At 39.4% G+C, this 87765-nt stretch carries 94 protein-coding genes, 1 tRNA gene, 1 pseudogene and 1 other annotated feature; of the genes and pseudogenes, 20 read left to right on the top strand and 76 right to left on the bottom strand.

Features of this window, described 5'->3' with window-relative positions; translation table 11 throughout:
* Positions 1 to 186: transposase (locus BUB77_RS23315; RefSeq protein ID WP_073279418.1), on the top strand; the 186-nt coding region annotated here is incomplete at its 5' end.
* 277 nt (positions 187 to 463) lie between these two features.
* On the opposite strand, the gene BUB77_RS23310 is transcribed toward BUB77_RS23315, so the two are convergent.
* A complete protein-coding gene (locus BUB77_RS23310; protein WP_073279417.1) occupies positions 464 to 790 on the bottom strand; it encodes a winged helix-turn-helix transcriptional regulator in 327 nt (108 codons plus the stop codon).
* Between the two features lie 124 nt (positions 791 to 914).
* Here BUB77_RS23310 and BUB77_RS23305 point away from each other — a divergent pair, with 124 nt between their 5' ends.
* Positions 915 to 1592: a flavodoxin family protein gene (locus tag BUB77_RS23305; RefSeq protein WP_073279416.1), complete on the top strand. Its 678-nt coding sequence runs from the start codon at positions 915 to 917 to the stop codon at positions 1590 to 1592.
* A gap of 230 nt (positions 1593 to 1822) precedes the next feature.
* On the opposite strand, the gene BUB77_RS23300 is transcribed toward BUB77_RS23305, so the two are convergent.
* Complete coding sequence (locus BUB77_RS23300) at positions 1823 to 2428, bottom strand: lactate utilization protein (protein ID WP_073279415.1); 606 nt, start codon at positions 2426 to 2428, stop codon at positions 1823 to 1825.
* Positions 2429 to 2512: 84 nt separating this feature from the next.
* Between BUB77_RS23300 and BUB77_RS31125 the strand changes: the two are divergent.
* A pseudogene (locus BUB77_RS31125) lies at positions 2513 to 2590 on the top strand (hypothetical protein); the annotation flags it as partial.
* An 83-nt stretch (positions 2591 to 2673) separates the two neighbouring features.
* On the opposite strand, the gene BUB77_RS23295 reads toward BUB77_RS31125, so the two are convergent.
* On the bottom strand, positions 2674 to 3057 hold the full coding sequence (locus BUB77_RS23295) for a hypothetical protein (protein WP_073279414.1): 384 nt from the start codon (positions 3055 to 3057) through the stop codon (positions 2674 to 2676).
* Between the two features lie 377 nt (positions 3058 to 3434).
* On the opposite strand from BUB77_RS23295, the gene BUB77_RS23285 reads away from it, so the two are divergent.
* The 8 genes from BUB77_RS23285 (at position 3435) to BUB77_RS23250 (ending at position 9008) form a co-directional block, all read left to right on the top strand.
* A complete protein-coding gene (locus BUB77_RS23285) occupies positions 3435 to 3746 on the top strand; it encodes a hypothetical protein (protein ID WP_139241293.1) in 312 nt (103 codons plus the stop codon).
* Positions 3747 to 3755: 9 nt separating this feature from the next.
* Entirely contained in the window at positions 3756 to 4004 is a 249-nt protein-coding gene (locus tag BUB77_RS31050; protein ID WP_073279411.1) for a tyrosine-type recombinase/integrase, read from the top strand.
* A 600-nt stretch (positions 4005 to 4604) separates the two neighbouring features.
* Complete coding sequence (locus BUB77_RS31045) at positions 4605 to 4853, top strand: helix-turn-helix transcriptional regulator (RefSeq protein WP_073279410.1); 249 nt, start codon at positions 4605 to 4607, stop codon at positions 4851 to 4853.
* 499 nt (positions 4854 to 5352) lie between these two features.
* Positions 5353 to 6102 (top strand): hypothetical protein, encoded by a 750-nt coding sequence (locus tag BUB77_RS23270; RefSeq protein ID WP_073279409.1) that lies wholly within the window; start codon positions 5353 to 5355, stop codon positions 6100 to 6102.
* 9 nt (positions 6103 to 6111) lie between these two features.
* Positions 6112 to 6828 (top strand): hypothetical protein, encoded by a 717-nt coding sequence (locus BUB77_RS23265; RefSeq protein WP_073279408.1) that lies wholly within the window; start codon positions 6112 to 6114, stop codon positions 6826 to 6828.
* 2 nt (positions 6829 to 6830) lie between these two features.
* On the top strand, positions 6831 to 7415 hold the full coding sequence (locus tag BUB77_RS23260; protein WP_073279407.1) for a hypothetical protein: 585 nt from the start codon (positions 6831 to 6833) through the stop codon (positions 7413 to 7415).
* Positions 7416 to 7430: 15 nt separating this feature from the next.
* A complete protein-coding gene (locus tag BUB77_RS23255; protein ID WP_073279406.1) occupies positions 7431 to 8378 on the top strand; it encodes a radical SAM protein in 948 nt (315 codons plus the stop codon).
* Between the two features lie 417 nt (positions 8379 to 8795).
* Positions 8796 to 9008: a transposase domain-containing protein gene (locus tag BUB77_RS23250; protein WP_073279405.1), complete on the top strand. Its 213-nt coding sequence runs from the start codon at positions 8796 to 8798 to the stop codon at positions 9006 to 9008.
* A 154-nt stretch (positions 9009 to 9162) separates the two neighbouring features.
* Here the strand turns inward: BUB77_RS23250 and BUB77_RS23245 are convergent, their stop codons facing one another.
* From BUB77_RS23245 to BUB77_RS23200, 10 genes are all read right to left on the bottom strand, one after another.
* Complete coding sequence (locus BUB77_RS23245) at positions 9163 to 10119, bottom strand: NAD-dependent epimerase/dehydratase family protein (RefSeq protein ID WP_073279404.1); 957 nt, start codon at positions 10117 to 10119, stop codon at positions 9163 to 9165.
* Between the two features lie 157 nt (positions 10120 to 10276).
* Positions 10277 to 10750 carry a hypothetical protein gene (locus tag BUB77_RS23240; protein ID WP_073279403.1) on the bottom strand — a complete coding sequence of 158 codons (474 nt, stop codon included), beginning with the start codon at positions 10748 to 10750 and terminating at the stop codon, positions 10277 to 10279.
* Positions 10751 to 11262: 512 nt separating this feature from the next.
* Positions 11263 to 11403, bottom strand: coding sequence for a hypothetical protein (locus tag BUB77_RS30080; RefSeq protein WP_170866722.1), 141 nt, complete (start codon positions 11401 to 11403; stop codon positions 11263 to 11265).
* 81 nt (positions 11404 to 11484) lie between these two features.
* Positions 11485 to 11919 carry a PIN domain-containing protein gene (locus BUB77_RS23230; protein ID WP_073279401.1) on the bottom strand — a complete coding sequence of 145 codons (435 nt, stop codon included), beginning with the start codon at positions 11917 to 11919 and terminating at the stop codon, positions 11485 to 11487.
* A gap of 122 nt (positions 11920 to 12041) precedes the next feature.
* Positions 12042 to 12572, bottom strand: coding sequence for a GNAT family N-acetyltransferase (locus tag BUB77_RS23225; RefSeq protein ID WP_073279400.1), 531 nt, complete (start codon positions 12570 to 12572; stop codon positions 12042 to 12044).
* 104 nt (positions 12573 to 12676) lie between these two features.
* A complete protein-coding gene (locus BUB77_RS23220; RefSeq protein ID WP_073279399.1) occupies positions 12677 to 13921 on the bottom strand; it encodes a Wadjet anti-phage system protein JetD domain-containing protein in 1245 nt (414 codons plus the stop codon).
* 9 nt (positions 13922 to 13930) lie between these two features.
* Positions 13931 to 17299, bottom strand: a complete 3369-nt coding sequence (locus tag BUB77_RS23215; RefSeq protein WP_073279398.1) for an ATP-binding protein — start codon at positions 17297 to 17299, stop codon at positions 13931 to 13933.
* A 4-nt stretch (positions 17300 to 17303) separates the two neighbouring features.
* Positions 17304 to 17933, bottom strand: a complete 630-nt coding sequence (locus tag BUB77_RS23210) for a DUF4194 domain-containing protein (protein WP_073279397.1) — start codon at positions 17931 to 17933, stop codon at positions 17304 to 17306.
* 1 nt (position 17934) lies between these two features.
* Positions 17935 to 19323, bottom strand: coding sequence for a Wadjet anti-phage system protein JetA family protein (locus tag BUB77_RS23205; protein WP_073279396.1), 1389 nt, complete (start codon positions 19321 to 19323; stop codon positions 17935 to 17937).
* A gap of 207 nt (positions 19324 to 19530) precedes the next feature.
* A complete protein-coding gene (locus BUB77_RS23200; RefSeq protein ID WP_073279395.1) occupies positions 19531 to 20553 on the bottom strand; it encodes a hypothetical protein in 1023 nt (340 codons plus the stop codon).
* Positions 20554 to 21594: 1041 nt separating this feature from the next.
* Here BUB77_RS23200 and BUB77_RS23195 point away from each other — a divergent pair.
* From BUB77_RS23195 to BUB77_RS30565, 3 genes are all read left to right on the top strand, one after another.
* Positions 21595 to 21816, top strand: a complete 222-nt coding sequence (locus BUB77_RS23195; protein WP_073279394.1) for a helix-turn-helix domain-containing protein — start codon at positions 21595 to 21597, stop codon at positions 21814 to 21816.
* Between the two features lie 119 nt (positions 21817 to 21935).
* Positions 21936 to 23138, top strand: coding sequence for a site-specific integrase (locus BUB77_RS23190; RefSeq protein WP_073279393.1), 1203 nt, complete (start codon positions 21936 to 21938; stop codon positions 23136 to 23138).
* Entirely contained in the window at positions 23132 to 23284 is a 153-nt protein-coding gene (locus tag BUB77_RS30565) for a hypothetical protein (RefSeq protein WP_242962572.1), read from the top strand. The genes BUB77_RS23190 and BUB77_RS30565 overlap by 7 nt, the downstream gene beginning before the upstream one ends.
* Before the next feature lie 162 nt (positions 23285 to 23446).
* Here BUB77_RS30565 and BUB77_RS23185 read toward each other — a convergent pair.
* The 5 genes from BUB77_RS23185 to BUB77_RS23165 all read right to left on the bottom strand — a co-directional run bounded on the left by BUB77_RS23185 (position 23447) and on the right by BUB77_RS23165 (position 29391).
* Positions 23447 to 23530: transfer RNA gene (locus BUB77_RS23185), tRNA-Ser, on the bottom strand.
* 336 nt (positions 23531 to 23866) lie between these two features.
* Positions 23867 to 24844: a DNA polymerase III subunit delta gene (holA, locus tag BUB77_RS23180; protein WP_073279427.1), complete on the bottom strand. Its 978-nt coding sequence runs from the start codon at positions 24842 to 24844 to the stop codon at positions 23867 to 23869.
* A gap of 244 nt (positions 24845 to 25088) precedes the next feature.
* Positions 25089 to 26891: an ABC transporter ATP-binding protein gene (locus BUB77_RS23175; protein ID WP_073279392.1), complete on the bottom strand. Its 1803-nt coding sequence runs from the start codon at positions 26889 to 26891 to the stop codon at positions 25089 to 25091.
* Between the two features lie 55 nt (positions 26892 to 26946).
* Positions 26947 to 28698, bottom strand: coding sequence for an ABC transporter ATP-binding protein (locus tag BUB77_RS23170; protein ID WP_073279391.1), 1752 nt, complete (start codon positions 28696 to 28698; stop codon positions 26947 to 26949).
* A 114-nt stretch (positions 28699 to 28812) separates the two neighbouring features.
* Positions 28813 to 29391 (bottom strand): xanthine phosphoribosyltransferase, encoded by a 579-nt coding sequence (locus BUB77_RS23165; RefSeq protein WP_073279390.1) that lies wholly within the window; start codon positions 29389 to 29391, stop codon positions 28813 to 28815.
* Between the two features lie 274 nt (positions 29392 to 29665).
* Between BUB77_RS23165 and BUB77_RS23160 the strand changes: the two genes are divergently transcribed.
* Entirely contained in the window at positions 29666 to 31375 is a 1710-nt protein-coding gene (locus tag BUB77_RS23160) for a flavin monoamine oxidase family protein (protein ID WP_073279389.1), read from the top strand.
* 33 nt (positions 31376 to 31408) lie between these two features.
* Here the strand turns inward: BUB77_RS23160 and BUB77_RS23155 are convergent, their stop codons facing one another.
* Positions 31409 to 33115 carry an FAD-dependent oxidoreductase gene (locus BUB77_RS23155; RefSeq protein ID WP_073279388.1) on the bottom strand — a complete coding sequence of 569 codons (1707 nt, stop codon included), beginning with the start codon at positions 33113 to 33115 and terminating at the stop codon, positions 31409 to 31411.
* A gap of 189 nt (positions 33116 to 33304) precedes the next feature.
* Positions 33305 to 33625, bottom strand: a complete 321-nt coding sequence (locus tag BUB77_RS23150; RefSeq protein WP_073279387.1) for a rhodanese-like domain-containing protein — start codon at positions 33623 to 33625, stop codon at positions 33305 to 33307.
* A 258-nt stretch (positions 33626 to 33883) separates the two neighbouring features.
* Between BUB77_RS23150 and BUB77_RS23145 the strand changes: the two genes are divergently transcribed.
* Complete coding sequence (locus BUB77_RS23145) at positions 33884 to 34381, top strand: YjdF family protein (protein ID WP_084124638.1); 498 nt, start codon at positions 33884 to 33886, stop codon at positions 34379 to 34381.
* A 44-nt stretch (positions 34382 to 34425) separates the two neighbouring features.
* Here the strand turns inward: BUB77_RS23145 and trpA are convergent, their stop codons facing one another.
* The 17 genes from trpA to BUB77_RS23055 form a co-directional block, all read right to left on the bottom strand.
* A complete protein-coding gene (trpA, locus tag BUB77_RS23140) occupies positions 34426 to 35202 on the bottom strand; it encodes a tryptophan synthase subunit alpha (RefSeq protein ID WP_073279386.1) in 777 nt (258 codons plus the stop codon).
* Complete coding sequence (trpB, locus tag BUB77_RS23135) at positions 35195 to 36379, bottom strand: tryptophan synthase subunit beta (protein WP_073279385.1); 1185 nt, start codon at positions 36377 to 36379, stop codon at positions 35195 to 35197. The genes trpA and trpB overlap by 8 nt, the downstream gene beginning before the upstream one ends.
* Before the next feature lie 119 nt (positions 36380 to 36498).
* The gene (locus tag BUB77_RS23130; RefSeq protein ID WP_408606430.1) at positions 36499 to 37146 is read right to left on the bottom strand and encodes a phosphoribosylanthranilate isomerase; all 648 of its coding nucleotides are present in this window, start codon (positions 37144 to 37146) and stop codon (positions 36499 to 36501) included.
* Complete coding sequence (gene trpC / locus BUB77_RS23125) at positions 37124 to 37921, bottom strand: indole-3-glycerol phosphate synthase TrpC (RefSeq protein WP_073279383.1); 798 nt, start codon at positions 37919 to 37921, stop codon at positions 37124 to 37126. Before trpC ends, BUB77_RS23130 begins: the two co-directional genes overlap by 23 nt.
* Positions 37922 to 37942: 21 nt before the next feature.
* Positions 37943 to 38950 carry an anthranilate phosphoribosyltransferase gene (trpD, locus tag BUB77_RS23120; protein ID WP_073279382.1) on the bottom strand — a complete coding sequence of 336 codons (1008 nt, stop codon included), beginning with the start codon at positions 38948 to 38950 and terminating at the stop codon, positions 37943 to 37945.
* A 136-nt stretch (positions 38951 to 39086) separates the two neighbouring features.
* Positions 39087 to 39686, bottom strand: coding sequence for an anthranilate synthase component II (locus tag BUB77_RS23115; protein WP_073279381.1), 600 nt, complete (start codon positions 39684 to 39686; stop codon positions 39087 to 39089).
* Complete coding sequence (gene trpE, locus BUB77_RS23110) at positions 39683 to 41140, bottom strand: anthranilate synthase component I (RefSeq protein WP_073279380.1); 1458 nt, start codon at positions 41138 to 41140, stop codon at positions 39683 to 39685. Before trpE ends, BUB77_RS23115 begins: the two co-directional genes overlap by 4 nt.
* Positions 41141 to 41255: 115 nt before the next feature.
* Positions 41256 to 41506: a binding site (T-box leader), on the bottom strand.
* A gap of 52 nt (positions 41507 to 41558) precedes the next feature.
* Positions 41559 to 41912, bottom strand: a complete 354-nt coding sequence (locus tag BUB77_RS23100; protein WP_073279378.1) for an MmcQ/YjbR family DNA-binding protein — start codon at positions 41910 to 41912, stop codon at positions 41559 to 41561.
* Positions 41913 to 41915: 3 nt separating this feature from the next.
* Positions 41916 to 42257, bottom strand: coding sequence for a hypothetical protein (locus BUB77_RS23095; protein WP_073279377.1), 342 nt, complete (start codon positions 42255 to 42257; stop codon positions 41916 to 41918).
* Between the two features lie 201 nt (positions 42258 to 42458).
* Positions 42459 to 43655 carry a sugar ABC transporter permease gene (locus tag BUB77_RS23090; RefSeq protein WP_242962571.1) on the bottom strand — a complete coding sequence of 399 codons (1197 nt, stop codon included), beginning with the start codon at positions 43653 to 43655 and terminating at the stop codon, positions 42459 to 42461.
* 20 nt (positions 43656 to 43675) lie between these two features.
* Positions 43676 to 45202: an ATP-binding cassette domain-containing protein gene (locus BUB77_RS23085; RefSeq protein WP_073279424.1), complete on the bottom strand. Its 1527-nt coding sequence runs from the start codon at positions 45200 to 45202 to the stop codon at positions 43676 to 43678.
* A gap of 152 nt (positions 45203 to 45354) precedes the next feature.
* Positions 45355 to 46467: a sugar ABC transporter substrate-binding protein gene (locus BUB77_RS23080; RefSeq protein ID WP_073279376.1), complete on the bottom strand. Its 1113-nt coding sequence runs from the start codon at positions 46465 to 46467 to the stop codon at positions 45355 to 45357.
* A gap of 441 nt (positions 46468 to 46908) precedes the next feature.
* The gene (locus BUB77_RS23075) at positions 46909 to 47958 is read right to left on the bottom strand and encodes a sugar ABC transporter substrate-binding protein (RefSeq protein WP_073279375.1); all 1050 of its coding nucleotides are present in this window, start codon (positions 47956 to 47958) and stop codon (positions 46909 to 46911) included.
* A 15-nt stretch (positions 47959 to 47973) separates the two neighbouring features.
* Positions 47974 to 49575, bottom strand: a complete 1602-nt coding sequence (locus BUB77_RS23070) for a response regulator (protein WP_073279374.1) — start codon at positions 49573 to 49575, stop codon at positions 47974 to 47976.
* Positions 49565 to 51100 (bottom strand): sensor histidine kinase, encoded by a 1536-nt coding sequence (locus BUB77_RS23065; RefSeq protein WP_073279373.1) that lies wholly within the window; start codon positions 51098 to 51100, stop codon positions 49565 to 49567. The genes BUB77_RS23070 and BUB77_RS23065 overlap by 11 nt, the downstream gene beginning before the upstream one ends.
* On the bottom strand, positions 51097 to 52101 hold the full coding sequence (locus BUB77_RS23060) for a sugar ABC transporter substrate-binding protein (RefSeq protein ID WP_073279372.1): 1005 nt from the start codon (positions 52099 to 52101) through the stop codon (positions 51097 to 51099). Before BUB77_RS23060 ends, BUB77_RS23065 begins: the two co-directional genes overlap by 4 nt.
* A 21-nt stretch (positions 52102 to 52122) precedes the next feature.
* Positions 52123 to 52551 (bottom strand): hypothetical protein, encoded by a 429-nt coding sequence (locus tag BUB77_RS23055; RefSeq protein WP_073279371.1) that lies wholly within the window; start codon positions 52549 to 52551, stop codon positions 52123 to 52125.
* 338 nt (positions 52552 to 52889) lie between these two features.
* Here BUB77_RS23055 and BUB77_RS23050 point away from each other — a divergent pair, with 338 nt between their 5' ends.
* Complete coding sequence (locus BUB77_RS23050; protein ID WP_073279370.1) at positions 52890 to 53987, top strand: aldo/keto reductase; 1098 nt, start codon at positions 52890 to 52892, stop codon at positions 53985 to 53987.
* Between the two features lie 85 nt (positions 53988 to 54072).
* On the opposite strand, the gene BUB77_RS23045 is transcribed toward BUB77_RS23050, so the two are convergent.
* Positions 54073 to 54264 carry a SymE family type I addiction module toxin gene (locus BUB77_RS23045; RefSeq protein WP_073279369.1) on the bottom strand — a complete coding sequence of 64 codons (192 nt, stop codon included), beginning with the start codon at positions 54262 to 54264 and terminating at the stop codon, positions 54073 to 54075.
* A 194-nt stretch (positions 54265 to 54458) separates the two neighbouring features.
* Between BUB77_RS23045 and BUB77_RS23040 the strand changes: the two genes are divergently transcribed.
* Positions 54459 to 54677 (top strand): helix-turn-helix domain-containing protein, encoded by a 219-nt coding sequence (locus tag BUB77_RS23040; RefSeq protein ID WP_073279368.1) that lies wholly within the window; start codon positions 54459 to 54461, stop codon positions 54675 to 54677.
* Between the two features lie 267 nt (positions 54678 to 54944).
* Here the strand turns inward: BUB77_RS23040 and BUB77_RS23035 are convergent, their stop codons facing one another.
* From BUB77_RS23035 to rhaB, 23 genes are all read right to left on the bottom strand, one after another.
* A complete protein-coding gene (locus BUB77_RS23035) occupies positions 54945 to 55781 on the bottom strand; it encodes a patatin-like phospholipase family protein (protein ID WP_073279367.1) in 837 nt (278 codons plus the stop codon).
* Between the two features lie 81 nt (positions 55782 to 55862).
* Positions 55863 to 56834: an AraC family transcriptional regulator gene (locus BUB77_RS23030; RefSeq protein WP_073279423.1), complete on the bottom strand. Its 972-nt coding sequence runs from the start codon at positions 56832 to 56834 to the stop codon at positions 55863 to 55865.
* 203 nt (positions 56835 to 57037) lie between these two features.
* Positions 57038 to 57460 carry an N-acetyltransferase gene (locus tag BUB77_RS23025; protein WP_073279366.1) on the bottom strand — a complete coding sequence of 141 codons (423 nt, stop codon included), beginning with the start codon at positions 57458 to 57460 and terminating at the stop codon, positions 57038 to 57040.
* A 301-nt stretch (positions 57461 to 57761) separates the two neighbouring features.
* Positions 57762 to 59399, bottom strand: coding sequence for a DUF4097 family beta strand repeat-containing protein (locus BUB77_RS23020; protein ID WP_073279365.1), 1638 nt, complete (start codon positions 59397 to 59399; stop codon positions 57762 to 57764).
* Between the two features lie 10 nt (positions 59400 to 59409).
* The gene (locus BUB77_RS23015) at positions 59410 to 59715 is read right to left on the bottom strand and encodes a PadR family transcriptional regulator (protein ID WP_073279364.1); all 306 of its coding nucleotides are present in this window, start codon (positions 59713 to 59715) and stop codon (positions 59410 to 59412) included.
* Between the two features lie 238 nt (positions 59716 to 59953).
* Complete coding sequence (locus tag BUB77_RS23010; protein ID WP_073279363.1) at positions 59954 to 60331, bottom strand: BMC domain-containing protein; 378 nt, start codon at positions 60329 to 60331, stop codon at positions 59954 to 59956.
* A 15-nt stretch (positions 60332 to 60346) separates the two neighbouring features.
* Positions 60347 to 61135, bottom strand: coding sequence for a glycyl-radical enzyme activating protein (locus BUB77_RS23005; protein ID WP_073279362.1), 789 nt, complete (start codon positions 61133 to 61135; stop codon positions 60347 to 60349).
* Positions 61136 to 61166: 31 nt separating this feature from the next.
* Positions 61167 to 63698, bottom strand: coding sequence for a glycyl radical protein (locus BUB77_RS23000; RefSeq protein WP_073279422.1), 2532 nt, complete (start codon positions 63696 to 63698; stop codon positions 61167 to 61169).
* Positions 63699 to 63796: 98 nt separating this feature from the next.
* Positions 63797 to 64558 carry a DeoR/GlpR family DNA-binding transcription regulator gene (locus BUB77_RS22995; protein ID WP_073279361.1) on the bottom strand — a complete coding sequence of 254 codons (762 nt, stop codon included), beginning with the start codon at positions 64556 to 64558 and terminating at the stop codon, positions 63797 to 63799.
* 73 nt (positions 64559 to 64631) lie between these two features.
* Positions 64632 to 65180 (bottom strand): BMC domain-containing protein, encoded by a 549-nt coding sequence (locus BUB77_RS22990; RefSeq protein WP_073279360.1) that lies wholly within the window; start codon positions 65178 to 65180, stop codon positions 64632 to 64634.
* Positions 65177 to 66529, bottom strand: a complete 1353-nt coding sequence (locus tag BUB77_RS22985) for a 4Fe-4S dicluster domain-containing protein (RefSeq protein ID WP_073279359.1) — start codon at positions 66527 to 66529, stop codon at positions 65177 to 65179. The genes BUB77_RS22990 and BUB77_RS22985 overlap by 4 nt, the downstream gene beginning before the upstream one ends.
* 6 nt (positions 66530 to 66535) lie before the next feature.
* Entirely contained in the window at positions 66536 to 66799 is a 264-nt protein-coding gene (locus BUB77_RS22980; protein WP_073279358.1) for a EutN/CcmL family microcompartment protein, read from the bottom strand.
* Between the two features lie 156 nt (positions 66800 to 66955).
* The gene (pduL, locus tag BUB77_RS22975; RefSeq protein WP_408606429.1) at positions 66956 to 67552 is read right to left on the bottom strand and encodes a phosphate propanoyltransferase; all 597 of its coding nucleotides are present in this window, start codon (positions 67550 to 67552) and stop codon (positions 66956 to 66958) included.
* A 65-nt stretch (positions 67553 to 67617) separates the two neighbouring features.
* On the bottom strand, positions 67618 to 67896 hold the full coding sequence (locus tag BUB77_RS29575; RefSeq protein WP_139241294.1) for a BMC domain-containing protein: 279 nt from the start codon (positions 67894 to 67896) through the stop codon (positions 67618 to 67620).
* A gap of 237 nt (positions 67897 to 68133) precedes the next feature.
* Entirely contained in the window at positions 68134 to 68418 is a 285-nt protein-coding gene (locus tag BUB77_RS22965) for a BMC domain-containing protein (RefSeq protein WP_073279355.1), read from the bottom strand.
* A 29-nt stretch (positions 68419 to 68447) separates the two neighbouring features.
* Positions 68448 to 68723 (bottom strand): propanediol utilization microcompartment protein PduA, encoded by a 276-nt coding sequence (pduA, locus tag BUB77_RS22960; protein ID WP_073279354.1) that lies wholly within the window; start codon positions 68721 to 68723, stop codon positions 68448 to 68450.
* A 179-nt stretch (positions 68724 to 68902) separates the two neighbouring features.
* Complete coding sequence (locus BUB77_RS22955) at positions 68903 to 69217, bottom strand: BMC domain-containing protein (protein ID WP_073279353.1); 315 nt, start codon at positions 69215 to 69217, stop codon at positions 68903 to 68905.
* A 19-nt stretch (positions 69218 to 69236) separates the two neighbouring features.
* A complete protein-coding gene (locus BUB77_RS22950; RefSeq protein ID WP_073279352.1) occupies positions 69237 to 70445 on the bottom strand; it encodes a zinc-dependent alcohol dehydrogenase in 1209 nt (402 codons plus the stop codon).
* Between the two features lie 28 nt (positions 70446 to 70473).
* Positions 70474 to 71862 carry an aldehyde dehydrogenase family protein gene (locus BUB77_RS22945; RefSeq protein ID WP_073279351.1) on the bottom strand — a complete coding sequence of 463 codons (1389 nt, stop codon included), beginning with the start codon at positions 71860 to 71862 and terminating at the stop codon, positions 70474 to 70476.
* Positions 71853 to 72527 (bottom strand): GlcG/HbpS family heme-binding protein, encoded by a 675-nt coding sequence (locus BUB77_RS22940; RefSeq protein WP_084124632.1) that lies wholly within the window; start codon positions 72525 to 72527, stop codon positions 71853 to 71855. Before BUB77_RS22940 ends, BUB77_RS22945 begins: the two co-directional genes overlap by 10 nt.
* A 22-nt stretch (positions 72528 to 72549) precedes the next feature.
* Entirely contained in the window at positions 72550 to 73347 is a 798-nt protein-coding gene (locus BUB77_RS22935) for a class II aldolase/adducin family protein (protein WP_073279350.1), read from the bottom strand.
* Positions 73348 to 73719: 372 nt separating this feature from the next.
* Entirely contained in the window at positions 73720 to 74973 is a 1254-nt protein-coding gene (locus tag BUB77_RS22930) for an L-rhamnose isomerase (RefSeq protein WP_073279349.1), read from the bottom strand.
* A gap of 1 nt (position 74974) precedes the next feature.
* Positions 74975 to 76393: a rhamnulokinase gene (gene rhaB / locus BUB77_RS22925; RefSeq protein ID WP_073279348.1), complete on the bottom strand. Its 1419-nt coding sequence runs from the start codon at positions 76391 to 76393 to the stop codon at positions 74975 to 74977.
* Between the two features lie 251 nt (positions 76394 to 76644).
* Between rhaB and BUB77_RS22920 the strand changes: the two genes are divergently transcribed.
* Together BUB77_RS22920 and BUB77_RS22915 are read left to right on the top strand one after the other, a co-directional pair.
* Positions 76645 to 77127 (top strand): MarR family winged helix-turn-helix transcriptional regulator, encoded by a 483-nt coding sequence (locus tag BUB77_RS22920; RefSeq protein WP_073279420.1) that lies wholly within the window; start codon positions 76645 to 76647, stop codon positions 77125 to 77127.
* Positions 77124 to 77966 carry a DegV family protein gene (locus tag BUB77_RS22915; protein WP_073279347.1) on the top strand — a complete coding sequence of 281 codons (843 nt, stop codon included), beginning with the start codon at positions 77124 to 77126 and terminating at the stop codon, positions 77964 to 77966. Before BUB77_RS22920 ends, BUB77_RS22915 begins: the two co-directional genes overlap by 4 nt.
* A 102-nt stretch (positions 77967 to 78068) precedes the next feature.
* Here the strand turns inward: BUB77_RS22915 and BUB77_RS22910 are convergent, their stop codons facing one another.
* The 15 genes from BUB77_RS22910 to BUB77_RS22840 form a co-directional block, all read right to left on the bottom strand.
* Positions 78069 to 78563, bottom strand: a complete 495-nt coding sequence (locus BUB77_RS22910; RefSeq protein ID WP_073279346.1) for an SMI1/KNR4 family protein — start codon at positions 78561 to 78563, stop codon at positions 78069 to 78071.
* An 83-nt stretch (positions 78564 to 78646) separates the two neighbouring features.
* The gene (locus tag BUB77_RS22905) at positions 78647 to 79069 is read right to left on the bottom strand and encodes a hypothetical protein (RefSeq protein WP_073279345.1); all 423 of its coding nucleotides are present in this window, start codon (positions 79067 to 79069) and stop codon (positions 78647 to 78649) included.
* Between the two features lie 62 nt (positions 79070 to 79131).
* Positions 79132 to 79386 carry a DUF7660 family protein gene (locus BUB77_RS22900; protein ID WP_073279344.1) on the bottom strand — a complete coding sequence of 85 codons (255 nt, stop codon included), beginning with the start codon at positions 79384 to 79386 and terminating at the stop codon, positions 79132 to 79134.
* Positions 79387 to 79407: 21 nt separating this feature from the next.
* Positions 79408 to 79857 (bottom strand): DUF4274 domain-containing protein, encoded by a 450-nt coding sequence (locus tag BUB77_RS22895; RefSeq protein WP_073279343.1) that lies wholly within the window; start codon positions 79855 to 79857, stop codon positions 79408 to 79410.
* A gap of 435 nt (positions 79858 to 80292) precedes the next feature.
* Positions 80293 to 80532, bottom strand: a complete 240-nt coding sequence (locus BUB77_RS22890; RefSeq protein ID WP_073279342.1) for a hypothetical protein — start codon at positions 80530 to 80532, stop codon at positions 80293 to 80295.
* Between the two features lie 54 nt (positions 80533 to 80586).
* Entirely contained in the window at positions 80587 to 81087 is a 501-nt protein-coding gene (locus BUB77_RS22885; RefSeq protein ID WP_073279341.1) for a hypothetical protein, read from the bottom strand.
* Positions 81088 to 81526: 439 nt separating this feature from the next.
* Positions 81527 to 82138: a hypothetical protein gene (locus BUB77_RS22880; RefSeq protein WP_073279340.1), complete on the bottom strand. Its 612-nt coding sequence runs from the start codon at positions 82136 to 82138 to the stop codon at positions 81527 to 81529.
* A 248-nt stretch (positions 82139 to 82386) separates the two neighbouring features.
* Entirely contained in the window at positions 82387 to 82704 is a 318-nt protein-coding gene (locus tag BUB77_RS22875; RefSeq protein ID WP_139241291.1) for a hypothetical protein, read from the bottom strand.
* An 84-nt stretch (positions 82705 to 82788) separates the two neighbouring features.
* Entirely contained in the window at positions 82789 to 83289 is a 501-nt protein-coding gene (locus BUB77_RS22870; RefSeq protein ID WP_084124630.1) for a hypothetical protein, read from the bottom strand.
* A 379-nt stretch (positions 83290 to 83668) separates the two neighbouring features.
* Complete coding sequence (locus BUB77_RS22865) at positions 83669 to 84199, bottom strand: hypothetical protein (protein ID WP_073279338.1); 531 nt, start codon at positions 84197 to 84199, stop codon at positions 83669 to 83671.
* A gap of 27 nt (positions 84200 to 84226) precedes the next feature.
* Entirely contained in the window at positions 84227 to 84550 is a 324-nt protein-coding gene (locus BUB77_RS22860) for an RHS repeat domain-containing protein (protein ID WP_073279337.1), read from the bottom strand.
* A 310-nt stretch (positions 84551 to 84860) separates the two neighbouring features.
* Positions 84861 to 85316 carry an SMI1/KNR4 family protein gene (locus BUB77_RS22855; protein WP_073279336.1) on the bottom strand — a complete coding sequence of 152 codons (456 nt, stop codon included), beginning with the start codon at positions 85314 to 85316 and terminating at the stop codon, positions 84861 to 84863.
* Positions 85317 to 85521: 205 nt separating this feature from the next.
* Positions 85522 to 86112, bottom strand: coding sequence for a DUF6891 domain-containing protein (locus tag BUB77_RS22850; protein WP_073279335.1), 591 nt, complete (start codon positions 86110 to 86112; stop codon positions 85522 to 85524).
* A gap of 1 nt (position 86113) precedes the next feature.
* Positions 86114 to 86932: a hypothetical protein gene (locus tag BUB77_RS22845; RefSeq protein WP_073279334.1), complete on the bottom strand. Its 819-nt coding sequence runs from the start codon at positions 86930 to 86932 to the stop codon at positions 86114 to 86116.
* A gap of 168 nt (positions 86933 to 87100) precedes the next feature.
* Positions 87101 to 87430: a hypothetical protein gene (locus BUB77_RS22840; protein ID WP_139241290.1), complete on the bottom strand. Its 330-nt coding sequence runs from the start codon at positions 87428 to 87430 to the stop codon at positions 87101 to 87103.
* Positions 87431 to 87765: the final 335 nt, after the last annotated feature.

The following is an 87765-nucleotide window of genomic DNA, read 5'->3' as shown; positions in this document are numbered from 1 at the left end:
CTGTTGAGAATGAATCGTAGTATTCAGGCAGAAGGAACATTTGGCATTTTAAAATGGGATAAATCCTACAAAAGATTATTTCGAAGAGGTGAGAAAAACGCAATTCTTGAACTCACACTGATTTCTTGTGGTTTTAATCTTTATAAATATCATAATAAAAAGCAGAGAAACAAGTTGGCTGCATAAAATCCAAGAACTATACTCATAGCTTTATTAAGTGCACGCTTTTTTATGGAAAAATCAATCATTATCATAAATAATAGGTAAAAAAACGAAGAATCACCAGAACCGGCATCTGTCGGAACTGGCGATTCTTAATTAAAGACTTATTTTACAGCCCCTTTAGCGCTTTTTATCAGATTTCAGGCATCAGGATACCGGCTTTCTGTACATTTTTTCTGTTCGCTTGTTCCTTTCTGCTCCTATCAAAGTACCGTTTACGGTTTGTATTAAACTGCATATATTAATTATCGATATGCTTCTCTCCCCATTGATACATAAGTTCCAGGATAGGAATAAGAGTTTTTCCTTCAATTGTCAACGAATATTCAACTTTAGGGGGGACCTCATTATATTGTTCCCTATTAATTAACTTGCTTGTTTCTAATTCCTTTAGCTGCTTACTTAATGTTTTATGTGCAATTGGCTGTAGTTCTTCTCTCAATTTGTTGTATCGTATTACTTCAGCCTTATAGATTTCCCATAAAATAATCCACTTCCACTTACCTTCTACTGCTGACATTGTGTAGTACATTGGGCATTTCCCATACTTACTCTCAAAATTTATCATAAGAACCTCCTTTACTAACCAAAAGGCTAGTATATAACAAAAATGTGCATACTTGAACAGTTTCCTAAAAGCATATATAATTTTAAAGATAAAGTCAAGTTCAAACACCAGAAAGGAAAATGATATGAAAATAATCGCAATCAATGGAAGCCCAAGAAAAAACAAGAACACTGCAACCTTACTTAAAAAAGCACTTGAAGGCGCAGAATCATATGGAGCTGAAACGGAGTTAATACACCTATATGACTTGGATTATAAAGGATGTGTTAGTTGTTTCGCCTGTAAATTAAAAAACGGTAAAAGTTACGGAAAGTGCGCATACAAAGATGGATTAACACTAGTCCTTGAAAAAGCAGCAGATGCAGATGCAATTATTTTTGGCTCTCCCATCTATTTTGAATCGGTTACTGGTAATATGAGATCTTTTATGGAGAGATTGATGTTTCCATACCAAACCTATACCACCGGTTATAAGAGTATATTTGGTCGAAAAATACCAACTGGATTTATTTACACGATGAATGTAACTGAAGAGCAAATGAACGAGTTGGGGTACGCACAGGGGTTGAGATTTTCAGAAGTGGATTTAGAAAGAATTTTTGGCTACTTTGAACCATTGGTCGTGAACGACACTTATCAATTCGACGATTATTCAAAATATGTCATAACTGTTTTTGATGGAGATAAAAAGGCACAAGTGAAGGAAGAGCAATTCCCTGAATATTGTAACAAGGCATTTAACTTAGGGCTTAGATTTGCTCAACAAGCTGAGTCATATAATGGTAATACAGATAACATTTAATAATGAATAAATTAAGCGCTTACCATATAAAATTATCATCGTTTTACTACTTTTCTACTAAATGAAGCGAGAAAGCCAACCAGTATTATTCCCTGTTGGCTTCCTTGCCTTACTCTAATGGTTTTAACTTTTTATCCTAATTTTGGCATTTTTGATTTCTATCTGGATCTTAGAGCGTAGACAAACTGATTTTAACTTTGGTGGGATTTACTCAATTAAATATCATAATCCTAATATCCAAGTTTTTCATGAATTAAAATAACTTCATATTCACTCCCTGTAGGCTTTTCCCATAATACAGAAAAATTTCTGCATATTCTCTGCGGGCTTTTACAATCGTAACATTTATCACCCATTATCGAACATGGCGTTTTTACTCCTAAACGTTTTGCATTAAGGGGTGCGGCTATATTTCTTGCTCTATCAAAGGCCTCTTCATAACTTGAAGCTATTTTATTTTCACCAATAATTAAATAAACTTTATCATGTCCAAAACTGATCGCAGATACACGATTTCCAGTATTATCAATATTGATGATTTCTCCTGTTTCGGCAATTCCATTTACCGAGGAAATATAAAAATCTGCAAGATTTGCCCTCTTTCTTACTTCCATTGCACTCATGTTTTCAGGTAATCGCATATGCCAATACACATCATTATGAGACACCAGTGCATCATACAGTTTCATTTCATCTACTGTAACTGAACCTCCAATTCCAATAGTTCTATTACTCATTTGATTAGATAAATACTTAGTTGCTTCTTCTGCATGATTAAATTCACTTACGATATAACCTAAGCACTCTAGACTATTTTTGAGTTTTGTAAATTCCATAATTGTGGGACTCCTATTCATACAAGTTTTCTTTTTTATAATCTGCATAAGACTATGGAAATAATTTGAGATTATGCTGCCAACCATATTGCATTTTTTATAACATGGATAATTCAAAATAATTTTATTAGCTCTTTGCATGCAAATGAAAAAAGATATTGATACTATATATTACTTCGATAGATAGATTTATTTGATCTGCCAATGTTTGAGCTATTCTTACGGATTCATTCTTGTACTTTTTTCTAAAAGATCCACGCATTGCAATATGATGAATTGTCATTATATTGACTTATTAGAGTCTGATTTCCGTATTGCGGATACGGAATTATATCTGTTTCAACATCCTTATCCATGAATGCAGCAACATATATATTGTCATAAAATATATAGCTATTGGCTTCAATATAAAAATGAATGACATTCTGAAATCCACCAATCTCCAAAATTCTAATATCTAAATAGTTAACTTCATTTTGCAAGGTAATATAACGTTGTTTCAATGCAAAAAACAAGCTTGTAGCCACACTATCTTCAACTAAAATGATTATATCTGGGTTTGTATCTTCTCTCATGCCAATAGCACCAATTGCTTTTGCAGGAGGGCATTTATAAATAATGTTAATCACATTTCCCGCCTCTTGCTTCAATAGAATAACACTTTTTTCAGATTTAATAATACTTGAGGAATGGGTAGAAATTAATATTGTAAGACCTTTTTCTTGAATCTATATAATTTATTTATCTAACTAATATTTTAACATTTATAAAGACTTTTTTCTACAAATAATTTCCATATTATGAAAAATATATTCTTGTAATAATTATTACCCATGTTTGCAGACTTCCTTGACCGATGGCTCGAGTATAAGTATAAACAAGCCACAGAGCAAACTCTTAGTAAAAGAAAATTGGAACTGGGACTCATTACATCAAATCCCGCTGACAAAATTATTTTTCCAAAGCAGGATAAATTTAAGGGTGATTACTATACAATTGAAGAAGTATGGGCTTTATTTGGCAAGGTAATTGGTACAAAAATGGAGATGCCCGTCATACCGTAACAGCATGTAATGTGAAAGGTAAGCATGTCATGATTACAAAAGACAAAGGCAAAAGTGACACCAGTCTTCGCTCCTTACCTTTGGTACCTTTTATGAAACAATGGTTGTTAGAGAAAAAAGCAGAACAAGAACAGAAACGTAAGTTATGTGGACGCTCCTACGATAAGAAATATTTAGAATATTTATGTGTAGACAGTATGGGAGATCTTATAAAACCAAACTATATATCAACCGCATTTCCCAAAATTCTGTAGCAGAATAACTTGAGACATATCCGTTTTCACGATTTATGTCATACCTGCGCGGCACTTTTGGCAGCGAGCAGAGTTGGAATTGAAGACATCATGGCTTGGCTCGGACATAGCGATATTAAAATTACTTCGGACTTCTATCTCCATCTGGAGTTCACTTCAAAGTTATCCTCGGCCAAATCCTTGGTTCAGACTTTTCAGCCGCAGGTCATACAGCAACCAGTTTCCACTGAGTCATCTCAGGAAGAACAAATCATTTAATTGCACCAACAGATTCAACGCCTACAGCTTCAATTACAAATGAATGGTATGCAGCCAATCATTGGAATGCCCGTTTTATCGGGTCAGGAAATGCTAAAAGCTGTCAACTTTTAATTGACAGCTTTTAGCTAGCGGAGAGTTAGGGGTTCGAACCCTAGAGACCTTTTACGGTCTATGGCTTTTCGAGATGTGACGCGCTTCGTGGACTTTCGTGGAATTATGAAGAAATTGATACCACTTCGCGGAGTTCAAAATACCTAAAGTTCGTTTGGCTGTTTTGTGTAGTGACATTTTAGGATAAAGTTACAGAACATTCTTTAGGGATACACCCCCACCCCAGAAAAATGGGTAGGTAAGAAGAATTAGAATGCAAGTATACTTACGTCCAGTCGGTGCAACATTTTCAAAATTGAGCCTGCTACAAACAATTTGGGCTGTCTGAATTTCTCAGCGGTGATTATATTGGATGTATAAATTGGAACTTACATTTTATAGAAATATATCTGCGTATTTTAGACTATCAATATTCTTTTAAGTATAACTCCATGGTCATAGAAATGACGCTGGAATTTATTCATAACAATAAATTTACTTTCCTATATGCGAACGAAGGATGTTGCAAACGCAATTAGAGTTAATCGAAGTTATCTTTCTAAACGGTTTAAAGATGAGGATGATGAGACAATAACCGACTACATACACAAAATCAAAATAGAATTATCTATCGGACTAATGGAAAGCAGCACTTATCATTTAAATGAAATTGCCGAGTTATTAGGTTATCGTAATTATTCTTACTTCAGTAGAGTCATTAAGAAATGTTATCATATGTCACCGGTGAGTATTTGAAAAATGACATACATCATTATTAAGATCTACCCTATCTCTTTATAAACTCTCCTTTGAATGTGTAACCAAGCAAACCAAACTTTGTGATTTATCCTGTCCCCCGTTGTCGGCGTCGTAATGTCACGGCAAAAATTCAGATAATCAATGGTTTAGAGTGAAGATTTTGCACCTGAAAATACTACTCACACATTGACTGGCTGGATAGGCGTAACGGCCTGATTTTAAAGCAACACTGTAAGAGGAATAAAGTCTTTTATATGCTCTTCTTGTAAGAGAGTTGCCGGTATTCCCGGTAAGCATTTTTCTATTTTTTACTAAGAATGTTTATTTAATCTGAACTTAATACATAAATTGAGTCAGTCATTTTCTGATCTCCCTAAATACGGTTTTTTAATAGTAGAAAAAAAAGGGATTATCTGGTATAATCATTTTAAATTTAGTACGCTAAAAAATTTATATACTACTTAAACAACCTTAAATGTTTGGAGGAGATATAACATTGAACACTTTGAAAAACCTTTGGTCTGAACATATTGCGCTATTAGATAAGCAAATTGATTTATATGCTTTCACGAATAGAGACTTAAAAGATTGGTTTCAGCCGTTAATCAATTCAATAACTGATGATGGAGCTGTCCCATATCTTCTTGAAATAAATAAACGATTTCGTGCCTCACCACTGTCTAGTACCATTTCTTGGCTAGATGATGCAGGCCTATTGCCTGTAAGTGTGCTAGACAAAATGCAAGATATGTTAATTTCTTTGCGCGATGGCAATATTCCTACAGATAAAGATCCTGGAAATGACCATAAAATGGAAGAAGACAAAGATGGGTGGTCGCTAGGTGAGGGAGTATCAGTGTGGTCTACAAGTTTCGCTATTATTGCACTACTTGATTCGCACGGAAACGGAGCAAAAAAGGCTACCAGGTTCAAATCATCTGTTTTGTGGCTAGCAAAACAATGTGATATTAACTCTAAAGGCTGGGCATACCAATTAAGTACTAACTGTTCAGTAAATCCAATTATGACCGCTTTAGCTCTTCGCGCGCTAGCGTTATCGCTAACCAAGCCTCATAAAGCCAATTTCAAATTTACCTTAGATGAAGAAAGGCAAATTTGTTCTTCGATAATGAATGGCCTTGATTATTTGAAGGACAACTGCCATCAATCACACTCAAAAACTTACTGGTGCTTTAACGATATCCCCCACTGTGCTGCCACAACATGGGTTTTGTTGGCACTTTAACAGTTATCAATGGTCGGAGAAACGTTCAGTCAAGATTGTTTAAATTATTACAATCAGATTGTAGAAAGCTCTCTATCATTTGTACTATCAAAAATGCCTAAGAAAGCACAAAAATGGGCTGATGAACAAGTCGTATATGAAGGTGGTGCAAAGTATAACAAACAAAAAAACTATTTTTCATATAGCGCAACACTTTTGCCACAGTTATTTATCATGGGACTTTCACCTTTTCATCCAAAGGTTATTAATCAAATTAATTGGCTTATAAACAATTCAACGGATTGGAAAATAACAGGTTATGATAAAAGCACAGCGTGTACTTTTACTTATGCTATGGTTCTTGCTACATTATCATGTTGGGTAAAACGTGTGGGATCTGACTTGTCTCCTATTTTGACTAGAACAATTAACAGCAACAGGAGAATTTCAGAGTTGATTTTTGGACTTATTCCATTAGAAAATACTCCATTTCAATTAATTTTTAAAAATAGGATATGGATATTCTTTATATCGGTAACTATGTTAATTGTTATACTCTCATTTGGAAGCGAAATTAATGAAAAAATCAATCTGTTATCAAATAGGATTGTACGACTATGGGATCAAACACCTAGCGATCGACATGATATTATAATTAATGTAGTTGCAGGTTTTGTTTATGCCATCATAGCAGGATCAGGAGCATGGATATTTAATTTTATCAAGAAGCGAGGCAGGAGGCGCTAAATATGATAAATCGTGTCACCTTAATGTCATTAAGCGAAGAACTTAATCGTCACAATATAGTTTGGGGTGTTGGAGGATCATATCTTTTACAGCTACATAATTTATACTCCGAACCCAACGATTTGGATTTATGGGTTCAGCCAAATGATATTCTAAATATTAGAGAAATTTTTAAGGGGTTTCCGGAGATTGAAACAGATATTCCTCTCCCTAAAGATCTGCATTTCAAAATGATGTATTATGATATTGAGGTAGACTTTGTTGCATGTTTTATTACAAAACCAAATCAATATCAATTTACCTATAATATCGAACCTGAAAATATTAAAATGATAGATCTTGATGGTATGCAAATTCCATGTACTTACTTGGAAGACTGGTATATAGTATATAGGTTGCTAAAAAGAGATGACAAAGCTAATCTAATTCAAAAAGTCTTCAGTAAAAAAAAGATTCCTCTTGATGAGCATGCTATTCAACGCGCTATTGATAATGAGCAAACTAAAATTCCTTTAAGATTAAAAAAAGATGTTTATGAATTAATTACTTCAGCAACTCAAATGACGTTGTTTGATTACGATCGTTGAAGAAAGAGGTGCCTTTTGAAACCACAAGTTATTTGTAGAGATGAAGATCAAAAATTAATACCACCACTTAGACTGATTTTGAACTACCAATGTAATGGCCACTGTGGGTTTTGTCATCACGAAGGCCAAAATATTGGAGATACGATGGAACTTTCTTTGGTATCCCAGTGTGCTACAATAGCAAATACATTGTCAATCCCTTCATTGGCCTTAACGGGTGGTGAACCCACTCTGAGATCCGATTTGTCATCAATAATTGTAAGTATACAAGATAGGTACAATGGAAAAATTAGCTTAACAACTAATGGAGCCCACTTATCTGAATTGTCCCCACAAATAATTACACCTCTTCATACAGTTAACTTATCTATGTCTTCATTTAATAAAGAAATATATAAAAAATATCAAGATGTAGATCCTATTAAAGCTTTAACTGCTCTGAATCATTTTCCTGCTCTTAATAAAAATTTAAATGTAGTGGTGGTGAAAGATAATTATCAGGAACTAAACGACATTATTTCTTACTGCGTCAACCATTCTTTGACATTAGTCTTAATGTTTGAACTCAAAGCATACTCTGAATTTGATATAATTATACAACAATATGTATTGAAAGAAATTAATAAACTTGGACAGGTAGTCTTTCAATTCGGCGCCACACCTTCGCTTGCTGTTAATGTTAGTGATTCTTGTAGAATCATTGTAAAACATCCGAAGCTAAGCGCGTTAATACAGAGATCCATATGTAAGGAATGCACGCAATCCATAAATTGCTACGAACGTGTATGCGCAGCTAGAGTGTACCCTAATGGCGTTGTAAGTCCTTGCCTAAATCAAGTCATTACATTTACAAACGATACTTTATTGGAAAAGCTAAAAAATACATATGCTCTTTTTAATGTAAATGAGTCGTTAAAAATACACATTGACAACCCATATAATATCATTTTTAGCCCTTTGTAATATCTTCTTACCATATGCGCTTATACCTTAAAAGCAATTTTTCTGATATGGACAGATTCCTTTAGATATAGAATACGGGATATCTTGTTTTAATATTGTAAATCGCAGCTCTTCAACCGCACTTTTCCATTTATAAAATAGTTCAAAAAAGAGGCCGAAATTGCTCATTTTGTGTCCAAAGCCACTATATGTTGCGGTTCAAATTATTTTTTATGTATATTTTGCTCCAAGTGAACCGCTTGCACGGTCAAACTGAGCCAGTCTCACGGTAAGCGCCTAATTTAGGGCTGGATTTCATCCACCGCCATTTTTCTATATAATTGTTATCAGGAAATGCAAGTGTTTTACTTCAATCCATCCATTGCGAGAATGCATTTTGAAGGATGGCAATTATGAGATCAAAACGAATTTCTGCTGATGAGCAGTTCAGACACACGGGAAGGAGCGACAGCTAATGCTCTCTATCTTATCCTCGTAGAGATGGCAAAGGTATATGGTCTAAATCTGTATGAATATCTGAAGCTCATGCTAGAGAAACGCCCCAGTAAGGATATGTCAGATGACGATTTAGCAAAACTTGCACCTTGGGATGAAACAGTCCAGGAACTTTGCAAGATCAAAATGGAGTAAAATGCTTGCATTCCGGAATTCTAGCAATAGGGTCCGGAATATTTTTTTGACATACCCTGAAACTATGCGCTTACTTTGAAAATAGTTTTGCAACGCGCCCTTGCTAAACATAACAGGAAGTTCAGAATTCCTTACAGTTGAAAGATGTCTTTCGCTACTTTGTTTGAATCAATCCTCTTTCTACATAACTTTGTATTGCTATCTTAATTGTTTCAACATTTGTGTACTTCGGATGATAGTCCAATAATTCCTTTTCCTTGTCAATATTGTAAGAACCACTTCTTGCAATATGAAGATAGGTACTGTCACATTCCTCATCATTACCTTCATATTCGCACCATTCTTTCCATGGCATAAATCCTATCTGTGGTTCTTTTCCAAAGAAATCATACATTAGCCTTGCATATCCATAAAGTGTAATTGAATTACCGCTTGTTGCCTCAAAGACCTCGCCGAGTGCCTTATCCCTATGAATAACAGCTTTGTAAAAACACTGTGCTACATCATATCCATGAACATGATGTAGCGTTTCCATACCAAAATTGGGGAGCATAATTTTCTCACCGTTGGCAATTTTCTGAAATGGCGTTAACGAAACATTTCCCCATGGACCAATAATTGCCCACCCTGGTCCGGAAATTTGACCCGGACGAATACAGGTCGCAGGAAATCCATTTTGTTCATATTCGTTCCTCAAGTAATTCTCTGAGGCAAGTTTATCTTTTCCATAATCACACAATGGTTCATTTGACATATCATCAGAATTTACTGGTAAAATTTCTGCTCTGCTGTGAGTCCAACAGGAAGAACAATACAAATATTGCTTGCAATTTGTTCCTTTCAATGCACTGACCATCAACTTTGTTTCACTGAGATTAAAATTAATTAAGTCTATAACGACCTCAGCTTGCATATCTGCTATAATCTTTGCAAAGTTCGGTTCTGCGTTGCGGTCTAATTTTACTTTTATAGCTTTTTCCCATAATGGATTTTCTTCATAAGGCTTAGATATTCCCCTTGAAATTGCAATTACTTCATTGCCGTCTTTAATTAACATAGGTACAAGATAAGTACCAATATGTCCATACGCTCCAATTACTACTACTTTCATATAAGTTATCCTCCCTTTTGCATTGTATTACATTACAGATTCAAATTATCATTTCTAGTATCCAACTAAGTGAATGTTAGTATGGTTTCATTTCGATAAATCTTAAATACCCATTTGCAAGTTGTGTTCAAAATCACCTTTATTTAATCTCTATCTATTACTCTTTTAGTAATGCATTAATAATAGGTGTTAGCGTTTCTATAACAGGTCGTTGTTGAAAATGTTTTTCATAATTAATTTTCTGAGATTTTTTCCGAGTTTCCAAACAGATACAATCATCCCAGACTATGGAGATTTGTGGAAAAATCATTTCATCTTCAAAGCATATGGGGAAAGACATCCCTCCTGTTGACTTTGCAATTCGTATAAGCTGAGGATTGTGTTTTTGCAAATTGTTTGCAAATTTCAATGCTTCAACTAACTCAGTTTCTTCTATTTGTTTTGTACCAACCAATCGCTCAATATATGCCACCATCGCATTAATTGTAGCAGATAGGTATGCATTGATAAAACGGAATTCGCCCATACTGTGGCCATCATTGATATAATTATCAACTGCTGCTTTGAGTTGATTAAAGAGTATCTCTATGTTACTCTTGAGCACTTTTTTTGCATTTTCATGTAATTCCATAATTCCCCCAAATATTCCGACGATAACGCTTCCTAAAATTACATTGCCCTAAAATGTTTCTCATCAAATTCAAAATCATCTACTATGTGTTGTCCAAGTTCAAACATGATGGGAAGTTCAGCCACACACGAATAAGAAACCATATAAAAACAGAAAATTAAATCATCATATCCTCTTTAATTATGCGATGCTTTCTCGAATGTATTAAGGATTTTTCTATATAACTCATATAGCCTCGGCTGGCACATACTACCCAACGTATCTAGACTGATATTTTTACGAATATTCCCAGCTGCAACTTCAAATAGTTTATGAAAATCATCCTCCTCTCCGACATAAACTGATTTATCATAATTCAATAAAGCCGGATTATTTTTAAACTGATCGCCAGTAATATCTATAATAATATGATTATCAGTTAACAACCATGCATGCGATTGAAGATTATCAAACGAATCATCAATATATGTACCACAGACATAATATGTCCTGATACCGTTTTCCAATAAAAATTAAGCTAATAAATCACTAGTATCACCACAGCATCCACGCGGAAATTTATGAAATGAAAAGTCCCTATCAAAATCCCCTGCATCCTTAGCCATATTTATTGCATCTCGAAATTGATTGACCAATCGTTCAATATCCTTCATCATATCCCCCTGCAAATTACTGGTCTGTCTGTTGCTTTTAATTGCATATTAACTTTATAAATATAATGAGAAATAATATGGTTAGAGCGTTTGGATGAAGTCATCAAACCTCATTACATCATAATTATTCTTTTTCATTTTATCATAAAATCTAGAATCTTCAGTTATTAAAGTGCAACCTTCAAAAACAGCAGTATCAGCAATGATAGCATCTTCTTTATTACTGATATTTTCATTCAGTATTTTTTTATATACTGTGCCATCTCCGGAAGCTGCATAATCATAAGATGTACTATCATATACAAATACCGATGTAGGGATTAACCTAGCTCTTATATCTGCTAACATTAAAATATTTCTTTTTCTGATCTCAAGCTTTTTATCTGGTATTGTACATAACTCATCGATTTGTATGGAAGTAATGTAATATTCATATTGAATTGAAGACTTACGCATCTTTTCTATAAAATCAGGCAATTTATCAAAAACATTTGAGTCAAACATTATCTTCTTCATCTTTAATCTCCCCTCTTTAATCTCCCCATTACTTCCGTTTTCAAACTGTAGAGCATATGGCCTACAATAAATATAATGAGAAGTTCACACTGAGCAATAAATTGATATTAAACAGTCCACGGTCAAAAATTAAATTTTACTTTAATCTTATAATAATCTTGATAATCTCTGAATGTATTAATGTATTCCCATCCATTATTTTTTAAAGCCTGACGTCGTTCTATAGCATTTGGAATAGCTTTTGTTACCAGATATTCATTTCCAAAAATCTCATAAAAATTATCTTTAGCAAAAATGAATATTTCAGATAGATATGATGCTTTTTCATAAGCGCTAACTATATCGACACGAAGTACTCCTGTTTCTCCACCAAATCCTTCAATTGTCCCAACTGCTTCACCTGTCGCATTGTCTACTATTGAAAATCTAATGAAGTATTGCTTTTTATAAAAATCCAGCCAGTATCCTATTGTCTCTGACATTTTCTCCTGAGAATCGATATAAAATCCAAAATCACAGTTGTCATCATTCATAAACTCAACGGCTGTTTTATCGTTATAGCATTTAAAAATTGGCTCGCTATCATCTTCGCTTATAAGTCTAATAGTAAAGTTTTTTGTTGTAGATGTTGGACATTCTAAATATGGATTCAAAATAAAATCCTCCTTAAATTATGATTTAATGTATATTTTTTATTAGTAACCATTACTATATTAAGCATAATAGGATTCGTTCGTAAGTGATGAATAGGCTTACTTTAATAAAGCAACTGCTCTTGTTCCAATCGGATGTTCAATTCTATCATTCGTTCGATCAAGAATTTGAACTCTTCATACCGACAATCATTTATCATCTCTACCAACAGCATACGATAATGTTCATTCATTGGCATCCCTTTATCCCTATTTTTTTCTAATGTTTCAATATCCATCCGAAAAGGAATAAGAGATGAAACTATTTCTGTCTTTAATCTGCTAAATATCCGGAATCCACCTACATCGATATCACTCCAATGATAAAATTTGATTTGTTCTCCGTCTTGAATACAAGCTTCACATATCTTCTTAAACCATCTTCCTTTTATAGGGCTATAGCATCCTCCATGATAAACGACCAATTCCTCTTCTTTTTTTTCTTGCGTGATATACCAGACATAATTTGCCTTATTTTCTATAAAAATTACCTTTTTAATTCTGTATAAGCAAACCTTATCAACCATTTCCACCATAAGTGAGTTGATATATGCACCGTATGTCAGTACAGAAAAATCCATTAATTCGCCCTGCTTAAACAAGACTGCAAGCCTACCTGTAAATTCCAGTATCTCCGGCCATTTTACAACACCCTTTTCACGTAAAAGCTCTTCATCAGAAAGCTCTTCCCCCTTCCCCTTATTAATCGCTTTTAGAACAGAGAGTACCTTACCTTTCACTTTGCGTTCAAAATATTTGCTGTCATTATACAAAAGGCTGCTCAGCACTCTTTCCTGTACCTCCTGATTATTCTGTGAAAGATAGACCAGACATCTTATTAAATCTTCATTCGGTTCTATTTTATCTGTAAAAAAACGAGGAATAGATGAGCTCTGTTCCATTTGTTCCAACTGCTTTTTAAAAAAAGACTGTATTTCATTATCCAACGGTTTCATTTGATTTATACTATTTATCAAAGACTCCCTCAGTACACATATAATGTCTCCCTTGGGGATTCTCGCCAGTACGCGATAGCTTTCTCTGACCTTTTCTTCATCCAGAACCAGCCAGACTCGTTCAACTATATTATCTTTTTCAAAACGAACCCATGAATAATCAATCAGACCTTTCTGTTTAAGTAAATCTAAAGCAGCAAGAAACTGTTCTTTTTCCTCCGCATGCTCCAGCTCCTGTGATAGAGCACTTTCATCCTGCATTTGAAAAGCCACTTTTCGCATATTGCCGGATGATTTTTTGCGGCTTTCAAATTTTTCAATAAGTTTTTCTAAAATCCATGTCTGATATTTCATAATTCGCCTTTATTCTTCCAGTAACGACTCGTCTATCTCTTTGGGATCGAAATTCCTTGTAAATGAATGGCGGCTATCCTTATATACTGCAATATTCCGGTCTACTAATGGTGCAATGTCCGGAATCTTATCAGGCGGTGCTGAAAATATAGCCTGTAGCTGGAATCGCCTCAGTAAACGTATGCTTTCTTGAATCCTTTCCCCGTCCATTTTACTGAATGCTTCATCCAGAATAATGATCCGTATCGTATTATTCTGACCTTTACTCCTGATTCTGCACACCTGTGAGAAAGATGCCAAAAGCGCAATGTAAAAGGGAATCTGGGTCTCTCCGCCAGATTTCTTCAAAAGAGTCTTTGATAATCTCTGTTCTTCTCCTTGCTCATCGGTAACAACCAAATCAAATATAAGATAAGTCTTGTAGTCAGTAAATTTCTTTATATTTCTCTCATATTCAGATCTGCGTTCAGCACTTACATTCGTATCATTTAAAATTAATAGTTGGAATAATTCACTTATCTCTTTTTGATATTTCTCATTAAAACTTTGTGATGCTATATTCCATCCACCTGTATCCATTAAGAGGGGATCCATAATCATATCGTAGTAATCACGATACTCTGGTCTCGGTTTCTTCTCGAAACGATAGGTATCAGTACCGAATACACTTTGCTTTAATGAAGCATTCAATTCATTAATCTGCTCTGTCACAGTCTCAATGTTAGATTTCAGTTTGGCTATAAAATCATCTCGAAACTGATCATATGCCTTAACCTTAGAATCTTTGATTTTTTCAATGTAATCTGGCAAACGGATATCCTCCAGATTATGTAGCTCCTTATCAAACTCTTGATTACTCTCAGCCTCAATATCATATGGCATTTTATAATCACCGTTATATCCGGAACGTTTAGTTGTCCGTTCGCTACGAAGGCGGTTTCTTTTGATTTCAGTCTGATGCATAGCTGAATAAAAGCCTGACCGTAAGGATTCCATCGTACGGTTTGAAATACTTTCTTGTAAAAAACGCGGTTCTCCTGTTTTGACAATCCAATTATCGGTAAACTTTTCTTGTATTTCTTTCTGAATATGAGTAATCCTTGCGATTACTTCCGGTAATTTATCTTGATTTAAAGCCTTTATTTCTATCGCCAGCTCAGCATTCTTTTTATCTAAACTATGCCACATATTATCTTTTTGATCAATTGACACTTTATATGACTCAATTAGTTTTTTCATTTTCTCTAAATACAAGAAATCTAGGCTGTCATACTCCTTCTGTAATTCCTGAAAGTGTTCCTTCCATTCTGGAAGCTGTTTCCCTTCCTCCAGCAATTTTTCATATTGTTCTGCTTCATAGCTGCTAAAGATTCTGGTGGAGGCCGCCTGGCTTACAATTCTGTGTTGATTAATCAACTGTTCATAGAGTACTCGTTGCTTTTCTAAATCCTCTGTCATTTGCTTTATTAGGACTTCTAGAGATTTTCGTCCAATAAAGGGATTGGCATACCTAGCCGGATCAATCCTTCTTGATACATATCCCTTGTATAGCATGCATTCATCTGTAATAGCAACCTTATGATTTCTCAGCTCATCCACATGATCACATTTTATAACTCCTCCAATTAAATAATCTGAATAGAGCTTAGCATCATCATTATCAGCTACAATTTCTTCAGCAAGAGAACATCGCATAATTGGTTTGGAAAAATTCTTTCTTAGCCTTCCTATATCTATCAACCCAGCATCATAAAGCTTCTTATCTTGTTTTTCTTGGTTATAAATCCGAAGAGAATCCTGGTAATATTGTTCGGGAATCATGAGATAAAACTTTTGTTTATCCAAATACCCCTCAATGGCATTTCTCCACCTCGGTTTTGGTATTTCTAATAAATCAGCAAGAATGGTTACTGAGACTGCTTTTTTGTGTATATGAAAAAGCTTTTCTTCCAATGTTCGCTTTAAAACCGTAACCTCGTAGGGATACGGCTTAATTCCATTTTTAAGATCACTTATTTTGCGATCCAATTCAGCAATATCCTGCTTCAATTGTTCGCCCCTTCTTCTTAACTCACTTTGTAAGTTAGTAACTTCTGTCTTGAGCGTTTCACATTGGAGTGCCACCATGATAAAAGGATACTTATGCGCTTCCTTCTCATTTAGAGCTTTCATATTTTCAAACAGAATTAATCCTTCTTCTACAAATTCTTCTTGAAATCCACACTTCTTAAGATTTTGGAAATTTATAAGCCATTCCTTTCCATACCTGTTGATACCATCTACTGCCATTTCTATCTGCTTTTCCATATTTTCGATTTTCAACTTTATGCTTTCCAGACGGTTTTTTAAATCTTTTTCCTGTTTTGTTATATTTGAAGTATAGTATTCATTTGTCAGCCGCTCGTGCTCCTGCCTTTTTAGTTCTAGCTCTTTTTTAACCTTCTCCATTTCCACTTGATGCTGTTGTATCAAGCTTTCTTTTTCTTGAATATTTACTTTATATTCATGTTCCTGCTGTTCTGCCTCCGCCTTACCAGCGCGGATATATATATAATTTTGCTGGTTGTATTTCTCTTTCTCGCCTTCATAATCCATGTTAATCTGGCCAATCTCCTTCAGCCGTTTGATTCTCTCCTGTGTATTTAAGGCATCTTGCTCCAGACTCTTATATTGGCGAATATCACTTTGCATCTGTTCTATGTCTATTTTATTCTTAACCTCGCAGATAGACTCTGTGATAAACTGTTCGATATCTGCTATCGGAGAAAATGGAACTGCTTTTTTCAGCAGTGTTCTATATTTCTCCTTAACCTGTCCAAACTTAGCAAGTGTTATCTCCTGATAACGTTTATTTGTATCAATGAACTCAAATTCTGTACCTTTTTTCGAGCTCAGCCATTCTGACAAGAAGGCACGTAAGCTTCGTATGTCATAAGGTATTCTGCTCTTCTCATCAATAAACAGATTTGTTGGAAATCCATTATTATGTATGATAAACCACTTATAATCAAAACTCTGATCTTTGTAACAATCGCATACTATTCCGGTTGTAAACATCCTCTTACGATCAGTATCTTCGAATTCGAATACAACATAGCTTGTAAATCTCCCGTCACGAAGGTAGCGAAATCCCGTATCACCATCATCGCCTTTCTCACCAAACAAATAGCTTTTCAAAGTTCTAGTGGATTTCTGATTAGCGGCTTTATTAAAAAAGGATCCCGAAGTATCTCCCAGCAATACCAATTGCAATGCATCAATAATGGTAGACTTTCCTGCTGCAGTTTTCCCGGTAAGAAAATTAATGGTATCAAATTCAAGTACTTCTTTTGTATAGTTATGCCAATATATTAATAGCATTCTCCTTAGTTTCTTCATTCCCCTAACCCTCCGTTAGATCTCCCTCTTCTCCCAGATCTGTTACATCGTCTAATAACGCATACATAGTACTAATACGTTCGTTTGAGATAATAAACAAAATAGTTGGTAGAATTAATAGCCTGGTTCCTGCATTTTCCCAAAATCCTTCCGCTTTGTCTATAATGCGAAATCTATTCAACCGCCGGAGTGAGTCTCGGAGCACTGTGTCAGCAGGTTTTTTATTGATTATTCCAAGAGAAATCATTCTATGTACCAAATCTCCGGTAGACGTAAAGATTTCCTTTGAAAGTGATAGCTTTTCCCGTTCCTCCTCAAAGATAAGACGAAGAACATATACCATTAGTGTTGTAAGCTTGTCGAACTTTTGGCGGTTAATTTCATATGGGCTTCTTAAGCTAATAACCCCATAATTACTATCCCTCTCTAATTGAAATCCGCTGAATTGGAGATATTCCTGAAACAGCTCAATATTTCTCTCAACAAATATATAATCCTGATTTGTATAGCGCAAATTATCTGAAAAATCATATTGTACCTGCAGAAGATAGGTATGTGCAAGAAAGTAATTAACTATTCGTTTAAAATTTTCTTGCTCGTTCATACCAAGCTTTTCAAATCTTTCTTCAAACATTTTATTTCTTCCCTTTCATATGGAAAATCAACCTAGGCAATCGGTATCCACCTTTCTCTACTGTACCTTCCATGAATTCTACATAAAAAGCGGCACTTTTCTGACTACCACGAATTGTTCCCAAGATTAGAAGAATAAACTCATCCTGAGTTTCCATTATTAGATCATCTGTACTGAAGGCATCTTTCCCTGCGAAGTATCGCTCAATAAATGCATCAATTTTCTGTGTGCTGTATTGCTTACGAACTCCTCCCAGAAAGCTTTCAATCAAATCATTATCTTCGTCTATATCTTCAATTGCTACTGGTTTCCCTTCTGTCTTAATGGTACGTTTAACCCTATCATATAAGGAGCCTTCATCCATAAATCCGTGTTGGTAAGTAACAAGTCCTTCCTGCAACCTATCGAATACTTCTTCGTTCTTAGAATGTTTAAGTACCTCAACTAATTTTCCTTTAACACTTCTATCTGCATTCATCATATAACGGATACGATCAATAGAAGCATTGGTATACTCAACATGCTTTTTATCAATATCCGATATCATTCCCTCTATATTTTCAAAGGTATTGGCAATATAATTAATTTTCTCTAATATATCTTCTCTAGCTTCTTCGTCCGTAAAATAAATACGCCTCTGCTTTCCTTGCGAAATTAAAGCCAACACAACCTCCTCTTGTAATACCCATTCATTCAATCGAAGCAATATGGAATGCTTAAACCGTGGTACAGAATCAATCGTTTTCAGAGGATAGTAAATAGTATCAATAATCTGCTCCTTATAACGATCAAAGTGTTCCGCTAGTAATTCATTAACGCCCAGTTCTGCCGTAATTCTTTGATAATATCGTTTGATATTATTGTATAGAAGTTTTAGCTCGTCCACCAAGCGAACAGTATTCTGATACGCTGATTGAAGTGCCTGATAAAGGTAATCCGGATTTTCTTCTGTATTTCTTAGTGCAGCATAAGTGGCAAATACATAACTGTTATATTCCTTTGTTTGCTCTGTGGTCATATCATACAAGAGATTAATTACCGAAATCGAATAATCAGGAACGGTAATGTTCTCTTCAAAGGAATTAACTTCGTATTCAACTTCCAACCAACCAGTCTCCTTCAATTTACGAATTATCAAATATGCCTTTCCTGAAACAGTGGTCTCTGCCTTCTCGCCGACATCTAGTTCTACTACTTCCTCTGAAAAATCTGATTGAATGATACTCATTTCTAAAGCCTCTATCATCATTGCTACCAGATCTATTCTTCGTATTACCAGCTCAGTTTTAAAAGCCTGTCTTAATACAAACAGTGCTTCTACATACAGTTCCTTCTTAGATGATGTTAGGATGCTGAAAAACTTGTCTGGTATGCGTTCAAATAGCTTCATTTAAAGATCTCCGTTAGTGATAAATTGTGTTTTAGAACAATACAAAACCTATCTGCTCATAATAGTTTAGTAATATTTGAAATCACGTAATGCTCATTAATCATTTGATATTTATTGTTAATGGTATCTTAATAAATATAATGGGAAGTTCATATACTCCACATCAGAGTAATAAACAAGAATCTTCTTTAAGAGCTAGAACTATTGCTATCGATTCTTTTTTAATTGTTCAAGTTTAGTTCTATCATAGAACAGCATATGTATCAATTGTCGAAGAATCTCATCAATTTGACAACAGACATGCTGTACAACCCAGTTTTTTCTACTGTACTCTGAATAATCAAAAGCAAACTTGCCATCCATAAACGCAACTGCATATTGCTCAATATGATTTTCAAAAGCAACAAAGTCACCATGCGCAATCTTGTTCCGCAGTTTGCGTAGAATACTCGCACATTTCTTTCGTTCATTATCTGAGGCAAATCCTTGTCCTAAAAACAATGGTAACTTACTATCCAATTCTGATTCATGTTCTTTTTCAAGAAATAGTTGGCACAAAGAATATGCTTTCATCAAATGGTATTCATTATATTCGTTATCCTTATGAATTGAGTTGACCAAATAGTCAAATAAAAGATAGTCGTTTTTGCATTGCAAGAAAGTATCAAATAATTTTCCCCATTCTTTTAAGGAACACATATACTCGGATGCGGTCTCTCCACCCCAGAAAATACGGTAATGGTCAACCTCATCATGGTTTGACGAATAAGTCCACTGTGGGACAGGTTTGGGAAAAGAGATTGACATATCATCATAGGGATAAGATAAAAAGTTAATGAAATCTATGATTTTTTCTGCGTAATCTTCTTCACATAGACGACCTTCGAAACAGTTTGTATCCCATCCACCAAGAGGCATATCGTCATAGCTATAATCGAAATCAAGGTAGATCATATTGCTGGCAAGTTCATCGTACTCCTTCTTCTCAAACGCCTCAGGTAGGCATTTTTCGTGAAACACCTTTTTGTACAATTTAAAAATTCCGCAAGGATAGTTTGTTTCCAATTTATCTTGGTATATTCTATCGACCTCCTGCGCAAGACAAAATTCTTTTGAAAGTTCATCTTGCCAGTCATTATTTTCTTCATTCGGAAGATTTGATAAATAAAGTCCAAGTTTCTTTGATATACATATTCGAGGAATTTTTCCATAAAAATTCAAGACTACCATTTTAGTCTTCTCCATTTTACAAATTATTATGTTAAGATTATGAAGTTCCAATCTCTTATGGCAACTAATTCAGCACTGTAAATAACAATCAAATTTCGCCTAATTACAACAACCAGCTTATCCATCATAAAGATAATACCCTGGTTTATCTCCCGTATATTGCTGTACCATTTTGATAAGCATATTTTTGTCCATATTTACTTCATCAACTAACCTTCACATAAAAAATATTAAACATCCCATTATTGCTATAATGGGATGTTCCATAATGCTTACATATGTCACATTATGGATATTATGAAGTTTATGTTAGTCTGCTTTGTCACCATAACAAAAAGTTTATTTAAAATATGATTTGCATGTTCTACCATCTTTTTACTTAAAACCTTAACATCATTCTATGATAAATTGTAAAATAATTCAATCAAATAATTGCAGTTTGTCCCATTATTCGATTATTCTAACATTTCGTATAATGGGTAATTGATGATAATAAGTCTCTTTACACTGAGTTCATGTATTTTGTATAACCAGTGATACATCAAGTCCAGTGTTTATTTCATCAAAAAATATCAACAACTTCTCATGCTATCTGAAGCGAAACACTTTCCATTTCAAAAAAAGGCTACGTTATTAAAGTAAGTTATGAACATTAGGGCAACTGGAAAGTGATATTCTCTGGCGGGCACTACAGTTGGCACTGTTGAGCTGTATCCCTAAAATAAAATTATGAAATTTTCCATCTTTGCAGAAATCAAATAGATAACGTTATGTTTATTAGGTGTAAGGACAAGCCCAAAGCTGACCTTCCCCCCGTTTTTGCACCTTGACAATTTCATAGCACCCCATCGGAAGTTATACAGGTTTCGCGGACAGTGTGCCATGATGCTGAATCGGCAGAGCACGCCCACGGATGAAACAGCGCATAGCGCAACCTGAAAAAGACACGGTCAAAATGAGCGCAGGAAATGGGCCGATGTGGGTGTGTATGTCCAGAAAGCTTAGTATATCGGCTTTTTATAAATGTAAAATGGAGGAAAAATGAAAAGACCATCTTTATATAGCAAGCAATCCTTAAAGAGGCTCAGTGAATATCCAGATGTTCTGACCGTTGAAGAAGCAAGTGAAATTCTGAGTGTATGTACCAAGACAGTTTATAAGATGATTAAAAAAGGCGACCTGAAAAAGCAAAACGTCGGACGCCTTTTTCGTATCCCTAAAAGTTATATTATCGCCTACCTTGGCATTGAAAATAAAAAATAGCCGCTCTCATCTCATGACACGAATCTGGCATGAATTGTTGTAGTTTGTTGGCATAAAGTAGTATAATATAATGTGTCAATGGTAGGTGGAATAACCGCTGAAAGGAGTAATGATTGATTATGTTAGCGGGACATCTACAAGAAAAAGGCGGAAAATATTATGCCGTTTTGAATTGCAAACACCATGTCGGTAAACGCTTTCCAAAATGGGTTCCAACCGATTTACCGGTAAAGAAAGGAAACAAACGACCAGCCGAGAAAAAACTTGATGAATTTCGAGGTCTTTACAATGAATATGGGGAACAGATTTCAGAGATTGTGGAAATAGTCTCTCCGTCGATTCCGGAGCAAAGCTGTACCGTTGTTTCTCGCACCGGTGATATGCTGTTTGCGGATTATATGCTGTACTGGCTCTCCTATAAGGAAACCGAGGTTGATCCGGTAACCTTTGCGGGATATTGTGATTCAGTTGAAAATCATATTTACCCGTATTTTAAAGAACTCGGACTGACACTGTCACAGTTAGAGCCAAAACATCTCCGTGAATTCTATAAGTTTGAACGCATCGGAGATCCTGAACATGGGAAAGGCCGTAAAAAAGGAACTACTGTTGTACGCTATCATTCCAATATCCATAATGCATTGGAAGTGGCCGCGGAAGACGGATTAGTAGGAAAGAACGCCGCCCACAAACAGCGCCCCAAGACGGACAAATTCATTGGCAGCTTTTATCTTCCTGAAGAGGCACTGGAGTGTATACGACTGGCTGGAGGTACCTGGCTGGAAATTGCAGTTCTTTTTGGCCTGTTCTATGGACTTCGCAGAAGTGAAATCGTTGGTTTGAAGTGGCAAAACTTTGATTTTGAGCGCAATCTGTTTACCATAGCACATACTGTCACTACATACTATCGCAAAGGCCAAACGAGAGTAAGTTATGCCAAAGACAAGACAAAAAACAAATCCAGCATGAGAACACTTCCGCTTATTCCCTTATTCCGTGAAAAGCTGTTGGCCTTGAAAGAACAGCAAAAGGAACACCGACGACTGTTTGGCAATTCCTACAACCGTAAATATTTGGGGTATATTTATGTCAATGAAATTGGAGAACTCATCAAGCCAGACTATATCTCGTCAACATTCAAGAAATTCTTGGAAAAGAATGGTTTACGACATATCCGATTCCATGACACCCGGCACAGCTGTGCGAGCCTGTTATTGCGAAACGGTGTCTCTATGAAGGAAATCCAAGCCTGGTTGGGCATAGCGACTATGGAACCACGGCGAACCTTTATGCACACCTGGATATGGAGGAGTCTATGCTAGTATCCGCCCAGCGCCTGAGTAATGGTCTGTTCGGGGCATTGTCCGGTCCAACAGAGCCTGACCCCGGTGGGCCTAATCAAAGCATAGGGAAAAAGGACACAGATACGGAGGAGAATGCTACCCCGTTGCGCTTAGTTGCCGTATAGTTAAAGAGAATGGAGGGATTTGAAATCACTTCACAGAAAGAATATGATGCCCGGAGGGTCATCAACGTAGAAACGTAAAAAGGAGTTGTCAATCGCAACTGACAACTCCCTCCGTAACAATGGGCTTCAACCTCTCAAAGCTGCCCCATTGGAATAGACTGACGGAGAGTTAGGGATTCGAACCCTAGGTACCACTGGTACACTGGTTTTCGAGACCAGCTCCTTAGGCCACTCGGACAACTCTCCATATTAATTTTAACCAACCGGACTCATTTAGACGATGGTACCACATTCCATCCAAGTCCAGGAAGTAAGAAAGAAAACTGGAAAGAAACATGAAAGAAAATGTTTCAGTCAAAACCAAAAATCCAGTATTCATGCGGTGCTAGAGCTACCAAAGTTCCACGAAATCTATTACCTTTCGAGAGCCACACCTTCAACCACTCGGACAACTCTCCATTTATTTCATACCTACTATTCTATTCATTTTTTCCCGTTTGTCAAGCCGCGGAAAATGGACGGAACAGCAGGACGGAACAACTAAAATTTAACATCTAAATACTCTTATAACAAAAGGATAGCTTAAGCTGCACTAAACTTTACTATAATCAACTCTACTGCAATACTGTCCTGCATCCTTCCTGTTTTCACCTGTTCTTCCATGTCTATGCAATAGGTAAGTGCTTCTTTCAGGATTTTTTCCGTAAAGTTCTTACTCTGGCTGACATACTTTCCGATGATAAATGGCATCAATCCTGTTTTATCACTGATAGCATTATTGTTAAAACCCAAGGAAAGCAGATTCTTCACTTGAAGGAGTATATTAAACTGCCTGGAAATCAAAAACATGATGGACATTGGCTTTTCTTTTAATGCCAATAAATCGTAATATAAATCCAAAGCCTGCTTCTGTCTCCTGTTTCCGATTGCTTCAACCATGATAAATATCTTACCGGATATCTGGGAAGTGCATACTTCTTCTATATCCTGGCTGGTTATAATCTCTCTGTCACCGGTATAGCATACCAGTTTTTCTACTTCATTGCTGATATTATCCATGTCTGTTCCGGTCTTACCAAGGAGGTAGAGAATACTTTCTTCTGTTATCTTCTTTTGCTCCTGTTTTAAAAGAGTGGCAACCCACAGCTTGAGATTGGCCTCGTCCATGCTGTTCATTTCCGATATCGTTCCAAGGTCTTTCACAGCTTTATAAAGCCGGTTCCTCTTATCTACCTCTGATTCCACAAAAACAATATGAGTGGTTTCCGGCATTTCCCTGATATAATCAGCCAAATCACTTTGGCTCTTAAACAGTCCGCTGTTCTCAATTACAATAATACGTTTCTCGCTAAAAAAGGGAAGGGTCTCAGCAGCTTCTTTTACCTTTAAGGTATCTACTCCCTTTCCTTCAAAATAGGAATAGTTCATTTCATTGCCATCTGATAGAATTGCTGTCCGTAATTTATCCTTATACAGTCTTTTTAAATAACCCTCCGAACCATATAAGAGATATACTGGTTTAAATTGCCCAAGCCTGATATGTTCTTTAATATTCTTCATATAAATACCCATGCAGGTCACAAGGAAACTTGTGATTCTGTCCAAATAGAAATTTGAAAAATGCACCGTTTTTCAGATCAGACCTTACTGCTGTGCCTTCACACATTTTTTGTCCATTGTTCATGGCAACCTAATATATTTTACTAGGAAATGTGTTTATTGGCAAGTCCTAATTTAAACTTATTTAATATCTTTCTTTCTCTTATAGGAAATTTACTTTTTATAGAAATATTGATGCAAGTTATTATACAAATTGGGACGAATACATCTGATAGTAAAAGCCCTTCTTTTCCATAAGCTCCTTATGCCTTCCCTGTTCAACAACATTTCCGTTATTTACTACCAGAATGAGGTCTGCATTTTTAATTGTGGAAAGCCGGTGGGCAATTACAAAGCAGGTCTTATCCTCCATCAGCTTACGCATGGCAGCCTGTATCTGAATTTCCGTTCGGGTATCAACATTTGAAGTGGCCTCATCCAGAATAAGAATCTTGGAATCCATTAGCATTGCTCTTGCAATGGTCAGGAGCTGCTTTTGCCCCTTTGACATATTGATGCCGTCTTCGTTTAAAATAGTGTTGTATCCATTAGGCAGATTCTTTATATAAGAATGAATTTTGGCTGCTTTTGCTGCCGCTACCACTTCCTCCAGCGTAGCATTTTCTTTACCATAGGCAATATTCTCAAAAATCGTTCCATAGAAAACCCACGTATCCTGTAATACCATGGAATAAGCATTTCGCAGGCTCTTTCTGGTGACTTCACCAATATTCTTTCCATCAATTGTGATATAGCCGCTGTCAATGTCATAAAAACGCATCAACAGATTGATTATTGTTGTTTTTCCCGCTCCCGTTGGGCCTACGATGGCTATCAGATTCCCTTCCTTTGCTTCCATATTAAGATTTTCCAATATGATTCTATCCTTCAGGTAACCAAAGGTAACATTCTTTAGAATTACCCTTCCATTTTTAACAGATAAATCCTCAGCCTTCTCAAAATCTGCTTTTTCTGATTCCTCATCCAGTATTTTGAATACACGTTCTGCCGCTGCCGCTGCAGATTGAAGTTCACTGACAATATTGGCGGCTTCATTAATCGGTCCGGAAAATTTTCTGGAATACAGGATAAAGGAAGAAATGCTTCCAAGGCTTAACTGTCCCAGTAAATAGAGCACTGCTCCGAATACCGTCACCAGGGATAAAGACAGGTTATTGATAAAATTAACTGTTGGTCCAACAATACTACTGTAGTAGTCTGCGTTAAAATAAGCCTCAACGGCTTCATCATTAATCGTATTAAATTTTTCCTGAATAACCTCTTCTCTGGCATATGCCCTGATGGTTTTTTGTCCTGAGACCATTTCCTCTACAAAGCCGTTCAAGCTTCCAAGTTTCTCAGACCTTACCGCATACAAAGGCCGCACCTTTCCGGACATGTAGCGGGTGTACAGAATGGAAAGGGGAATGGTTACAAGCATGACAAGAACCAATACCGGCGAAATCATTATCATCATTATAAGGGAACCGATAACCGTTATTACACTGGCCATTATCTGCACTACATCTGTAGACAGCGAGGTGCTGATGACATCTATATCATAGGATATACGGCTTATAATATCACCTGCCTGCCTTGTATCATAAAAGTTGACCGGCAGCTCCGTTAGCTTTTTAAAGACATCATCCCGCATTCTTTTTGTAACCTTCTGGCTTATATGCAGCATTAAAATACTCAACAGATAGGAAAATAACGTTGAAAATACATACAGCACCATCATAAGACTACCATAGTAGAAAACCTTTTCAAATAATACATTCCCCTTGCCGGGCTCTATTGCATCAATGGCATATCCTGAAAGCATAGGCCCTATCAATGCCAGTATGTTTCCTACAACCGTAAGCAGTAAGGCCAGGCTTATTTTCCATTTTTCTTCAATAAGGTACCGGCTGAGACGTTTTACCACAGCTTTGGCATCTCTGGGTTTTTCTTTCTGTCTTTTTTCCTGCTTCTTAGATTCTGTTTCTTTTTGTATCGGACTTTTCACTAAACTATCCTCCTTTCAGTTCCTATTAATCCTCCTGCGTATCGCATTTTTAAAACTAATCCCCCATCTGTGACTGGTATATCTCATCATAAACAGGACAGTCTCTTAAGAGCTCTTCGTGTTTTCCGTAACCAATCATCTTTCCTTCTTCCATGACCAGAATATGGTCCATATTCATAATGGAGCTAATTCTTTGCGCTATCATAATAGTAGTCGTATTCTGATAATGTGTTCTTAGCGCTGTCCGCAGATATGCATCGGTTTTATAGTCTAAAGCACTGGAGGAATCATCCAGTATCAGTATCTCGGGGTTGGTTGCCAGTGCCCTGGCAATTAACAGCCTTTGCTTCTGCCCGCCGCTTAGATTCGCTCCCTTTACCGCTGCAGCATATTCATAGCTGTCTTTTTCAATGTCCGGCTCAAGCTGTTCAATAAATTCCGCTGCCTGGGCATCTTCTGCCGCTTCCCTTATTCTTTCCTTTGTAAGATTACGGTTAAAATCAATATTTCCAGCTATCGTATCAGCAAATATCATATCATTCTGGAATACCACTCCGAACTTTTGTCTAAGCTCCTTTAAGGTGTAGCTCTTAACATTCTTTCCGCCAATATAGATTTCGCCTTCCTCAATATCGTAAAACCGTAAGAGCAGATTTAATAAGGTTGTCTTTCCGGAACCGGTCGCGCCTATAATTCCTAATGATTCTCCTTCTTTTATCTGAAAATCTATATTTTCTACATTAGTAGACTCGTCTTTTTCTACCTCTTCTTCCTTTCTTTGCGGATAGGAAAAGGTAACATTATGAAAAGAGATATGATTGTCAGAGCCTTTTTCTCCTGCCAGGCCCTCGCATACCTTTAAATCTTCCTCCATATACAACACTTCAAATATCCGGTTTGCTGAGGCATTTGCCTTGGATATGGTTACGAAGATTCTGGTTATCATGAGCATCGCATTTAATATCATTGTAAAGTAGGAAAGGAATGCGACAATTTTACCTACTTCCGATGCCCCGCTGTTGACCCGGTAAGCTCCTATTATAACCACCAGCGTAAGTCCGCCATTTAACAGAAGGTTCATAATCGGGTTAATTACAGCCATGGTGGCTCCTGCCTTTAACTCATTGGAAACTACCTCTTCATTTGAATTTTGAAAGCGCTGCTTCTCATGGTCTGATTTGGACAATGCCTTAATGACACGGATACCGTTTACATTTTCCCGGACAATGCGAATCATTTTGTCGGCAGAGGCCTGGCTTTTGGAGTACAGGGGTATCCCCTTTTTAGAAACCACATACACAGTAATGGCAAGTAATGGAAGGATACCTACCAATACTAGGGTAAGGACCGGTTCCAGGGTAAAGGTAAGTATCATACCTCCTACCAGAATTATGGGAGCTCTTACGCCAAGGCGTTGCATCATACCTACCATTTGATGAATATTGTAGGTATCGGAGGTCATTCTGGAAACCAGGGACGGGATGGAGAAATAATCCACCTGAGCTCCGGAAAGCTGTTCTATTTTCTGGAACAAATCATGGCGGAGTCTTTTTACGGTATCTCCGGCTACTCTGGATGCCATCCGATTGGCCGTAATATTGAACTCTCTGGCACCTATGGACAGCAGAAGCATCAGCACGCCCCAAAGAAGTATGTATTTGATTTCTTTTAATGGAATTACTTCATCAATAATATAAGCCAATACCCACGGCAGCCCCAGATCCATAAAGGTGCCCAGAACCTTTATCAAAAACCCGAATAACATACGAAGACCATAGGGCTTAATATAGGTAAATATATGCTTCATATTAACCTCCTTCCTTAGTTTCCAATTTTCAATTGTATATAAAATAATACTTCCAGTACTAAAACAGCGCAAAAAATCCGCCCTGTGTATAAGCGGATTTTCCTGTGTTAAATTCTATTTACGAAATTCAATGGTACTGTTTTCTGCATTCATGCTTTCAACAATAGCCAGGGATTCAAGTCTGATGCCCATATTACGAATCATCTCTCCGCCGTTCTGGAAGCCTTTTTCTATTACGATTCCGATGCCTTCAACCGACGCACCGGCACTTTTTACAATATCGATCAGCCCTGCCAGAGCGCAGCCATTTGCCAGGAAGTCATCAATGATAAGGATTCTGTCTTCGGGACTTATGAATTTTTTTGAAACGATAACATCATAGGTTTTTTTATGGGTAAAGGATTCGATTTTGGCAGAATATACAGCTCCGTCAATATTTATACTTTGAGCTTTTTTTGCGAATACAACAGGGACATTGAAATATTGGGCTGTAAGACAGGCGATACCGATACCGGAAGCCTCTATGGTAAGTATTTTATTAATGGGACATTCTGCGAAAATCCGCTTGAATTCCTTACCTATTTCATTAATTAACTCTATATCCATCTGGTGGTTCAGAAAGCTGTCCACCTTTAATACATTCCCACTTTTAATAACACCATCTTTTCTGATTCTTTCCTGTAGCAGTTCCATCTTATTGCAGCCTTCCTTTATGTATAATTATTTCGAAACATTTAAGTAAATTATACAATAGAAAGAATGTGATTACAATTCCTTTTCAAAAATTTAAAATTCATTTCTTTCCCCATATAAAATTTATTCCCCACAGGGCTTATTCCTGTTACTATTTAAAGACAACAGCAAAAGCAATACTATCTTTATTAAAATAACGTAAATAGAATATTCTGTAAGAATAAATTCTTTCCTTATGAAATACATTACAGTAAAGAAAAAGCAGGTTTATTCTATGGCAAATACTCAGACAAGTCCCACTATAAATCCGACAGATACCCAAAGACATCAAATGTTAGCAGATGCTTTAACCAATGCAGGCAGGACAGAGGACCTTGCAAATATTATTGAATTGCTGAATCCGCCCCCGGATATAACCTCTTATGTACAGCCCGGCGGTCTTAAAGATTTAAAAATCGGCATTATTGGTGCCGGTCTTGCCGGTATGTCAGCAGCTTTTGAGCTGAGAAAAACCGGTGCGGATATTACAATACTTGAAGCAAATGAAGAACGGGTCGGTGGAAGGGTCTATACACACTATTTTGACAAGAGCAGAAAAAATTACGGGGAACTGGGCCCCTTGCGGATACCGGTATCCCATGGGACAACATGGCATTATATAAATTTATTTCATTTGATAACCGTTCCTTCCTCTGCCGTGAACTCCAATACCTTTATTTATTCCCACAATACCAGAATACGCCGGGATGCTGAAGGTTCCAATATTATGGAATATCTTTATCCTCTGTATGATTTAACAGAGGCTGAACGAAATACTCCCTGGAATATACTCAATGACTATGCCTTCACATATATCCTGAAAGAACTTTCTCCGGATATACGAAAAGAGCTTCTGCAGATTTTGCCGGCGTATTCCCCTGAGCTTTGTCCATATATAAACCAGAGTATCCGCCAGATATGGCAGGAACTGGGCTTTAGCCAGTCCGCTATTACTCTCCTTGCCAGTGTTAATTCTTTGACCGGTGATTCTCTTTCCAGTAATTATTTTGAGACTTTAAATGAAGAATACTCTATGGATTACACTAATATTTACCGGATTTCAGGGGGGATGGAGTATCTTCCCTATGCCTTTTATGAATCTCTGACAAGTCCTGCTCCGGAAGAATACAGTCAAAATTCTGACTTACTTGGAAAATGCAGAATAAAATTCGGTCATTATGTAACCGGTATCTACCAAAAAGAAAATGACTCCGTTATGCTCCGGTATGATACCAAGGTATCAAAGGACCAAACAGAGGAATTTGATTATGTTATATGCGCTCTTCCTTTTTCCCTGCTGCGTACTGTTGACATCAATCCTTTCTTTTGTAACCAGAAAATGCAGGCTGTAAGAGAGCTTAATTATTACAATGCCTTAAAATCCGCCTTCCTGTGCAAAGACAGGTTTTGGGAAGAAAATGCCGATTACGGCAGAATAAATGGGGGCTTTTCTGCCACAGACCTGCCCATAAGATCTATTTTCTACCCGACGGACCATCTTTACTGCATGGACGAGGCAGGCTGTTCTCCCCATTCGCCAGGGGTGATTACGGCCGCTTATAATATTGGCCTGGATGCAGTCAGGGTGGGAGCCTTTCCGGAGAAGCAAAGCTTTCCCTATATTAAAAGAAATGTAGAGGAGGTTCATGGTCTTTCCAATGGATACCTGGATAAATTAGTTTCCGAGCATAAAACGATAAATTGGAATCAGGAGCCCTATGCCAAAGGAGCCTTTAGCTCCGATTTACCAGGGCAGCTTCTTAATTTCGGCTATGAAATGCTCTTGCCGGAGTACAATAACCATGTATTTTTTGCCGGAGAGCATGCTTCATCAAAGCATGGATGGATGCAGGGAGCTTTGCGCAGTGGCATGCTGGCAGCTAATTTTCTTGGCTTTCATGTAATGAATCCTTTTTATCAGGATGCCATCAGTGAAAGGGGATGACTTTTAAAGTCACCCCTTTTATGTTACAATAGCTTATCGGAAATTATATTCTGTTACAATTTTCTCCCTTTGCAGTCTCTTATCATTGAAATATTCATAATAGGACAAGGCTAAAAAGCTGCCGGTTATATTATAAACATTCTGATAGCCCAAATTCTGCAGCGCCATTACTGCATTATAGCTTCTTTGTCCCGTTCTGCAGTGAAGGTAGACCGGCCTGTCCTTCGGTATTTCAGATACCCTCTCCCTAAGCTCGCTGAGGGGAAGGTTCATGGCTCCCTTGATATGTCCTCTTGCATATTCTCCCTTTTCCCTTACATCGATGATAAGATTCCCTTCTTCTAAAATTCCTCTTACCTTGTCAACATTTACCTGCTTAAAATCACCATTCAGCAGATTACTTCCAACATACCCGGCGTAATTTACTATGTCCTTTGCGGTAGAAAAAGGAGGTGCATAGCTTAATTCCAGCTCTGTCAAATCCCTTACGCTTCCTTTAAATTTCATTGCCGTTGCAATAACATCAATGCGTTTTGTCACATCTCCTTTTCCAATAGCCTGGGCTCCTAAAATACGGCCGGTGGGCACTTCAAAAAACAGCTTAAAATGCAGAGGAGAAGCATCCGGCATCAACCCTACCTTATCCATCAGAATAATACGTACAAAATTATACTCAATCTTAGGCTCCAGTGCCGCAATCTGTGCTTCATTTAATCCAGTCGCAGCTGCGTTAAGCTCAAAGACCTTAATGGCTGAGGAGCCAATAAAACTCAATTCCTCCGCTTTCCTTCCATTAATATGGTCTGCTGCCCTTCTTGCTTCCTTTAAGGCAGGGCCTGCCAGAGAGAGCTTCATCACCTGTTTATTTAAAGCGTTCATTACTTCAATCGCATCCCCCACCGCATAAATATTCGGATCATCTGTCTGAAAATCGGAATTAACCTTTATGGCTTTCGTCTCACCAAGAAGAAGCCCTGCTTCTCTGGCAAGCTTTGTTTCCGGTGCCACACCTACAGCCATAACAACGGCTCCTGCCTTGATCCTTCTGCCGGAAGATAGTACTACGGTATCTTTCTCGAATTCCATAACGGTATCCTCCACGATGAAATCGACTCCGTTGTCGCTTATTTCCTTGTGAAGAATCTGTACCATATCATAATCATAGGGTCTTAAGATCTGGTTTGTCCCTTCGATCAGAGTAACCTTATATTCGGCCTTTGTAAGGTTTTCAGCAACCTCCACACCAATAAAACCGCCGCCGATAACCGCTGCCTCCATGGAAGGCACCGCCTTTAAATATTGGTTCAGTTTCTCAATATCTACTACATTCCGGACAGTAAATAAATTCACCTTGTCAATTCCCGGGATATTCGGAACGATGGGGGCTGCTCCCGGCGATAAAATTAATTTGTCATAACTTTCCCTATAGCTCTCCCCGGAGGCCAGGTTTTTGACTGTTACAAATTTATTTTCCCTGTCGATTGCGGTAACTTCCTGGTTGACTCTGGCCTCGATATGATACTGCTTTAAGAATAATTCCGGGTCCATTAATACAAGATCCTCTGCGTCTTCAATCTCGCCGCTTAAATAATAGGGAAGGGAGCAATTGGAGAAGGATACATGCGGTCCTTTCTCAAACATAATAATTCTATCCTCTTCACTGCTTCTTCTTAACCTGGCCGCCGTTGATGCGCCGCCGGCCACTCCGCCTACGATAAGAATATTTCGTCCGTCCTTCATGGTCACGCCCTCTGTTTACCGCTGATTTATCAGCGGTACTGCCATTGATAAAACAGGTTGAAAGAATCACAACATGGCATCCTTTCATTTATAAATTTTCTTCCAACCTTTTTCCATTCTACACTGCTTAATATCCTGTTACCGTTTCATGCACCTTTAATGGTGTGTAAGGAGCGGTAAAGCATAAACCTAACTTCTCTTTGTACCGACGTAAGAGCCCACACCTCCTGCCACATTGACAACCCTATAACCAGCCTTTGTAAGAGCTTTGGCGGCTGCCATACTCCTTCCGCCGGACTGGCAGATAATATAGTATTCCTTCTCTTTGTCCATAAATTTATCCGGTGCACCAAGAAGCTTGTCCATTGGTATATTTTTTGCAGTTCTTATACTGCCGCTGTTGTACTCGTAGGGCTCTCTGATATCAATCAGTTCAACCTTTCCGATAAGGTTATCCATATCATTTACATGAATAGATGTAACCTCCGTTTTCTTTAAAAAATCCAGCATGGTAAATTTCCTCCTTGTCTTTAAGTAACGCTTCTTCTATCAGTATATCCAGGATAAAAAATGTAACCGTAACTTCATCACATTTCCTTGATTTTGAAATGCAAATTTTATGCTTGACATTTTATAGAAATTTTCTAAAATTGTAGGTGCAAGGAAAAAAACACAGACCCGGTTGGTAGTCCGGGCGCAGCGAAAGCTGTCAGTAACCTGCCTCCTTGGTTGTCCGTTCTTTGCGAAACAACAAAAGGAGGAATTATTATGGATAGGTGTGAAGGAATAGCACTTCCGCACTCCCTTATTCATGGCAGAACCGCAGGCGTGCCCGCGGAATGCAATGGGAGCAAGGTTTTATCAAAACTTACTGTTTTATTTGAGGACCCCTTCTGGCTTGGGATTTACGAACGTGAAACGGATGGTAAATACGAGGTCAGCAGGATAATCTTTGGTGCGGAACCTAAAGATTATGAGGTATATGCATTTCTGCTTAAAAATCACAGTGATTTTCGGTTCAGCCCCTCCATTGAAGCCAAAAAGCAGCAGGAAAAGCAGGTCAATCCCAAACGCCTTAAGCGAAGCATTAACAAGCAGCTTCAGGAAAGCGGATTTTCCTCTAAAGCAAAGCAGGCTTTAAAGCTTCAGCAAGAACAAAACAAGACTGTACGTAAAAGCCATTCCCGGCTTCAAAAGGAAGAGGAAGAAAAACGACAGTTCCTGTTACATCAGCAAAAAAGAAAGAATAAGCACAGAGGGCATTAAGCCCTCTTTCGCTTATTCTTAATTAATATGTTCGATGCAAAATATTAAGCTTCCCTGACAGCAGCCTTCATTTCTTTTACGTACTCTGCAACGGGTCTAATGCTTTCTTTTCCATATTGGGTAACCAGCTTTACGATAGCACTGCCAACGATTGCTCCATCCGCTGCCCCGGCAAACTCCTTTGCCTGCTCCGGTGTGGAAATACCAAAGCCTATGGCACAGGGGGTATCGGTAACTTCACGGACCATGGATATCATAGCTGCAATATCCGTCTTAATCTCAGTTCGCACGCCAGTGACACCAAGAGAAGAAACGCAGTAGATAAAGCCTTCTGCCTGCCTGGCGATCATGCGCACTCTTTCCTTTGAGGTTGGTGCGATCAAGGATATTAAATCCACCTGATACTCCTTGCATTCTTCTTCAAGCTCTTCTTTTTCTTCAAAGGGAAGGTCCGGGACAATGATGCCGTCAATTCCGCACTCTACGCATCTCTTAAAAAAACGTGCCTTCCCATAGGTATAGATAGGATTGATATAAGTAAGGAACACCAGGGGTACCGTTACCTTTTCTCTCACTTCCTTAATGGAATCAAATAGCTTATCCGTTGTGCAGCCGGCAGTCAAAGCCCGTTCATTAGCCTCTTGAATGACGGCACCTTCTGCAATGGGGTCGGAGAAAGGAATTCCGATTTCAATCAAATCAGCTCCCGCTTCTTCCATTGCCAGGATGAGCTCTTTCGTCGTGTTTAAATCCGGGTCTCCTCCCGTTACAAAGCTTATAAAAGCTTTTCCATTCTTAAAAGCATTCTTTATTCTACTCATAAATAGTAATCCCCCTATATCTTGCAATTGCAGCCACATCCTTATCCCCGCGGCCAGATATGTTAATTACGATAATCCTGTCCTTCTCCATTTCCGGAGCCAGCTTTCTTGCATAAGCTACTGCATGGGCACTCTCAATAGCCGGTATGATACCTTCTGTTTTGGAGAGGTATTCAAAGGCACTTACCGCTTCTTCGTCTGTAATCGGAACATACGAAGCCCTGCCTGTCTTATAAAGCATGGCATGCTCCGGTCCGATTCCGGGATAGTCCAGTCCTGCGGATATGGAATATACCGGTGCAATCTGGCCGTATTCATCCTGGCAGAATAAAGATTTCATGCCATGAAAGATCCCTTCCGTTCCATTTGCTATGGTTGCGGCATTCTTGGGATTATCCACTCCAAGCCCGGCTGCCTCACAGCCGATAAGCTGTACCTCTGAGTCCTCCAGAAATTCATAAAAGGCTCCCATGGCATTGCTTCCTCCGCCTACACAGGCAATTACCGCATCCGGAAGCCTTCCTTCTTTTCCCATCAGCTGTTCTTTTATCTCTTTCCCGATAATTTTCTGAAAATCCCTCACAATGGTAGGAAAAGGATGGGGCCCCATGACAGAACCCAGAACGTAATGGGTATCTTCCACCCTTTTTGTCCACTCCCGCATGGTTTCATTCACGGCATCCTTTAAGGTCTGAGTGCCGCTTACTACCGGATGGACTTTTGCTCCCAAGAGTTCCATGCGGTAAACATTTAATACCTGCCGGTCCGTATCCTCCTTTCCCATAAAGATTTCACATTCCATTCCCATCAAAGCAGCGGCCGTAGCGGTTGCTACCCCATGCTGTCCGGCTCCGGTCTCGGCAATTACTCTTTTTTTACCCATCTTTTTCGCTAAGAGCACCTGTCCCAGAACATTGTTGATCTTATGGGAACCGGTATGGTTTAAGTCCTCTCTTTTTAAATAGATATTTGCTCCGCCCAAATCATTGGTCATTTTTTCTGCATAATATAACAGGGAGGGTCTTCCTGCGTAATCCTTGTATAAGCCTTCAAGCTCCGCAATAAAATCGGGATCCTTCTTATAATGTTCATAGGCCGCTTCCAGCTCGTTCACCGCATTCATTAAGGTTTCCGGCACGTATTGGCCTCCATACTCCAAAAATCTGCCTTTTTTCATTTTCTTATCCATTGCGCCATAGATGAAGTAGTAAAAAAATCAGGTATGGCATCCTTCCTTTATCATATTTTCTTCCAACCTAATTTCCAAGCAGTATCGCAAATTTATTTATAATACTGTTAAAAATTAGTTTTAAAATAACCACTCTCTGCCAGCCTTACCGCTTCAATAAAGGCCTTTACCTTGCCTTCATCCTTAAAGCCGCCGGTTTCAACTCCGCTGCTTATATCTACGCAAAACGGGTGGCAGATAAGAATTGCTTCCTTTACATTACTGCTGTTAAGTCCTCCTGCCAGAAAAAAGTTTTCAGCATTTTGAGGAATCATGCTCCAGTCAAAAGGTTTTCCGGTTCCTCCGAATTGTCCTTCAAAATAAGTGTCAAGGAGAAGATAATCGGAAGAGAATGCCAGCCCTTGTTGAATATCTTCCTTTACTCTTGGTCTGACAGCCTTGATGACAGGCTGGGAAATATTTTTCTTTAATTCTCTTATATACCCTTCCTCCTCATCACCATGGAGCTGTACCACATCGATAATATTCTCTCTGCATAGTTCAACAATATCCATAACAGGTGCATTGACAAATACGCCGGCTGCTTTTATGCTTTTATCCAGCCCCGCCTTAAGCTTTCGGGCTTCTTCCTTTGTAACCTTCCTTTTGCTTTCTGCAAAAACAAAGCCAATATAATCAGGCTGATATCGGTTTACTATCATGATATCCTCTTCTCTTCTTAATCCGCAGATTTTAACCTTTGCCATTACCGCCATCACCTCTTAACTCTGCCAACAGCTTTTTCTTATCCCTGCTCCTCATCAGCGTCTCACCGATTAATACCCCATTTACCTTATCTTCTTTCAATACCCGGATATCTTCTGCTGTTTTTATACCGCTTTCAGCAACAAAGAGGATGCTTTCCGGGACCAGCCTTCTTAAACGACTGCTGGTTCTGATATCTACCTCAAAGGTTTTTAAATTCCGGTTGTTCACTCCAATAATGCGGGCTCCAGCTTTTACTGCCCTTTCCACTTCTGCTTCATCATGTGCCTCTACCAGAGCAGATAGACCAAGCTCATTGCAAAGCAGCAGGTATGCTTTTAAATCTTCCTCTCCCAGCAGGGAGCAGATTAAGAGAACGGCGTCCGCCCCCAGGGTTTTGGCCTGATAAATCTGATAGGGCTCTATGGTAAAATCCTTCCGGAGGATGGGAATGGATACTTCCTTTCTGATTTCCGACAGATAAGCATCCTTTCCTAAAAAGAAGTCCGTCTCCGTTAATACGGATATACAGCTTGCTCCAGCTTCCTCATATTCCTTTGCAATCGTAAGATAAGGAAAATCTTCTGCAATAATTCCCTTTGAAGGAGAAGCCTTCTTAACTTCACAGATAAAATGAATTCCCTCTTTTCCAAGCGCTTTCTCAAAAGGAAACTCACGGCTGACAGGTAGCTTAAGTGCCAGCTCCTTCATAAGCTCCGGCGAAATGTCCTTCTTATCCTTCTCAATCCGCTTCTTTGTAGCTTCCACTATGGTATCAAGAATCATTTGGCTTTGCTTCCTTTCTGCTTACTCATTGGAAAGCTTTATAAAGGCCTCCAGCTGTTTCAGTGCTTTTTGGCTGTCTATGGTTTCTTCCGCAATTTTAACCGCTTCCCGAAAGGTCATTTTGTCCTTTACCAAATAAATACAGGCAGCTGCATTTAGTAAAACCGCATCTCTTTTAGGTCCCCTGTCACCACTTAGAATTGCCCTGGTAATTTCAGCGTTTTCCTGAGGGCCGCCGCCTATAAGATCTTCTTTTTTACATCTTTTTAATCCAAATTGCTCCGGATCCAATACGTAGGTGGTCAGCTCTCCATCCCTTATTTCACAGCAATATGTCTCCGCGCTCAGGGAAATCTCATCTATCCCGTCCCTTCCATGGACTACCATTGCCCGTTTTACACCTAGCTTATTTAATACCTGGGCAAGCGGCAGGACAAGGCTTTCATCAAATACTCCCAATAGCTGCATATTTGCACCAGCCGGATTGGAAAGGGGTCCAAGGATGTTAAAAATAGTCCTTATTCCCAGCTCTCTTCTGACAGGTGCCACATACTTCATTGCCGTATGATAAGTCTGGGCAAACATAAAGCAGATACCGATTTCAGATAGTATTTCCGCACTTTGGGCAGGACTTATCATAATATTTACTCCCAGGGCCTCCAGCACATCCGCTGCACCGCATTTACTGGAAACACTGCGGTTGCCGTGCTTTGCTACAGGAATGCCTGCGGCGGATACCACAAGGGCCGAAGTGGTCGAAATATTAAAGGTATAGGCTTCATCGCCTCCTGTACCTACGATTTCCAGTACATCCATGTTATGAAGCAGCCTGACGCAGTGTTTTCTCATACCTGCTGCACTGGCTGTAATTTCTTCAATGGTCTCACCCTTCATACGCAGAGCTGTAAGATATGCTCCTATATGAATATCGGTGGCTTCTCCGCTCATGATCTCATCCATTACACCCTCAGCCATCTCATAGGGCAGGTCATCCTTATTAGTAAGTTTGTAGATTGCTTCCTTAATCATTCTTATCCTCCTTTATGATTTAATATAAAGTTGAAATTATTCAGTTCCATATATTATTATTTTTATAAAAAACAACTTCCCCACTGTCCCATAATCACTGTCAGTATTTATAAATACATATAGATATAACAGCTTTTTATATGTTTAAGAAATTCTCCATCATAATTCTTCCATTGGGTGTCAGTACTGATTCCGGGTGAAACTGTACGCCGTATATCTCGTAATCCTTATGCTTTACTGCCATAATATCACCATCCGATGCTCTGGCAATCACTTGAAGCTCTGCCGGAAGGGAAGCCTGTTCAGCAGCCAGGGAATGATATCTTCCCACCGTTACTTCCTCCTCCAATCCTTTAAAAAGAGGGCTTAGGGTATCAACCTTAACAATGCTCTGCTTACCATGCATCAAAGCACTGGCATAGGTAACTACCCCGCCGAAGGCCTCACAGATACCCTGATGCCCTAAGCATACCCCTAGAATCGGAAACCTTCCTTTTAAGTTCTTTACAACCTCTTCGCAAATACCGGCATCAATCGGCCTTCCCGGTCCGGGTGAGAGAATTATATGGGAGGGCTTCAGCTCACTGATATCCTCCACTGTCATTTCATCATTGCGTATAACCTTGATTTCTTCCGGTCTACCGCTCTTTTCTGGCTCTTTTTCCTCTAAAATACTTCCGATTAGCTGCACCAGGTTATAGGAAAAGCTGTCATAATTATCGATAAGTAATATCATAGGTCCTTTACCTCCTCCGCTCTTTTTATGGCTTCGATTACAGCACCGGCTTTGTTGGCGCATTCCTCATATTCCTTTTCCGGAACGCTGTCAGCTACAATCCCTGCACCTGCCTGAACGTATACGGTATTTCCCTTTTTTACTGCCGTACGGATTGCAATGCAGACATCCAGATTGCCGGAGAAATCAAGATACCCGATAGCCCCTCCGTAGACACCCCTTGCTTCGCTTTCTAATTCATCTATTATCTCACAGGCCCTGAATTTTGGCGCTCCTGACAGAGTGCCGGCAGGAAGCAGGGCACTTACGGTATCACAGCTGTCCTTATCCTTTCTTAAAGTTCCTGTGACTACGGAAGCAATGTGCATGACCTTGGAAAAACGGTGTATCTTCATATATTCTTCTACTGCCACGCTGCCATATTCGGCTATACGTCCCACATCGTTTCTGGCAAGGTCCACAAGCATATTGTGCTCCGATAACTCCTTTTCATCCTTTAGGAGCTCTTCTTCCAGTTTTATATCCTCTTCCTTCGTTTTCCCCCTGGGCCTGGTGCCTGCAACCGGGAAGGTAGTAAGCTTGCCATTTTCCAGTTTGATCATCGTTTCCGGTGATACTCCGGCAATCTGCAAATCCTCACATTGTATAAAATACATATAAGGGGAAGGATTGGTGGCGCGAAGAATACGGTAAGCATTTAACAGGCTGCCCTCATAGTCCGCTTCGAATCTTCTGGAAATAACCCCCTGAAAAATATCGCCTTCCCGGATATATCTTCTGGTTCTCTCTACCATTTCACAGTATTTATCCTTTGAAGTATTGCAGGTAAATTCCCCGATTTTTTCAGGTGCCAGATCAGGAAGAGGCGAATCTGCAAATATCAGGGAGGTCATATCCTCAATATCTTTCAGTGCCTGCTCATAACCTTTTCTGTGGTCCTTTGCCTTATAATTGGCTATGGCCAGTATTTTCTGCTTTAGGTGGTCAAATACAATAAGCTTATCGAAAAGAGAAAGGTCATAATCATGAAAGTCGCTTTCTTTCAGCTTTAGTTTCGGCTCAGCATAACCAATCATCTCATACGAGAAATACCCCACCAGTCCTCCGGTAAAGGCAGGCATACCCGGAATCCTGGGAGCCTTGTATTTCTTTAACAGGTTTCTTAAGGCTTCTACCGGTGCCTCCGGCAGCTCCCTGATTTCTTCCCCTGTTTTTTGATAGGCCTTATTTTTTTTACAGTACAGCCGCAGGGAAGGGTTCAGTCCCAAAAAGGAGTACCTGCCAAAATGCTCCCCTCCCTCGACACTTTCCAATAGAAAGTAATTATCCCCGGCTCCTGCAAATCTTCTTAACAGAAGAATCGGAGTCAGCATATCTGACAGAATTTCACTGCATACTGGAATAAGACTGCATTCTGCTTCATACTTTGATACCTCTTCGTAGCTTGTAATCATAAATTCCTCCTTCATATACCTAATGATAATCTGGGGTCTGGATGAGGGGTTTTAACCGAACGCGGCTGGCATCACCTGAAAAAGAGCAATAAAAAAAGCCCCTATCCCTAAAATCTTAAGGGACAAAGACTACTCTCTGCGGTACCACCCAAATTGATGCAATATTGCATCCGCTCTGTTTGTATACTATCATATACACCTCGTTGGTAACGGTTGAGGTTCCCGTTGGCGTCTACTTGCAGAAAAACCTGCTTTCGAGCCACCCTCACAAGTCCATTCAGTAATCTCAGCACTGTCGCTCTTCCACCAGTAAGCGGCTCTCTGTAAGGCATTTCATTACCTACTCCTCTTGTTCATCGGTTTCTTCATTTAATTTTCTTAAGTATATGCAATCTGTATATAATTGTCAAGCAAAATTTTAAGAATTTTTCTTCGCTTTTTTCTTAGGCTTTACCAGATCATAACTTTCCGCAATCATCCGCTTAATATCTCCTTCGGGTATTACACCGTTTAAAACCAGAGAATTCCAGTGGCTTTTGTTCATGTGGTAGGCCGGAATCACGGAGGGCCATGCATTTCTCCAAAAATCTATCCATTCTGTAGAAGCTTTCACATTCACCCAGATAGCCTCCTCCCGCTGAAAAATGCAGGCAAAGATTTTTTTATTATCTTTACACCTCATAATTGTCCAGTTATCATCATGAAAAGGATAATCTTCATATACATTTTCAAAGGTCTTACAATAATGAATTACTTCTTCTCTGCTTCTCATGGCTTACTCCTGCTTTTTTTTGATATATTTTTCAGAAATTACGGTTTCATACACTATCATCATCAGAATGGCCCCGAAGAAAAAGGAGCCTGCCAGAAGAGTTCCGGCTTTTCTTTCACTTATATTTATTATAGCTAAGAATAATCCCATAGCAGCCTGAAGCATTCCGTATCCGATTAACAGCCTGCCTACAGCCTTATTATAAGCCTTCAAATCCGCAATGTTTTCTTTATCCGGTGCTTTGATATTCGAATAGATACCGGCCGGTTTCTTGCTGCGGGAAGAGATAAATCCCATTATTATGAATAGTGCAGCCATCAACCAGCATATTATTGGTAACAGCATAGGTACCCTCCCCTGCATTCAATCATTCTTTCTGCACTTATTATATCATATCCTCAGAAGAAATTGTAGTATTATTACCAATGGCAGATTACCAATAGTTAAGAAAATCACAAAAGCGGCTGTAAGGTATATAAATTACCTGACAGCCGTCTTTAACGTTTTTTATTTAAAAATTTTTATGATAGTAAAAATTATTTAAAATTATTTTCTTCCGCTCCTTGTTCTTACATCAAAAGCAACAGCTAAAATAAAGATGGCACCCTTTACAATATACTGGAAGGATATATCAACTCCCATCAGGTTCATACCATTTGTCAGTGACATAATTACCAGTGCACCGATTATGGTATTGGTTACCTTACCGATACCGCCATTAACGGATACACCACCGATGTAAGAGGAAGCGATTGCATCCAGCTCGAAGCCAAGTCCTGCCTGAGGAGTGGCGGAGGAAAGCCTTGAAGTATACAAAATACCTGCTAAAGCGGCCAGCATACTCATGGAAGCAAAGGCAAAGAAGGTTATCTTTCTTACATTTACACCGGAAAGCTCTGCTGCTTCCGCATTTCCGCCGATACCGTAGATATATCTGCCAAGCTTCGTTTTATTTAGTATGAAATTGTAGATAAACAGAACCGCTCCTACGATAATTGCCGTCCAGGGAATACCCTTGTAGCCTGCCAGTATGGAAAAAATAACAATGATAATTAAGGTTAAAAATGCTATTTTAGAAATAAAAATCGGTTTGGAGCTTACCTGGAAGTTATATTTAAGCATATTTTTTCTGGACTTGAACTGACTGTAGGTCATAAGAATAACGGCAATCACACCAATAATAATTGTTAAAATATGAATACTTCCGCCTGAATTAAAATCCGGTATAAAACCATTGGAAAGGTTTCTGAAGGTACGATTGGATACAATAATCGTTCCTGTTCCCTGTGTTACCAGGGAAAGAAGACCTCTAAAGATAAACATACCGGCCAGTGTAGTTACAAAGGCAGGAACACCTACTTTTGCCACTAAAAATCCCTGATAGATACCGACTACGATACCAAGGCATAATATTATGGGGATTACCAGCCACACGTTCAGTCCTGCTTTTAACAGAATGGCTGATACCGCACCAAGAAAACCTGCTACATATCCGACAGACAAATCAATGTGCTTAATAATGAGTATGATGGTCATACCAATGGCAAGCACCGCTACATAACCTGTCTGATTTATTAAATCTGATAAATTTCTGGAGGATAAAAATAATCCGCCTGTTCTGATTCCAAAGAAAATAAAAATTAATACTAAAGCGATATACATGGCATAATCCCTGACATTGCTCTTTAACATAGTAGCAATCTCCGTACCTAGGGACATCTTAGCCCTGTTGTTTTCATTCATACCTATTCCTCCTTTAACGGCTATACCCTTGTGGCCATTGCCATTATGCTTTGTTCCGTTGCTTCCTCGGCCATTACCTCACCGGTTATGGTACCTGCTGACATTACGTAGATTCGGTCGCTCATGCCAAGCACCTCCAAAAGCTCGGAAGAAATCATAATAATGCTCATGCCTTCTTTTACCAGACGGTTCATCAATGAGTAGATTTCAAATTTCGCTCCCACATCAATGCCTCTGGTCGGTTCGTCCAGAATTAACACCTTCGGGCCAACAAAGAGCCATTTTGCCAGAGAGACCTTCTGCTGGTTACCGCCGCTTAAGTTACCGACAAGCTGTTTGATAGAAGGGGCTTTGATGCCAATCGATTTCTTGAGATCATTTGCCACATTGATTTCTTCATTTTCATTGATGACAAATCTCTCTGTCAGCTTGTCAAGGTTTGCAATAGTGGTGTTATATTTGATGTCCTGAATAAGGACCAGGCCATTTCCCTTTCTGTCTTCTGTTACATAAGCAATACCTGCATCCATCGCTGCTTTGGGATGCTTTAGCTGCTTTTCTTTTCCATCCACATACAGCTGGCCGCTTGTTATCCTGTAGCCGGGAGTGTTTCCGAATATGCTTAAAGCGAGTTCCGTTCTTCCTGCCCCCATTAGTCCTGCTATTCCGACAATCTCACCCCTGCGAACCTTTATATTAACCTCATGAAGAATTTCCCTGCCGGCTTCCTGGTCAAAAACACTCCAGTTCTTTACCTCCAGACAGACCTCTCCAGCCTGGTACTTCTCTCTTTTTGGATAGATATTTTCAATTTCTCTTCCTACCATGTATTTGATAATATCCTGTTCCGTAATTACCTGTTCTTTTGCATCCATGGAACAAATGGTGGAACCGTCCCTTAAGACCGTAACGGTATCCGCTATGGAAACAATTTCTTTTAACTTATGGGATATCATAATACTGGTAACGCCCTGCTCCTTCAGCTCTCTTAACAGGTTAAGAAGATTCGCACTGTCATCTTCATTTAAAGCAGCTGTTGGTTCATCCAGAATCAAAAGCTTTACATTCTTGCTGAGTGCCTTTGCAATTTCTACCAGCTGCCTGTTTCCGACACCCAGATCCTTTATTTTAGTGGAAGGATTAATATTCAGCCTGACTTTTTTTAGCATATTTCCTGCTTCTACAATCGTCTGGTTCCAGTTGATTACCTTTCCCTCCATGATTTCATGTCCAAAGAAAATATTTTCATACACGCTAAGCTCTGGAATTAACGCCAGCTCCTGATAAATAATAGCAATCCCCACATTTTCACTGTCCGATATGGATTTGAACTGTGTGGTATTTCCGTTATATACAATATCACCGCCATAGGTGCCGTAAGGGTATACCCCTGATAATACCTTCATGAGGGTGGACTTGCCGGCACCGTTTTCTCCGACAAGGCAATGAATCTCTCCGCGTTTTACTTTGAAATTTACATTGCTCAAAGCCTTGACACCGGGAAATTCCTTGACAATATTCCGCATTTCTAAAATATAGTCACTCATTCTTTCACCCATCTTTCTTCTCTTTTTTCAACCACTTATATTACTCCATCCTGTGTTTAGGTTACATTAAATGAAAGGAACCGGCAAAAGGGCTGTTCACTTATTCAGGCATTCCCGTTAAGCTCAGCCCTTTTAGCCGGGTTCTTAATAAATTACTTTAATCCTGTGAAATCAGATGCTTTGTAATATCCGGAATCAATTAATGCTTCTTTTACATTATCCTTCGTTACAACAACGATAGGTGTCTGTTTAGCAGGAACCTGTTTTTTACCATTGTCATAGGTCGAGCCGGTATCCGGTTTCTTTTCTTCGATTACGGAAATTGCCATATTCATAGCATCTGTTGCAAGGGTACGTGTATCCTTAAATACTGTCATGGACTGTTTTCCGTCGATTACATACTGAACGGATGCTTTTTCAGAATCCTGACCGGTAATGAAATACTGTGAAACATCTGCATCTGCCCCAAATACATCAGCGATAGAACGTGCGGTTCCGTCATTGGGAGCTAAGACATAGCATTTGCCCTTATCGGCTGCACTTACTGCTGTTAAGTGAGCTTCTGCCTTGGATTTTGCTTCGTTGAAATCCCAGTTGGTGGTTACCTGGCCGATGATAGATGCCAGCTGTTCATGGCTCAGTTCCTTTGTAGCCTGTAAGCCTGCAGCTTCTGAGGAATTCTTAATTACAAAGGTTCCATCTGCAATCTTAGGCTGTAAAACATTCCATGCACCCTGGAAGAAAAGGAAAGCATTGTTATCGGTTGCGGCTCCTGCATACAGGTAAAGAGGATTTCCCTGTCCTGTTGCATTGTCGGCTAGATACTGTCCCATTGCTGCACCTACAGCTAAGCTGTCAAAGGTTACATAATAATCAACGGCGTCCGTACCGGTAATTAATCTGTCATAAGCGATAACCGTAACGCCTGCTGCTTTTGCTTCTTCCACACTGGCTGCTGCAGCTGCGGCATCCTGCGCACAAATGATCAATACTTTAATTCCTTTATTAATTAAAGTTTCAACGTTTGTTTTTTCATTGGCTGAAGAGCCCTGGCTGAACAAAACTTCTACGGAATACTTGGAATCCTTGATAACGGACTCGAACTTTGCCTTATCCTGTAACCATCTGGGTTCATCTTTTGTAGGAAGAACAATACCCACATCAACCTTTCCTTTTTTGCCGCCGCTTGAACTTCCCCCGTTGCTGCACCCTGCCAGTGAAATTACCATCACGAGGCACAAAAGCACTGCTAACATTCTTTTCATAAATACATTCCGCCCTTCTTTTTTTAATAGTTTTTGCAACAGCTTCCGCAATACCTTCTTTTTGACGGTAAGCTTTGCTGCATTTGTTACACCTATATGTTACAATACACAAAAATAAATAACAATGAACTGAATTGTTGTGTAATATTACTTTATTGCTCTGTTTTTTATCCATTATTTGTAAAGAGTAAAATATTGCGCTTTCAAAATGATACCGCAAAATTTTACAGGCAGGATACTCATATATAAAACTGCTAAGGCAATACTCAGATATATTGCTTCATTATTTTGCTAAGATAAATGGAAACAGCTGCGAAATAAATATAAATAAGAATCCTGTATAAAAGATAAATGAAACTCCTTTATACAGGATTCTTATATTAGGGGACTGGTTTATGCATTTTAAACGCCCCTTTTTCTCATATTCACTTTGCTGAAATATTATTCCGTCTGGTAAACATCCTCATACAGATGGAAACCATCCTTGATGACCGTATCCTTGATATTGTCCTTGGTTACCGCCTGTACACCAATAAAGATATAGGGTACCTTGTAGGTTCCGTCATCGATTACATTATCCGCCTTGATTTTTTCACCCTTATACAGCTGCATGCATACCTCAACCGTCTTTTCCACCAGATCCTTAATAGGCTTATACACTGTCAGAGCCTGCTTTCCCGTAACAATCCGCTGGCAGGCTACAAGGTCCGCATCCTGCCCGGTCACCTGTACTTTTTCCGCAATCTGCGCCTCCGATAAAGCATCAATGGCTCCCCAGGCAAGGGAATCATTGCCGCAGATGACCGCTTTTACATTATCCTTGTTGCTCTTAAGCTCCTCCCGCATGAAATTATAAGCACTTTCTCTTATCCAGCCGTCGATCCAGGTCTTAGCGAGAATCCTGATATCTCCTCTGTCAATGAAGGGTTCCAATACTTTCATGGCACCTTCATAGAGCATGTTACTGTTGCTGTCATTTTCCGAGCCGCCTATGATGATATATCCTCCCTTTGGTACATGCTTTGTCAGGTATTCGGCCATAATCTTTCCTACCTGGTAATTATCAAAGGAAATATACACATCCACATTGCTGTTGGATACCAGTCTGTCATATGAGATTACCGGCACCTTTTTCTCCTTTGCTGCCTTAACGCAGCGGGCCTCTGAACTGCTGTCATTTGGTGCTATTACAAGTACATCAATTCCCTGATTCAGCATGGTCTTGACCTGCTGGTACTGTAAATCGGAATCCTTATTGGCATTATTTACGATGACCTCTATGTTCTCCTGTTCTGCCTTGGATATGAAGATATCCCTGTCTCTTATCCACCGGTCCTCCATCAAGGTGCCAAGAGAAAACCCCACGACCATCTTCTTGTCTTCCCTGGGCTTTTCCTGCCTCTCCACTCTTTTTTCACACCCCGCTGCCATAAATAGCAGAATAAAGGTTAATCCCAATGCAGCACCCCTTGTAAGTAAGCTCCTTCCCATACTTTTACCTCCTCCTCAACTCCCAAAGAGTTTTTTATATTCTGTGGGAGTAACTCCTGCTACCTTCTTAAATATCTTTGAAAAATAATTTGGCTCCGTATATCCTGTCATATAGCAGACATCCTTAATGGTATACTCATCCTTTTTCAATAACTCCTTTGCCGTTTCCATTCGGATTTCTGTCAGCCTGTCGCTGAAGTTTACACCGGTTTCCTCTTTGTAAAAACGGCTGAAATAATAGGGACTTAAGTTTACTTCCCTTGCTACCTCCTCCAGCGAAATTTCTCTGGCAAAATTTTGCTCCATATATTTATTGGCCTTTTCAATGATAGTGTTGACCTTTATTTTTCTGCCCTCCTGGATTTTTCTGACTGTCCTTTCCAGAAAGTTATTAACAATGGAATAAAGCCCATCCCTATCTACTGTGCCGATAATGTCCTTTAACACATCATAATAGTTTCCGGCGGCATTCTTCCACCTTGCGGAAAATCCTGTCACCAGCCCTATCATGCTGTTCTTAATTTCTTCGAAGGTCATGGTATTATCCCGTGTCATACGGTTAAAAACCTCATGAAATACTGCCGCTGCCTCATTTTCTTCCTGTTCGGCCGCATGCAGGTAGATTTCCTCCAACTGTTCTTCATAGTCGCTTTGTGTATATTCAATTCTCTCCAGAATGTCATCAACGTGGAGTATCTGGGCTTCTTTCCCTTCCTTGTCACTGGTCAGGACTCCCAGGGCAAACAAGGCCTCCTGGTAGGATTTTTTTGCCTCTTCGATATTGTCGTAATATCTGCCGATACCAATAAAGATATCCGGATATATCCGTACCGCTCTTTCCAGGATTCTTCCCGCTTCTTCTACGGAATGGCTTTTTTGCTCATAATCCTGGGTTTTCTTTTCTTCAAATACATATACAATAATGCGGTTCAGCATAATAGGCCCTACAATGGCTTTTAACCTGGATTGTATGATTTTTTTGTATTCACCGTACATCTTCTCGCCATATACGCCGGCACCTATTTTATTTTCAATCTTATGGCTTTTTTTCTGGCCGAATTCCATCGCCATAACGTAGCCGCTGCCCTCCGTATAGCCAAAGAGCTGGCAGTAGCTCTTAAGTTCCATGGTACTTCCCGTATACAGACAGAGGGAATTCATAAATCCGGTTTCCAATACCGGTATAATCATCTCCATGCGCTCCTGCTGTTCCAGGTTCTTTTGAATGTTGGCTTCCCGTATCCGAATGCGCTCCAGAGCTTTCAGTACCGTATCGCTCAGGTTTGCTTCCTTAACGGGCTTCAGAAGATATTCCACAACCCCCAGATTAAGTGCCTCTACGGCATAGTCAAAGTAGTCAAAGGCGGACATGATGATAAAGAGCACATGGGGACTACCTGTCCGAATCTGTTTCATAGCCTCCAGTCCATTGATACCCGGCATGTTAATATCCATGATTATGATGTCCGGATGGAGGTTGTAAGCCTTTTCAATGGCATCCTTGCCGGAACGGGCACTTCCGCATATTTCGATTTCTTCAAAATTCTTTGTTAACATATAAATGACGGACTCAACGGCTATGGGTTCATCATCCACTACTAACACCTTATATGTCATTCTCATATTCCCACGTTTCCATTTCTCTCTTGTTGTTCATCGGTAATGTCAGAATAACCTTGGTTATTCCATCCTTACTGACAATATCCATCACATCGTTATCATCGTAAAACAGCCGCAAACGCTTTAACACATTATCCATCCCAATTCCCGTAGTATGTCCCATTTGTCCCTGGCTTCTTTCACTTTTCCATTTCTTATGAAGGATTTTATCAATGGCTTCCCGGGGAAAATGGTCTCCTGTGTTGGATATCTCAATTATAATTTTATCCTTCTCTTTAGCGGCCTTAAGCTCTATGGCACCGCCTTCTTCCAGCTTGCTGATACCATGGATGTAAGCATTCTCCGTAAGAGGCTGCAGGGTCATTCTCGGCATCTTAAAATCCAGTATTTCCGGGTCCTCGGGAATATCCATCCGAAAGGTTATAAAGTCACCAAATCTTGTCGTTAACAGGCTCATATAGGAGGAAACATTATTAGCTTCTTCAAAAAGGCTTGCATTATAATCAAGTCCCTTTAAATTATACCGGAAAATATCCGCAAAGTTCTCTAAATATTCACAGGTCACGCTGTCGCCCTGGAGCATGGCAACCTTGGCACCGATATTGATGGAGTTAAAGATAAAATGGGGATTTACCTGGGATTGAAGGGCAAGGAGCTCTGCTTCATGGAGGGCATTCTTCATTTTTAAATTATCATATTTTTCCTGAATCAGGACACGTTCCAGTCTTTCCTTCTCCTTTAATTCGTCGATATATTCCCTGATACTTTTTGTCATCTTGCCAAAGGCCCGGTAGAGGACTCTGATTTCACTGCTGGTGCCTTCTTCTGCTATGTCTATCTCAAAATTTCCTTCCGACACTTCCTTTGCATAGGAGGACAGCTTCGTAATAGGTCTGGTAATCTCATAGCTGAAAAGAACGATAATGACAAGTATCAGGGCAAAGCTTATCCCAAACATGGTATAGCTTAGCACCGTACTGTTATTGGCTTCTGTCTGGATTTCCAGATACCTCTGGGCACTGTCACTTAAGTCCGTGCTCATGATTTCCTTGATATAGCTTCCGATGTAGTTATATTCCTTGACGGATTGCTGATATCCTTTGGTGTAATCGCTGATTTTTCGGTTTCTTTTATCTACAATGGTTTCATCCAGTACCTTAAGATAATGGTCTATCATCCCTGTCAGATTTTTGATTCGAACTCCCCTGTCCGTATACTCCGCATCCTGTTTTAAGATATTGTTATCGGAGCTGATGGAATTGCTGTGATTATAAAAGGCTTGAAGGCTGTCCGAGCTTCTGGTGGACAGATATACTTCCAGGTCATTTTGTATCTCATCGACCTCTTTATACAGGGACGTCAATTCCTGGCTTTTATTTAATAAATCCGTCATATCCTCCATCAGCATTCTGGATGAGATATAGTTGTAAAGGCCTACCAGTATGGTAATAGCCGTAGCAAGAAGAAAGAAGCTGGTAAGCTTCGAGCGGTAAGATAAATCCCGTCTTATTTTCTTCTTCATTCTCCACCTTCCTTTTTCGGCATCCCGTCATCATAATCCGCCACATTGGATGCATCAATGGTATACAGCTGGGTGCTCTTATAATCGCTTATTTGTACTCCCTTAAGCTCCTGCGCTAATTGTTTTACCGTATAGTAGCCTATTTCATAAGCATTGGGGCAGACAGTTCCGTAAATTACTCCCCTTTCTACATATTCAAGGGTCAGGGGCATACTGCCATAGCCTACCAGCTTAATATCCCCCACAAGATTATTATCTACCAGAACCTGTGCAACACCAGGCGTACTCTTTTCATCAAGGCATATTATCAAATTCACGTCCTTATGCTTGCTTATAATGGAATAGGTGACCTTTTCCGCCTCAAACATATTTTGCTTTAAGGTATAAATATCTTCGATTTCGATATTTCCTTTCAGGGAAAAAGCTTCTGCAATTCCTTGAATGCTAAGATTACGGTAGGAAATGTCACCTTCTTCTCCCGCCTCATTCATTATGATAACGGCCTTTTTTCCATTTCCGATGGCAGCGGCCCCCATGGTTCCTGCCATTGTGCCAATGGTATAGCTGTTGGAACCGACGATCGGAACATCGGAAATATTATAGCTGTCATTTTCATAGATTAAAAGAGGTATGCCTTTTGCCTTCGCCTCTTTTGCAATCTCCCTGGTTCCAAGGGCATCCGCCGGTTTTAATGCAATGCCGCTGACTCCGCCGTAAATACCCTTTTCCACGGCGTCTCTGACTACTTCCCCATCCTTTTGGTCAATGGGGACAAATTCAGTATACACATTCATTTCATCGGAAGCATTTCTGGCACCGTCTTTAAAATACTGCCAAAAATACTCATCCGTATTCTGGACCAGAATCTGGAGATGGTATTTGGCATCCTTTGCCTTGCTTACCGTTTCTGAATTTTTGTCCTCCCGAACCAATAAACCTCCGAACATTACAAAAAGTATGAGAAGCATTCCCACCAATGATCCAAATATTGCACGTAACATTCTCAATGCTTTTACCTGCCTTTACCTTCTGCTTAGAATGCTGGGTTTAAAATCCTCCGTATCCGCATAAAATCCGCCTTGAAATTGTGTCAGTATCTTTTCAAACAATATTCTCAGGTCGGGAAAATCACCGCTTACGGAAACCGAGTATACCGCACTGTATCCGTTTTCTTTCACAAACTGCCTGTCCTTCTCATCCGGAAAGCTTTTTTTCATGCCTTCAAAATCAATAGAAGTTTTATCGGAGGTCTCAAGCGTTAAAATATCCATCTCCTCCCAAAGGTCAAGCTCTCCAAGCTTCAACGGTTTCAGAAAATCCCACAGGTCCTTTGCCGTAATCTCAGCAGAAGACATAAAAAACCATTCCGTAATTTCAGGCTTGGCAGTTTGTTTAACTGGCAGTTTGTTATTTGAATTCTTATCATTAAAAGCCTTTTTATCGTTTTTCACATTAACCTCCTTCATACCGCAGGACTGCTTGCGGTATCTCACAAATAAAATTTTTTTAATGCACTGGATTATATAAGCTGAATTCTTGCTGTACAAAAGTGTTTTTACATTTATAGTTAATTATACTACTTTTGCACCAAAAGGAAAAGTCCTTTGCAAAAGGGGCGGGGACAGCGCTCAAAAAAGGCTGCTGCCTGCAGTTACGGCCTAAAATATCAGTTGTGCAATAATTCATTATTATGTTATACTTAATAAGATATCCTAAAATTAATAGTTAGCTGACGGAAAGATATTTTATTGTTCTTTGTCCGTCAGGATTCGTAAACGGAGGTAAGCAAATGTATTATAAGCAATATGGTAATACTGATATGAAAGTATCTGCCATTGGTATGGGATGTATGCGTTATGATGACGAAGATGTAAAAGCAGGCAGATTGGAAAAATGTTCAGAGGTCGTTTTATACGCCCATGAAAAAGGGATTAATTATTTTGATACCGCTCCCTTTTACTGTGATGATAAAAGTGAGATTATAACCGGTATTGCTCTTTCCCAATTGCCCAGGGACAGCTATTACATATCTTCCAAAACGAATCTTGGTACCATTGGAGGAAAGAGCACAAGGGATGCTTTTCGGGAAAGGCTTGAAAACACTCTAAGCAGACTTAAAGTAGATTATCTTGACTTTTATCATTTATGGTGCGTACTGAATCTGGATTCCTTTGAAAGCCAGTGTGAATCCCTCTATGGTTTCTTCGAAGAAGCAAAAAGTGAAGGGCTTATAAGAAATATTGTATTCTCTTCCCACATGCAGGGGAATGAATTAGAGGCCGCTGTTGCTGCGGACCGTTTCAAAGGTATGCTGATAGGCTATAATGCCCTGAATTACCGTTTCCGCCAGACCGGCATCACCGCAGCCTATGAAAAAGGCATGGGCGTTGTGGTTATGAATCCCCTGGGCGGCGGTTTAATACCAAACAATCCCAAGACCTTTGAATACCTGAGGGAAGGCACTGATCTTACCGTTGCACAGGCCGCTCTAAATTTTGTTGCCTCCCATAGGGAAATCACCATAACACTGGCAGGTTGTACCACCAGGGAGCATATTGATGACGCCTGTAAGGCTGTAGAGAACCTGAAGGAAAGACCTGCAAAGGAAATATTTGAAGAATACGAAAATAAGGGTGTTGCATTAAATAACCTGTGTACGGGTTGTGCATACTGCAAACACTGTCCTAAGAATATTGATATTCCCAAGTATATGGACGCTTATAACGAAAAGCTGCTTGGCAACAACATGTTCGACAGGCTGAAATACCATTGGGGAATTCCTTCCGAGACAGCAGCGGAATGTATTAAGTGCGGTAAATGTGAAAAGCTCTGTACACAGCATCTTCCGATTATTGATCGTTTAGGAGAAATTTCAAAGGGTGCTTAACAGCTGAAAAAAGAAGCCCCATGGCTTTCCTTTCATCCGTTTAAGAACGGGTGAAGGGATGCCATGGGGCAAAGGTGTGATAAGGTTAAAAACTTGAATCTTCTTTCTTTATAATTATCTGATTCTCACTGCAATACAAGGTGAGTCTTGAACCCGTTGTAAATCCATGATTTAAAAGCCATTGTCCTTTAAATTTAATTTCTGGTATTTCCGTGTAACTTTTTTGTTCGTACTCCTTTTTAAATGCTTTATATACTTTAAGCGTTCTCTTTTCCATGATTATCCCCCTTGAAATATGGTAAATAGTAAACAAGTAACAAAATGAAATAACGATTTTACATTTACACTGATTTATGATATCGTAATTACATGAGCCCCAGCGCAAACACAACATTTAATGTTGTGTTTATAATAGCACATCACAATATGTTGTGTCAATATGTTTTTTAAAATATTTTGGAGGATATAACAATGTCTAATTTTTCTGATAGATTAAAAGAACTGCGAAAATCCAAGCATTTAACTCAAGTTAATATGGCTTCTTTTTTAGAATGTACAGAACAGCATTATCAGCGATTGGAATATGGTAAAGTCACACCAAACGCAAACATGATTATAAAACTTGCTGACTTTTTTGATGTTTCAGCTGATTATTTACTTGGACGTTCTGATAATCCTGTTAAGCTGTAAAATATTAGCCGGTATATACTAAAATCTATCAATGATAAAGTGATATAAAAATATCTCCAACCATGATTGAAGTTGGAGATAATAAAGTTTAATTCCACAAGTACAGGTGCCGATAGTCCACCTTGCCAAACTTTCTTAAAATTCTATATAATTTTTAGGCCGTTCAACCTCTAAATCTTTACTTAAGCTATTAATAAAATCAGCTGTAACAAAATCAATAAGAAGCCGTTGCGGTTAACTGTCTCATAGTAAGACACTTTATGTGTATTAAGTCAGAAGCTTTTTAATCACATCCATTTGCTTCATAGCCATATCATAGCCATGCTTATAATTGCTTTCCAGAACAGCCAAATCCTTTTCCATGCTCTCAACCGTATAGTCCGGCCTTAGGATTACTGCCTTTCCTTCTCTTTCAAGTTCTTCGCAAAAGTCAACGGTTTCATTATACATGTCAGGCCTTTCCCTTATTACCTCAACCATAGCCGGATACTTATTCCGCAATAATCGCATGGCTATCTTGCTGTCTCTGCCAAGAGTTCTGCGGTAGCCCTTGGGGCGGGTCAGTACAATCAGGTTCTTCTCATTGCCATCTGCAATGGCTTTTCGAATGGGAATGGAATCTGCCAGTCCTCCGTCATAATATTTGCTGTCATTACAATTGATAGCAGGGAAAAATAACGGCATAGCACAGGTGGCCTGCAGCATGGTACATTTTTTGTCCATTTCCAGGGCATTCAGGTACTCTGCTTTACCGGTTTCTGCATTTGTTACTCCCACTAATGCTCTGCCGTCGTACTGAAGAAAGGTATCCCAGTCAAAGGGATATAATTTATTCGGAACTTCATCATAAACAAAGTCCAGGCCAAAAAGGCTGTGACATTTGATTAAATTCCTGGTGCCGATATAACGCTTATCCCTCCTGCAATTTAAAAGAACCTCAAGATTTCTTCCCTTCTGCTTTGAAATATAAGAGACCCCGAAGCTTATACCGGCAGATACGCCGATACAGTAGGGAAACATAACACCCCCTTCTAACAGTGCGTCCATGATACCTGCACTGAAAATCGGACGGAAGGTACCGCCCTCTAATACGATTCCAGCCATAATTACCTCTCATTCTGCCGCCTGTTACGGCACAAACTCTTATGAAAGTGTTTTCTTTCTAATAAAAGCCATATCCTAAAGTTACATTTGTTTCTTCTTTATCCTGTACTGCCTGGGTGACATCTCATATTTCTCCCGGAATATCCGGTGAAAATAACTGGTGTTGTCATAACCTACAGCTGTTATGATGTCATTAATAGACAGTGTAGTATCTCCTAAAAGCTCCACAGCCTTTTGAAACCGCTTCCTTTGCAGCAGTTCCTTATAGGTGCATCCGGTATTGCGCTTTATCAGACGGCTTAAGAGATACACCGGCTGGTTTAATTCTCTGGCCAGCAGGGTAAGGTTACTATCCCTGTAGTTTTCTTCAATATGGCGCAGTACAGACAGTGTCAGGTAATTATCATAGGGATCATCCTCACACTGTTCGATTTTATCCATATAATTTAAAAGCTGTAAAAACAAAAGTCCCATTGTGGTCTGGTTTATCCTGTGCCGGTTCGGCTGCTCATTCAAAATGGACCATATCATGTTCTCAAGGAGATTTTGCACTGGAAGGATATCTGCCACTTTAAAATATAAGTATCCAGCCGTACGGTTATCCTGGCGAAGGGAATCCACCAGAAAATTCTTCAGCAGGTTTTCTCCGTCCAGCATCTGAAAGGCAACATCAAAAAATTCCGGTAGGATTATGAAATTAATAGCGATATCCTCCATACCCGCCGGTAATATTTCCTGAAAGGCATTTTGGTTCAGGAATAGCAGATCTCCCGGGTTTAAAACGACCTGTCTGCTGTCATTGATAATATGTGTGGTGGTTCCGCTGACCATATAAATGATTTCAATGTAATTATGCTTATGCCTTGGAAAGCGGATAAAACGGGTATGGGTTCTGATATCTATCAGCTTACCTCTGGCAAGCATTTTTCTGCTGTCAACAACAAAGTCTTTCTCGTTGGTATAGAGATTCCTGGCAACGGTACTGTTACCGGATAATATAGTTCTCTCTTCATCGGTTATTTCCTTTAATTTGCCTAACAGTGCCTTATCAATAGCAGTCCACTTCCCTTCTCTTTCATTCATAAGCTATAAGCTTATCACACTTGCTCCCATTGCATACTGCCATAAATAAAGGAGTGTGAAAGCGCTTTTCTTTCACACTTTCATTATAATAAATGACAGTAAAAAGAGCAAATTTTACTTTCAAAAATAAAAAGAAAGATTGTTGTTGCCTCTATTGAGGGTACGGGAATTTTTCATTTTGTCCAATTCATTACAAACTCTGCTTCGCCGGTGTTTTCATCCGTTTGCTCATTTAATACAACAAAATCTTCTCTCAGGTAGAATCTGACCGCACAAGAATTCTTTTTATAAACCTGCAGTGACAATGGGGAGTGACTTTTCTTAACATAATCAAGCAGCGCTTTACCGATACCTTGGGATTGACTTTTTGCATCAATAAATATTCCGGCAATATAATTTTCGGTCAGCCCAATAAATCCCAGAATCACATCATCCTTTTCAAATACAAATATTGCTGCCTCAGGCAATATCTTTTTAACCAGTTCATAATTCCCCTGCCAGTAGTTCCTGCTAATAAAATCATGAGCCGCAATGTTTGTTTCAAGCCATATTTTCATGACTGTGTCTAAATCATCCATTCTAAACTTTCTAATCATATTTGCTCCTGTTTTATAAATAATCTGTAATTCAAACTTTATTTATCGATATTTCAAACTCAATTATACAGCGCATTCCCCAAATTCACAACCATAGTCCACTTTGGGAAAAGTTCGATGTATTGACAAAGCCCATTAAAAATTGGGAATACCGAAAAAGTGCAGCTGACAAAATATAAAAAGGGGCTATTGCGGCAGAAGAGCAAATTCCAAATAGTATGCTAAATGAATTTATGCATACTATCTGGTATGAGCTTTCTTTTGCAACAGTCCCTTAAAAGCAGTTCTCAATTAATCCTAATTAATCATATAGATGGATATCTCCGCTCACTGAGCTTAAATTCAGTTCACTTCCCAGGTTGCCATGGGTATACGTCCCAGTTTTTAAATCCCTTTGGTGCATTCTGTCATAGTCGATATATAACTCACCGGAAATGGTTGTGGCTTTGATATTATAACCATTGTTATTGTTTTTCAGCTTTACGTTGATATCTCCGCTGGTGCTGCCGGACTCTAATATAAGATCTCCCAGACAATTTGCATCGATATCTCCGCTCTTTGAGTTCAGATAGCATTTTTTTACATTCATTTCGGCTGATATATCGCCGCTGGTGCTGCTGACTCTTAAACCTCCACCGGATACACGGGAAATCTTAATGTCGCCGCTGATGCTGCTGACATCTGCATTATTTATTGAGAAGTCATTGATATCAACATCGCCGCTTGTACTTCTGACTTTGCATTCACTCGCCTTTATATTAAAGGTATCAACATCACCGCTCAGTGAATTAGCATCAATGACATCAGCCGTTATATTTCTTGCTTTAATATCACCGCTTGCACTTTTCAGCGAAAGAAACTTTGCTTCCGTATTGTCAGCCTCAATGTCACCGCTTGCTGTCGCTGCCTGAATGCGATCTGCATTGACACCGGATAGTTCAATACTGCCGCTTGCTGTTTTAATATTGACATTATTCATGTCGTCCGGTATTTCAACATTAATAATAGTAGAATACAGTTTAAAGTTAAAGAAGAATACTGCTTTACCCACCCTTCGGATTCCTGCATATACAGTATTTCCTTCCTTATAGCTATAGAATTCATACATCTGTCTCTGTCTTTCATTTCCATTGTTTACATAATTGAAATTTATCTTTCCGTTGGAGGATTTCCGTACCGAAACATCCGCATGAATACCGTCTATCATTAAATTGAAATCTACGTCATCATTTGGGGAATCTGTATTCTTTATTTCCTCAGGTACTGTTGCCTGCTGGTCCCAGCTGCTGCTGCTTTCTGCGGCTACTGTTTCATTAACCTTGCCTGCTGTATCGTCAGGAACCTCCTTTGAAGGTTCGGCGGCAGACTCCGTATCGTAGCTAACAGTATCCTTTTGTGCTTCTTCCGGTTCTACGGTATCATCATAGCTTTTTGAAACATTTTCCGTATACCCTTCCGTATTCCACTTAGGGTCAAAAGGATCTTTCTCCTGATTCTTAAAATAGCTATTGGCAAAGCTGTTAATGGAGGAGGTTGCCTGGTCAATGGTACTCTTTACCGTACGGCCAATCTCATTGACATCTATTTTACTGATGGCATCACCGGCCGTATCCAAAGCACTGTTAATGGCATCGCCAATCTTTTCACCATCAATATAATAAATGCCGGAATGCCATCCTTTATTTTTGCTATTCTTTGTATCGGACTGCTCTTCCTCTGCTTTTTTATCTTCCTTGCTGTCAGCATTGTATACTTCTTTAATTTCCTGGGCTAAATCCTCAATTGAGCCAAGCTCCTTGCAGATTTGCTCCTCACTTTTTCCATATTCCATACCGATTTGAAAATGTTCTTCATAATCTGATACAATTTCTTCCAGGATGCTTTCATCCGTATCCTTTAATGCTTCTTTTAAAGCATTTAAATATTCATTCTTATTCATATCCATCCTCCTATCCTATAATATCTTCTACGATTTTTGTGAAATCCTGCCATTCTTTTTTCTGGGCTGCCTGGTGTGTTCTTCCTTTTTCCGTCAAATGATAATATTTTCTCGCCGGGCCTTCTCCTGACTCCACTAAATAGGTTTCTACGAGAGCGTCATCTTTTAAACGTTTTAAAATAAGATATAAGGTTCCTGTAGAAATTACCATTTGCTTTGATATGGCTTCTGTCAATTCATACCCGTATCGGTCCTCCTCGACTAATTTTGAAAGCACACATAATTCCAGCACTCCTTTTTTAAATTGTGCATTCATATTTCAACTCCTTTCTGTTTGTTTGATAAGTACCCTTTCAACTCAAACCCACCGTTATCAATAAGGATGATATTATAATTCATATCCTCTTTCTTGTATTATAGGATATATATTATCACTATCTATTATACATTGCAATATAGTATTTATAATTTTATTGTAAATTTTATAAATTCTTTCTTAAAAAAATATCCCTCCTCTGTTTTTACTTGAGGGGGGATGGGGTTTTGCTTATTTTTTATGTCCTTGTAATTTCACATAAGCTGAAATTCAGTTTTTCTCCTATATAATCCATAACAGCCTTTAAGGAGGCTTCTACCTCTGACAGGGTCCCTGTTACTATTAAGGTACCGCTGAAGCGGTCGACAAAGCCCAGTTCCACACCGGAAGTCTTAAGAGCAATGTCCCCGGCTATAATAGCCGTTTCACTGGGGGACAGGGTTATAATTCCGATGGCTGCTCTCTTATAATCTGTGTCCGGATTCAAGCCAAGCTTTGTTAAAAGTGACGGGTCCGGATTGGCTATAACATGTGCCAGGGTAATCTGTTTACCTGGAACAATTTCCTGAATAATTCTCATTTTACTTCCAGTCGCCTGGATATCCTGATAATCCACCGTTATTCTCCTTCCTTAACCGCCTATCTGGCAGCGAAGCCCTGTTTCTTTCACGGCCTTTAGAAGCTCTTCCATATAGTCATTGCTTAAGGGACTGACATGCGCCATTCCATAATCCCTGCTTAATCCGGTGTATTTATCCTGCCCAAGCCTGTGATAGGGAAGAAGGTGGAGTTCATCCACTCCCTTAAGGCCTGCGCTAAATTCCGCAATTGCCTTTATTTCTTCCTTGGTTGCATTAAATTCCGGGATTACCGGCACGCGTATTATCAAACGGGTGCCATATTCCTTTGTTCCCCTGGCCGCTATTTTTTCCGCATTTTCAAGTATCAGGGAGTTGGGCCTACCCGTGTACTCCTCATGCTTTCCGGAATCCATGTGCTTAATATCCATAAGATAAACATCCAGCCAGGGAAGGTATCTTTCGATTACGGAATAGTCTGAAAAAGCAGTGCTTTCCATAGCGGTATTAATGCCATATTCCTTGCAGGCTTTTAACAGTGCTACTGCAAAATCAGGCTGGCATAAGGCTTCCCCTCCGGACAGAGTCAGCCCTCCGCCGGACCTTCTGTAATAGGGAATATCCTTGACCACTTCCGCCATAACCTCTTCCACAGTTACATCCCTGCCGATGATTTTGGGCTTTCCGTTCACCTCCATTGTCTGAATGTCATACTCCTGGGACTCAGGATTGCAGCACCAGCGGCACCTCAAATAACAGCCCTTTAAAAACACAATCGTACGGATACCCGGTCCATCATGGATGGAAAATTTCTGTATATCAAAAATCCTGCCTTTTATCATGGAGAATCCTCATTTCTGTCTGCTGTAGTCATTACCCGGCAAAGCCCTGTTCCGTTCTTGCGATAATATCATCCTGCAGAGACCTGGAAAGGGTTGTAAAAAGGGCACTGTAGCCTGCCACACGCACCACAAGGCTCTTATAGTTCTCCGGATGTTTTTGGGCATCCATCAGGGTTTCACGGCTAACGACATTAAATTGCATATGGCTTCCCTTCTGGTCAAAATAGGCCCGTATAAGAGATATGAAGTTATCCAGCCCCTTTACTCCGCTTAATGCAGAGGGATGGAACTTCTGGTTAAATAAGGTTCCGTTGGAGGCAATAAAATGATCCAGCTTTGCAACGGAATTAGCCGCTGCCGTAGGGCCATTGGTATCCCTTCCGGAGGCCGGGGACACACCGTCTGCAATGGGTGAGCCTTTCAGTCTGCCATCGGGGGTCGCTCCCGTCTGCGCCCCCAGAGGGACATTGGCGGATACGGGATAAAGGCCGGCCTGATAGCTTCCTCCTCTGGGATTTTTATAATTTTCCAGAGGCTTTGTATAGGTATAGGCGATTTCTCTGGCAAAAAGGTCCACTTCTTCGATGTCGTTGCCGTACTTCGGCAGCTCATTTATCAGCTCCAGCAAATCGTCATATTTTTTCTGTTCTTTAGGAGACATCCCGCTTGAAAGGGATAGGGAGAGGACTTCCTTTACTTCTTTTTCTCCTACCTTTACTCCCTGCTTCAGGAGCTCCCTGATTACTTCCCTGACGGTCTCTTCCGCCCTCTCAATAGACAAGTCTTTTCCGAAATTGGAATCCAAAGCTTTTTTGTACTCAGAAAGGGTTAGCTTCTTTTCTTCAAATACAAGCTTTTTCACTGCAATAAGAGAATCCGTCATATTGGCGATTCCAAAGCCCTGGGGGCCGGTAAAGTTATAAACAGCTCCGCCTTCCTGGACACTCTTCCCCCTGCCGATACAGTCCTCCACCATGGAAGAGAGAAAAGGCAGCGGACACCTTTCGGCATGAGCCAAATCAATGGAATTATCTGCATTTACCAAAAGCTCTATCATGTAATTCATCTGCTGCCTGTAAGCTTCAAAAAGTTCCTCAAAGGAGGTCATTTCTTCTACCTCACCAGTAGCAGGGCCTATCTGTACTCCCCCGTCCTTTCCGTTACGAAAAGCAAATTCCAGCGGACGGAGCATATTAAAGAAAGCGGCGTCGTGCCAGCCTTCCGTCTTACCGGCCTTCTGAGGCTCCACACAGCCTATGATATTGTATTCTCTGGCGTCTGCCAGGGTAAGCCCCCGGTTCACCAGGGAAGGTATGATTACCTCATCATTGTAATAGGCAGGCAGACCGATGCCGGTTCTGGTAAGCTTTGCGGCCTTCACCAGAAATTCATGGGGCGTTTTATTCCATACCCTTACGGACAGGGAGGGCTGGGGCAGCATTACATGCATGGAGGCTTCTATGCTCATAAAGGATAAGTCGTTGGTTACATCCATGCCTTCCCTGGATTGTCCCCCTGCAATCAGGTTCTGGAACAGGCTGTAGCCTGCAAAACCTTCTGCGGAGCCTGCATCCCTGACCTTGTTCAAATCATTTAATTTTACCCAGATACAGTCTATCAGTTCCTGGGCGGATTCTGCCGTTATTCTGCCTTCTCTCATATCCTTTTCGTAATAAGGATACATATACTGGTCAAATCTGCCCGGAGAGATGGAGTGTCCGCTGGATTCCACCTGCAAAAGCAGCTGTACGAACCAGAAGGACTGGCAGGCTTCATAAAAGGAAGAGGCACCGTATCTTGGTACTCTGCTGCAATTTCTGGAAATAAGCAGCAGTTCCTCCTTCCTCGCCGCATCCTTACAGGAGGCGGCTTCTTCCATTGCCAGCTTCGCATAGCGCTCCGCATACAGGCAGGCCGCCTCACAGCTTAGAATAACAGCCTTTAGGAACTCACTTCTCCTGCCGTAATCCATGTCGGATACCTTAAGGGCAGACAAGGCTTTTACCGCTTCCTCTTTAATGCCCTCGTAGCCCTTTTCCAGCACCTTTTCGTATGCTACGGTTACATGGCCTACTCCGTTGTAAAAATAATTACCCGGAGTGAACACATTGTGCTCCATGGCCAGCTTTGTTTCCGGTGTCATATAGGAGGTGGCGAGCTCACTGGTGGTCTTTCCCTTCCAATAGGGATAGACCTCTTTTAAAACTTCCTTGGTTTTTTCGGATATGTAAAAGGGGTCTGCGCTTCTCTTTTCAACGGTTTCAAATTCGTCCAACAGCCACTGATAAGAGAATTCCGGGAATACCTGACAGCCTCTTGGGGCCTTTGAGGCACTGCCTGCAATAAGCTCCAGGGGGCGTATGGTAATGGGAATATTCTTTAAAATATGGTAAAAGGCTTTTGCCCTTCTTCTGATGATAGGTTCCCCTTCTGTGCTTTTATAGCTTTCCGTTATTAAATACGCCCTGTCTGCTTCAATTTCAGGCATGGAGGCATATAAATTGTCAATCAGTTTAGGAATCCTGGGACTTTTTTCAATTTCCTTATCCTTTACATAATACATACCTGCACCCGTTGCCGCTGTACTGTTGCCATAGCGGCGGCAACTTACCCTTTCTCCGAAATAACATGATCTTTTTATGTGAAATGCCTGCTGCATTTTTATTCGTATTTTAAGTTTATACCTGTTTTTTCAAATACCTGCTTCCATTTCTCCACCGGCTCCTTGTCGGTAATGAGATAATCCAGATTCTGAAGTCCTCCGATTCTTGTAAAGGATATCCTGTCGAACTTGGTGGAATCTGCCGCAAGTATTCTGGTTCCTGCCGAAGCTAACATCAGCTTCTTGATCTGGGCCTCCATTTCGTTGGAATCGGTAATGCCCCGCTCCATATCAAGACCTTTACAGGAAATAACCGCCTTATCCACATGGTAATTTTCCAGCATTTTCTCTGCCTGATAGCCCACCAGGGATAAGGAGCCCTCCTTTAGCATTCCACCGGTGGAAAGTACCTTCCAGCCTGCCATATCCGATAGTTCCAGCAGGATCTCAATGGAATTGGTGATGAGGGTTATATTTTTTTTGTTCTTTAAACGCTTTGCCGCATAAACGGCTGTGGAACTGGCATCCATCATAATATGGTCCCCATCCTCTATCATGGAGCATATGATGTCCGCAATGTACTCCTTATTGGAGACATTGGCCTTTTTTCTGACTGTATAGGGCAAATCCACATTAACACTTTCATTTAAAATAGCTCCGCCGTAGGTTTTCTTTGCAAAGCCTTCTTTTTCAAGCTTTTCCAAATCCCTGCGGATGGTCTCCTCTGTTACTTCAAATGCCTGGCTTAAGTCACTTACCAAAACCCGCTTATCTTTCTGCAATATTTCCAGTATCTGATTTTTTCTTTCAATTGCAAGCATCTTTTCCACCTACCTTATTAATTTTCCTATCAGTAGTATTATAAACAAGTTGTGTAGAAGTTGCAAAATACTTTTACAAGATGCTTTTGCAAAGCTTTCTGTCGGGATTGGCAAGTACGGCATAATCCAAAAGCATGGAGGAATCCTTAAGGGCTGCTTTTGCTTTCTCTATGGCAGCTTCTACGGCAGCGATTTCTCCGGTCAGGAGCATATAGGATTTACCGCACATTCCTCTGGCAATCCGCAGCTCTATCAGCTGCACTTCCGCAGACTTGGCAGCTTCGTCCGCTGCAACAATAATGGATGCCGCCGAAAAAGTCTCCAGAATGCCCAAGGCACCTATATGCTCGACTGCCGCAGCTCCATAGATTGCCGCAAATATGGAATCATGGGGATTTCCTAAAATAAAGCTGTCTATGAGATGTTCCCTGTATTTTTCTTTGGCGGCCTCAACGGATTGCTTTACAGCCGAAAGCTCACCCTTTAACAGTACAATGTACTTTCCCGGGCAGACTGTCTGAGCCTCCAGAATTTCTACCTCTGCTGTTTTGACCATGGTGTCTGCGGCAAGAAGTCCCGTGGATACCGTCTTGTATTCTACCATTCCGATTGCCTTGCTCATAGTGCCTGCATCCTCTCATTGCTGTTTTGTATTATGATATAATCCTGACCTGCCTCTGTTACTTCTCCCGTTATGGAAGCGTGTACGGGCAGGGACAGCTTTCCTTCCTGGGCTTTTGCCAAAAGGCTTCCGTCCTCCACCTGGTCACCTTTTTTCACCAGGGGTACAGCCTTGGCACCGATATGCTGTGACAGCATTATCTTGACCTGCGGCGGAGTTAATCTGGTTTCGCAAAGGGGAGCCTCTTTGTTGTATTCAGCCAGACCCAGTCTTGCGGTCAGCCTATCCATGGGTATCCTGCGGTACTCTCTGGCAGACAGCGGTTCTTTTGACTGCACATTCTTATCCGGTGCAAGGCCCTTACTTCTCAGTCCGTTTTTATACTGGGTTATAAGCCTTCTGGGAGACAGGTCCTGGGGACAGGCATAAAGTTCGCAGACCCCGCAGGAACAGCAGTAAAAGGTATCTAAAAAAGGACTCAGATCCTTCGTTACACCACTGGTTGCCATACGCATGAACATATGAGGGGAAATAGGATGCCCCAGTAAGTTCCTGGGACAGAGGTCCGTACACATCTCACATTGACAGCAGATGGACATGGCCCGTTTCATATCAATGGAAATATCCGACTGCATCCGCTTTACCAGGCGGTGGTCACCGTCCAGTACCAGTATGGCATTGGTGGTCTTTGTAACGACTGCATAGGAGGTAACAAGGCTTCCCGTCATGGGTCCGCCCATTATAAATACCGGATTTTTGACGGTAATCTCTCCCGCTGCTTTAAGCACCTCCCTGACCTCCATGCCGATTGGGGCGTGGACTGTTACGGGCTTGGTTACTTCTCCGGCTATTGTAAGATATTTGGAGGTTACAGGTTTTCCGAAATGAAGGGCCTTATAGATATTATAGACGGTTTCTACATTAAATACCGCCACACCCTTTTCAATGGGGATTCCTCCGGGGGGAATTATGAATCCCAGAGCTTCATAGATCAGCACCACTTCGTCTCCCACGGGATAGATTTCCGGCAGAAGCTTAAGCTCCAGCTCCTGAAAGGAGGGAAGGTTTCCTTTCAGAGCATTTACAGTAGCCTTATAGGCTTCCTTTACTCCAATTATCCTTCTTTTGGCCTCCAGGACTTCACCTATGAATTGAAAGGTCTCCATGATTTCATAAGCATGCTTCTCCAGAAGCTGCCTGTGTACCTTAAGCAGCGGCTCACATTCCGCACAGTTTAAGATAATAGCCTCCGCCCGCTTATCAAGCTTGGCATAGGTGGGAAAACCTGCTCCTCCCGCTCCGGCTACACCGGACTCTTTTACAATACCAATAAGTTCCTGTAGTTCCATGCTGTGTTACTCCAATCCTATTCCGTCATCTACAATGCCTACAATGGCGGCATCCACCGGTGCCTTATCCATACCGCAGCCGATACGGGCACTGCTGCCCTTTGCAACAAGGACAATTTCACCGATACCGGCACCTACATTATCCACGGCTACAATTCTTCCGCCCTGCTCCATTTTCTCAAAGGGTTCTACTATGAGAAATTTACAGCCTATGAGGCTTTCCGACTTTCTGGTGGCCACAACGGAACCGACTACTTTTCCGACTATCATATTGCCCTCTTTCCCGGATATCCAGTCAATGATTGAATATCCGAAAATTGCTTTTAATTTTCACACTAACTGCTATCCTTTCCAACGCGCCGCAAGATTGGGCTGAGGATTTCGCAGGCTCAATCTTGCATGTGAAAATTGTTTTTAATTTTCACACTAACTTTTATATATCAATGCAGTATCCCCGGTTATAATCCCTGCTGCATTTGCTTCATCGGTGTCAATATGCATTTCCAGGGTGTAGCTTTCATCTACTCTGATCGTGACATGGTTAAAGGTGGTGCCTCTCACATTTTCAGCCTTAACCGATACCACTTCACCGTTTTTTACACCGGCAGCCCTGGCATCGGAGGGTGCCATATGGATGTGGCGTTTGGCAATAATACAGCCCTCTTTCAGGTATATGGCTCCCTTTGGCCCTACGATTGTGATAGGGGCAGAGTTTTCAATATCTCCCGAATCCCTGACAGGGGCTTTAATCCCCAGCTTAATGGCATCCGTAGCGGATATCTCGACCTGGGATTTTTTCCTGACCGGACCTAATATCCGGACATTTTCCATCGCTCTCAGCTTATATCCAACTATGGTCACCTGCTCATTGGAGGCAAACTGTCCGCCCATCAGCTCTTTTTTCCTGGTAAGCTCATAGCCTTTTCCAAAGAGGATTTCAACATGCTCTCCGGTCAGATGGACATGTCTTGCGGAAACACCTATAGGTACGGCATAACTCTCTTTTTCCTTACTGCCCTCCATGGCCTTAATGACAAGGGCAGTGATTAATTCAACGTCTCTTTCTTCCAAAATATCCACCTGCCAGATTATTTTAATGTGGGTAGAATCTTCTCAACATCCGTATGAGGTCTTGGAATTACATGTGTAGCTACCAGCTCGCCTAATTTGGAGGCACTGCTTGCACCGGATTCCACAGCTGCTTTTACAGCACCAACGTCTCCCCTTACCATAACACTTACGAGACCGGAACCGATTTTTTCTGTTCCAACTAATGTAACATTTGCTGCCTTTAACATGGCATCCGCTGCTTCAATTGCAGCTACCAAACCTCTTGTTTCCACCATTCCCAATGCTTCCTGTGCCATTTTGACCTCCTTCACAGCTTCTTTTGCTGTTTCCTTTATAATTGTTTTATTGATTTTTACAGCAGCGGTTTCCGCTGCCTGCTGTGTATCCTTAGGCTGTTCCTTTTGATTTTGCTGTACAGCCGGATTGCTGATTTCTTTCGTGCTTTCCTTCCGCCCCGCTGGTTTTTTGCCAGGGTTTTGGGTATTACCTATAACATCCTGATTCTTGTTGTCTGCCATACCAACCTCGTTTCACTATTGCGCCAGCCTGGACGCACTTAAGGTTACCATCCGTATTGTTTCTTCATGGGGATTTGGTATCACGGCATGGACACAGGGCTGCTTCATTGCGCCTTTTGCAGCTGTCTCAACTGCCTGGGTCACTGCGGATACCTCTCCTCTTACGATAATGGTTACCAACCTTCCGCCAAGCTTCCTCTCCCAGGTTACGAATTCCACATCGGCGGTCTTCAGCATGACATCCAGAGCTTCAATAGCCGCCGTAACTCCTGGGATTTCAATAAATCCTAATGATTTCATTGCCTGCTCCTTATCTTTTTATGAACAGATCAGATTTTCGGAAGAATTTTCTCAACATCCGTATGAGGTCTTGGAATTACATGTACCGCAACCAGTTCTCCTAATCTGGAAGCTGCATTTGCGCCTACTTCCGTAGCTGCCTTCACTGCACCGACATCACCTCTTACTAATACGGTTACAAGTCCGGAGCCTATTTTTTCTGTTCCGACCAATACAACCTCCGCTGCCTTTACCATAGCGTCCGCTGCTTCGATTGCTGCTGTAAGACCTCTTGTTTCGACCATTCCCAATGCTTCCTGTGCCATTTTGTATTTCCTCCTGTTAATTATGATTTTTAGTAAAAACCTATATTAATTTCAAAATGAACTTTTTATGCTGGTTCCTTTTTCTAACGATGGGATATTCTTCACATTAATCCCCATGCATATCCCAAGTATGCTTGGAATATGCTAAATTGAAATTTGAGTAACGCATTTTTAAACTATCAGCTCTTATCCAGTCCGTTCAAGGCAAGCATTTTCTCCGTGCCTTCCTCCGGATTGGCAATTACATGCTTGGATATCACACCGGATATACCATTTGCGGCAATCTCGGCCGCTTCTACCGCTGCTCTGACATCCGAAACATTTCCCCTGAATTTCACCATAATGATGAGAGGGACGGGAAGCTTCTCTGCATTGGCAGGCTTATTCCTGTCAAAGGTCTCCAATGTAACATTGGCGGCCTTACAGCCTGCATCCCCAGCCACAAAGGCTGCCACAAGCCCGTATACCTCTATTATTCCGACGGCCATTGCCATATACACCTACCGCCTTTCCTTACAGTGAATTGACGACGGCTATCTTCAGGCCTTCCATCTTTAAGTTGGTGGCAAAGCCTTCATTAATCTGCTCCAGGGAATATTTATGGGTAATCAGCTTATTTAACGGAAGCCCAATTCCCTTTGCCCGTTTGATGAAGTCAAAGGTAGTGGCATAATCCCTTAAGGTGTATACCCAGGAGCCAACGGTTGTTATTTCCTTGGAGCAAATATCAAAGTGGGGATTGATGGTGGCATTTCCTCCATTGATGAAGAATCCCAGCTCACAAAGTCCTCCGCCGTTTCGGATGAATTTATAAATATTGGAATGTCCTGCGGGAGAACCGGTACACTGGAAGGCGAAATCTGCAAGATAGCCTGAAAAGGCTTCCTTTACACCTTCTGCCAGTTCCTCAACTCCCTTATAGTTCTTGAAGTTAACAGTCGTTTCCGCGCCCATTTCCTTTGCAAAGGCAAGGCGTTTTTCTTCTCCGTCCACAGCCACAATATTCTCAATTCCCATGGTACGCAGTACGGCAATACAGATTAAACCGATGGGACCGCAGCCCTGAACCACAACTCTGCTGTTAAACCGCAGGATTCCTGTTGTCTTTGCCCTTTCTACCGCATGAATCAATACTGCACAGGGCTCAATGAGGATTCTGGAATCCAGGTCCAGGTCACTTACGTTAAATACAGTAGAACCGCCCCTGATAAGGATATAATCAGAGAACCATCCGTTTAAGTGAACATCATCATCGGGCAGAAGTCCGTATACGTCCGCTCCTCCTACGTTCTGCTTGTTTAAGTCAAACATGGTGATGTCCGGATTATCCTTAAATATCATACAGGTCACGACCTTATCCCCCACCTTTAAGGGTTTTCCGGCACTGTCTTTTTTCACCTTACTGCCCATTTTCACGATTTCGCCGGTACCTTCATGGCCCAGAACTACCGGAATTAAGGCAAAGGGGTCTCTTTTGAATTCATGGGCATCGGTACCGCAGATGCCGCAGCCCTCAACCTTGACCAGAATATCCTCCTCGCCAAGCTCCGGAATGGGATATTCCCTGATGTCAAAATGCTCCAGTTTTGTAAGCATGGCAACTCTTGCAGTCTTTGGAATGTCTCCGGCAGTTTTACTGCCTGCCGGTACTTTCTTATCCCCGGTCATTTCTGAGAGTACCTGCTTTACAATGTCTTCAATATTAATTGAATTTGTTTCCACTTTATATCCTCCTGATTCTTAAGGGCTTCTAACGGATGCAAAGACTGTCGGCCATTACACAGCGTCTTTGTTTGGTAAAGGTTCTGGCTGAGGTCAGGCCTTCTCCCGTTCTGCTGGCTATGGTAAAGGTGCAATAACCCTCGCCTCCAAAGCCAAGAGCGGCATAGGAAGGTGCATTCTTTACAAAAATAGCCGTGTCGATTGCTTTTCCAAAACGTGTTAAATGGTTCACATTGGTCGAATGCATATGGGCGGAATGGCGGTTGCCATGCTCCAGCCAAAGGGCCTTTTCGATGGCATCGTCAATATCTGCGGCTCTGACGATACCCAAAATGGGCATCATAAGCTCTTCCGCAATTAAGGGATGCTCCTTTTCGCCTTCAAAGATAATGCAGCGGATATTTTCAGGAGTATTTATCCCTACCATGCCAAGGAGGGTCCGGGCATCCTTTCCCACACACTTTCTGTTCAGCTTGTTATCCTTTAATACCAGTGCTGTCAGCCTATCCTGTTCTTCCCTGGATATGACATAGCAGCCGTTCTCTATCAGATAATGAGTCAATTCATCTACAATACTGCTTACTGCAACAATTTCCTTTTCTGCGATGCAGGGCAGGTTATTGTCAAAGGTAGCGCCGTTTACGATGTCGGCTGCCGCCTTTTTAATATCCGCTGTTTCATCCACCAGTACGGGCGGATTGCCGGCCCCCGCTCCGATTCCTCTCTTACCGGAGGAAAGAACGGTGGTTACTACTCCCGGACCTCCTGTTGCCACAATAAGAGGGATGCTCTTATGCTTCATCATAATATCCCCGGAAGCAAGAGTCGGCTTTGCAAGGGATACTGCAATATTCTCCGGGCCGCCTGCCTCTTTGGAAGCTTCATTTACAATATGTACGGCCAGATTCGATACTCCGATAGCCGCCGGATGGGGATTGAATACCACGGTATTTCCTCCCGCAATCATACCGATACTGTTGCAAAGTATGGTTTCACTTGGGTTTGTACAGGGGGTTATCGCTCCGATTACTCCAAAAGGCCCCATTTCCACAAGGGTAAGCCCCCGGTCTCCCGACCAGGCTGTGGTTGTAATGTCTTCCGTTCCCGGAGTCTTTTCTGCTAACAGCTGATGCTTTAGTATCTTATGTCCTACATTTCCCATTCCGGTCTCTTCCACGCCCATGCGTGCCAAAAGCTCCGCATTTTCCAACGTTTTCTTCCGGATATTGGAGATGATCTTCTCTCTGGAATCTACGGAAAGCCTCTGCATTACCTTTTGGGCTTTGATAGAAGCTTCAATGGCATCATTCATATCCGTAAATATCCCGGACAGCTTCTTATCCTCTCTGTTCCCTGCTTCCATCTGAAGAAGGACTTTTCTTACGATGTCCTTTACCTGTGTTTCACTTAAATCCACGAAAAAGCCTCCTTTAATTTTTCTTTTCCGTAAGCCGCAAGGGCAGAATCCTGACTTTCCGTCCCTCCGCTTACGCCCAGGCCGCCAAGGAGGGTATCCTTATAAATAAGGGGTTCCCCGCCTCCGAATATCACAATTTTACCTTCATTTGTATTTTGTATCCCATAGAGCTCTTTGCCGGGCTGGCTCAGACTCTTTAACTCTGAGGTGGACATTTTCAGGGCAGCGCTGGTAAATGCCTTGTTAAGAGCTATATCAAAGCTTGCAATATAAGCTTCCTCCATGGACTGGACCGTAATGGGCCTGGCGGCTTTATCCGCTATAGCAATTACCACTGCCATTCCCAATCTTTCCGCTTCTTCTTTTAGCTGTTCCGTCAGCCATAAAGCCTGTTTGAGGGAGATATTATCCGGAAAGAGCTTCTTATCCTGCCGGTTTTCTATAAGGGAGTCAGACAGGGAAGTATCTTTTAAAGCTGTCCTCACAGCCGCTTCCACTATATGCAGTCTGGCCGTATCAAGCTTTATTTGAGCTTCTGTCAGAATTTCATTTAACTGGCTGTCGTTTACAGAAGCAGTGAATTCTTTCAGTCTGTCTTCCACCTCTGCAAGCTCCCGGTATATACTGCCCACGGGATTGCTTTCTCTGCCTTCTTTCAATTCCATACTGCTTAACCACCTTCAGGGATTATTTCAGTCCTAACTGCTCCATTACTTTTTTCGTGATTTCAGCTACCAGCTGGGTGGAATCCTGTTCTGATGCATTTTTGCTGTTGCAGCCATGGCAGCTTGCCTTTCCGTCCTTGTTGTTCTGGCAAAGGTCGGCAGGATGCTTTCCTGTCATTCCGAACTGTCTGCGGATTTCATATAATCTCTGTACCTGAGCATCGTTTAATTCCTGGGGTCCGCCCAGCTGTTTTGAAATATATAAAAGCTTTGCATAGAACTCAACGGATTCCATCTTGTGATAAGCATTCAGCAAAGAATCGCTATAGGTCAATGCTCCGTGGTTTTCCAGTAATACGGCATCATAATAGGGAAGATATTTGGATACGGCATTAGGAATTTCTTCTGTAGAAGGAGTACCGTACTCTGCAATCGGTACACAGCCAAGGCTGATAACTGCTTCCGGCATGATGGGCTGTGTCAAAGGAATTCCCGCAATGGCAAAGCCGGTTGCATACATGGGATGTGCATGTACAACGGAATTTACATCGGGTCTTTCCTTGTATACGCGCATATGCATCTTTATTTCAGAGGAGGGTTTAAAGCTGCCGTTTGCCTGGAGTACCTTTCCCTCTTTATCAACCTTACATATGTATTCCGGTGTCATAAAGCCTTTGCTTACACCGGTGGGTGTACATAGAAATTCATTGTCGCTTAATTTAACGGATATGTTACCGTCATTGGCAGCAACCATGCCCCTGTTGTAAATCCTTTTACCGATTTCGCATATTTCCTTTTTGATTTCGTACTCTGATATCATAATTCAGTCTCCTTTTATTATGTTGTTTTTATTTGTTTTATGTTTATTTGTCTGTATCTTACCACGAAAGCACTTATCAGTCAATAGATTATGCTTAAAAATGATATATTTATTTGTCTTTACTTTTGGTTTATTTGTTTTGTGTTTGCTTTGCATGTATGATTCGGATGCCATAAGTCAAGGTCAATGTGCTAGGAAGCATTTAAATAAAAAAACCTCGGGGCTTTCTACTAAGATACCGGCTGAAAACCGTCTTAATGAAAGAGGCCTGAGGCTTTTTCTGTCTGTAAAACCAGTATATGGTGAACTCTTTTTGCACTCTTTATATATAATTTCCATTACACCAGAGTCCTTATAAGCTTCTGTAAGAACTTACTTTCTATTTGATAATACATCTTTCTCATAATCGGATACGGTGGTAAACCATTCTTCCCTTTCCGGTACTTCATTTAATTCACAGTAATAATCCCATACATCTCCGAAGGGATAGGATTTTAGTTCTTCCATCAGCATCATAAGCTCTGTGAAGCTTCTTTCATTCTGCAAACCTGCCAGCTTTTCAGCGGGCTGGAGAGCCGCATACAAAAGAGCCTTTATCATATTTCTCATGCCCACTACCCAGGCGGAGATACGGTTAATGCTTGCATCGAAGAAATCCAATCCAATCAACACTCTGTCAAGAGCATTGCAGCGGACAATTTCCTTTGCAATTTCTTTGGTTTCATCATCAAAGAGCACCACATGGTCACTGTCCCATCTTATGGGCCTTGTAACATGGAGGGCTAATTTATCAGAAAACAACAGCATGGAGGGAATCTTATCTGATACTACTTCTGTAGGATGGTAATGCCCATTGTCAAGCAGGCAGAGAAGGTCATTCTTAGCGGCATAATTCATATAGAACTCATGGGAACCTACAGTGCAGGCTTCCAGTCCAATGCCGAAGACTTTGGATTCTACAGCAATGTACACCTTGGACTTGTCGTATTCTACAGACGTAATCTGGTCCAGGGAGTCCTTTAATCTTGCTCTGGGTCCCAGCCTGTCGGCAGGAATATCCTTAAATCCATCTGGTATCCAGATATTTAAAAGGCAGTGGGTTCCAAGTTCTGTTGCAAAGTATTCCGCAATACGGACGCAGGCCTTGCCATGATCAATCCAAAACTTGCGAATCTCTTCCTTTTCGCTGGAAAGGGTCAGTCCTTCTGCCTTGGGATGTGCAAAATAGGTGGGATTAAAATCCAGTCCAAGACCTCTTTCCTTGGCAAATTCCACCCACCTGGCAAAGTGCTTTGGCTCCAGCTTATCCCTGTCAACCTTTTCTCCCGGCTCAAAAATGGCATAACTGGCATGAAGGTTAATACGGTGTTTACCAGGAACCAGGCTTAAGGCCTTATCAATATCAGCCATTAATTCTTCCGGAGTTCTTGCCTTTCCGGGATAGTTTCCTGTTGCCTGGATACCACCGGAGAGCTGCCCTGCTCCTTCAAAGCCTCCTACATCATCTCCCTGCCAGCAATGCATGGAAATGGATGTCTTCCTTATCTTGCTGATGGCTTCATCGGTATCTACACCTATTTTTTTATAGATTTCTTTTGCTGATTCATATCTTTGTTTTGTTGTCATATTATTTTCCTTCCTTTCTGTTTTTAAATACCCTCACTCCAAAGGAGTCATATACACAGTTTCTGGCTTCCGTTATGGATGCAAAATTTCCTGCCTTTAGCATCTGAGCAAGAATATTTCCAAGAGCCGTAGCTTCCCCCGGTCCTGCACATACCTCTTTTCCAGTATAATCCGCCGTAAGCTGGTTCAAATAATCGGCATTGGAACCGCCTCCGACAATGTGAATTCGCTTAAATGTCCTTCCTGTCAGTCTTTCGATCTCCTCTACCGCTTCCCCATAGCACTTTGCCAGGCTGTTGTAAACACAGGCGGCAAGCTCTCCTACGGATTCAGGAGTCTTTTGTCCGGTTCCTTCCAGATAATCCTTAATGGCCTGGCTCATATTCTCCGGCGATAAAAACACCTGGTCATTCACATCCACAATGGAGGAAAAGGAACTGTTTTTCTCTGCCATACTGCAAAGCTCTGCAAAGGAATACTGATCATCCAGTTCATGTCGCACAGACTGAATCATCCACAAGCCCATTATGTTCTTAAGATAGCGGAACCGGTATGCATAACCGCCTTCGTTGGTAAAGTTGGCAAGACGGCTCTCTTCCCTGCAATCCGCCTCCATTCTCTCAATTCCCATAAGAGACCAGGTACCGGAGCTGATATACACATAGTCATCATCACAGGCAGGTACTGCCAGAACTGCTGAGGCCGTATCATGGGTACCCGGCAGTACCACTTCACAGTCAAAACCAACCTCCCGGCTGATTTCCCTGCTTAAATGCCCAAGAGAGGTTCCGGGCATGGTAATCTTTTGAAAAATTTCATTTTTTGTACCAAGCTTGTCAAGCAGGGCATAATCCCAATCCTTTGTTATTGGATTCACCAGCTGTGTGGTGGTTGCATTGGTGTATTCCTGCACCTTCCTGCCGGTTAAGAGAAAGTGAAAATAATCCGGTATCATAAGAAGGCTTGCTGCCCTTTGAAGGATATCCGGCTCCGTCCTTTCCACTGCCATTAACTGATAGATGGTGTTAAATATCTGCTTTTGTATGCCGGTACGGTTATAAAGCTGTTTTTCTTCAATAATCCCGTACACCTCAGCGTCCATACCATCGGTACGTTTATCCCGGTACCCTACCGCAGCTCCCAGGACCTTATCTTCCTTGTCTAGCAATACGAAATCGACACCCCAGGTATCTACTCCCATGCTGGCAGGTATTTTCCCTGCTTCCTTACACTTTTTCATACCCTTTTGAATCTCTAAGAACAGAATCTCAAGGTCCCAGCAAAGATGTCCGTCTTTTTCTGTCAAACCGTTTTCAAAGCGGTAAATTTCCTCCAGTTGAAGCTTACCATTATAAATGGAACCTAATATATGTCTGCCGCCCGATGCCCCAATATCCACCGCCAAATAGTAATTTTGCACAACATTCTCCTTTCACTCTCCGGTAAAACAGGCATTTTTTTAATCTTCTATCTAATACAACATAATTATATCGTTATTTTTTCTTTTGTATAAGGACGTAATTTGGGAAGTTTTACGTCCTTATTTGCAGTTATATAAAATACTTTGAACATCAAATTATTATTGACAAAGCAATATCCCTTTGCTACAATGAGATTACTTTGATATTCAAAGTATTTTATAATAAATATATTTACACTGAAAGGAAGCCTATGGAGCAATACAAGGAAACAATCAATACCTTTCTGGTTGAAGTATTTCACGATATACTGCGTCTGGAAGAAGCTGATTTAGCCAGGGGGGATTTTAAGAATCTGTCCGTTCATGAGATGCATGTAATAGAAGCTGTTAATGATGGGAATACTGAAGGCTTGTATTCTATGAGCGAAATTGCTGCGAAGCTTAATGTGACTGCCAGTACTCTTACCACTTCCGTAAAGACTCTGGAAAGTAAGGGATATCTTATACGGCAAAAGCTTTCCAAGGATAAGCGGTATGTAAGACTTTGCCTCACTCCATTAGGAGAGAAGGCTTATAGCTGCCACCGGACATTTCATCAGAATCTTGTTGAGGGAATTTCCGCCAGGCTCAAAGAAGACGAGCTAAAAACACTATCCACTGCACTCTCCACTCTGCATGAGTTTTTTCATACTTTTCAAAATAGAAATACCACCAGTCCAAAGGAGGACCTATGAGTATAAAAATAATTACAGATTCCACTTCCGATATCAGCATCGAGCTTGCTAAGAAATTGGATATTACTCTTGTTCCTTTACGTGTAATATTCGATGACAGAGAATATTTTGACGGTCTGGATATTACAAATGAGCAGTTTTACGAAATGCTTGTTTTATCAAAGAATCTTCCCACTACCAGCCAGCCGGCGCCGGAACAGTTTCTGCCTTATTTTGAAGAGGCAAAGGCCAATGGTGACACGGCAATCGTTATAACTATTTCCTCCAAGCTAAGCGGTACCTATCAAAGTGCCCTTATTGCAAAAGACATGACGGAATATGCAGATATCCATATAATTGACAGCCTGACCGTTACTCTTGGCCTTCAGCTCCTTGTCAGAAAAGCTATCGCATTAAAAAAACAGGATTTAGCTGCAGAGGTAATCATAGAAAAGCTTGAAGAAGCCAAAACTAGAATTCAGCTCTTTGCTCTGCTTGAAAGTCTTGAATACCTGAAAAAGGGCGGACGTTTATCCGGTATGAGTGCTTTTGCAGGCGGATTATTAAACATCAAGCCGATTATTGAGGTTAAGGATGGAGTTGTAAACCTTGCTGCCAGAGCAAGAGGCATGGCAGGAGGCTATAACAAGCTTACAGAGCTGATCAAGCAGGATAAGGGCATTGACAATACGGAAGAAATCTGCATTGGCTATTCGGCAAAAAAGGATAATATGGCTGCCTTTATTCAGTATTCCAAGGATACCCTCAACCTCCATGAATATATTGAAAGTCCCATTGGCTCTGTTGTTGGAACTCATGCCGGTCCCGGTGTTTGCGGCTTTGCTTATTTTAAAAAATGATTAAATCAGAAAATATCAGATCATCAAACAGCCTTAATGGTTTACATTAATAAAACCATTAAGGCTGTTTTTTAGCATGGCAAGAAAATGGTCAATAATTACTTAATCAGCATTATAAGCATCTCCATGTACTATAAAGTTTGAATTATCTTTCCAGAAAAAATAATCTCCTTTATAACTAAATATATTATTTAATAATTCGGTAAATGTCAAAGCGATAATGGGGCAATTTCCTGCAACAGCATGACTATACTGAAAGCTTTCATAGCATCTGCCAAGTCTAGATGAATTACAATCTATTGAAATGTAATTCCCATCTTCAGCATCTGCAATTAGATACCAGGAAGATGAGATATCTTCCTCATACTCCTTTCCCAGCAATGAAGGATTAGCCTGCTTTACAATAATTGGAGATAATATTTCAATAGGGAAACCTCCATCTTCAATATAACAAATTATCCCGCCGCATCTACTATAAAATTCTTTCATATCATCCGGTAATATGTGCCCGTTATTAAGTGTTGGATAACCACAGGGATCTTTAACCTCGAAATTTTTATGTTTCTTAAATTCAAGTATCATTTCTTTAATATTCATTTAATCTCCAGTTACTTCTTTCGTATTTTACATAAAATTTGAGATTTTGGATTTAACTAATGCCCTCTTATATTATTTATTTATTATTTATTTAGGCTTTCTATCCATTTTTCAAAAAAATCCTTTTGTTTATCACAAGATACACAACTGTCAAAATTACTTTCATCAAATATATCAACTACATCAGCAAATTTAGCTTGTTTTCCTAATGTTAATGAATATGCATTACGTCCAGCTCCCATATCTAGCTGCATTGCAGATGGATATACATTTTCATTACTGCCTTTACAAAGTATTTTCTGATTCCTGTCTTCTAAATATCTTCTTAACTTTTCTAGTGCCTTAAAATAATTATCTGCACTAAACGTAATAGCTTGTTCTTTTTGCTGAAGCACTAACTTTATATAATCATTATTATCGGGGTGTCCTTCATATAGAACTAAGTCGAATTCACAAATCTCTTTCTTTTCATTTGCAATTTTTACTTTTAAATTTTCCTCTAGCATAGTTATCCTTTCTATAACTAGGATTAGGATTTTATCACCAACTATCAACTCTTTTTCTATCCCTATTCATAAATTTTTCCTATATATAATAACATGGCCATAAATTCCCAATTAATATTATTTGGAAGGTCAAGTTTCACATTAGTGTAATAGCCTTCCATATCTTCACTCCATGATGCTATAGCTTCAAAATACGAATTTAGATCTTTATTTTCCCATTCTTCATTATTTTTTGAATAATCTAAGCTCAATTCTTCAATAAATTTTATAAAATCATTCCTTGTCGAAACATCTTTTATCTTGGAACTCCAATCCATTTTTACCTCCAATTAGTGGATTTATAAAGATATATTTAAATCATTACTTCCTATCTCTTCCAAAAATATATGCTCTTCCATACCCAAAACCTTTTTCAACTTAAATATTTGTACTTTATTTAAAGGAGGAACAAATTTTGTATTGCTTTTTATAAAACTATTTTTAAGTATTCTATTATATAATTCCTTAATAAAAACAGACCATTCCTTTAAACTATCATTCTTTTCATCTTTTTTCTGCAAATACCTGTACCCATCAACGGAGTAAAAAATCATTAATGCTGTACTTAAATCACAGCAATCATTAAAAATGATATTTTTAGGTATCTCAAACCCATTATCCCAATTATAATTATAAGCATACATATACAGCATTTCAGGATCGTTAATAGCTTGTACTACTTTTAATACTTCTTCAATATCTTTTTCATATAATATTTGTTGAATAAATTTTTCTTTTTCCTTATCCATATATGCCCCTTTACTTAATTCTATCTAAACATCGCTGCCGCAAATCAACGGATGCTCTTTGAATCGGATAAAATGCCTTGATAGGCCATTGTGAGCTTCCCCTTTCTTTGACCAATAAACTCAAATAATACCTCTACATCTGGTTCAAGTTCCATGTTACCTCCTAATTACGTTAATAAAATAAATCCATTTGCATCTTTATACTATCCTAAGGCGCATTGGACTTTCCATCAGCTCCACTATTCGTTTGGTGTTCTACCAATTTACTTGGTCTTTTACTAACACTCTCTTTTGGCATAAAGTGTCATCCAAGTGTTATGGATTTCCATGAACTCTCTTTTAACGTTATAGAAAATCTTTTTGTAAATATATTCTGCGGCTTATGCATATGCAAATGTTCATATTATGAATTATGTACATGTTTTTTCGTATTTTTCATCTATTTAACCATTTATGCAAATCAAATACTTCTTGTTTCATTGTTGGAATATCATCTTGATTAATCATACTTTCAATAAATAATTTTATTTCTCCATGATACTCTGAGTTTGTTGTATAATTAATACTACTAAACCATATAAAATCATTATAATATTTATTTGATTTTTCAACCTTTTGAGATAAAGTAACCATTAATGCCTTTACATCTCTTAAATCTTTAAACTCCATTATCATTACCCTTTCCTCATGTCTTTATATGATTTAAATAAATAGCTGTATCACTTCTTTCTATTTTACCAACTCATCTTTGTCATTTTCCCTGTTAATTTCCCGACCGTCATTAAGACGCATATATTCTTCCTTAATTTTCTGTTCCATATAGGTAGCTTCACTGTACATTTTCTGCAATTCCTCCTTTGATATAATTTTCTTTACATCCAAATCTGCTTGCAAATAATCCCCCAAATCTGGTTTAATATCATAAAAATCAGGGAGATAATAACACACTCTTGTACCATATCCACCATCATAACTCGTGGAAACCTGTGCTGTTTTTTTATCCTCACTAATATCATAGATTTCGACATTCACCTGATAACATTCCGAGTAGTACTTCCAACTAATGTTAGTATAGACCGTTATCAATGTTGTTCCATATAAGGCTTCAGCGCCAGAATCAAATTTAATCTTCAAATATTGTCTCTCGTCCTTGATTACAACGCTGGCATTTACGCTATTCTCTTTAAAAAAATCCGAATAATTATTTAATTTTTCTATAACATCTTGCAATCCATTTCTCTTTGTATTATAGCTCGGTGCTTTCCGTCCAATCCATATGAATATGATGAAAATCATGAGTGAAAGTATACAGAACACTAATAGAAAACAAAATGTGTATTTTTTAGTATTTTTCCTATCTTCCCATCCTTCAATTAGTTTTCCTTCCCATAATTAGGATTAGGTATTAAATCTCCAACTATCACACCTTTTTCTTTTGAGTGCGTTCCTATTATTTATTGGTTTGCTATGCGGACAGCAAAACTCCAGTCGGTACTGATCCTTTGTTAACAGTACACGAATACACCTAGAATATCTTTATAATAACATGTTATCGAAAGAGTTTATACTTTTTAAATATTATGGTACAAATGATATATACTGCAATTACTATAATGAAATAACTAATGAATTTTATCACACCTAACTTCACCATTCTGGAATCTATAATTCAGTTAGTGCCAGTAGTTTCTATGTAAAAGTCACTGTTCTCTTTTTCTAAACCGTATTTTTCCCGTATCTTTTCAAAATACTCCGCAGGATAGCTTCCATTTACGGTTCCTAGGGGTAAACGTATGGTTCCACTCCCCTTTAGCAATGTCTGATCCAGTCTGATAATTACTTTTTCTCCCTTTAAATTAAGTACATAAAATTGGCCGTATTCGGTTCCTAACTTGTTTTCAACAAAAGCAATTATGTCATTATCCAAATACATATGGATTTCAGTATCATGGGAATATCTTCCTGTTCCATACTGAATTCCGGTTTTGGAAGGATCCAGGATTTCATAATAACCGGTTGGTGTTAAATCTGATCGGTTTACGGTTATGGTAAAATAAAGATTTTTCTCAAGATCTTCTACAGTTTCAGTCTGAAATACATCATTTGCGGCCGGATAGCCTATGCAATTATATGCCCCCTTTTCCTCTATATCCTGATTCGTTAATGGTGTGACAGAACGATATACAAGGTACTGGTAATCGGGTAGTAAGACTATAATAAGTGCTGTCAAAAAACTGATTATTATTTTAAGAAATATATCTCCGCGAATCCTGTAAAGCATATTGCTTCTCCCTCTTTATCTTCATATTATTCCGTACTTTCCGACTTAATGGTAATGATACTTCAGTAATAGCAAGCCACCTATCAAGTCTATTATTCATTTCTGCTATTTTTAAGATTTATTATTAGCGTTTTCTGATATCAACTTCCTGATACAATTCCATTAATAAAAAATACCATTGAACTAGCAACTTAAATAAATATCTCACTAGTATCTAAAGTTATGTAGGTAGTTTTACTAAACTTTTATTATTCAACAATATCATCAGGAACATCTCCTGGCTTTTCCCAATACTTTAAGCCTTCCATCGCTCTTTCTAAATCGTCCATATTATCATCTCCTAAGGTGTTATCAAATTTTTCTGATAATACTCCTCTTACTTTAGCTAGCCTACTAGTAACTTTCCATTCATCAACGAATCGAGTAGTTTCTTTTTCATATTCTCCTGCATCCTTACCCATATAGTATGAATCCATGTCATGTAAAGATATTAAAATTAGATTTATCTCTTTAAGTATTTCTAAAACTTCATTTTCTGCTAGCACAATCTCTTTATTTTCTTCCATTATAACTTATTTCCTCCTAAAATTCTCCCGTTTGTTCATTTTCAAATTCTTCAGACATCTATTGATATAGTTTTTTCATAACTTTTACCTTTCTAATAGATTCACTGAATCTTCATTTATCCAGTACCTACATTTTATTGGTACAAGCTCTAAAAAATCAAAATAACTGCCTACCCAATTTAATGGTACATAATCTTCATAAGATGCTGGTTCGGAATAAAGTGAAAATAGCTTACGATTATCAAAATTTACGTATAAGCTAGGCCTAAATTCATACAGCCAAGAATCATCCTCTGTAGCCCTGCCAGCTATTAGAAGTCTCCTTAATTCATTAGTAGATATTTTATGCTCTGATATTCTTTCCAAAAAAATGTTTATGTTATGGGAATCTAAAATTAATAAATTTTGTCTGCTTTCATCAAGATACTCTTCTTTTATTTCAAATCCTTTATCCTCAAATATCTTAATTCTTTTCTTATAATCTAAAAACCAAATTTCTTTATCTGTAATATACCAATTATAAACATTTTTGTACACAACGCCCACAATTATATTTTCACTTAAATCCGATAGTACTATCCCCATTAATGACCTCCTTTAATAATTCTACCATTCGTTGCATATTCCACACTTAAACCGTAGGTAAAAATACCTGTATGTGTCTTCCCCATCACATTGAGGCAAGAACCATCATTGTAATCAATACCATCAGCACTTATAGAACTGGCAGATTGCATATGATGGGCGTCACACCATTACCGACTGTTTTTGGTGCTGTGATATATGATCCAACTTCCAACTCATTTGTTTTTAATATTGCTTCTGAAACTACTAACTTACCACTATCTATTTGTAATGCGTTCTAATTTCACACTCGATACCATGTACCGCTCTTTAAAACCCTGACCATAACATCGTATGATCAGGATTTTCTTGAATCAGATTTTTTTTAATATGAAATTTACTATTGATTTTGTTTAATAATGTCCAGAAGTATTTTGCCTTTTATTAGATAGTTATCTTCCGCATGCTCCATACTCATTTCAAGTATTTCTATTATTTTCAACTTAAAATTTTGACAATTTTCTCGGTTCATTAATTCTCCAAATACTATAATGTTTGACTTTTCATAGCTATTTACAAATATGCTTACATATTCTTCAAGAATTTCTTCACATGAAAAATTCACAGTCTCTCCTTTTATATCTGTTAAACTTTTGTCAAAAATATTTTTCAAACCTTTAATTAACTTTTCTAGTGCTGGTTGAATATCATATTTATCAATAGTAATAAAGGTCATCTTGACTATTTTTCGTTCCTGATGAGGTTCCATATATGGGAAGTTATGTGTGAATATACTGCATAATTGAAGAATGTCTTCTTGATAAAACATGTATTTACCATCTCTTATGCCAAAGTACACTTCGTCAAATTCTTCGATATCTAAAGTCTTTAAAGCATCATATAATTTTTTTATAGCAATAAAGTCGCTCATTTTAACATTTCTCCTTTTTCATTTCCTCTAGCTCTTTTGCTTGCTGAGCCAGTACATATTGTTCTTGTAATCTACTTTTTCCAGTCGGTTTCCACATTTATCATAGATGTAACGAATGGGGTCGTCATGATATCGTTCTTCCAACAGGCGGTTCATACTGTCATACCGATAGCAGATCCTCTGTTCGCTCAAGTTCTCTTCTCCTGGAAGGATACACCTGCCTGATTTTAGAGTACGGTTTCCATTCAAATCATACTCAGAGCAATAATCAGAGATAAGAGATTCTTCCTCTTTTTTCAAAGTCAGCCTTACGATATTGTCATCTGTATCATATTCATAGACCGTATGCATCCTGTTTCCATGACGGATTTACTTTAGTTTTCCTCCCGGAGTGTGACAGTAGCGGACTATTTCAGTCCCATTCTCATCGCAAATGCTCTCTAATTGTCCCAGTCTGTCATATCCATATGATACTGTATGACCGGATACATCTGTCAAGGTCTTTAAGCTTCCATCATCAAAATAAGTACAGGATACAAGCATCCGGCCCGAAGATGATTTCTTAATCAATTTTCGGGCCGGACGATATTCATATGTATAGCAGAAGCCCCCTTTCCATCCGGATAATAAGCATATCCACTTGATTGTGTATGCCTCTTTATTAACGCATTTCTAAGATATCAATTCCCTTCCCCTCAATAAAAAAGTCTTCAAATGTCTCTGCAAATTTAGTCGCTTCTTCAAAAAAATTTCCATCACCCGCTCCAACAATATACAACCCTGCCCCTTCTTGTCCCTTGCCATAATAATACACATTACCACCTAAATCTGTAGCAAAAATCAGTCCTTCCTTAATATCTTCTTTAAAATACGGATAATTGTCATCAACATCGATAATATCTGCAACATAAACAAAGTTTATAATTATTGATGTACCCTTAATTTTAAATCCATAAATTATCCCTTCTTCCAAAATATCTATTAACATTTTAGGCAGCGGTATTTGGGCTAATTCAGCAACTTTTTGTATGTCTCCTGGCGTCACCTTAATCCGTTGCATTTCACTTTCGTTATATAAGTTTACAAATTGGCTGTTAACCACAGACAATAAATTCATTTTTGGCCTCCTTATGAACCTTTTCATTATTACTCCAGATTCCTCCAAATGCATTATATTGATAGCTGTTCTCTATCCTCTGACCTGAATCTGTTATATAAGCCGTACTGTTCTGCTCGTCCAGATGATAGGAATGGTATCCCTTCTTCCCTTTCTGCCAGCCAGCGGTTACTCCCTATTCCAGGTGCAAGAGTAAAGGTATATTTCACTCCTCATTATGTATGTTATAAATCTTATCCCACTTCATATTAAGAATAGCAATTCTTGACTCTTTATTTCCATCCCACTCAATACAAAACCCCTCTTCTTTTAATGTAGATACAATCATTTTACCTACAGCCACAGCGTCCGGTTGATCTAAGTAATTACCATACGCTAAATATAATTTTTTCTTATCAAGCTCAATTAATCCAATTAAGTCTTGTTCATGATAAAAACAGCAGCCAATTAGTATGTTTCCGGCTTTATGCATTTCCTGCGCTATTTCATTTAAAAGTTCAAATCCCTCATCCATAGAATATCCAGCTTTATGCATAGTTATAATTTTTTTATCAGTTAATTTTCTGAACACCTTATCTAGACGCAGAAAATCACCTTGTTGCTGATGGCAATAGTTTTTTTTAACATCCAATATTAATTGTTTGAGTTCTATCTCAGAGCTTTCTTCTAATTCTCCTTTCATATAATTTAAAATCATTTCATCACTATAAAATCCTGATTTTACATAATATTTAACGGAATCTATCATTTCGTCACTTATATCTTCATTAACTCTATTTGAATTTTTATATATCATTTCACTTTCTCCATTTTTTTATTTCATGATATAAATCTTTTGGAATATTTTTTTCTAACCAGTCATTTGCGAGCTCTATGCTCTCTGCTGGGTTCCCCTCCCAACAATTCCATATAAAACGATAAACTCTAGTCGCTCTTCTATCATTAAATCCAAAATTTTCATAGAAAATAATTAGTGCTTTTTTAAATAATTCTAATTTTTCTTTTCTTTCTTTTAATTGAAAACGTGCTTTTTCTACATATATTTCTGCCGCTTGAAAACTATTTTCTCCAAAATAATTAACAGAAATATTTAAGGCTTGATTTATATGGTAATCTCTTTTATCTTCATCTTTTAAACGATTAAAAATCCAAGATAAGTATTTATTAATTGTAATGACTTCATTATAATTATTTTGATTCTTTACTTCCTTCAAGCTTAATGCTTCTTCACCACATTTAATTCCATTTTCGTAATCATCCATTGCATCATAAATCGATATCATAATTTCATACGTCTTTAGTAAATTTGATTGTCCTGTATCATCTAATAATTTGACATTAATTGACTTGTCGCACATAGATTTAGCCAATTTATATTTACCACAGTTTACACATAATTCAGCCAGTGAATCATAATATTTACCTAGTTGGAGACTTTTTTTCCCATAAACTTTTTCACGAATTTCTAGTCCTTTCTTTTTCCAGTAGATGATGTCACTATCATCAGTTGAATGACTAGAAAATTTTTCACACAGTTCTGCATTCCCTATCGTATTCTCCATTTTTTCCCGTTCTTGCTCATAACGCTCTAAATAGTATTTTCGTTCTTCATTCATATAATCTATCTCCCACTCTCAGTAATTGCATACTCTTTTAATAACCACTTAATCTAGCTCTTAAAAAATTTCATCTCCATCCTATGTTGATTCTACTTTCTAGGTATGGAGATAAAATTCAACATTGCATAAACTTTATAATTTCTCTAAAGAATATCTTTCACACTTTCAGCACATTATACCTTCTATTTCTTCCACTTCTTCATTAAGGACAGTCATTTCATCATCGGTCAACCAATATTTTTCTAAATTCATGGTTTTATATTTAGAAATAATATTTTCTAATCTATTCTTAAATTTATCCGATATTGTTTTTCCACATCTAGAAAATCTAGTTGCTATTGTTATATTCAGAATAATTTCATCTAATTCGTCCATCTGTTTATTGTAATATATACTTTGTTCAACTGCCACATCATATTCACTTCCTTGGTCAACCCATCCATAAAATATTTCTAATGCTTCATATTTCTTTTGATAAAAATTTACTTTATTCATTATAATCTCCATTCCGCGCGCCTTCAGGCGCGGCACAAATAGTAATGAAAGATTTTCAAAACCTCCACACCATGAGATAATAGCTTCAAGAAGCTACACTACAAAGCACGGGAGGAGGAGTTGTAAATTCTTTCTCGTTTTAGACAGCATTATAATCAGTGTAAGTCCTGCCTTTTCAAGCACAAATAAGTGGTACTACGAGTCCGTACACTAAGAATTGTTTTAACGCCTTGGTTAAATTGTGTGGCAGTTCAGTCAATGGCTTCTTATCTTACTAGGGAAAGGAGTTCGACCATGAAAGTTACTTATCAAACCTGTTGTGGTATCGATGTTCA

This window comes from Anaerocolumna jejuensis DSM 15929 (assembly GCF_900142215.1).
GTDB lineage: Bacteria > Bacillota > Clostridia > Lachnospirales > Lachnospiraceae > Anaerocolumna > Anaerocolumna jejuensis.
Note: the sequence above shows the minus strand (reverse complement) of the source record. Positions and strands in the feature narration are given on the sequence as shown.

What these genes read in the sequence shown, in the direction of transcription:
- BUB77_RS23300 (WP_073279415.1), bottom strand. Translation starts at nt 2,428, where the DNA reads ATGGAATTTACAAAACTCAAAAATAGTCTAGAGTGCTTAGGTTATATC.
- BUB77_RS23005 (WP_073279362.1), bottom strand. Translation starts at nt 61,135, where the DNA reads ATGATAAAAGGCAGGATTTTTGATATACAGAAATTTTCCATCCATGAT.
- BUB77_RS23090 (WP_242962571.1), bottom strand. Translation starts at nt 43,655, where the DNA reads ATGAATGAAAACAACAGGGCTAAGATGTCCCTAGGTACGGAGATTGCT.
- BUB77_RS23115 (WP_073279381.1), bottom strand. Translation starts at nt 39,686, where the DNA reads ATGATATTACTTATCGATAATTATGACAGCTTTTCCTATAACCTGGTG.
- BUB77_RS23305 (WP_073279416.1), top strand. Translation starts at nt 915, where the DNA reads ATGAAAATAATCGCAATCAATGGAAGCCCAAGAAAAAACAAGAACACT.
- BUB77_RS23100 (WP_073279378.1), bottom strand. Translation starts at nt 41,912, where the DNA reads ATGAGAAGCAGAGAAGAAGTAATTCATTATTGTAAGACCTTTGAAAAT.
- BUB77_RS31045 (WP_073279410.1), top strand. Translation starts at nt 4,605, where the DNA reads ATGCGAACGAAGGATGTTGCAAACGCAATTAGAGTTAATCGAAGTTAT.
- BUB77_RS23130 (WP_408606430.1), bottom strand. Translation starts at nt 37,146, where the DNA reads ATGGCGGTAATGGCAAAGGTTAAAATCTGCGGATTAAGAAGAGAAGAG.
- trpE (WP_073279380.1), bottom strand. Translation starts at nt 41,140, where the DNA reads ATGATTACAAGCTACGAAGAGGTATCAAAGTATGAAGCAGAATGCAGT.
- BUB77_RS23265 (WP_073279408.1), top strand. Translation starts at nt 6,112, where the DNA reads ATGGTCGGAGAAACGTTCAGTCAAGATTGTTTAAATTATTACAATCAG.
- BUB77_RS23170 (WP_073279391.1), bottom strand. Translation starts at nt 28,698, where the DNA reads ATGAAGCATATATTTACCTATATTAAGCCCTATGGTCTTCGTATGTTA.
- BUB77_RS23035 (WP_073279367.1), bottom strand. Translation starts at nt 55,781, where the DNA reads ATGGCTGGAATCGTATTAGAGGGCGGTACCTTCCGTCCGATTTTCAGT.
- BUB77_RS23020 (WP_073279365.1), bottom strand. Translation starts at nt 59,399, where the DNA reads ATGAATAAGAATGAATATTTAAATGCTTTAAAAGAAGCATTAAAGGAT.
- BUB77_RS23230 (WP_073279401.1), bottom strand. Translation starts at nt 11,919, where the DNA reads ATGAAGAAGATAATGTTTGACTCAAATGTTTTTGATAAATTGCCTGAT.
- BUB77_RS23165 (WP_073279390.1), bottom strand. Translation starts at nt 29,391, where the DNA reads ATGGAACTGCTACAGGAAAGAATCAGAAAAGATGGTGTTATTAAAAGT.
- BUB77_RS23250 (WP_073279405.1), top strand. Translation starts at nt 8,796, where the DNA reads ATGAGCAGTTCAGACACACGGGAAGGAGCGACAGCTAATGCTCTCTAT.
- BUB77_RS30080 (WP_170866722.1), bottom strand. Translation starts at nt 11,403, where the DNA reads ATGAAGGATATTGAACGATTGGTCAATCAATTTCGAGATGCAATAAAT.
- trpB (WP_073279385.1), bottom strand. Translation starts at nt 36,379, where the DNA reads ATGAAAAAAGGCAGATTTTTGGAGTATGGAGGCCAATACGTGCCGGAA.
- BUB77_RS23075 (WP_073279375.1), bottom strand. Translation starts at nt 47,958, where the DNA reads ATGGGAAGGAGCTTACTTACAAGGGGTGCTGCATTGGGATTAACCTTT.
- BUB77_RS23155 (WP_073279388.1), bottom strand. Translation starts at nt 33,115, where the DNA reads ATGAAGGACGGACGAAATATTCTTATCGTAGGCGGAGTGGCCGGCGGC.
- trpD (WP_073279382.1), bottom strand. Translation starts at nt 38,950, where the DNA reads ATGATTAAGGAAGCAATCTACAAACTTACTAATAAGGATGACCTGCCC.
- BUB77_RS23040 (WP_073279368.1), top strand. Translation starts at nt 54,459, where the DNA reads ATGTCTAATTTTTCTGATAGATTAAAAGAACTGCGAAAATCCAAGCAT.
- BUB77_RS23095 (WP_073279377.1), bottom strand. Translation starts at nt 42,257, where the DNA reads ATGCTGTTACCAATAATATGCTGGTTGATGGCTGCACTATTCATAATA.
- BUB77_RS23220 (WP_073279399.1), bottom strand. Translation starts at nt 13,921, where the DNA reads ATGAAATATCAGACATGGATTTTAGAAAAACTTATTGAAAAATTTGAA.
- BUB77_RS23085 (WP_073279424.1), bottom strand. Translation starts at nt 45,202, where the DNA reads ATGAGTGACTATATTTTAGAAATGCGGAATATTGTCAAGGAATTTCCC.
- BUB77_RS23015 (WP_073279364.1), bottom strand. Translation starts at nt 59,715, where the DNA reads ATGAATGCACAATTTAAAAAAGGAGTGCTGGAATTATGTGTGCTTTCA.
- BUB77_RS23065 (WP_073279373.1), bottom strand. Translation starts at nt 51,100, where the DNA reads ATGAAGAAGAAAATAAGACGGGATTTATCTTACCGCTCGAAGCTTACC.
- BUB77_RS22905 (WP_073279345.1), bottom strand. Translation starts at nt 79,069, where the DNA reads ATGCTAGAGGAAAATTTAAAAGTAAAAATTGCAAATGAAAAGAAAGAG.
- BUB77_RS23240 (WP_073279403.1), bottom strand. Translation starts at nt 10,750, where the DNA reads ATGGAATTACATGAAAATGCAAAAAAAGTGCTCAAGAGTAACATAGAG.
- BUB77_RS22985 (WP_073279359.1), bottom strand. Translation starts at nt 66,529, where the DNA reads ATGGAACTACAGGAACTTATTGGTATTGTAAAAGAGTCCGGTGTAGCC.
- trpC (WP_073279383.1), bottom strand. Translation starts at nt 37,921, where the DNA reads ATGATTCTTGATACCATAGTGGAAGCTACAAAGAAGCGGATTGAGAAG.
- BUB77_RS23210 (WP_073279397.1), bottom strand. Translation starts at nt 17,933, where the DNA reads ATGTTTGAAGAAAGATTTGAAAAGCTTGGTATGAACGAGCAAGAAAAT.
- BUB77_RS22935 (WP_073279350.1), bottom strand. Translation starts at nt 73,347, where the DNA reads ATGATATCAGAGTACGAAATCAAAAAGGAAATATGCGAAATCGGTAAA.
- BUB77_RS23145 (WP_084124638.1), top strand. Translation starts at nt 33,884, where the DNA reads ATGGATAGGTGTGAAGGAATAGCACTTCCGCACTCCCTTATTCATGGC.
- BUB77_RS29575 (WP_139241294.1), bottom strand. Translation starts at nt 67,896, where the DNA reads ATGGCACAGGAAGCATTGGGAATGGTGGAAACAAGAGGTTTGGTAGCT.
- BUB77_RS22920 (WP_073279420.1), top strand. Translation starts at nt 76,645, where the DNA reads ATGGAGCAATACAAGGAAACAATCAATACCTTTCTGGTTGAAGTATTT.
- BUB77_RS23025 (WP_073279366.1), bottom strand. Translation starts at nt 57,460, where the DNA reads ATGATTAGAAAGTTTAGAATGGATGATTTAGACACAGTCATGAAAATA.
- BUB77_RS23160 (WP_073279389.1), top strand. Translation starts at nt 29,666, where the DNA reads ATGGCAAATACTCAGACAAGTCCCACTATAAATCCGACAGATACCCAA.
- BUB77_RS22995 (WP_073279361.1), bottom strand. Translation starts at nt 64,558, where the DNA reads ATGCTTGCAATTGAAAGAAAAAATCAGATACTGGAAATATTGCAGAAA.
- BUB77_RS23080 (WP_073279376.1), bottom strand. Translation starts at nt 46,467, where the DNA reads ATGAAAAGAATGTTAGCAGTGCTTTTGTGCCTCGTGATGGTAATTTCA.
- holA (WP_073279427.1), bottom strand. Translation starts at nt 24,844, where the DNA reads ATGAAGAATATTAAAGAACATATCAGGCTTGGGCAATTTAAACCAGTA.
- BUB77_RS23060 (WP_073279372.1), bottom strand. Translation starts at nt 52,101, where the DNA reads ATGTTACGTGCAATATTTGGATCATTGGTGGGAATGCTTCTCATACTT.
- BUB77_RS23050 (WP_073279370.1), top strand. Translation starts at nt 52,890, where the DNA reads ATGTATTATAAGCAATATGGTAATACTGATATGAAAGTATCTGCCATT.
- BUB77_RS22895 (WP_073279343.1), bottom strand. Translation starts at nt 79,857, where the DNA reads ATGGATAAGGAAAAAGAAAAATTTATTCAACAAATATTATATGAAAAA.
- pduL (WP_408606429.1), bottom strand. Translation starts at nt 67,552, where the DNA reads ATGGAGGGCAGTAAGGAAAAAGAGAGTTATGCCGTACCTATAGGTGTT.
- BUB77_RS22865 (WP_073279338.1), bottom strand. Translation starts at nt 84,199, where the DNA reads ATGAGCGACTTTATTGCTATAAAAAAATTATATGATGCTTTAAAGACT.
- BUB77_RS22890 (WP_073279342.1), bottom strand. Translation starts at nt 80,532, where the DNA reads ATGATAATGGAGTTTAAAGATTTAAGAGATGTAAAGGCATTAATGGTT.
- BUB77_RS22900 (WP_073279344.1), bottom strand. Translation starts at nt 79,386, where the DNA reads ATGGATTGGAGTTCCAAGATAAAAGATGTTTCGACAAGGAATGATTTT.
- BUB77_RS23285 (WP_139241293.1), top strand. Translation starts at nt 3,435, where the DNA reads ATGGGCTTTATTTGGCAAGGTAATTGGTACAAAAATGGAGATGCCCGT.
- BUB77_RS23200 (WP_073279395.1), bottom strand. Translation starts at nt 20,553, where the DNA reads ATGGTAGTCTTGAATTTTTATGGAAAAATTCCTCGAATATGTATATCA.
- BUB77_RS22965 (WP_073279355.1), bottom strand. Translation starts at nt 68,418, where the DNA reads ATGAAATCATTAGGATTTATTGAAATCCCAGGAGTTACGGCGGCTATT.
- BUB77_RS22875 (WP_139241291.1), bottom strand. Translation starts at nt 82,704, where the DNA reads ATGGAAGAAAATAAAGAGATTGTGCTAGCAGAAAATGAAGTTTTAGAA.
- BUB77_RS22940 (WP_084124632.1), bottom strand. Translation starts at nt 72,527, where the DNA reads ATGGAATTGAAAGAAGGCAGAGAAAGCAATCCCGTGGGCAGTATATAC.
- BUB77_RS30565 (WP_242962572.1), top strand. Translation starts at nt 23,132, where the DNA reads ATGCTAGTATCCGCCCAGCGCCTGAGTAATGGTCTGTTCGGGGCATTG.
- BUB77_RS23245 (WP_073279404.1), bottom strand. Translation starts at nt 10,119, where the DNA reads ATGAAAGTAGTAGTAATTGGAGCGTATGGACATATTGGTACTTATCTT.
- BUB77_RS23045 (WP_073279369.1), bottom strand. Translation starts at nt 54,264, where the DNA reads ATGGAAAAGAGAACGCTTAAAGTATATAAAGCATTTAAAAAGGAGTAC.
- BUB77_RS23190 (WP_073279393.1), top strand. Translation starts at nt 21,936, where the DNA reads ATGTTAGCGGGACATCTACAAGAAAAAGGCGGAAAATATTATGCCGTT.
- BUB77_RS23070 (WP_073279374.1), bottom strand. Translation starts at nt 49,575, where the DNA reads ATGACATATAAGGTGTTAGTAGTGGATGATGAACCCATAGCCGTTGAG.
- BUB77_RS22915 (WP_073279347.1), top strand. Translation starts at nt 77,124, where the DNA reads ATGAGTATAAAAATAATTACAGATTCCACTTCCGATATCAGCATCGAG.
- BUB77_RS23215 (WP_073279398.1), bottom strand. Translation starts at nt 17,299, where the DNA reads ATGAAGAAACTAAGGAGAATGCTATTAATATATTGGCATAACTATACA.
- BUB77_RS22870 (WP_084124630.1), bottom strand. Translation starts at nt 83,289, where the DNA reads ATGGGGATAGTACTATCGGATTTAAGTGAAAATATAATTGTGGGCGTT.
- pduA (WP_073279354.1), bottom strand. Translation starts at nt 68,723, where the DNA reads ATGGCACAGGAAGCATTGGGAATGGTCGAAACAAGAGGTCTTACAGCA.
- BUB77_RS22955 (WP_073279353.1), bottom strand. Translation starts at nt 69,217, where the DNA reads ATGGCAATGGCCGTCGGAATAATAGAGGTATACGGGCTTGTGGCAGCC.
- BUB77_RS23260 (WP_073279407.1), top strand. Translation starts at nt 6,831, where the DNA reads ATGATAAATCGTGTCACCTTAATGTCATTAAGCGAAGAACTTAATCGT.
- BUB77_RS22850 (WP_073279335.1), bottom strand. Translation starts at nt 86,112, where the DNA reads ATGATATATAAAAATTCAAATAGAGTTAATGAAGATATAAGTGACGAA.
- BUB77_RS23150 (WP_073279387.1), bottom strand. Translation starts at nt 33,625, where the DNA reads ATGCTGGATTTTTTAAAGAAAACGGAGGTTACATCTATTCATGTAAAT.
- BUB77_RS23000 (WP_073279422.1), bottom strand. Translation starts at nt 63,698, where the DNA reads ATGTATTATGTAAAGGATAAGGAAATTGAAAAAAGTCCCAGGATTCCT.
- trpA (WP_073279386.1), bottom strand. Translation starts at nt 35,202, where the DNA reads ATGAGTAGAATAAAGAATGCTTTTAAGAATGGAAAAGCTTTTATAAGC.
- BUB77_RS22855 (WP_073279336.1), bottom strand. Translation starts at nt 85,316, where the DNA reads ATGAATTTATTGTCTGTGGTTAACAGCCAATTTGTAAACTTATATAAC.
- BUB77_RS22845 (WP_073279334.1), bottom strand. Translation starts at nt 86,932, where the DNA reads ATGAATGAAGAACGAAAATACTATTTAGAGCGTTATGAGCAAGAACGG.
- BUB77_RS22860 (WP_073279337.1), bottom strand. Translation starts at nt 84,550, where the DNA reads ATGCATACGGTCTATGAATATGATACAGATGACAATATCGTAAGGCTG.
- BUB77_RS22840 (WP_139241290.1), bottom strand. Translation starts at nt 87,430, where the DNA reads ATGAATAAAGTAAATTTTTATCAAAAGAAATATGAAGCATTAGAAATA.
- BUB77_RS22880 (WP_073279340.1), bottom strand. Translation starts at nt 82,138, where the DNA reads ATGCTTTACAGGATTCGCGGAGATATATTTCTTAAAATAATAATCAGT.
- BUB77_RS23310 (WP_073279417.1), bottom strand. Translation starts at nt 790, where the DNA reads ATGATAAATTTTGAGAGTAAGTATGGGAAATGCCCAATGTACTACACA.
- BUB77_RS22930 (WP_073279349.1), bottom strand. Translation starts at nt 74,973, where the DNA reads ATGACAACAAAACAAAGATATGAATCAGCAAAAGAAATCTATAAAAAA.
- BUB77_RS22980 (WP_073279358.1), bottom strand. Translation starts at nt 66,799, where the DNA reads ATGATAGTCGGAAAAGTAGTCGGTTCCGTTGTGGCCACCAGAAAGTCG.
- BUB77_RS23205 (WP_073279396.1), bottom strand. Translation starts at nt 19,323, where the DNA reads ATGAAGCTATTTGAACGCATACCAGACAAGTTTTTCAGCATCCTAACA.
- BUB77_RS23195 (WP_073279394.1), top strand. Translation starts at nt 21,595, where the DNA reads ATGAAAAGACCATCTTTATATAGCAAGCAATCCTTAAAGAGGCTCAGT.
- BUB77_RS22910 (WP_073279346.1), bottom strand. Translation starts at nt 78,563, where the DNA reads ATGAATATTAAAGAAATGATACTTGAATTTAAGAAACATAAAAATTTC.
- BUB77_RS22990 (WP_073279360.1), bottom strand. Translation starts at nt 65,180, where the DNA reads ATGAGCAAGGCAATCGGAATGGTAGAATACAAGACGGTATCCACGGGA.